Origin of the sequence: Paraburkholderia sp. D15, assembly GCF_029910215.1 — a bacterium.
GTDB lineage: Bacteria > Pseudomonadota > Gammaproteobacteria > Burkholderiales > Burkholderiaceae > Paraburkholderia.
On the sequence record NZ_CP110396.1, the window covers coordinates 3,209,870 to 3,325,212 of the forward strand.

Genomic DNA, 115,343 nt, shown 5'->3' on the forward strand with positions numbered 1-115,343 from the left:
GCCTCGCGTATCCGGCGCCGGCCATGTCGAACGCGCAACGCGACGACTTCACCGCGGCCAAGGCCATGCGTCCGCAACCGTATTTCTCGTTGCCGATGTTCGGGCCGGTATCGCGGACCAATGTCTTTACGACATCGATCGGCCGGTCCGGCGTGGACGGTCAGTTCCTCGGCGAGGTGTCGGTGGCGCTGCGCCGCGATTATTTTTCCCGCTTCTATCAGGAACTGACGAACGGCGACGCGTCGCTGGCGCTCGGCTTGTATCGTCAGGACGGCAATCTGCTGGTGCGCTATCCCGCCTGGCCGCCGGGTTCGAAACCGACCGCGCAGAGCGCGTTCACCGAAGCGCTGCGCGACAAACAATTGTTCGGTCACGTGCGTCTGCATTCGACGGTGGACGGCGTGGAACGCCTGCTCGCGTTTCGCCGCGTCGGCGACTATCCGCTCTACGTGATGAGTGCATACGCAACCGATTCGATCGGCGCGGCATGGCGGCAGCACTTTCTGATGATCGCGACGCTGACCGCGGTGCCGTGCATCGCGATCTGGCTGCTGGTGTTCTATTCGCTGCGCCAGCTCGAAGGCGAGCGCCGCGCGTGGGAGCGCTGGCAGGGCGAGGTCGCGATGCGTCTGTCGGCCGAAGCGGCGAGCCGCCAGTTGCAGCGCATGGGCGCGCTCGGCAATCTGGTCGCCAACGTCGCGCACGACTTCAACAATCTGCTGATGGTGGTCTCCGCCAATACCGAACTCGCGCGGCTCAAACGCTACAACAACCTCGAGAAGGAAGTGCAGGCCGTCGAACGCGCGACCGCGACCGCGGAATCGCTGACGCGGCGTCTGTTGAGCGTCGCGCGCAAACAGCCGCTCAAGCAGGAAGCGGTCGATCTGGCCAACTGGTTGCCCGCGGCCGCGCCGCTGATCGACGCGGCGCTCGGCGACACCGTCGAACTCGCGCTGAACATGGTCGATAACGTCTGGCAGGTGCTGGCCGATCCGACCGACCTCGAATTCGCGATCATGAATCTCGCGGTCAATGCGCGCGATGCGATGCCGCGCGGCGGACACTTCGTGATTCGTTGCCAGAACAGCCGGCTGGTGGGCAGCGACACCTTGCTGCCGGATGGCGAGTACGTGCTGATCGCCTGTTCCGACGACGGCGAAGGCATGCCCGAGGCGGTCGCGCGGCGCGCCTTCGAACCGCTCTTCACCACCAAGCTGCGCGGTTCCGGCACCGGACTCGGCCTCGCGCAGGTACTGTCGATGTGCGAGCAGGCCGGCGGCACCGCGAAGATCGAGAGCGTGCCGGGCAGCGGCACGACGGTGCGGATGTATCTGCCGCGTCATCGCGAGCGGCAGGCGGCGTCCGCCGTGAACGCGGAGGCACTGCGCGAACTCGCGCCAGCCACCGCGGGCGTCGTGCTGCTGGTCGAGGATAACGAGGACGTGGCGGCCGGCGTCGCGGCGGTGCTCGAAACCTTCGGCTGCGAAGTGCGGCACGAGCCGACCGCCGACCAGGCGCTCGACGTCCTCAGCGGCGGCGCACGCTTCGAACTCGTGCTGTCGGATATCCAGATGCCCGGCAAGCTCAACGGCATCGACCTCGCGGAGAAAGTGCGCAGCGCGTGGCCCTCGCAGAAGATCGCGTTGATGACCGGCTACGCGGACGAACTCGAACGCGCGCGGCGGCTGGGCGTCGCGATTCTCGCGAAGCCGTTCAATATCGACGAGCTGCATGCGCTGGTGGCTTGCGAACCGTAAGGCTGGTTTCGCGGAAGTCACGTGTTTTATACCTCTCCTGTGTTCGAAGCGTTTCATGACTCGCGGCACAACGCTTGCTGCGAGGGAGTCGAGGTCGGCGGCAACGGCGCGACCCGCTTCTTATTCCTTTTCATCGCACAGGAGAACAGTCATGAAGATCAGAACCCTTTTGGCCACGTCGGCACTGCTCGCGGCTTCGTCGCTGGCCATGGCGCAAGGTAGCGGCGGCGGCGGTGGCGGCGGTGCGGCCGGTAACGACCCGAACGGCGGCACCAATGCCGGTTCGACGCGCGAAGGCGGCGACATGCAGGCCTCCGGCGCGACGGCGCACAAGTCGATGAAGAAGCATCACACGAAGAAGGCGAAGAAGCCGATGACCGATACCACCAACACGCCGGGCGCCGATGCGAGCAGCGACACGAAAGGTCAGTGAGTGATTGGACGAGCAGAACGAGTCGGCCCGGCGTGATGAGCGCCGGGCCGACTTTTATGGTGCGTCCGATGGAGCGGAGTCAGTACCCATGGGTCAGGATTGGTCTGATTATTCCCGGCCAGTTTCCACCCGCGATGGGCACCCGCGATAGGCACCCGCGATGGGTATAGCGCTTGCTGAAACCGACCGCATACACGGTTATCGAGCGCCGCTCCTGACGAGCCTCCGATGGGTCCGTGTCGTCATCCATCAGGAGTTGCAACATGACACTCGGCGACACGCTCAAGGGCATGGTCGGACTCGACCCGACGGGACATGCCGACCCCGACATGAAGGCCGTGCTCGACGCGCTGAAAAGTCTCAATCCCAAGCCGATCGAAAAATGCACGGTCGCCGAAGCGAGAAATCAGCCGACGCCCACCGACGCCGTCAAACAGTTGATGACGCAACCGGCGTTCAGCGCGCGGCCGTCGCTCGAATTCGAGGCGGTGCGCAGCGAGGACAGGATGATCGCCGGCGCGGCAGGGGCGATCCCGGCGCGCGTGTACACCCCGCAAGGCGACGGACCGTTTCCGGTGATCCTGTATTTCCACGGTGGCGGCTGGGTGCTCGCCGATCTCGACACATACGATGCGACGCCGCGTGCGATGGCCGCGCAGAGTCACGCGATCGTGGTGTCGGCGCACTACCGGCAGGCGCCCGAGCATCGTCTGCCGGCCGCGCACGACGATGCGTTCAGCGCGTGGCACTGGGTCGTCGCGAATGCGGCGAGCCTCGGCGGCGACCCGGGCAAGCTGGCGGTGATGGGCGAGAGCGCCGGTGCGAACCTCGCGATCAACGTGTCGATCCGAGCACGCGATACCGGCATGCATCGGCCCGTGCATCAGGCGCTGATCTACCCGGTGGCCAGCAATAACATCGTGTCGATTTCCTATGAAGAGAATCGCAACGCCCGGCCGCTGAACAAACCGATGATGCTGTGGTTCATGCAGAACGTGATCAACGACGAGAGCGACTTGACGAGTCCGTTGCTCGACGTGGTGAGCGCGAATCTGACGCGCCTGCCGCCCACCGTGGTCATCACCGCGGGCATCGATCCGCTCAGGTCGGACGGCGAGAAGCTGGTGCAGAAACTGCACGGCGCGGGCGTGCGGGTCGAGCATCGCAATTATCGCGGCGCGACGCATGAGTTCTTCGGGATGGCGGCCGTGGTGGAAGCGGCACGGGATGCGCAGACCTTCGTTTCCCTCGCGCAGCGGCAGGCGTTTGGGGCGGTGCCGTTATAGCCAGGTGACGCGGCGGGATGGAAACGAAGGCGCGCTGTTTCGCGTGGACCGATGTCGATGCGCTGGTCTCTTACGCAAAACAGCGCGCCTTTTTTTCAGCGAGCCTTGGCGGCGTGATGAGTCGCGGGTTGATTGCTGAACGGTCCGGGCGATCCGTGTCGTTCAGCCGCGGCATTTAGCCCTTTTCCTGCGCCGCCGCATACTTGCCGACGGCCGCCGCACCGTTCAACCGTGCGCGTTTGAGCAAGGCCTGCTGCGCTTCCTTCACGTTGCCTGCCTGTCCCTTCCACGCCTGCAACGGCGGTTCCTGCAACGCGCGTCCATACGAAAAACTCAGATTCCACGGCAGCGCGCCGAGCCGGTTCATCGCATCGAGGTTCGCGGTCGCTTCCTCGGGCGTCTGGCCGCCGGACAGAAACACGATGCCGGGCACCGCCGATGGCACCGTGCGTTTCAGCACGCGCACCGTGTGCGCGGCAATGTCCGCGACCGGCGACTGCTGCGCATGCTCCGACCCGGCCAGCACCATGCTCGGCTTGAGCAGGATATGTTCGAGCACCACGCGATGCCGATGCAGCGCATGAAACACTTCGTGCAGGACTGCCTCGGTCACTTCCGCGCTACGCTGGATCGTGCGGTCGCCGTCCATCAGCACCTCGGGTTCGACGATCGGCACGATGCCCGCTTCCTGCGAAATCGCCGCGTAGCGCGCCAGCGAATCCGCGTTCGCTTCGATCGCGAGCCGGCTCGGCAAGCTTGCCGTGATGTTGTACACCGCACGCCATTTGGCGAAACGCGCGCCTTGCCGTTTGTAATCGACGAAGCGTTTGGCGAGACCGTCGAGGCCTTCGGTGATTTCGTCGCCCGGCGCGAGCGCGAGCGGAATCTTGCCGAGGTCCACCTTGATGCCGGGCACGATGCCGTTTTTCGCGGCGAGTTGAGGGAAGGGCGTGCCGTCGTCGGCTTTCTGGCCGAGCGTTTCCTCGTAGAGAATCACGCCGCTCACGAACTCGCCGAGGCCCGGCGTGGTGAGCAGCAGATTGCGGTACGCACGGCGGTTTTCCTCGCTGGATTCGAGGCCGATCGTCTTGAAGCGTTTGGCGATGGTGGGGCCGCTTTCGTCGGCGGCGAGAAGGCCCTTGCCGGGTTGAACCATCGCGTTGACGGTGGCTTGCAGCTCGCTACGGGTGTCCATGAGATGTGCTCCCTGTGATCCGGTTTGCGGATGAAATCCTGCGATGCGGTAGTGCTGTGATTTCCTGCTTTTTCAACTTTCCCTATCGACCTGACTCGACCTGACTTAACCTGATGCTGCCGTTTCGACAGCGTTCGCCGCGTATCATTCACCGATCAGATGCAACACGATGTCACGATGCTGCGTATGCCGGCGATGCTCGAACAGATACAGCCCCTGCCACGTGCCGAGCACCATCCGCCCATGCTCGACCGGCACCGACAACTGTACCTGGGTGAGCGCGGTGCGCAGATGCGCGGGCATGTCGTCGAGGCCCTCGGCGTCGTGTTCGTAACGCGCGGCGTCTTCCGGCGCGAGACTGGCGAAGTAGCGCTCCAGATCGCGCTGCACCGACGGGTCGGCGTTCTCCTGAATCAGCAGCGATGCCGACGTGTGACGGCAGAACACGGTGAGCAGTCCGGTATCGATGCGCTGTTCGGCGACGAAACGGCGTGCGTCGCCGGTGAATTCGGCGAGTCCGCGAGTGCGGGCCTGGATGCTTAGATGATGGATGGCCTGGCGCATCGTGCGACGCTCACAGGGTGGAGAATGCCGGCGCGATGTCGGCCGCGCTCGTGGGCCGCACCACACGCGCGAGTTCGACGCCGTCGCGCAGGAAGATCAGCGTCGGCCACAGCTTGACCTTGAACGAGCGCCCGAGCGGGCGGCCGGCGCCGTCCTCGATCTTCAGATGGCGGATGCCGGCGTGCGCTTCGAACGCCTTCGCGATCGAGGCTTGCGCGCCCTGGCAGTAACCGCACCAGTTGGTGCCGAATTCGACCACCGTGGCGCCGGGCAGGGCATCGAGCTCGGCTCGCGAAGGGGCGTCGGGGGTGTAGGCGGTGTGAGTCGTCATGCGGGCTCCGGATGAATCGATGGATGCGGCAGGCGGCGTTGGATTTCGCTTTGAGCTTTGAGCTTTGAGCTTTGAGCTTTGCGCGTGGCGAGTTGCGCGTTGACTTGATGCGGACTCGCTGCGCATCGCTTTCCTGCGCATGGATCGGGTAAGAGTAGCAGCTATGGTGGCGGCCGTCAGTGAGGCGGGTGAGGTGGTGACGGCGGGCGGCCGCCGATTGTTCATCGGCTCGACCGGGTGGCGTGTTACAAGCAAGCTCGCCCGGCATCGACCAGGTATTGGGCCGGGTTGCTGGCGTTGGCGCATCAATGAAGGTTTCACGTAAAGGAAGGGTATGGGCGACAGGGTCTATCTGCATTACCGCGGCAACGACGAAACCGTCGCGGTCGCAACCGGATTCAGTTGGGGGGCGTGCCTGCTGGGTTTCGTGTGGGCGCTGTCGAAACGTATGTGGTTCGCCGCGTTTGTCATGCTTGGCGTGAGTGTGATTCTGATGTGCGCAGGATTGTGGGGCGAAACCGCCGATCTGGCCGGCACCGTGCTGGGCGTGGTGTTCAGTGTGGTGTGCGGGATGTATGGCAACCGCTGGCACCAGTGGACGCTGGAGCAGCGGGGGTATGTGGCGATTTGAGTTGTCGCGTCCGGAATTTGTCCTGACCGTGACGGATTTATCATTAATATAATTTCATCTTTAATGGGATTTAAAGGGCGATAAATAATCTGGCATTGCGGCTGTCGATATTTTGATGTTTTATCCAATAATCAGGCTGGATTTGACGTCAAGCGTTCATTCTGAAAATTCTGTCATTCAGGTATTGATTGAGTGGAATTGAATGAACGGTTTCTTCGACCGGAACAGCAGTTTGTCGGTTTTCATTCCGCGCCGCCGGACATGAGGAATCGCCGCGATGCCCATTTCTTCGTACGCCAGTAAAGACAAGGCCGCGCACGCCCGGCATGAGGTCGACGTTTCCGACATGGACGACTTCGAGGACATGGACGACGACACGCCCGAGTTCGTCGACTGCGAAGCGCCGGCTTGCGGCGCGCCGGCATGGCCGATGCCGCCGGGCGATCCGATTATCGTGCCGCCGGCTAAGCCCGCGGGCGTCGGTCATGCAATACCTGCGTCCGTCGAGCAGTTCGCCTCGCAGTTCGCCACATTTGGCGCATGGAATTACGAAGGGGGCGATCTCGTGCCCCTGGTTCTGACCCGCCTGCCTGGCTGGCAGGCAGCGGGCGTGACTCTGCAAATCGTGCAGGACGGCATGCCGGTACAGACGTTCGGTCCCGATGCGCGTTCGGCGGGCGACGCCCGCAACGATACCGCCGATGCCGGCAACGATACCGCCGATGCCGGCAAGGTCATCACGGTACGGCGGATCGACGACTGCCATTACGTCCCCGGCGTCGATGGTCGCGATATCGACCAGGGCGCGGACGGCAACTGTCTGTTCTATTCGGTCTGGTTTGCACTTGCGCGAACCCTGCCGGCCGCGACACTGCTCAAGCTGTACGAAGGCCGGCTACCGGCCGACAAATTCGAAGCAGCGCGCTACTTTCGCCGGGCCGGCGCCCGCTACATTCGCGAAGAGTCCGCCTATTTCGCCGACTTTCTGGTGAGTGGGCATGCTGAGGTGTTTGACGAGGACGAATGGTTCGATGCGCAGGAAACGTTCGATGTGAATGAGCCGGCGGGTGCGCGGGAAACAGTCAAGGCAGACGCCACGTCCGCCGCTGCGCAAAAACCGCTAGATGCCGACGAACCGTCAACCATCAAAGACGAAACGCTAAACCCGCCGCCGTTCTCCATGACGGAAATCGCCAAGGCCGTGCTCGTACTGGTGGGTTCGACTGCAACCGGGAAACTGTTCGGATTTGGGCTATCGCTGGCGACATCGGCGTTGCCTTACGTCGCAAACCGGTTGTTCTGGATCGGCTATCTGCTCTATCAGGCGTTTGAGTCGGCGACCCATGGCGCCTATGTCGACGCGTTTCTGGACGCGGTGTTGGCCGTACAGTTCGAATTGCTGAGCGCCGGAACGCTGACGACCCGTCTTGCCGAAAGTGCGCTGGCGGTATTGAAGCATTACGCGCCATGGTTGCTGTCGACGTTGAATGCGTTGAGTTTCACCTTGGAAATGAACGTGGTCAACATCTTCGCCTGTGTGCTCATCGCCGCGATCTATCGCTTTGTCATCGAAAAACGAATCGCCATTCATAACGGCAGTTACGCACAATCGATCGTCCGGTTGGTACAGAGATTGCAGAAGGTGTCGTCGATCTACCGGGCCGTCGAAGAGCAATTGATGCGGCTTAACGAGATCGACAGGCAAGTTCGGTTAGAGAAGGCGGAGCGGCATGAAATACTGAAGTGGGCGAAGGAAAAGTTCGGTACAGGCTACGTGCGCGCGCTCAATCTCGCTACCAACGCCGATCCGACAGCTTCTCTCGTAGCGTTGCGCAATATGTTGGAGTCTCCGCCCACGAGTGTCGTGGTAGCGTCGCCTCCAGTTCCTGTTCCTGTTCCTGTTCCTGTTCCTGTTCCAGAGCCCGGCACCTATGCGACCTCCGCTGGCGAAAGCAAAGTCCTAAGTCCTTTGTTGCCTGTCGTAGTGACGACGACCGCGCTGGCGGTCGCTCAGCCGACGCTCCTTGCGACTGCAGTCAATCTGTTCGAAGCGATCGCACTGGCTTTGGTGAGCCCAATCCGCGCAAAGTCCGGAAGACCGGGTTTTCTGATGGCTTTGGCAGGTATCGTCGCGTCGATTCTGACTGGTGCGTACTGGCTGATCACGAGTCTGTGGAGTAGCAACGATCGTGGCGATTTCAACGGCGCATTAAGCGAGAGGGTCGCGGCGTGGAGTGAGTTCGAGCAGATTGAATCAAAAGTTGCGCGTGCCGAGTACGATCCAATCCCTTGGGATGCGGATAATCCGTCTGATCCCACTCCCGCACCCGTTCGCGCAAAAAGAAATGCCGAAGTTAAATCCGATTGGCAAGGTGCAGGAAATTTCAGGCAAGAATTTATACATAAAAAAATTAAGACTTTTAATAAATTCCATTTTAACGAGACAGTAACAAACTTTATATTGACCGGTGAACCTGTAAAAAACCGGAATACCTATTCGGAAGGTTTTCTCGAAGCATGGCAAATATTTTCAGATGCGCTACGCAATGCCTTGATAATAAAAAATTTACCGGAAAATGTGAGGGATTATATTGGCGGTGAAAATCTGCTCGACTTGCTGCGCGACAATAGAATGGATGTTCGCGGGATAGCCGCCGAAGAGGCAGGGAAACTCTCCTCTCAGAACTATTTTAGCGGTGATCTGGGCAGGGCGGGTCAGGACGAAAATAAGTTAAATGATGTGCTCGATAAAATTTTCTTTTTTGAAATATTCCGTACGAAAATCAGCGGAGGTATAAAAGAATTTCCGTATCTGGAAGAAATTTTCTCCCTCAAATTGCCTGAATTCAATGTGGAGAATTTCCCTCTATACCTGGGTGCTATTCACACGGGAGCGTGGAATCTGACTGCGACAGCAGATGATTATTTTAGTCGCGCTGTTCTCGGTGGAGAAAATGCCTTTGCAGATATTTTTAAAAAATATTTTTCCGGAGACGGTCTTACCGGTGCAGCAATATTGTCGGAGATAAAAAATAGCAAAACTATCGCTAGAGAGATATCTACGAAGTTGAACTCGATCAACAGCGAGATAGCATGGTCGAAGCGTGTACTGTACGTCAATATGTCGCCAACCGATTCCGGACATACTGCGTCATTAAATGGATATGTCGAAAATGTAGTATTCCTTTACACATTCCTGTTGTCTATTCCGAACGCAATCTCCTATCTGGAAATATTGGCGCAAGCTGAGGGAACGCCGGCAGAGTCAATAGTGCTTTCAAATTACAAGGCCAGGAAACCACACGATAAATTTTACGTCGCGACTTTGGATGCAATGGTGGAGTCGACGCGGCAATGGTTATCGAGACATCCTGATGGGACGTACGGCGACGGAGCCGGTTTCACGCCGGATAGATATCTGGAAATATTCCGCGAAATGACAAGTAATCCTCGTGGGAAAAATCGCGTCGAACTCCTCTTAAGCGCTCTCGCTTTGTTCAAGCTGTCGTCAGGTGTTTCGCAAAAAGATCTCCCGAAACAGGCGGCGACCGTTCTGTCGAATATGAAAGTCATGGCCGATTCTGCTCAGAACCATCCATTTAACGAAAGGATGATTGATGAATCGGCGCGGCAAGGACTTGACTTCATGAAAAATATAAAGCCGAACACAGAAACGGTAGATGCCGCCTACTATGAACAATTTCAGAAGGCCAAGGCGTTTACAACTCCCGTGGCCAAATTAATTACCGCCGTGGAATTTTCTCAAGCAATTCCAGAGTATTTTTTTGCAACGAGTGATCCGTACGAAATTACTGTTTTCAATTTTTATGCAATACAAAATGCGGCCTCGGGTGCGGATCTTGACGATGTGCTAGGGGCGGGAGGCTCCCAGAAAAATATCAAGAATGATCGCCCGCCAACTGTTCAGCAAAAATATGACGGAAATATTTTATGCATTAAATACATCAACACCGAGGGTCCGGGAATGATTGTAATATCAACTCTTCTCGATAAAATAGTCGTAAAATTTTTCGACAAATTAGCATTTTCTTCAGAAACTCTGCATGACTTATTTTCGACCTCCAACGAAGTGGCACGCGAAAAAAGCAAAAAACTCATCGAGTGGAAAAACGGACTGTTGTTGCCGCGAGGAACTGACCGGTCAATTATGGGTAAAAGTTTGCGTGAAGGGCTACTCATCCCGTTATTTGGAGATGCTGAGAAAGGATATTCGATCGGCGGCATGCCAACCCACGGAGGATATCTTGTGTATGACGATGCAACTTCGGTATCGATGAAAAACAGTAGTGCGTTTGACGTGGCGGATCGGTTCTTCGCTGAAAGTATCGATCGGACACTCGACAATATGAAAGCTCATCACTATACGCGTCCGTGGTGGCAGTATATTACAATCTGGATGCCTTTCGTCGATTCATTGTATTTCAGATTTATGGATCCTGATTTCGGTCAGGAGCCGAGACAACTTCTTTTCGATTTAATCGACCTGTTTTCTACCGGCGCTGGTTTTTTTAAGTCGATCAAACCGTTGCGACAATTATTTATCAAGAATTTATTGTCGAAGATCATCGGAAAACCAATGTTGGTGGATGTGAATGTAAGCACAGGTAAAGCGTTGCTGGCGGCAAAAGATATACTTTTTTTCTGGGTGCCGACAGGAATGCTACCGATAAAAATCAGCGGTGAACTAGCCGATCTGGGAAAATTGCATCTGAGTTTTGACTACGCAATATTGAATTTTAGCGAGAATAATAATGTACATTGGCTAAATACTATGGATAATGTGTTACTTCTGTTGAATGCTGATTCATTCTTTTATGGGTATTCTGGAAAAACCGGGCCCGATATTGTTACCGACGACGAAATAAAAGATTTTTTTGACTTGATTTTATCTAATAAACCAGTTTCGTCGTTCATCGGGCCAGAATACGAGAAAACAGTTGAAAAATTCAGGGGGGATTTACTCGAGGCATTTACGGATCGGTTTGTTATTAAATATGAGTTTGTCGATGATAACTTCATCGTCCGTTCTGATGGGTATGCTTTCTATATGGCCGCGGGTGATTCCGCGTATGTGGTCGACCCTGGAGCAAACGCACGGGCAAGTGGCGTCAGCACGGCAGGGCAATGGAAAGATGCGCTGATGAAACGTGCAGGGTACATGCGAATTCGGGCAAATAAATTTCCTGACCTTGAAAAAGCAAAGCTTGCAGATCTTTCATCAGCACAGGAATTGCCGGTTTCCATAAAGAAAATATTTGGAAAGCTGGGTGAAATATTTTATGTTAGAGGTAGAAAGTATTACATTACATCCGCGAATGACACGTTGTCATCTGTAGCGTCCAGAATTTACGGCGACGCTTCTCGACGCGACTTGTTTTTAGGTCATCTTGATAATCATCCAGTTTTAATCGATGCCGGATTTGATGGGAGTCTTCCTCAAGGGAACATCCTTGTGGTTCCATATATTGAGCTTAACAAATTCATTGAGCCTGAGAATATTTCGCTTATTTTGAGTGATGTACATTTGCCTTTTGGTTTTCGTTACGACTCCCAGTTTGTATACAGTATGTTTAGCCCGAAAAATGTAATATGGGATCTGCCTGAGCGAGAGGATGGGTTTGATGTGCCGAATGGCGGCACGTACACTGAAGGCGGAGCCAGATTTTACGTAACAGATCTGGATGATGATTTTGAGGGGATTTCAAATAAGTTTTATGGAGTCGGATTTCTTGGTGAAAAAATAAAAATCTGGAATATGGATAAATACGATTATAACATTACATATAAAATTCATGCCGGAATGCAAATCGCCGTTCCGTGGATGTTCCTTGCAATGCCGGAACAGGCCGCAATTACGGTGACCCATCCGGAAAAATTTCCGTTTCTCCAGCCATCTATTTTGAAGTATGAATTTGTCGATTGCCGGACTAAAGATATATCTACCGAAAAGTATGTAGATATGTTGAAAATGGCCGGCGGGCAGCAATATATTGTCGAGGGCGACAAAATTAATGGAAAAGCGGCGGCAACTGTCGTGAGCGGAAAATCGAATTGGCTTTCTGGAGTCAAAGCGCTTAATGCTGGAAGTAGAATGATATTACAGGAATTCTCTACGGCAGACGATGCGCGCAGATTCAAACTCCCAGGGGCAGCAATGGTTGCTTCCAGGATATTTGAGAACCAGGGCGAAACTATTTCGATCGATGGGAATCAATTTTACAAGGCTGGTATAGGCGACGATTTTGTATCGTTGGCGCAAAAATTTTACAATGATAGTTCTATGACGTGGTTGTTGTCTTCCACTCCGCCCAATAAAGCTGCCGTCGAAGATACGCAATTTGGATTGAGCATAGCTTGCGGAACAGTCATCAAGATTCCGAAACTGGAAGTTAATTATCTGGAGTGGCTGAAGTCGGTAGGTGTCATATTTAGCGCTCAGCGCTTGAAGAATAATTTGAGGTACGATGGGCTGGCCGTTGCGCGCGAATATGGAACGAACACGATCCCCGGTCCGGCGTCGGTTGCAACGGCGGAAAGCGGTGTTAGTGCGAAAAATGGAGAGGTATTCTACGACAGTGGCGAGAGGCAGTATAAGGTAAAAGACAAAGACACTTTAAAATCAATCTCGAAAATTTTTTACGGCGACGAAAGATGGTATGAAAAAATCGCCGCATGGAATACGGATCTGAATGGGGCTAAAAAAACTCCAGATATGAGTCCAGGCAGGAAGATCAAAGTTCCATATGCGTATTGGGCTGTGAAGTGTGGGGTGGCGTGTGCTGGGGAAACAACAACTGTAGAGTCACCTCGTTTTATAAAATACGAATATCTATTCTGGAACTCAATGACTCCCGGCCCGTTATATGCAGTTATTTTTTTCGTGGGCTTTTATGGTGGTTATGTGGTCGACGAAAATATCGCAGACTGGCGCGGTGACGCAAAACCTTTTCACAGTTGGCTGAATTATCTTGAGACGCTTCCGCAAATAGAAGGAGGCGGACATTTCTATTCATATTATATTGATGATGATATGGATGTCTCAAAGAGACACGATGTTTCGCCGATTCAAGGCAAGAAGTTGAATGATTTTTCTGTAATTGTTCCAAATGGCAGGGACTTTCAATTCGGAGGTCAGAAATTTTATAAGTTAAAAAAAGGAGATTCATTTAAGAATTTGGCAAAACTGTTTTACAAACATGAGTCAGTTTCGAGCTTTCTTTTGCTGCCGGAAATCAATGTTAAGGTTCAGGATAATTGTGAGAAGGTCGTGGAAGGGGTCAATTCTGCTCTCGTTCATTATTGCCGTTTAAGGCCGGGCAGCGTGATTTCCCTTCCTTATTTGAATTGGTTTGAAATAACGGGTGTAAAACCAGTCAAAGTGATACTGAGCGCAATTTACTTGGAAAATGGTTTTAATTATGCGGGCTGGGTCGTAAAAAGTGTTATTTCCGGTAGATTTGCGCAGGAAATCAACGAGAAAGCAGCACAGAAGGATTCCTCCGGGCAGGTGCTTCCCGGAACTCTTTTCATCCGAAACGACGTGAGATTTTACAAAGTGGCGAGCGATGATACACCTTGGAATATCATTCAAAGGTTTTATAAAAAACCGGATGGAGTCGATTCGATGAAGTGGTTTACCGCAGTGAGCGGGCGACCACTCTCTAGCGTGGCTCGTCGGGGCACGGTCCGGTTGCATACAGGGGATGAGATGGCTTTGCCCTATGCGTTCCTGGCGGAATGATAACTATAAGTCGAACGCAGCATCGCTACAGGCCGAACGCAGCATCAATGCCTTCTGAACTGGAAACGTACTGCTCCTATCAAAAAAGGGCCCCATTTTTATTAACTAATCCGCCCCGCACGGGCCAAATAAGTCACCCAGGTATTTGCGATCGCCCGACACGCCTGTCCCATTAATCTCCCAAATCTCAACACACCACGTCCAACCTTTACGCCCCTGTCACGGCGGCCCATAATCCCCCAGGTGCTTTCACGCTGAACGCTTCAGCGAACCCACCCCGACAGCCACCCGCCCCGTGCTGAAAACCGCCCGCTTTTTCGACCTGCTACACATCCCCGGCTTCAAGCCGCTCGCCGCCGCCACCCTGATGCTCGGCGTCGCCATGTCCTTCACCGCACCCTATCTGTCACTATTCGGCGTCGAACGCGCCGGCATGACGCCGTTCCGTCTCGGCGTATTCATGACGCTGATCGCCGCGAGCGGCGTGCTGGCCAGCACACTCGCGGGCCGCTGGAGCGACAGGAGCGGTCGTCACCGTCCGCTGCTGCTGGCCGCGCTGGTGGCTGCCGCGCTCGGCTATCTGTGTCTCTGCGTGGTTCGCGACTACCGCCTGCTGCTGATAGTCGGCATCGTCTTCATCGGCGCGGGCGGCTCGGCGATCTCGATGGTGTTCTCGTTCAGCCGCGCCGCGTTACCCGTGCCCGACCCAGCGGAGCGCGTGTTCGCGAGCGCGACGTTGCGAACCATTCTGTCCGCCGCCTGGGTGTTCGGCCCGTCGGTCGGTGCACTGGTGCTTGCCGGCGCCGGCTTCTATGGCCTGTTCCTGTTTGCGGCCGCCAGTTTCGGCGCGTGCGCGGCGATCGTCTGGCGCATGCGCGAGCCGCAAGGGCATCTCGGCGACCACACGGTGGAAGACACCGCGTCGGAACCCTCCGCATCGATCACCGTGCCGCCGCTCACCGCGCCCGGCGAAGACGCGCACGAAACCTTGCCCGGCGTCGCATCGGCTAACGACATCACCCGCGCGGTGGCCGCGCTCACCTTGCTGGGTCTCGCCGCCAACGCGACCATGATCGTGCTGCCGCTCTACATCGTGCACGGGCTGAACGGCACGCACCTCGACGTATCGGTGATGCTCGGTCTCGGCGCGTTGACCGAGATCCCGATGATGCTCGCGCTCGGCGCGAAGTCGTCGACGTTGCACAAGCCGAACTGGCTCGCCGCCTGCGCGGCGGTGCACGCGGTGTACTTCGTCGCGATGTCGCTGGCGGGCGGCGTGCACGTGCTGATCCCGATGCAGATTCTCAACGCCTTCGTGGTCGCCGTGACCTCGTGCCTCGGCATGACCTATGTACAGGACCTGATGCCCGACGCGCCCGGCCGCGCGACCGCGCTGTTCTTCAACGCGGCGCGGGTCGGGTCGATCCTCTCGGGCGTGCTGTCGGGCTTGCTGGTGCAAGCCTTCAGCTACCGCGGCACGTTCCTCTTCTGCGGTTTGCTGGCGTTGTGCGCGCTCGTGCTGTTCGCGGTGCCGGGCGATCGCTATCCGCTGATGTGGCGCGCGGTGAAGCGCTTCGCTCGCACGCAGTACGCAAAATTGCAGACGCGGCGCGATACACGCGTGTAAGAGGATCGTCAGCGAAATCGAAAATTCGGTGGGGACGTCGCCGGACAAAACCTCGCGCGCGCAACTCGGGCGGAACTTTAAGACGCGCCAGACCTCTGCAAAGAAGCGTATCGTCGTTTGACGGCGGAATGCCGCAACCCGCAACCCGCAACCCGCAACGCAACGATCCTGGCAACAAACCAGACAAACCACATCGACGAATCAAATCGAGCAGCGCAACGAACGCACTTTCCGGAGCGAGATATGCAGCTAGGCATGATTGGATTGGGACGCATGGGCGCCGACATGGTGCGACGCCTGACGAAGGGCGGTCAGCAATGTATCGCCTACGACGTGCAGGCCGCCGCGGTCGACAAGCTGAAGCAGGAGGGCATCGCAGGCGCCACGACGCTGGAAGACCTCGTCGGGCAATTGCAGAAACCGCGCGCGGTCTGGCTGATGGTGCCGGCCGCGGTCGTCGACTCGACGCTAGAGAAACTGCTGCCGCTGCTTGAACCCGGCGACATCGTCATCGACGGCGGCAACTCCTACTATCACGACGACATCCGTCGCGGCGCCGAACTCGGCGCGCGCAAGCTGCACTATGTGGACGTCGGCACGAGCGGCGGCGTCGCGGGTCGCGAGCGCGGCTACTGTCTGATGATCGGCGGCGAGCCGGAGATCGTGAAGCATCTCGAACCGGTCTTCGCGGCGCTCGCGCCGGGCGTGGGCACAGCGCCGGCCACACCGGGCCGAACGCCGGGCGCGAGCACCGCGGAGCAGGGCTTCCTGCATTGCGGACCGCAAGGCGCGGGGCACTTCGTGAAGATGGTGCACAACGGCATCGAGTACGGCATCATGGCCGCGTATGCCGAAGGCCTGAACATCCTGCATCACGCCGACGCCGGCAAACACGCGCGCGAGATCGACGCGGAGACCACGCCGCTGCGCCGTCCCGAGTTGTATCAGTACGACCTGAACCTGGCCGAAGTCACCGAGGTCTGGCGACGCGGCAGCGTGATCGGCTCGTGGCTGCTCGATCTGATCGCGGGCTCGCTCGTCAGCGACGTCGAATTGAAGAACTACGCGGGCCGCGTATCGGATTCGGGCGAGGGCCGCTGGACGGTCACCGCCGCGATCGACGAAGGCGTGCCCACGCCGGTGCTGAGCGCGGCGCTGTTCGCCCGCTTCAGCTCGCGCGGCGAGGCGGACTTCGCGAACCGCGTGCTGTCGGCCATGCGCAACGATTTCGGCGGTCACGTCGAAAAAGCCGCCACGCCGCCGGCCGGCCAGAAAAGTTGAGCCACGGAGCCGCGATGCCAGCCGACACTCAAACGAAACCGCACGACGTCGTATTCCTGTTCGACTGCGATAACACCCTGCTGGACAACGACCACGTGCTGGCTGATCTGCGCGCGCACATGCTGAAGTCGTTCGGCACGGAAAACAGCGCGCGGTATTGGGCGATCTTCGAGCAGTTGCGTGCGGAGCTCGGGTACGCCGACTACCTGGGCGCATTGCAGCGTTACCGGCTCGAACATCCGCGCGATACGCATCTGTTGCTGATGTCGTCGTTCCTGATCGACTATCCGTTTTCCAACCGGCTTTTTCCGGGTGCGCTGGACGCGTTGCGGCACGTGGCGCAACGCGGGCCGACGGTGATCCTTTCCGATGGCGACGTGGTGTTCCAGCCGCGCAAGCTTGCGCGTTCCGGTCTATGGGACGAGGTCGAAGGGCGCGTGCTGATCTACATCCACAAGGAACAGATGCTCGATCAGGTGATGGAGTGTTATCCCGCGCGCCACTACGTGATGGTCGACGACAAGCTGCGCATTCTCACCGCGATGAAGAAAGCGTGGGGCGACAAACTGACCACCGTGTTCCCGCGTCAGGGACATTACGCGTTCGATCCGAAGGAGATCGCGAGCAATCCACCGGCCGATGTGAGCATCGAGCGGATCGGCGAGCTGGCGGAGATCGATCTGGACAGTCTGTCGGGTGCGAGGGCGTGAGCGAAACCGTTTGATCGAAGCTGACGCGCCCGGCTCGCGCCGGACGTGTCAGCGCCGACCGCCAACTTCAATCACCGAGCGCCTTCAACCTCGCCTGCGCGTCGCCCGCACCCATGCGGCCAGCCGCATCGAGCGCGCTCACGCCGTTCGCATCACGCGCCTGCGGGTTCGCACCGTGCGCGATCAACAGATCCATGATCGCCGTGCGGTTGAACATCGCGGCAATCATCAACGCGGTGCGGCCGTCCGGCGACGCACCTTCCACGTCCGCGCCATGCGCGAGCAGGGTCTCGATCACCGCGTCGAAACCCTTGAACGCGGCGCCTGCGATCGGCGTCTGGCCGTTATCGTTGCGCAGGTTCGGATCGGCGCCGCGTTCCAGCAGCGTACGTACGGCATCTACATGACCGTGGTAGCTCGCGAGCATCACGAGGCTGTCGCCTTTGTCGTTGCGCAGATTCGGCGGCACGCCTTTTTCGATGACGGCCGCGAGCATCGCGGCGTCGCCGCGCCGCGCGAGGTCGAACACCTGTTGCGCGAGTTCGAGCAGTTCGGGATCGATCTGTGGGGCGGAGGAAGGCGAAGGGGCGGTGGGGGCAGTCAAGGATAGCTCCGTGCAAGGACGTTAGAACATGGGTCGTGCGCGCCATCGCATGTCGCGATACGGCGCGTCCAGCATACCCAATTCGAGCAGGATCCGTGCCGCACGCCAACCGTCGTGCGGCGTCTGCTGGCCGGTGACGGTCAGCCCAGATGAAACAGCTTGATCAGCAAACCGAACACGCCGATCAGCACGGCGACGCCCGCGAACAGCAGTACGAGTGACAGAAGGAGAATCAGGGGCGCCTTGAAGCGGCTGGGTGTCGACATGATGGCCGTGATGGATGAGGTGGGAGGGCCGCAACGCACAACGCGCGAATCGCGCGGTGCCGATGCGCGTCGAGCATAAGCCGGTTCGCTTAACCCGGCCTTAAAGTCTAGCGCGGCAGGTCGTGGTTTCGCGGGGTGAGGCGCGCTGTAAGGTCGCTCAGCCCGGCAAACCCGATCCAGATCAACCCTTGTGTCGATTGTCCGGCGTTTGCATCGAACCATGCCGCCCGCAGTCTGTCACAACCCGGTGCTATCTTCGAACCGGTCGATCCCACCGCTTCACCATCATCATCGCCGCCGCATCCGCTAACCTGCCTGACAGTCCTTTCCAAGGAGTGACGCCATGGCCGAAGCAACTTCCCGCGCGACCCCGCCTTCTGTTCTGGACCCCGACACGCTGCGCAAGATGGACCGCTACTGGCGCGCCTGCAACTATCTATCGGCCGGCATGATCTATCTGCGCGACAACCCGCTGTTGCGCGAACCGCTCAAACCCGAGCACATCAAGAACCGCCTGCTCGGCCACTGGGGCTCGGACCCGGGGCAAAGCTTCCTGCTGGTTCATCTGAACCGCGTGATCAAACAGCTCGACCTGAACGTGATCTACGTCGCAGGTCCAGGGCACGGCGCGCCGGCCACGCTCGCGCATGGCTACCTCGAAGGCCATTACTCGGAAATCTATCCGGACCGCAGCGAGGACGAGGCGGGCATGCGGCGCTTCTTCCGGCAATTCTCGTTTCCGGGCGGCATCGGTTCGCACTGCACGCCGGAGACGCCGGGCTCGATCCACGAAGGCGGCGAACTCGGCTACAGCCTGTCGCACGGTTACGGCGCCGCGTTCGACAACCCGGACCTGATCGTCGCGGTGATGATCGGCGACGGCGAAGCGGAGACCGGACCGCTCGCCACCTCGTGGCATTCGAACAAATTCCTCAATCCGGTGCGCGACGGCGCGGTGCTGCCGATCCTGCATCTGAACGGCTACAAGATCGCCAATCCGACCATCCTCGCGCGCATTCCGCGTGACGAACTCGAAGCGCTGCTGACCGGCTACGGCCACAAACCGTATTTCGTGGAAGGCGACGATCCCGACACCATGCATCAGCAGATGGCCGCGACGCTCGACCAGTGCATCGGCGAAATCCGCGCCATTCAGCAGCGCTCGCGCGAACACAACGACCCGACCCGGCCGCGCTGGCCGATGATCGTGCTGCGTTCGCCGAAAGGCTGGACCGGTCCGAAGGAAGTGGACGGTCACAAGGTGGAAGGGTCGTGGCGCGCGCACCAGGTGCCGGTGCTCGACCCGGCGACCAACGGCAAGAGCCTGAAACTGGTCGAACACTGGCTGCGCAGTTACGAGCCCGAGTCGTTGTTCGACGCATCCGGACGTCTGGTCGAGGAACTGCGCGAACTCGCGCCCGAAGGCGCGCGCCGCATCAGCGCGAATCCGCACGCGAACGGCGGCCTGCTGTGCAAGACGCTGGAAATGCCGCCGTTCCGCGACTACGCGGTGGCGGTGAAGAAACCCGCCGCATCGTACTCGTCGCCGACCGAAGCGCTCGGCGTGTTCCTGCGCGACGTGATGCGCAACAACATGAGCAACTTCCGCGTGTTCGGTCCCGACGAAACCGCGAGCAACAAACTGACCGCGATCTACGATGCGTCCGAAAAAACCTGGCTCGCGCAAACGGAACCGGGCGATGCCGATGGCGGTGAGCTCGCGCCCGACGGCCGCGTGATGGAGATGCTGAGCGAGCACACGCTCGAAGGCTGGTTCGAAGGCTATGTGCTCACCGGCCGCCACGGTCTCTTCCCGACCTACGAAGCGTTCGTCCACGTGATCGATTCGATGTTCAACCAGCACGCGAAATGGCTGGAAAAAGCGAAGCGCGATCTCGGCTGGCGGCAGCCGGTGCCGTCGATCAATCTGCTGATCACGTCGCTGGTCTGGCGTCAGGACCACAACGGTTTCACGCATCAGGACCCGGGTTTTCTCGACGTGGTCACGAACAAGAGCCCGGACGTGGTGCGCATCTATTTGCCGCCGGACGCGAACTGTCTGCTGAGCGTCGCGGACCACTGCCTGCGTTCCCGCGACTACGTGAACGTGATCGTCGCGGACAAGCAGCCGCATCTGCAATATCTCGACATGGAGGCGGCGGTCATCCACTGCACGAAGGGCATCGGCATCTGGGACTGGGCGTCGACCGATCAGGGCGTCGAACCCGATGTGGTGATGGCCTGCGCCGGCGACATCGCGACGATGGAAGCGCTCGCCGCCGTGCAGTTGCTGAAGGAGCGTTTCGCCGATCTGAAGATCCGCTTCGTCAATGTGGTCGATCTATTCCGTCTGATGCCGGAACACGCGCATCCGCACGGCCTGTCGAGTCGCGATTTCGATTCGCTGTTCACCACCAGCAAGCCGGTGATTTTCAATTTCCATTCGTACGCGTCGCTGGTGCACAAGCTGACCTATAACCGCACCAATCACGAGAATCTGCACGTGCACGGCTATCACGAGAAGGGCAACATCAACACGCCGCTCGAACTGGCCATCATCAACCAGGTGGACCGCTTCTCGCTGGCCATCGACGTGATCGACCGCGTGCCGAAACTGCGTGGGGTCGGCGATCATGCGAAGGAATGGCTGCGTGGTCAGATCATCGAGCATCTGGCTTATGCGCATGCCGAAGGGATCGACAAGGAAGAAATCCGCAACTGGACGTGGAAAGGCTGAGCGAGGCGTGGCCATGCAGATTCGGGAATCCACCGCGAGCGGTGACGGTGATGGTGACGGTGACGACGATGTCGAAGGCGGCGTGCCGACCATACTCGTGCTCAATAGCGGCTCGTCGTCGCTGAAATTCGGTTTGTTCACGCATGCGGGCGGCGACGAAGCGTTGCTGCTCGAAGGCAGCGCGGAAGGGATCGGCCGTCACGACGGCAGTTTGCGGATCAAGTCGCCTGACGGCCGCGTGCTGGTGCAGCAGGACCAGCTGCTCGAAACGCAGACCGAGGCGTTGCAGAAACTCGCCGGCGTGCTCGCGCATCAGAAGTACGGCCGGCCGTCGGCGGTCGGGCATCGCGTGGTGCATGGCGGCCCGCATCTGCGCAAGCATCAGCGTTTGACGCCCGCCGTGCGGCAACGTCTGCAGGATGCGGTGCATTTCGCGCCGCTGCATATTCCACCGGCGCTGGCGTTGATCGACGAGGCGGCGAAGATTTTCGGCGATGCGCAACATTTCGCGTGTTTCGATACGGCGTTCCATGCAACGATGCCGCCGCTCGCGGCGCAGTTGCCGTTACCGCGCCGCTACGTGAAGTCGGGCGTCATACGCTATGGCTTTCATGGGCTGTCGTACGAATCGCTGGTCACGCAACTCGGCGCCGCGTTGCCGCCGCGCGCGGTGTTCGCGCATCTCGGCAACGGCTCCAGCGTGTGCGCGTTGCGCGACGGCCAATCGGTCGATACGTCGATGGGTTTGACGCCGACCGGTGGCGTGCCGATGGGCACGCGCAGCGGCGATCTCGATCCGGGCGTGCTGCTGTATCTGATGCGCGTCGAAAAACTCGATGCCGCCGCGCTGGAGACGCTGCTGAATCGCCACAGCGGCCTCGCCGGTTATAGCGATGGCGAAAGCGACATGCAGGCGCTCGAACGGCGTGCCGCGGCCGGCGACGCGAACGCGTCGCTCGCACTCGATGCGTTTGCGACAGCGGTGCGTAAAACCATCGGCGGATACGCGGCGCTGCTTGGCGGGATCGACCTGCTGGTGTTCACCGGCGGGATCGGCGAACACAGCGCGGAAATCCGTCGCCGCGTGTGCGACGGTCTCGCGTTCATGGGGTTGGTGGAAAGCGATCCGGCGGGCAAGGTGAGGGCGATTCACACCGAGGAGGAAAAGCAGATCGCGAGGCATTGCCGTACGCTGCTGGCCGCGCAAGGGCCGACCGGTACGCGTTGACGCTAGCGGTGCTTGACCGTCGTGCAATCGGTCACGCCGCTCACGCCGAACAGCCGCGTGACGTCTTCGAGTGCCGCGGCTTTCTGCTGATCGCGCTGCAGTTCGCCGTGCAGCGTGATGCGGCCGTTGACGACCTTCACCGTGATGACGTGTTCGGGGATGGCGCTGTCCCACGCGAGACGGCGGGTCGCTTCGGCGGCGATCTTTGCGTCGTTTAGACGCACGGTGGACATGTCTCCGGTGAACCCGGTGGTGCGTGCACTGGGCATGGTTCCTCCATGGAGCAAATGCAGTAACGAAGCAGCGCAACGTCAGCGCGCATTCGACAACACTAGCAGATGCCCACGGTTTTGCATGGTTACCGCAATGTAATGCAATGCGGTGCAGCGCGCGGTGCGGTGTGCTGCGCCAGACCAGACCACAACACACCACACCACACCACACCGCTGCAAACACCGCCCCAACCCCACGCGACTATCGAATCGCTCCCGCCACCGCCTGCGCCGTGGCGGCCGACAGCGTCCACCCCAGATGCCCGTGCCCGGTGTTATAGAACACCCCGCGCCGTTTGCCGTGTCCGACCTTGGGCAGCATGCTGGGCAACATCGGCCGCAGGCCTGCCCACGGAATCACGCGCGCGGTCGACACCTCGGGAAAATAGCGCCGTGTCCAGTCCACCAGCGGCGCGATGCGATCCGAGCGGATGTCGCGATTGAACCCGTTGATCTCCGCCGTGCCCGCCACGCGGAAACGATCCGCGCCGAGCCGGCTCGTCACGATCTTCGCGCTGTCGTCGAGCAGGCTCACCCACGGCGCGCGTGCGCGGCTCGTCTCGTCGTCGAGACAGACGGTGATCGAATAGCCCTTCACCGGATAAACGTTGACGTGATCGCCCAGCATCGCGGCGAAATCGCGGCTCTTCACGCCCGCGCACACGACGATCCGTTCGAACGCGAAACGCTGCGATTCGCCCGCCAGGTTGACCGCCAGCGAAAATGTGCCTTCGGCCGGCTGCTCGATCGCGGTGATCTCGGCATCGTAGTGAAACTCGACGCCGTGGCGTACGCACGCGTCAGCGAGGCCACGGGTGAACTTGTGGATGTCGCCGGTCGAGTCCGACGGCGTAAAGAAGCCGCCGAAGAAATCGCCCTGAAGGGTCGGCTCGATTCGCTGCAGTTCGCTCGCGCTCACGGCCTCACGGTCGAGGCCGCCTTCGCGCAGCAACGCATTCACGCGGTTGGCCGCGTCGAATTCCTTCCGCGTCTTATAGATGTGCAGAATGCCGCGCCGCTCCAGATCGAAGTCGATGCCCTCGCTCTCCGCGATCGAAAACAGATGCTCGCGCGCGGCGATCGCGAGCCGTACGGTCTCGATCGTGTTCGCGCGATAGTGCGGAATCTGCCGCAGGAATTCGCCCATCCACGAGTACTTGTGCCACGTGGGCAACGGATTGAGCAGCAGCGGGGCGTCGCGCGTGAGCATCCAGCGCAGGCCCTTCAGCACGGTGGCGGCACTGTTCCACACTTCGGCGTTGCTGGCCGACAACTGGCCGCCGTTGGCGAACGAAGTCTCCATTGCCGCATAGCGATGACGTTCGAAGACGGTGACCTGGTGGCCGCGTTGCGCGAGGGCGTGCGCGGTCGTGACGCCGGTAATGCCGGCGCCGATGATGGCGATTCGTGACATGACATGGTCCAGATGAGTTGAGCACCGCCGGTCACGATTTCATGTCGAAACCGGCGCCGATGCCCCATCTGTCCATGGACCTGAGAGTTTCTTCCCGCGACGCGCCGGCTTACTTTATGAAAGAAAAGCCAAGCCGGAGTGGGGATCTCCTTCGGTGGGCGCCGTGAGCACGGCACCGCTCTCCAGATGTTCCTGCTGCACTACCACGACCGCGCGGTCCTTTTGCCTGAGAGTTTCCGGGGCGGTTGCTCCGTCGGCGTCGTCACGAACTGCGACGATCTCTCCCGCGCTGCATTGCAGAACGGCTCGACGATACCGGGCAAAAAAAATTGCCGCAAGTGTTTTGTTGGCGGCTGGATTTGAGGCGATCCGCTATAGTCGGCGGCACGGCCTCGTCAATCGTCAATCGTCAAACAGGAGAACGTCGTGCCCGCCTTCACTACGCTGCTCGCTTTCGCACTCGTTTCGCTCGGCATGGTCCTCACGCCGGGGCCGAACATGATCTACCTGATCTCGCGATCGCTCTGTCAGGGCAAGCGCGCTGGACTCGTGTCGCTCGGCGGCGTGGCGCTGGGCTACGTGTTCTATATGTTCTGCGCGGCGTTCGGCATCACCGCGCTGCTGCTGACGGTGCCGTTCGCGTACGACGCGCTGCGTTTCTGCGGTGCGCTCTATCTGCTGTATCTCGCGTGGCAGGCGGTCAAACCCGGCGGCCGTTCGCCGTTCCAGGTGCGCGATCTGCCGCACGACAGCCGTCGCAAACTATTCACCATGGGCCTCGTCACCAACCTCGCGAATCCGAAGATCGCGGTGATGTATCTGTCGCTGCTGCCGCAATTCATTTCACCGGGACATGGCAGCGTGCTGTCGCAATCGCTGGCGCTGGGCTGCGTGCAGATCGTGATCAGCGTGACGGTCAACGCGATGATCGCCAGCATGGCCGGGTCGATCGCCGGATTTCTCGCTAAGCGTCCGGTGTGGCTGATGGTGCAGCGCTGGTTGATGGGCACGGTGCTGGCGGGATTGGCGGTGCGGATCGCGCTCGATTCGCGGCGTTGAGCTTTTTCGACGCGCGTCGATACGGCGCGCCGTCGCAGGCCGTCACAGCGCCTTGTACATGAACGTGCAGGTCTCCAGCCGCGCGTCGTGCGTGGCGCGCGCGTAGCCGGGAATCACGCCGGCCACCTGATAGCCGAGCGCGCGATACAGCGGCTCGGCGTGATCGCCGGTGCGGGTATCGAGCGTGAGCAGGCTGCGTTGCAGGCGCGCGGCATGCCCTTCCAGCGCCGTCATCAGCGACCGCGCGATACCCCGGCGACGCCACGCCGGATGCACCAGCAGCTTGCGCACGTCGGCGCGGTGACGCTGGTTCGGCATCGTGTCGTGCGCCAGTTGCACGGTACCGACAATCGCGTCGCCGTCGCGCGCCACCAGCAGAATCAGCGCCTCGTCGCGCAACGCGGGCAGTACCTTGTCGCGCCAGAACGCCTCGCTGTCGTCCACGTCGTGCGGCATGACGAAGCCGACGCTTGCGCCGTCATGCACGCAGGCATGCAGCAACGCGCCGAATTGCGGCAGATGGCGTTCGAGATCGTCCGCGGAAAACGCGCTGAAGGTGAGGGTGCTCATGATCGCTCACACGATGAAGAGAAAGTAACGGGCCCCGCTGTCCGCGGGTGTGACGAAGGCGCTCGGGCCGAACAGCCGGTAGCGCAGACAGTCGCCGGGCTGCAACGCGTGGCGCTGACCGTCGACGGTAATGCGCAGTTGCCCTTCAAGCAGGATCAGATGATGTTCGAGACCGGGGCGGGGCGACGCGTCGTAGGTGATCAGCGCGCCGGGTTCAAGTTCGCATTCGAGCGCCTCGCCGCTCAGCGCCTGCGCGGGCGGCGATACCGAACGGCGGCGGAAGCCGGCCTCGACGTCGGTCCACAGCGACTGCGCGCTGCGCGGCACGAGCGGCACGAAATCTTCCTCGACCATCTGCATGAGACGCGACATCGGCAGGCCGTAGGCGACGCAGAGCTTGCCGAGCACGCTCGCGGTCGGACTGACGGCGGCGTTTTCGAGGCGCGACAACGTCGCGCGGCTGACGCCGCTTAAGGCCGCAAGGTCGTCGAGCGACCAGTTGCGCTCGGCGCGCAGCGCGCGTAGACGCTCCGCGATGCGGCGGTCGAAGGCGGAGTCATCGGTGTCGGCTGGTGTGTTTTCCATATTCGAGAAAATATTCCGAATATGGAAACAAGTCAATCAATCGAAACTCGCCGCGCCCGTGATCCCGGACTTTCCTGCGCCGCCGTGGCTGCGCCCGTTTATCATATGGGCCTCCAAATCGAACGCACCGCCAGCGCTGTCCGGCGGCAGCGCGCATCACATCCACGAGGCCCGGCGATCGCAGCCGCAAGACATTCATGAATACGACTCCCGACGCTCCTTCCCGTCCCTCCATCCGCGCGTTGACCTCGCTCGAAGGCCGCGTGCTCGGCGTGCTCGTCGAAAAGCAGCACACGGTGCCGGACAGTTATCCGCTGTCGCTGAATGCGCTGACGCTCGGTTGCAATCAGAAGACCGGCCGCTCGCCGGTGATCAACGCGACCGAAGCCGAGGTGCTGACCGCCGTCGACGGTCTGAAGCGGTTGAGCCTCGTGCTGGAAGGCAGCAGCAGCCGGGTGCCGCGCTTCGAGCACAACCTGAACCGCGTGCTGGGTCTGCCGAGCCAGTCGGGCGCGCTATTGACCACCTTGCTGCTGCGCGGCCCGCAGACCGCGGCCGAACTGCGGCTGAACAGCGCGCGTCTGCATGGCTTCGCGGATATCTCGTCGGTGGAGGCGTTTCTCGACGAACTCGCGGCGAACGAACCGCCGCGCGTCGTCAGGCTGCCGCGTACGCCGGGCGAGCGCGAGCATCGCTGGATGCATCTGCTGTGCGGCGAAGTGAACGTGAGCGAGCTGGCGCAATCGGCCGGCGGCAGCGATGACGAATCCGTGCCGCTGTCCGCTTTCGAGGCGCTGAAGGCCGAACAGAAACGTCTCGCCGACGAAGTGAACCGGCTTCAGACGGTGGTGCGGCGCATGGCGGCGGAGTTGGGGATCGCCGTCGACGATCTCGGCGACGGCGCGTGAGCGGAAGAGGCTGAGCGAAAGACGCTGAGCTAAAAAACCTCGGCAGCGCCTAGAACTTGTAATTCACCGAAGCAAGCGTATTCAGCTCGAAGCGCTTCTCGGTGATCGGGCTATGCCCGGCGCTGTGCTTCAGGCGTCCGAAGGTCGCGGCGATCGACCCATCCCAGTGGCGCGAGAAATCGTAGGTCACCATCGCATTCATATGGACGTCGCGAATGCCGGCGCTCGCGTTATAGACCGGCAGGCCCGAGGCCGCGCTCTGCTGCGGATCGACGCCGAAAAACGTCCGCATGTACGTGCCGTTGGCCCACGTGAAGCCCGGGCCGACCGAAAACAGCCAGCCGCCGACCGGCGCCGACGCCACGAGATCCGTGCTGATCGTCGTGCCCTGATGATGCCCGGCGATGTCCTGATACAGCGCGACCGATCCGGTAAACGCCCACACCGTGTAGTCGGCGAACAGCTTCAGCTTCGGGCCGCCATTCACATCGCCGAGACCGTGCAGATGGGGATCGTCCGATTCCTTGCGCGACTGGAAGTCGAAGCTCAGCGCCGCGCCCAGGTGATAGGCGGGGCCGCGCAGCACGTTGACGCCGAGCACGTCCGGGCCTTGCGAGAAGAAGCGGTCGTCGTAGGAGATGTCGAGCGACGGGAACGGGATGTAGCTCAGTTGCCGCGAACCGGGATACTTCGGCGTGACGACGAGGCCGGGGCCGACGCCGATTTTCCACTTGCTTTCCGGGGCCGCGACGCTGCCGTTGCCATTGCCATTGCCATTCCCGTTCGCACCTGTATCGGCGCTGGCGGCGGCCTGGGCGGGCGTCGTATCGTCGGCACGGGCGCTCGGCGTGCCGGCCAGCGCGCACAGGGCCACCGCCAGCGTCAGCGGCGCGCGCAGCGGCCAGCCGGTCTGACGCGTCGATGGCGGAAACTGCAACGCAACCCGCGTCGAAGCCTGCGTTGAAACCCGCGTCCTTGCCGTCATGCGCGTTCCTTGCCGAGCGCCGCCAACTGCCGCAGGCGCCGCGCGAGCGCCTTCGACACGACCGGCTGCTTGCCGTCGTCGCCGCCGCGAATCGCTTCGCTCTCGCGCAGAAACAGCGCGGTTTCGCGCGCGACGATCTCGCGCTCGTTATCCGACGTGATCATGTGATACGAGTCATCCAACCAGATAGTGCGTAAAAATGCCGAGCCGATACGGCTCGCCACGAAGCGGGCATTGCGCGGACTCGAGGTCTCGTCGTCGATCGCATGGACGATCAGGCAATCGGTTTCGATGTCGCGCACCTGCGTGCGCAGGCTCGATGCGAGCCGGCTCGCCTGGTGCAACGCGGGCAGCGAAATCGTCGACGGTCCGACTTCGCTGAAGTCGCTGCGCTGCATGGCCCGCGCGATTTTCGCGCGCAACGCCTCGTTGCGCAGCCCGAACGGCTCGGCTTCGCGATACCGGTATCGCGTGCGCAGCGGCGTGTAGTACGCCCAGTTGAGCAGGAAGCGATACCACGGGATCGCCCAGCCGTCGTAGGAGAGCGTCAGCGAGAGCAGCACCAGCGACTGCGCCTGCGGCCGCCGATGCGCAAGCGCAAGGGCCAGCGCCGCGCCGATCGACAATCCGCAGATCGACACGCGCGCGTAGCGTTCGGCCAGCGCGTCGTACTCGCGCACGGCGGCGTCGAGCCAGACTTCCATCGCGGCTTCCTCGGAACCCGCGCTATAGCCGGGCAGCAGCGGCGCGCTGGCGGTGAAACCCTCGGCGTTCAGAAAGCGGGCGAGATAGCGCAATTCGAGCGGTGAACTCGACAGGCCGTGCAGCATCAGCACCGCATGGTCGTCGCCGGGCAGGAAGATCTGGCTGGGACGGGTCGGCTGGTTCATCGTCTAGACTCCGATCCGCAGCACGAGAAAGTCGCCGGCATGCGTGGTGAAACGCTCGCACACGCATTCGGTGAGCTTCGACACGCCGTCGCCGGTTTTCAGATGCACGCGATGGTTGCCCGGCCGCATCGCCTTGCTCAGCCGCTGGATGTCCTCGGGATCGACGTCGTCGAAACGCGGGCCCGGCGCGATTTCATTGGGCATGCGCGGCAGCACGCTGAACGGCTTGTCGTCGCCGGCCGGTTGCAGCGCGTTGCGCTCGAGCGCCTGAATGAAGATGAAGGTGCGGTGATGATGCGACAGATGGCGCAGCAGCCGGTGCGTTTCGTCGACGGCGCGGCGCGCGAGCATCCGCTCGTTGTCGTCGCGCAGCAGCATCTCGTAGCGCGACTGCGCGACCGAGGCGATCAGCTCCGCGCGGAACTGCGAACGGCGCAGACGCTCGATCAGGCTGATGACGAGCAGCGTCACCAGCGGATACGAAATCAGCAGGATCAGGTCGGCCTGGTTGAAGGTCGTGATCGCATCGTACGGCGGCACGAACAGATAGTCGGCGAGACCGAGGCCGAGCAGCATCACGGTCAGCGCCGGAGCGAGGCCGAAAAAATATTCGACCAGCGACGCCGCGATACAAAACGCGGTGCCCGGCAGCAGCGGGCCGATCAACGGATGGAGCAACATGCGCACGCCCGCTGCGATTGCCAATGCGGCAGCCGCGGCGAGCCAGGCGCGCGTACCCCGTGGTGCCCAGCGACGGGCATTCTGGACTTGCATGGTATTTTTTTAGGGAGCGGTAACGCTTCCCGATTGAGTGTGGCTGCACTTTTTAGTGCAGGTCGGACGATACCATAATCAGGACATTTTCAAGACAAGCGGAACGTAGGGTTAACCGGCCGGTCCATGAATCGATGAATTCCCTGAATGCTCCGCGATGCGTTTAACCGGCGTCAATTCCCGTTAAGGGTATTTACAGATGACACAGAACATTTACGACGATCCTCGATTCTTCGAGAACTACAGCCGGTTGGTGCGCTCGCAACAAGGCCTGGCCGGCGCGCCCGAATGGCCCGCGTTGCGCGCGATGCTGCCGGCCATGGTCGGTCTGACGGTGGTCGATCTCGGCTGCGGCTATGGCTGGTTCAGCCGCTGGGCGCGCGAGGCGGGCGCCGCCTCGGTGCTCGGCCTCGACGTGTCGGAAAAGATGCTCGAACGGGCTCGCGCCGGCTCGAACGATCCAGCGCTCAGTTATGCGCGCGCCGATCTCGAACAGATCGATCTACCGGCGGCGACATTCGATCTCGCTTACAGCTCGCTCGCGTTTCACTACATCGACAATCTGCGCGCGCTGTTCGCCACCGTGCATCGGGCATTGGTACCGGGCGGGCGGCTGGTGTTTTCGATCGAGCATCCGGTGTTCATGGCGCCGCGTCAGCCGGGGTGGTCGGTGGATGCGCAAGGCCGCAGGCAGTGGCCGCTCGATAGCTATCAGCGCGAAGGGCCGCGCGTGACCAACTGGCTCGCCGACGGCGTCGTCAAGCAGCACCGGACTCTCGGCACGCTGCTCAACGCACTGATCGATGCGGGCTTTACGATCGCGCACGTCGACGAGTGGGGGCCGAGCGACGCGGATCTTGCCGCGCGCCCCGAACTCGCGGAAGAGATCGAGCGGCCGATGATGTTGCTGGTGTCGGCGACGCGATAGCGCGGTGCGCTGGCGCGCCCGCGACGTCGCCACCTGAAACTTGCCGGCGGCGTCCACGTGTGGAGGGTGCTGGTGATAGGGCGCGCGGCTGAGCGAGCGTGGCAAGCGGATCGATCAGCCGTCGCGGCTACGTCTGGGCTCGCTGGAAAGCGTGCGCTGCGTCCGATAGAACACGCGCGGCGGCACGTTCGGAGAATCGTCCGCCAGCCGGTCGAGTTCTTCGCGGGTCGTGGCGAGATAGTGGCCATCGCGTGCATCGGCGTCGCCCGCGTAGATCGCTTCGAGGCGGCGGCGCACCGCGCCGTAGCGCGCGCCCGCCGAGCGATGCTTCTCCGCGCGCTCGGCGTAGCGCAGGAACGTCTGCAACGCGGCCGACACCGTCGCCGCGACGCTGACGAAGCCGACGAAGAGCCGCAGCGCCGTCGACACCGCGTCCGCGGTCAGCGATGCGAACACCGCCGTCCCCACGAAGGCCGTCAGCGCGGTGACCAGCCAGCCGAGCTGGCGGTCGCGCGCGGACAGCAGGTCGGCCATGTCGTAGTGGCTCATCTGCGATTCGCGCGCGCGGCGAATCCACTTCAGCAGGAGTTCGGCTTCGTCGATGGGCGGCTCGTAGGCGGGCAGGTTCTTCATGACGCTCGTCGGGCGGTTGGGTTCCGCAAGCTTAGCGCATGCGGGTGTCCGCGCCGTTACGCGTGCTTATGCGTACTCATGCGTACTCATGCGTGCTCATGCGTGCTCATGCGTGCTTATGCGTGATGATGCGTCGCCCTCCATCGTCGTGCATCGTCATGCGCCTTCATGTTGAGGCCAGCGCGGTGTCCTCCGTTTCCCGCTCGACCCCGAATCGCTCGTTGTGCGCATGCCCGTTCAGATAGAAGTCGCCGATCGTGGCCTCGCGCAGAATCGCCGGATTGTGCGACGCGAGCACCCGCGCGTTGCGCCAGTAGCGGTCGAAGCGGCGCGACTCGCTGGTCGCCGATGCGCCGCCCACTTCGAACAGCAGCGTGGCGGCCTGCAAGGTTTGCTCGATCACGATCTGCTGCGCCTGAAAGGTGTCGATGTCGAGCTGAATATAAGCCTGCTCGCTGGCGCGGCCTTGCTCGCGTTCGCGCGACACCGCGTCGAGCGAGCGCGCGACCGACGCGCTCAAGCTCTGCGTCGAATACGCGAGGCTCGCGAGCCGGCCGATCACCCGCTGCACGAGCGGATTGTCGCGCGGGCTCGACTCGCCCGGAATGCCGAAGGTGCGCGTTTTGGCCTGCGTGAACGCGACCGCATCGCGCAGCGCCGCGCGGCTGATGCCCGCGAGGTTCGCGAGATGCAACGCCTGGAAATACGACGTGAGCAGGCTGTTGCGGCGCGGTTCTGACGCGCGGTAGCGGCGGTACAGATTGTCGATCGAGACCGGCACGTGGTTGAAGCGCGCGGTGCCGCTGCCGGTCAGGCGCTGGCCGAAACCGTCCCAGTCGTCGATGCGTTCGAGGCCCGGGGCATCGGTCCTGACGAGCACGCGCACGTGGCTGTCGCCGTCGTGCGCGGTGACGTCGACCCAGTCGGCGTAGAGCGTGCCGGTGGTGTAGTACTTCTCGCCGTCGAGATGCCATGCGCCGCCGGTCTGCGTGAGCCGCACGCTGTTCTGCGTCGCCGCGCCGCGCTCGGAAGTCGCGCCGCCGATGATCTGCCCTTGCACGATGCGCGAAAACCAGCGGTCGCGCAGCGCGGCGTCGTCGTTCTCCAGCAGACCTTCGACGAAGCCGCCGTGCACGCGCAGAATCTGCGGCAGGTTCGAATCCGCTTCGCCCAGACGCGTCACCAGCGCCAGAAACGCGCTCAGCGACACGCCTTCGCCGCCGTGGGCCCTGGGCACGCGCAGCGTCGTGTAGCCGGCCTCCCGGAGCCAGCGCACCGGCTCGTACGCGAGTTCGCGCTGTTGTTCACGCTGGACCGCGCCGCCGGCGATGCGGGCGAAGACCGGCGCGAAGCGGCGGATCAGCGCGTCGTCGCCGAAGGGTTGCGCGGTGTCGATGGAGGGATGAGGCGCGGTGCGATGCGAATCGGCGGTTGCCATGTTTTCTCCGGAGCGGAATGCGGGATGCGCGCGGTGCGTGTAACGCACGTGACGCGCGACCGGAGAACGGTACGGGAGCAGCGGCGGCCGTAGCAACGAAGTATTTGGCCGATTCTTAGCAGCGGAATGGGAAATGCGCGGCGGCGTCAGCGCGGCGATTCACGCGCGCGGCTTGCTTTTCTTTTTCGCCGCGCGTTCGGCGAGCGCTTCCGCATTGGCCTTCACCGCGGCCTGAATCAATTGCTTGAATGCGCTCTCGTTGATTTTTTCGCCCTCGTGAATGTCGATCGCACGGCGCGTATTGCCGTCGAGACTCGCGTTGAAGAGCTGTTTCGGGTCCTTCAGCGACGCGCCGCGCGCGAAGGTCAGCTTGACCGCCTGCTTGTACGATTCGCCGGTGCAGATGATGCCGTCGTGCGACCAGACCGGCGTGCCCATCCATTTCCATTCTTCCTGTACGCCGGGATCGGCCGCGTGGATCAGTTGCCGCACGTGAGCCAGGGTCGCGCCGCGCCAGTCCGCGAGTTCTTCGATACGGCGGGTGATGTTGGCTGAAGCGTCGGCTGAAGCATCGGCCGAAACATCGCCTGAAACATCGGCTGAAACATCGGCTGAAGCGTCGGCGGATGCATCGCTCGACTTACCGGCGGAAGCGGTTTTTTTCGCGGGATGGGCGGTCGGTTTCATGTCGTCTCCGATTATCGTCATGGTCGGCGCGCACGCGCGAGCCGCCGTTCATCGGCCACGATCCGTATTCTGCTTTCCGGAGAGCGGGCGAGGGACGGGCATCGCAACGGCGCACGGCCTGCGTAGCTTAGCAGGCCATGCGCGCAGGCCGCTCCGGCTTCCCGTAGGCCACCGGGTTGCCGGCCACCGGGTTGCCGGCCACCGGATTGCCGGCCACCACGTGCCACGCTCTCACAGGTCCAACCCCAGCGCCTACAGCCCCGCCAGCGCCTGATCCAGATCCGCGGTCAGATCGTCGATATGCTCGATGCCCACCGACAGCCGCACGGTCTCCTCCCGCACCCCCGCCTTCGCGAGTTCTTCCGGCGACAGTTGCCGGTGCGTGGTCGAGGCCGGATGCGTGACGAGCGACTTGGCATCGCCGATATTCACGAGCCGCGTGAACAGTTGCAGACGATCCTGGAAGCGCGCGCCCGCCGCGCGTCCGCCCTTCACGCCGAACGTCAGAATGCCCGGCCCGCGGCCCGACAGATAGCGCTTGACGAGCGCGTGATCCGGATGGCCCGGCAGCCCCGAATAATTGACCCACTCCACCTCACGATGCTCCTGCAGATGCCGCGCGATCTTCAGCGCGTTCTCGCTGATCCGGTCCATCCGCAACGCGAGCGTTTCGATGCCTTGCAGGATCTGGAACGCGTTGAACGGCGAGATCGCCGCGCCGGTGTTGCGCAGCGGCACGACGCGCGCGCGGCCGATGAACGCCGCCGGCCCGAACGCCTCGGTATACGTCACGCCGTGATAGCTGACGTCCGGCGTGGTGAGCCGCCTGAAGCGCGCGGCGTGACGGGTCCAGTCGAACTTGCCCGAATCGACGATCGCTCCGCCGATGCTCGTGCCATGCCCGCCCAGATACTTGGTCAGCGAATGCACGACGATGTCCGCGCCATGTTCGAACGGCCGCAGCAGATACGGCGACGGCACGGTGTTGTCGACGATCAGCGGCACGCCGTGGCGATGCGCGATCTCCGCGAGCGCGGCGATGTCGGTGATGTTGCCGAGCGGATTGCCGACCGACTCGACGAAGATCGCCTTCGTGCGTTCGTCGATCTGCGAGGCGAACGAAGCCGGCTCGCGCGGATCGGCGAAGCGCGTGACGATCCCGTATTGCGGCAGCGTGTGCGCGAACAGGTTGTAGGTGCCGCCGTACAGCGTGCTCGACGACACGATGTTGTCGCCGGCCTCGGCGATGGTCAGGATCGCGTAGGTGACCGCCGCCTGTCCCGAGGCGACCGCGAGCGCGCCGACGCCGCCTTCGAGCGCCGCGACGCGCTGTTCGAGCACGTCCTGGGTCGGATTCATGATCCGCGAGTAGATGTTGCCCGGCACTTTCAGATCGAACAGATCGGCGCCGTGCTGGGTGTCGTCGAACGCGAACGCGGCAGTCTGATAGATCGGCACCGCCGCCGCGCGGGTGGTCGGATCGGGTTGATAGCCGCCGTGCACGGCAATCGTTTCGAGGCGCCAGTTGGCGTTCGCGGACTCGCTCATCATCGGTCTCCACAGGTTGGACGCGTGCCTGATCGCACGCTGTGAATGCCGATTATTGAATGCTTTGAGTCCGTGCCTTAGCTTGTTTTGTCGCTTGCTTAGCGGCTTCGGTGCGATAGCTGCCTGGACGTCAGTCGTAGGAAAACGCGCCGCCGAACTTGTCGATCTTTTCCAGCGCCATGCCCGAGCCGCGCACCACGCAGGTCAGCGGCGCTTCGGCGACGAACACCGGCAGGCCGGTTTCCTCGGCCAGCAAGCGGTCCAGATCGCGCAGCAATGCGCCGCCGCCCGCCAGCGTGATGCCGCGCTCGGCGATGTCGGCGCCCAGTTCCGGCGGCGTCTGTTCCAGCGCAATCTTGACCGCCGAGACGATCTGGTTCAGCGGATCGGTCAGCGCTTCGAGAATCTCGTTGCTCGACACCGTGAAACTGCGCGGAATACCCTCCGACATATTGCGGCCCTTGACCTCCATCTCGCGCACTTCGGAGCCGGGGAACGCGGAGCCGATTTCCTTCTTGATCGCCTCGGCGGTCTGCTCGCCGATCAGCATCCCGTAGTTGCGGCGGATGTAGTTGACGATCGCGTCGTCGAACTTGTCGCCGCCCACGCGCACCGAGCCCTTGTAGACGATGCCGCCCAGCGAGATCACGCCGACCTCCGTCGTGCCGCCGCCGATATCGACCACCATCGAACCGGTCGCTTCCGACACCGGCAGGCCCGCGCCGGTGGCCGCCGCCATCGGCTCCTCGATCAGGTAGACCTGCGAGGCGCCGGCGCTGTGCGCGGCTTCCTTGATCGCGCGCCGCTCGACCTGGGTCGAACCGCACGGCACGCAGATGACGATGCGCGGCGACGGCGCGAACATGCGCGTCTCGTGCGCCATCTGGATGAAGCGCTTGATCATCTGCTGGGTGATGTTGAAGTCGGCGATCACGCCGTCCTTCATCGGGCGGATCGCCTCGATGTTGCCCGGCACCTTGCCGAGCATCTGCTTCGCTTCGTGGCCGACGGCCAGGATGATTTTCTTGCCGTTCGGGCCGCCTTCCTGGCGGATCGACACCACCGACGGCTCGTCGAGCACGATGCCCTTGCCGCGCATGTAAATCAGGGTGTTCGACGTGCCGAGATCGATGGCGAGGTCGTTGGAAAAAATGCCGCGCAAAAAGCCGAACATGCTGAATCCTGTCTCTCGAATGCCGGGCGCGTCTGCGCCGGCCGGGGGATGCCGCGCATGGGCGGCAGGCGACCGGGGGTCGGTCGGGAGAGGGGGAAGAATAACAGCTTCGCGGCGCGGACCCGGTTTGCGCGGCGAAGCGAAGCCGCGCCGGGCGAGGCGCGGAGCGCGAAGCGGGGCGTGGCGGGTCGCCCGGCACTGTACGCCGTCGCACTGACGCCAATTCCACGCCGCCGCATGCTTTCAGGCATGGGATACACCCCACGCCGGGGCCGTCCGCCCGCGCGCCGTGCACTGGGGCCGGCGCGCGGGTCTCGATCTGCGCACAGCGCCCGGCGTCCCGGGAGGCAAGGTGGACGCAAGCACGCAAACCGCGCGGCACTACGACGTGATCGACGACGAAGCCGCCTTCCTGGCCTTGCAGCCCGAGTGGGACGCGCTCTGGAAACACGCGCACGGCTACTACTACCAGTCGTTCAGCTTCTGCTGGCTCGCATGGAAGCACGTGGCGAAGCCGCACGGCCGCGGGCTCAAATGCATCATCTGCCGGCAAGGCGCCGACGGCCCGCTGCTGATGATCTGGCCGCTCGCGACCGTGCGCCGCTCGCTATGGACCTACCTGATGCCGCTCGGCCCAGAGGGCGGCGACTTCACGAGCGTGCTGGTCGAGGACAGCCCGGCCACCGGCGAACTGGTCGGCGGCGCGTGGCACACCGCGCGGCGGCGCTGCGGCGCGGACTTCATCCATTTGCCCTACGTGCGCAACACGCTCGAACTGCACCGGCTGGTCACGCAGGAGCGTCACGTGCTGTTCGCCGATGCGCACAACGCGCCGGCCGCGCGTCTGCGCGGCGAGCCGAGCTGGGAAGGCTACTGCGCGTCGCTCGGTACGCTGTTCGGCAAGCGCCCAGGCAGCTTCGCCAACCGGCTCGCGAAGGAAGGCGAGGTGGCCGTGCGGGTCGTCGATCCGGCCGAGGAGAGCGAGACCGCGTCGCTGATCGAATGGATGTTCAACTGCAAGCGCAGCTGGAGCGACCGGGTCGGCAAACGCAGCGCGTGGCTCGATTCGCCCGAGTTCGAATGCTTTCTGCGCAAGCTGATCTATTCGCCCGAGGTGCCGTCGATGGCGCGGCTCATCGTCGTCACGCTGAACGAGGCGCCGGTGGCGGGGATCGTCGTGAGTCTGGGCAATCCGTGCGCGAGCGCGATTTTCGCGGGCTACGACCCGTATTTCGGCCGCTGCTGCCCAGGTCTGATCGCGGTCGAACAATGCGTGAAGTGGGCGTACGAGAACGGCTACGACCTCGACTTCGGCGTTGGCACCGAGCGCTTCAAGGCGTACTGGTCGCGCGACGAGGCGACCACCGCGTGGACCGTGCAGATCGTCAATTCGCGTTGGGGATGGCTCGCCGTGCGCGCGCGGCGCATGCTGCGGGCACTGACCGAACGCCTGGAGGGCGCGCCTGAGCCTACACGCGCCGCAACCCGTCCATGTCGACGATGCGGATCTGTTTGCCGCGCGTCTCGACGAGGCCGTCCTTCTGGAACTTCGACAGCATCCGGCTGACGGTTTCGAGCTTCATGCCGAGATAGCTGCCGATTTCCTCGCGCGTCATGCGCAGATGGAATTCGGCGGCGGAGTAGCCGCGTTTCTGTAATTTGCCCGACAGGTTCAGCAGGAAGGTCGCGACCCGCTGTTCCGCCGACATCGTGCCGAGCAGCATCATCAGCGTCGCCTCGCGCACGATCTCGCCGCCCATCATCCGGTGTACGTGCTGCTGCACCGCCTTGACGTCGCGGCACATCGCCTCGAGCAGATGGAAGGGGATGATGCAGACCTTGCTGTCCTCGATCGCGAGCGCGTCGCAGCTATGCCGGCCGGAACAGATGCCGTCGAGCCCGAGCATGTCGCCCGCCTGATGAAACCCCGTGACCTGCTCGCGGCCGTCGCGATGCATGACCACGGTCTTGAACGAACCCGCGCGCACCGCGTAGAGACTCTGAAACGAATCGCCGGTGCGGAACAGCGTCTCGCCGTTGCGGATGGTGCGCGACGGACAGATCAGCGCCTCGATGCGTTCGGCCTCCGCGCGCGTCAGTCCTTCCGGCATGCAGAACGCGCGCATCGCGCAGGTCGAGCAGTGCGCGCCGGTGCGTTTGGCGTCGGGGGCGGCAAGGGTCGCGAAAGTGGGGAGGGCAGCCGCGGGTGCGTCGAGGCAGTCGGCAACATCAGACATGGTGTGCTCCCAGATGATGAAGACCACGCGCGCCGTGCGCGTGGACCAGTTGCTTGATGGCGTGACAGGCCAGCTCGAACTCGCCTGTCTTGTCGAAGAAGTAGCGCGCGCCGTTGGCGAGGCAGGCCTCGCGGAACCACACGCCGGAATGATTGGTGAGCACCATCGTGACGGGCGGCGGCGCGTGGCGCGCGAGGCGTTGCAGCAGATCCATCGCGGTGCCGCCGGCCAGCCGCAGATCGAGCACGACGAGGTCGGCGCCGCTCGCCGCGATCGCCGCGAATGCCGCTTCGGGCTCCTCGGCTTCGCCGGCGATCTCGACGCCGTCGATCGCACCGAATCGGGCCGCGATACGCGCCCGGATGGCCAACGCATCGTCGACGAGGAACACGCGCAACGCGCGCGGTGATGGGCTTGAGTTCATGGCCCGAAGTATCGGCCGCGTTATCTCAATTTAAAATCGGCGGCGAACGAAGTTCGGCTAGGCGGGAAGGAAGTCGTGTAGGGAATTTCCTACAGAGGGATGAGAAGCACCGCCGGGTTCAGATCTCCTCGTCGTCCCCGAGCAGCTTGTGGCGCAATGCATAACGCACCAACGCGGCTTCATGGGGCATCTGCATCTTCTCGAAGATACGCGTCTTGTACGTGCTCACCGTCTTGCTGCTCACGCACAGCGCATTGGCGATCTCGCCGAGCGTCTGGCCGGTGGCGATGCGGCGGAACACGTCGAACTCGCGATCCGACAAGCGTTGATGCGGCAGCGTATCGGCCGGTTCGTTCAGGCTTTGCGCGAAACGCTCGGCCATGGTGAGGCTCACGTAGACGCCGCCGGCAGCCACTTTCGATACCGCCGTCACCAGTTCCGCGCTCGCGCTCTCCTTGGTCAGATAGCCCGACGCGCCCGCCTTGAACGCACGCACCGCATATTGCTGCTCGGCATGCATGGTGAGTACCAGAATGCGCAGCCCGGGCTGTTCGTCCTTGATCTGCTTGATGAGTTCGACGCCGTTGCGGCCCGGCATCGACAGGTCGAGCACCAGCACCTCGGCGGCTTGCGAGCGGACCAGCGCGATCGCGCTCGCGCCGTCGCACGCTTCGCCGACTACCTCGAAACCGTCGGCGTTGCGCAGGATATGCCGCAAACCATCGCGCACCAGCGCGTGGTCGTCGGCGATCAGTACCCGAGTCATGTTTGCATCTCCTGCTGTTGCACGGCCGCGGCCGGGAAGCTGACCGTCAGCGCGAAACCCGCGCCGTCGGCGGTGACGATATCGACGGTGCCGCCCAGCATGTGCGCGCGTTCGCGGATGCCGAGCAAACCGAAGGACTTTTCGGCGGACGCGCCGTCGTGGCGCGCGCCCTGGCCGTTGTCCGCGATCCGCACGACGCAGCGCTGCGCGTCGATGCGCACCGTCAGCATGACCAGCGTGGCGTCCGCATGGCGCGCGACGTTGGTCAGCGCTTCCTGCACGATACGGAACAACGTGGTCGCGCCGGCCGGCGCGAAGCGCGTGTCGCCGACCTCGATGTCACGATCGACGTCGATCCCGTAGCGGTTGGTGAAGTCGTTGGCGAGCCATTCGATGGCCGGGATCAGACCAAGGTCGTCCAGCATGACAGGCCGCAGGTCGGCGGCAATGCGGCGCACCGACGCCACCGTCGCGTCGATCAGGCGGCGCATGCCGCCGAGCTGGCGCAGCACGTCGGCGGAGGTGTGCGCGTCGAGCGATGCCTCGACCAGCGACAGGTCCATCTTCAGCGCCGTCAGTTGCTGGCCGAGGTCATCATGCAGTTCGCGGGCAATCCGCGTTTTCTCTTCCTCGCGGACGTTCTGCAGATTGGCCGACAGTTCGCGCAGCTCCTCGCGCGACTTGCGTTGCGCGTGCTCCGCCTCGAACCGTTCGGTGATGTCGCGCAGCATCACCGTGTAGAGCTTGCTGTCGCCGTCGCGCACCTGGGAGATCGACGCCTCGAGCGGAAACTCCTCGCCGTTGCGCCGCAGTCCGAAAAGCACGCGTTGCTGGCGGCCCATCTGCCGTTCCGACACGCCGGTCACGCCGAATTGCCGTACATGATGATCATGGCCCGCGCGAAACCGCTCGGGGATGAATTGCGAGAGCGACGCGCCGAGCGCTTCGTCGGCGCTGCAGCCGAACACGTGCTCGGCCATCGGATTGAAAATCACGATGTTCTGCCGTTCGTCCACGGTGATGATCGCTTCCATCGACGAACGGATGATGCCCATCATGCGGGCTTCGTTCAGGTTGGACTGGTTCGCCTGGTTTGCCTGGTTTGCCTGGTTCGACGGGGTCGCTCGATCCGCTTGACTCGCCGGAGTGGGACGACCGCCGTGGCGTTGCCGCCCCAGCAGAAAGACGAACACCGGAAATGCAAAGACGGCGACGATACCCGCGACAAGGAGCATGGACGCCTCCGGATAGGGAAAACAAAGCCCGCATTTTCCGCGATTTGCGCGCTTCGTACCAGTGCGTCTCGTTGCCGGGGCGGCCGGTTCAGTGCGACATCAGCACCGGCAGGCTCATCGAACGCAGCACCGTGCGGGTGGCGCCGCCGAGCACCAGTTCCTGCCAGCGCGCGTGCGCATAGGCGCCCATCACCAGCAGATCCGCGCCGAGCCCGGCCGCCTCGGAGAGCAGCATTTCGCCGCTCGACGCGTCCGGCGCGGCTGTCACGTCGCGTATCTCGACGTTGATGCCGTGCCGCGCGATGACCGTCGCGATACCCGCCGCCGGAATATGCACGCTCGTCTCGCCATGCACGTCGTGCACCGTCACCACCGTGACGCGCGATGCCGCCTGCATGAAGGGCAGTGCATCGTGGGCGGCCCGCACGGCTTCGCGGCTGCCGTCCCACGCGATCGCCACATGCGTCCCGGCCGTTTCGACGCTGCCCGAATGCGGCACCAGCAGCACCGGCCGCCCCGCGGACATCACCAGATGCTCGACGAAATGATCGCCGACGTACGCTTCCGGATCCTGCGGATCGTCCTGCCCGGCGATGACCAGATCCGCGCAATGCGCGAGACGTGGCACGGCGAAGGTGGCCGGCTGCTCGAGCGCGTGCCATTCGCCGGGCACCTGGGCGCGCTGCAATTCCGCATGAAAAAGTCTTTCGAGCGCGCCGCGCCGCTCGGCGCGTACCTGTTGATGCGCTTCGAAGTAGCCGGACGTACCCGACATCACGTCGAACGAGCGCGGATTCGGCGTGTACACCGCGAACACGCCGGTCAGGTGCGCGCCGAAGTGGCGGGCGAGATGCAGCGCGAGTTCGAGCCGCGCATGCGCGCGCGCACTCGTATCCAGATGAACGACGATAGTTCTGTAACCCATGACAAGGCTCCCGAAACGAACGACGAGTAAGCGACGAGTAAGCGACGAATACGCGACAAATGCGCGACGAACAAGCGGCGAGTGAGCGAAAAATGCGCGACGCACAGGCAATGAATGCGCGACGGATAAACGGACGAATAAGCGGACGAATAAGCGAAGAGCGAGCGACGAACAATGCGCATCGCACCGCAGTCTAGAAGCGCGAATCCGTCCGCGCTTGATCCAGATCAAAGATCCGCTCAACGATCCCGCAGCGACGAAAACGCCTGCGCGACCACGCGCGGATCGTGCTGCCCCTTGTAGACCGCCGGCGCCGCGCGGTCGAGATCGAGCAGTGCGTAGGCGGCGTTCTGCGCCGAGCGTACCGAATACTCGACGGTGAACACCACGTCGTCGGGCAACTCGCAGAACTGGCCGATAAAGGCGAGATTGCGCCAACCCGCCGGCAGCACCTCGGGCCGGTCTCCCGCCCGGCGCGGCAGGAACTGGCTCGTGATGAACGGCATCATGCACGGGATACAGGTGGCCTGCGCGAGAATGTTCTCCGCTTGCGCGCCGATGTGCAGATGACCCAGCAACTCGGTGAGGATGTCGCGGCCGGTGCAGTCCTGCATCGGCTTGCCGACGAAGTCGCCCGGCTCGCCGACGCGCAGACCATAGCCCCACAACACCTGCACGTCCGCCGGCTGGCCGATGAAATGCGGCTGATGCGGCAACACGATCGACATCAGCCAGCGCGACTCGGGAAACGTGACGAGGCCGCCTTCGCCGGGCACGTTGCCGGTCAGATCGCGGATCAGCCGGAACAGCGTGGGGTCGCGCAACGTCACGGTGAACGACAGCCATTTCGATGCCTCCACGTGATCGGCGAACGCCTCCGGCCGGCCGAACTCGGGCCGCCCTGCGGCGATGTTCTTCCACAGCCGCCACGCGCCGCTGCTGTCCACATCGTTCAGCGGCGCGGGCTGATCCATGCCGCCCAGGCTCGACGCCGCGGTCATCGAACCGAGCGTGACGAGCACCTTGTCGGCGGCGCCGACGGGTAACTCGAAGCGCCGCTGCGCGGTTTCGCAGACGAGTGCGCTCACGCGATTCAGGGGCTCGCTGTCGTCCACGCGCAGATCGACGACGCGCGTGTCCGACTCGAAGACGACGCCGTGATCGTCGAGCCAGCGGCGCAGCGGCAGCACCATCGAATCGTACTGGTTGTAGACCGTGCGCATGATGCCGTGCAACTGGTTGAAGCCCGCCGACATATGGGCGAAGCGCAGCAGGTAGCGGCGGAATTCGACCGCGCTGTGCCACGGCTGGAACGCGAAGGTCGTGCACCACATCAGCCAGAAGTTGGTCTCGAAGAACGACGCGTCGAAGTGATCGGCAATGCGGCTCGCGCCGAGCATCGTCTCCGGTTCGATCGACAGGCGGCCGAGCGTGAGCAGATGCTTTTCGGCGAGCCCGTACGCGGGCGCCGCCTCGCGCCGGCCGTTGCGCACGAGGCGCGAGCTCGACGAGGTGCGGATGGTCTCGTTCCACTCGAAGATTTCCTGGGTGACGCTTTTGCTGTCGTCGAGCGTGGGGATCGACGAAAACAGGTCGTACGTGCACAGGTATTTGCTTTCGAGCATGCGGCCGCCGCGCACCACGTAGCCGTCTGCGGCGTTGCCGGCGCCGTCGAGGCTGCCGCCGGGTTTGTCGAGCGCCTCCAGGATCGTGATGTCGCCACCGCGCACGCGCGCGTCGCGGATCAGAAAGGCGGCGGCCGCCATCGCGGCAATGCCGCCGCCGACCAGATAGAACCGGCTCTCCGATACCTGCGCGTTGGGGGCGGCCGCGAGACCGGCGGTCCGCGCGTGGTGGGCGGTGGCGTGAAGCGGATGGGGGGCGTGCATGGCGGATGTCCTTGGTATGGGCGAGGCGAGACGTCGTGCCGCACCGCGCCTGCAACCGGCCGGTGGATGACTCGGTCGGGGCAGCCGCGCGGCGGCGGTGTGGCCAACATACGCGCCGCAGTCCGACGCGCGGTTGCGTTGGATCAAGCAACGCTCGCGCCGCGGCGCGCCGCCCGACGACATCGGTACAAGGGTTGACGGCAGGTGCGTTCGCCCGCCCTGGCGGCGGGCGCGGATTGGTATAAAGTGAATCGGTGACTGCCGTGCGGTGCATGCGTGTCGCGCCGCTGCTTCCTTCTTCGAGGAGCTGCCGCCAGGATGAAATACAAGGACTATTACCAGGTGCTCGGTCTCGCGCGCGAGGCGTCCCAGGACGACATCAAGCGCTCGTACCGCAAGCTCGCGCGCAAGTACCATCCGGACGTCAGCAAGGAGACCGACGCCGAGGACCGCTTCAAGGAACTCGGCGAGGCGTACGACGTGCTGAAGGACCCGGAGAAGCGTGCGGCCTACGACCGCATGGGCAGCGGATGGCGCAACGGCGAGGAATTCCAGCCGCCGCCGAACTGGGACGAGGGCTTCGAATTCCGCGGCGCGGGTGGCGGTGCTCCGGGTGGCTCAGGTGGCCCGGGCGGTCCGGGTTACGAGGGCGATCCGCGCGCCCAGGCCGATCTGCACGACTTCTTCGAGCAGATGTTCGGCGGCGCGCGCGGCCAGCATGGCGCGCAAGGGCCGCATGCCGCGGGCCACGGCGCGCATGCACGGCAGCAACCGTTCGATCTGCGCGGCGAGGATCATCACGCGAAAGTGCTGATCGATCTCGAGGACGCGTATCGCGGCGCGCAGCGTTCCATTTCCCTGCAGGTGCCGGTCGTCGATGCGCAAGGCCACGTCTCGCTCGACACCCGCACGCTCGACGTGTCGATACCGAAGGGCATCCGCGCGGGTCAGCATCTGCGTCTGGCGGGGCAAGGCGGGCCGGGCAGCTCGCCTGACCGCGCCGGCGATCTGTATCTGGAGATCGGTTTTCGCGAGCATCCGCGCTTTCGCGTCGATGGCCGCGATGTCTCGCTCGATCTGCCGGTCGCCCCATGGGAAGCGGCGCTCGGCGCGCAGGTGACGGTACCGATCGTCGACGCCTCGGTGGAGATGACGGTGCCGCCCAATTCGGCCAACGGACGGCGCCTCAGGCTGCGTGGCAAGGGCATTCCCGGCAATCCGGCGGGCGACCTGTACGTGGTGCTCAATCTCGTGCTGCCGCCGGCCGACACCGACGCCGCGAAGGCCGCTTACGACACCATGCGGCGATCCTTCCATTTCGATCCGCGCGCGCATCTGAACGGATGACCAGGGTGACTATCGTGAAAGAGACCACTACGACCACGTATCTCGAAGGCCAGATCGTCGATGAGAACGTCGAGTTCACGCTCGTCGAACTGTGCCGGGCGAGCGGCGCGTCCGCCGAGGAAATGACGCTGTGGGTATCCGAAGGCGTGTTCGATCCGAGCGGCGAGCGGCCCGAGGACTGGCGCTTCAGCGGCGTCGCGCTGCGGCGCGTGCGCACCGCGCGAAGGCTGGCGCGCGATCTGCAGATCAATGCGCCGGGTATCGCGCTGGCGCTGGATCTGCTGGACCAGATCGATGCGTTGCAGGCGCGCGTGAGACGGCCGCGCGGCGGTTGATGGCGCGGCAGCCAGGCGGGCGATGGTGCAGGGCCGTGCCGTGCCGAGCCTGTTGCGAGGCTTTGCGCCGCATCAGGTTCCATTAAGGTTTGCTTGTTAGGCTTGAGCATCGGTTGACGTGCACGGAGCCGCTTCGGTGATCCGGACAGATCGTTTCGTCTGGAGCGAACGGTTGTGCGCGCAACGTCGGCTGCTTTCCGCTTTCCGGGCACGCTCGCATGAAGCTTTCCACTACCATCCGGCTGCGCGCCTATCTGGTGACGGCGTCGCTTTCGGCCGTCGCGATCCAGATCGGCGTACTGGCGTCGATCTTCGTGTTCGGCGTGCCGGAGTCATGGTTTCAGACGGTACATTTCCGGCTCGCGGCGGCGGGCGCCATCGGCATGATGGTGCTGATCTCGGCGGCGATCTCGCATGCCGCGTTCCGTTCGGCGGTCGCGCGGCATTACGCGATTCACGATGAAACGCGTCCCGGTGCTTTCCGCGTGTCGGACGAATGCCCGTTGCGGGCATTCGTCATACTTCATCTGCGGATGACGGGCGTGAGCGCCACGGCGGGCACGCCGCAGTGATGCGGCAATGACGCGCGCTCAAAGCGCGGCGCTTTATAGCGCGGCGGTCAGCGTTTCCGTTTCCGTTCGCGCCAGCGCATGCCGGTTCACCGGGCGCGGCAGGCCAAGATTCTCGCGCAGCGTGCGGCCCTCGTACTCGCTTCTGAACAGGCCGCGTCGGCGCAATTCCGGCACCACGTGGTCCGCGAATTCGCTCAAACCACCCGGCAGCCACGGCGACATGATGTTGAAACCGTCCGCGCCTTCTTCCTCGAACCACTGCTGCAACTGATCCGCGATGCTCCGCGGTGTGCCGACCACCTGCTGATGCCCGCGCGCGCCGGCAATGCGCAGATACAGCTGGCGAATCGTCAGGTTTTCGCGCCGCGCGAGATCGAGCAGCAGACGTTGCCGGCTCTTGCCGCCGTTGGTCTCGGGCAGATCGGGAACGGGGCCGTCGAGCGGATAGCCGGACAGATCGACGCCGCCCGACATGTTCGACAGCAGGTTCAAGCCGACCGTCGGATGAATCAGGTTCTGCAATGTGTCGAATTTCTCGCGCGCCTCTTCCTCGGTTCTGCCGATCACCGGGAAGATGCCGGGCATGATCTTCAGATGGTCCGGGTGCCGTCCGTAACGCGCGAGGCGGCTCTTGATGTCGCGATAGAAGGTCTGCGCTTCCTCGAGCGTCTGGTGCGCGACGAAGATCACCTCGGCGGTTTGCGCGGCGAGTTCCTTGCCGGCCTCCGACGCGCCGGCTTGCACCACCACCGGCGAGCCTTGCGGCGAGCGCGCGACGTTCAACGGTCCGCGCACCTTGAAATGCTTGCCGCGATGATTGAGCACATGCAGCTTGCCGGCATCGAAGTACACGCCGCTCTGCTTGTCGCGCAGGAAAGCGTCGTCCTCCCAGCTGTCCCACAGGCCCGTGACCACGTCGTGGAATTCTTTCGCGCGCTCATAGCGCACCGCGTGATCGGGATGCTGCTCGAAGCTGAAATTCAGCGCCTCGGCTTCCGTGCTCGATGTCACCAGGTTCCAGCCCGAGCGTCCACCGCTCAGATGGTCGAGCGACGCGAATTTGCGCGCGAGGTTGTACGGCTCGTTGAAGGTCGTGGAAACGGTGGCGATCAACCCGATGTGGCGTGTCACCACCGAAAGCGCGGACAGCAGCGTCAACGGTTCGAAGTGATCCGCGCGCGCGGTACGCGAGAGCGACGCGAGATTGTTGTCGCGCACGCTGACGCTGTCGGCGAAGAAGATCGTGTCGAACTTCGCCGCTTCCGCGATGCGCGCGACCTGCGCATAGTGTTCGAAGTTCAGGCCACCGTCGGCCTGCGCATCGGGGTGGCGCCACGCGGCGATATGGTGGCCGGTTTCCATCAGGAACGCGCCTAGCTTGATCTGGCGCTTGGATTGTTGCTTGGCTTGCTGCTTGGCTTGCGTTTGCGGGATGTGCTCGCTCATCGTGTGCTCCGGGTAGTCGGGCTAATCTGTGGACTGCGGGTTGGGCGGCAAGCCGTACGCGTCACCATGCAAGGCGCCATTCGGTGATCGGCGGATGCGCGACACGGGGTCCGTGTGCTGGCATGCCGCCGTCGCGCCGATCGGGCGGTTCGTCGATGTTTTCGCTCGCGTGGCCGGCTGCGCCGAAGTCGGCCACGATCTCGTCGCGCAGCTGGATAAAGCGCGCATCGCCGCGATCGCGCGGCCTCGGCAAGCCGATCTCCACGATGCGCTTGATACGGCCCGGACGCGGCGCCATCGTCACGACCCGGTCGCCAAGGTAGACCGCTTCGTCGACGTCGTGCGTGACGAGGATCATCGTGATGCGCTCCTGTTCCCAGATCCGCTGCAGTTCGTTTTGCAGACGGCCACGCGTGATCGCGTCGAGCGCGCCGAACGGCTCGTCGAGCAACAGCACGCGCGGCCGGTTCACGAGTCCGCGCGCAATCGCGACCCGCTGCGCCATGCCGCCGGACAGTTGATGCGGGTACGCGTTCTCGAAGCCCGCAAGGCCGACCAGCGCGATATGGTCGGCGACCGCATCGCGCTTCTGACGCGCGGAGAGCGGCGCGTTGCGCAGCGCCGCCAGAATGTTCTGCGACGCGGTGAGCCACGGAAACAGCCGGTGATCCTGAAACACGATGCCGCGTTGCAGGGACGTGTCGCGCACCCGCTCGCCGGCCACGCGGATTTCGCCGCTGTAGTCGGTATCGAGACCGGCGATCAGTCGCAGCAGCGTCGACTTGCCGCAGCCGCTCGCGCCGAGCACGCTGACGAATTCGCCGGGACGCACATGCAGCGTGATGTCGTCGAGCACGTCGAGCGCGGCGCCGCGCTGACGGTAGCGCTTGCGCACGTTGAGGATGTCGAGGCCTTCGGAAACAACGCTGCTCATGAGTGCGGTCCTGTGGGTGGGGTGAGGTAAAAGGCGCTACGAAACACCGCGCGCTCGACGGCACGCGCGATCGCATTGAGCGCCCAGCCCGTCGCACCGACGACGATGATCCCGAACAGCACCAGATCCATCCTGAACTGCTCGCTGCCGTCGATCAGCGTATTGCCGATGCCGCTGCCCGCGACCAGCAGATACTCGGCGCCGAGCGTGGCGAGCCACGAATAGATCAGCGCGAGATACACGCCCGTGAAAATCGAAGGCAGCGCGGCCGGCAGAATCACGTGCGCGATCAATTGAACGCGCGAGTAGCGGAACGCGCGCGCGACTTCGATATAGGCGCGCGGCACCGCGTGAATGCCGTCGCAGGTGTGCGCGGCGACCGGCAGCAGCGCGGCGAGCGACAGGAACACGACCTTGGCCGCGTCGCCGAGACCGAACCAGACGGAGATCAGCGGAATCCACGCGAACAGCGAGATCTGCTTGAACGTATCGAAGCTGGGACCGACCATGCGTCGCGCGATCCGCGAAAAACCGAGCAGGCTGCCGAGCAGCAGACCCGCGATGGAGCCGATCGCGAAACCGCTCGCCTCGCGCGCCAGCGAAGCGGACATCGCCCGCAGCAGCGCGCCGCTCGCGATCTGCTGCCAGCCGGTGTGCATGACGTCGAGCGGGCTGACGAGCAGGCCGCTTTTGACGAGATGCAAGCCCGAAATGAGCGACCAGAGCGCGACCGCCACGAGCGGCAGCACGGCGCCTCGCCATGCGCCGCCGCGGTGCGTCGTGGTGGTGGTCGCGGCGGTGTGTTCCGGCGTGGACGCGGCGGTGCGCCTGTCGCGGCCGAACCCGGTTAACCGCGCAAGCCAGCGTGGTCGCGCGCGTTGCGCCGGCGCCTCGCAACTGCACGGCGGCGGACCCTTGCGTGTCGAAGGCCGGCGAGGCGGCCGGGCGGGGGGAGTCGAAAGAAGCGTCATCGCAGAAGATTCCTTTGCCGCTCGGCGGCGTTCACTCGCGGAACGCGGACGGCTGGCCGCGCCGCAGACGCAGTTCTAGCGCGTCGAGCAACCGGTTGACCGCATATCCGATCGCGCCCACCACGACCACCGAGGCCATCACCAGGTCGAGCTGAAACAACTGCCGTCCGTAGACGATCAGGTAGCCGAGCCCTTCGGACGACGCCACCAGTTCGACCACCACCAGCGCAAGCCACGCTTTCGTGAACGCGAGGCGCACGCCGGTGGCGAGCGTCGGCACGGCGGCCGGCAGCACCACGTACGCGATACGCTGCCAGCGGCTGTAGCCATAGCCACGCGCGACTTCCTCCAGCGCGGCCGGTGTCTGGCGAAAACCTTGAATCGTGCTGAGCGTGACCGGCACCAGCGCGGCATGTGCGATCAGAATGTATTTGAGCGCCTCGCCGACGCCGACGAGCAGCAGCAGGAACGGCAGCCAGCCGAGCACCGGAATCTGCACCAGCGCGTTGAAGCCTGGCAGCACGTAGGCTTCGAGCGTGCGTGACAGACCGAGCGCCGTGCCGAGCACGAAACCGGCCAATGTGCCGAAGCCGAAACCGAGCAGCACGCGTTGCAGGCTGATCAGCGTGTGATGCGCGAGATCGCCGCTGCGCGCGAGGTCGACGAAGGTCTCGTAGACGCGCTCGGGCGGCGGCAGAATCTGCGGCGCGATCCAGCCGCGCTCGCAACCGACGATCCATAGCGCGAGCAGGGCGGCCGGCAGCAGCCAGGGCGCCGCGAACCAGGCGACGGCACGCCATCTGTCGAACGCGCTGACGCGGGCGTGGGTGCTGATGTCTGGGTTCGTGCCGGCGCGTCCGTCGTGCGATGCATGTGGGACGGTATCGCGCGACGCGCCGTTTTCCGCGACGCTACCCGTTCGACTCGTGACACCCGTGACACCCGTGACAGCACGAATGGGAACCGCTGTTTCGCTCATCGTGGCGCTCCGTTGTGATGCGCTTGGTGCTTTGTTTGAAGCCCTGGCCTGATGCTCCGCCAGGCGCTTCGCTGTCGTGTCGTGTCGCGTCAGGTGATCCGCCCGAAGCCGCGTTCGATGACGCGCTTGACGCCACCCGTTACGCCACCCGTGACGCTCCGCCCCGTCGCCGCTTCAACCGAGCGGTTTCCCCGACGCGTCATAACGCGTCCAGTAATGTTCGAGCTTCAACGTACGCAGCGCGTTGTCGAGATAGCGCGTGTCGAACCAGCCGTCCACCTCGACCGGCTGACGGATCAGCTTGAGCTTGAGCGCATCGGCGGCTACCGCCTTGTAGCGCGCGACCACGAACGGATCGATCAACGGCGAGTTGCGTTCCTTCAAACTCTGATTCGCGTATTCGGCCTGCCAGTACGCGTAATTCACGCCGCTTTGCGCCCACAGCTTGAAGAGCGCGTCGCGATTCGTTTCTTCGGACGACCACTGCGCGCCCTTGACGAACGTGTTGACGACACGTTGCACCACATCCGGATGCGCGCGTTCGAAATCGTCGAGCACCAGCAGATGCGCTTGCCGCGTGAATTGCGGCCCGTCGTTCTGCGACTCGTAGATGATCCGCACGAGGCCCTGGTCGCGCAGCTTGTACAGGTGATAATCGTTGAACGACGCGTCGATCCCTTTCGACGCCAGCGCCGCGAGCGAACTGGCCACATCGAGATTGATCACGCGCAGATCGCGTTCGTCGAGGTGGTTGGCCGTGAGCGCGTTGTCGGCCACCAGTTGCAGATTGGTGCCGCGAAACATCGCGACGCGGCGGCCCTTCAGATCCTTGATCGAACGGATGTCGGAGTCGGCCGGCACGGCAATCTTGATGCCCGAGCGCACGCCCGAGGCGAGCAGCAGGTGGGTCTTCAAACCGTTGGCGCGCGCGAGCACGGCGGGCAGGTCGCCCTGGAACGCGAAATCGAGCGACTTGTCGGCGATCGCCTCGTTCACGGCGGGGCCGGCGCCCTTGAAGAACAGCCATTGAATCTTGATGCCGTCGGCGGCGAATTCCTTTTCGAGCAGTTGTTGCGCCTGCACGGTCGCGGCGGGCGAGCCGCCGAAGGTCGGCGGATCGCCGCCGCCTTGCTGCGCGACGCCGATGCGAATCACGGACAGCTTGTCGGCATACGCGTGCAACGACGCGAGGGACAGCGCGGCGCACAGCGCCAGGGACTTCAGTAGCTTCGGATATCGCATGGTTGCCGTGACGAGCGAGAGAGCGAGAGAGCGTGACGCGAACGCCCGATGCGGATGGCGCCAGGCGCCGCCCGCATCGGGTTGAAGAAAGTCCACGTCGAAAGCGGACCGGAATCTGGCCGGAATCTCGTCGCGATCCTTGCCGGAACGCGACCTGAAAGCAGCCAGACAAGGGCTTGAAACAAGCGCTAAACGTGCCTCGGATCAGAAATCGAAACCGGGACCGCCCGCGCCGGGTCCGCCTGCCGGTGCGGCGGGCGCAGCGGGTTTCGGCGCCTCGTGCACGGTGGCGTCGGTGGTGAGCAACAGCGAGGCGACCGATGCCGCGTTCTGCAACGCCGTGCGCGTGACCTTGGTCGGATCGAGCACGCCCGATTCGACGAGGTCGCCGTACTCGCCGGTCTGCGCGTTGTAGCCGAAATTGCCGCTGCCTTCCGCGACCTTCGCGACCACCACGCTCGCTTCCTCGCCCGCGTTGGTGACGATCTGGCGCAACGGCTCTTCGAGCGCGCGCAGCACGATCTTGATGCCCGCATCCTGATCGGCATTCGCGCCCTTGAGCCCGGCGATCGCCTTGCGCACGCGAATCAGCGCGACGCCGCCGCCCGGCACGATGCCTTCCTCGACTGCCGCGCGCGTGGCGTGCAGCGCGTCGTCGACACGGTCCTTCTTCTCCTTGACCTCGATCTCGGTCGCGCCACCCACCTTGATCACCGCGACGCCGCCGGCCAGTTTCGCCACGCGTTCCTGCAGCTTTTCACGGTCGTAGTCCGACGTGGCCTCGTCGATCTGCGTGCGGATCTGCTTCACGCGCGCCTCGATATTCTTCGCGTCGCCCGCGCCGTCGATCACCGTGGTGTTTTCCTTGCCCACTTCGATACGCTTTGCCTGACCCAATTCGGCCAGCGTGGCTTTTTCGAGCGTGAGGCCGGTCTCTTCCGCAATCACCTGGCCGCCGGTCAGGATCGCGATGTCTTCGAGCAGCGCCTTGCGACGGTCGCCGAAGCCCGGCGCCTTGACGGCCACGGTCTTCAGAATGCCGCGAATGTTGTTCACCACCAGCGTCGCGAGCGCTTCGCCCTCGACGTCTTCCGCGATGATCAGCAGCGGGCGGCCGGCCTTCGCGACCTGTTCCAGCACCGGCAGCAGATCGCGGATATTCGACACCTTCTTGTCGTGCAGCAGCACGTACGGGTTATCGAGCACGGCGACCTGCTTGTCCTGGTCGTTGATGAAATACGGCGACAGGTAGCCGCGATCGAATTGCAGACCTTCCACCACGTCGAGTTCGTCGTCGAGCGACTTGCCGTCTTCGACCGTGATCACGCCTTCCTTGCCGACCCGGTCGATCGCTTCCGCGATGCGCTGGCCGATCGATTCCTCGCCGTTCGCCGAGATCGTCGCGACCTGGGCGATTTCCTTGCTGGTGGTGGTCGGCTTGCTGATCTTCCTCAGTTCGTCGATCGCCGCGACCACGGCCTTGTCGATGCCGCGTTTCAGATCGAGCGGATTGAGACCCGCCGCCACGTACTTCTGGCCCTCCCGCACGATCGCCTGCGCGAGCACGGTGGCGGTGGTGGTGCCGTCGCCGGCGGCGTCGCTGGTGCGCGATGCGACTTCCTTCACCAGTTGCGCGCCGATGTTCTGCACGCGGTCCTGCAATTCGATTTCCTTCGCGACCGACACGCCGTCCTTGGTCACGATGGGCGAGCCGAAGCTGCGCTCCAGCACGACATTGCGGCCCTTCGGTCCGAGCGTCACCTTGACCGCGTTGGCCAGAATGTTCACGCCTTCGACCAGTTTCGAACGCGCCACGTCGCTAAAAATGATTTCCTTTGCTGCCATGTTCAACGCTCCCTTATTGAGTGACGACGGCGACGACATCTTCTTCGCGCAGCACCAGCAGTTCGGTGCCGTCCACCTTCACGGACTGGCCCGCGTACTTGCCGAACAGCACGCGCTCGCCGACCTTCAGGTCCGGTTCGATACGCTTGCCGTCGCTATCGCGCTTGCCCGGGCCGATGGCGATCACTTCGCCCTGGTCGGGTTTTTCCGCGGCGCTTTCGGGAATCACGATGCCCGATGCGGTCTTGGTTTCCTGATCGAGGCGCTTGACGATCAGACGGTCGTGCAATGGACGTAGGCTCATGGATGGGTTTAGCGGTATATCGGTGTTGAGGGATTGAATCTGGCACTCGTCGCGGGTGAGTGCTGACCGGAATCGAGTATAGAAATGCGTCGCCGCGCGATCCAATAACGAATCGTCGGATCGTTATCGGCGTTTCAGGATTACGTTATGGGCGGCGCGGGAAAAGCCGCTGGCGTGCGGCCGACGCGAGTCCGGCGCTCCAACACGCGCATTGGCTAAAGCTTGCGCTTGCTTTCTGGAACGAGCAGTCTTAATATCCGTTCACCATGCCACGACACACCCGACACTCCGCCGCATCGTCCGCCGCCCTGGAGCGCGGGCGGCCCCGCGAATTCGATATCGACGAAGTGACGCGCGCGGCCGGCCGCGTGTTCTGGCAGCAGGGCTACCATGCCACCTCGATCGAGATGCTGTGCCAGTCCACAGGGCTCTTTCGTGCGAGTCTTTACAGTGCGTTCGGCGACAAGCACGGCCTGCTGGTGGCCGCGTTCGGCCAATACGCGGAAGGGGCGATCGCCCGCGTGAAGGAACGGCTGGAAGGCGCCGGTTCGCCACGCGAGGCCTTGCACCAGGCCTTGCTGCATTACACGAAGGTGTCGGTGAAGCTATCGCAGCGACATGGCTGCTTCATTACCAATGCCGCGATCGAACTGCTGCCGGCGGACGAGGCGCTGCGGCCGCATGTCGAAACCACGCTGCGCCGCATCGCCACGCATCTGGCCGCGGCGGTCGTGCGCGGCCAGCAGGCGGGCGAGTTCGATTCCACGCTCGACGAACAGGCCGTCAGCACCTATCTGCTGTGCGTGATCCAGGGGTTTCGGGTGCTCGGCAAAGCTCATTTTCACGAGGAAGACCTCGTGCCTGTCGTCGACATGACGATGCGCGCGCTGCTCTAAAATTTTTTCCCTATTTCTGGAACGATCAGTCATGAATGAGCCGGTGGGATTGTCTTCAGTCGCGGTAGAGCCGATACAACACGCAAAGCCGGTACAGCGGCCTGTGCAGGCGAATACAACCAACGCGCCTGTCGCGACACAGAACGCGTATGGCAAGGGCGTGATGTTCTGCGTGGCGGCCACGGTATTGATGGGCATCATGTTCCCCGTGATGACCGACGCGCTGACCCACGTCGATCCGTTCACCTTCACCTCGTTGCGCTATCTGATCGCCGGCACCTTCTTCCTCGCGCTGCTGATCGCGAAGGAAGGCAAGGGCGCGTGGCGGGCGGACGGCGAGTCGCTGGCGCTCGCGTGGCTGTTGGGATCGGTGGGTTTCTGCGGGTTCGGCTCGTTCGTGTTTCTCGGTCAGCAGCTCGCGGGACCGGAGGGCGCGTTGACCGCCTCGATCATGATGGCGACGCAGCCGATGATGGGCCTGCTGCTGAATTCGCTGGTGCGAAAGACCTTGCCGCCGGTGGTCACGCTACTGTTTATTTTGATGTCGTTCGCCGGCGTCTCGCTGGTGGTCACGAAAGGCGATATCGTCGCGGCGCTGCACGAGCCGCAGCACTATTCGGCGAATGCCTTGATTCTGGTCGGTGCGTTGTGCTGGGTGATCTACACGTTCAGCGCCGCGCATTTCAAACGCTGGTCGGCGCTGAAGTACACGACGCTCACGTTGTGGCTCGGCCTGACCACGATTGTCGGACTCAATGGCGTGCTGGTCGCGCTGCATGTCGTGCCGATGCCGTCAGCGGCAGAGGTGTGGGCGATCGCTCCGCATCTGCTGTACATGGGGCCGATTGCGGGTTTCGTCGCAATCCTGTTCTGGAACATGGGCAACCGCATTCTGACGCCACTCAACGGTGTGCTTTTCATGGATGTGCTGCCGGTCACGACATTCGTGCTGTCGTCGCTGACCGGCGTCGTTCCCGCCCGCGCGCAGATCGCCGGGGCGAGCATGACCGGCCTCGCGCTGATTTTCAACAACCTGTATCTGCGGCGTCGAGCGCGGCGGCTGGCCGCCGCGCGTTGAGGCGGCTCGTGCGCGTCACAGGTTCGGCAGGCCCGGCGGATTGGTCGCGGACTTCGTGATCGCCTCGGAACCGAGATTCCATCGATCGAGTACGCGCGTGTACACGCCCGACGCGATCAGATCGTTCAGCGACGTGGTGAACGAGTCGGCGAGGCCGCTACCCTTGCGCGTGGCGATCGCCAGCTCCGCGGTGCGCGGCCAGCCGCCGCTGACGGTGCCGGCCAGGCGCGTCTTGCCTTGCAGCGCGGCCTGATACGCCTGTGTCGCGTTGACGCTGAAAATCGCATCGGCGCGGCCGGCCTGCAACGCGAGATTCTTCACCGCGACTTCGTCGTAGTACTGCACCTCGACCGGCTTCAAGCCGTGCGCGACGTTTTCCTTGTCCCATGCCAGCAGGATCTTTTCCTGATTCGTGCCGGAGTCCGTGATGATGCGCAGGCCGGCCACGTCCTTCGGTTCCTTCAGCGAGGTGATCTTGCTGTCGGACTTCACGTAGAAGCCGACCTTGTCCTGCCGGTAGCTGGAGAAATCGAATTTCTGCTTGCGCGCCTCGGTCACCGTGACGTTGGAGAGCACCGCATCGACCTTGCCCGACTCCAGCGCGAGCGGCCAGTCGGCCCACGAAACCGGCACGAGTTCCAGCTTCCTGCCGAGACTGTCGGCGACGACCTGCGCGAGGTCCGCGTCATAACCAACGATGGTTTTGGCATCGGTGGCATAGGTGCTGATCGGCGGGATGGTCGGATGAATCGCGACCGTCAGCGTGCCTTCCTTCACGAAGTGGAAATTCGGCGAGATCGCCTTGATCGCCGCTGGGTCCTTGTCGACGCGAATCCGGCCGGGCTGTTGCGGACTCAGATCCAGGGCTTCTCCGGCCAGTGCGAGTGTGCTGAAGCCGAGTGCGATGGAGGCGATCGCACCGAGAAAGACCGAAGCGGTCAACCCGGTAAAGCGTGACGAACGTTGCGCGTGCATGACTGAACTCTCGTTGTGGTTGTGGTGGACGAGGAACGTGGAGTGAGACTGCTGGCGTTCGACAATAACGTTTCGCCGGAAGCGGGCGAACCAACGAATAAGAATAAGGATATGGATGCGCGGCATCGACGCGACTCGATGCACCGCGTCGCTTAGTCAATCCCAGCGCGCGAATATGAATAGCTCGAATCGCTGGTTCTGCGCCGCGTAGCCGCTGCCTATACTGGTTCGCCACATGTCTACATCATTCACCATTCACACACGTTGATTGAAAACCATGAGTCGAGATCTGCTGTTGTTGCTGGAACCAGGCTTCACCGATCCGAAGCACCCCGGTGAACGTTTCATCTGCCCGCACGGCGTGCCGATCGAGGGTTTGCTCGCAAGCGATCCCGCACGCAACGCGCGACTGGACATTCAGCGTCTGCCGTTCGAGCGGCCGCGCGCGGTCGTTGTCGAAGCGCTGGACGCCGAACACCAAGGACTGCCGGTGCTGATTTTCGGCGACGACCAACCGGCGCCCGACGATGCCGAGGTGCTGGGCGACAAACGCTTCGTGACGGACCCGCGCCGCATTCTCGATCTGCTCGCGCAGCGTCACGGGTTCCCGAAAGTGCATTGACGGAAATACGCGGCACACACGACGCGGGACCGGTTGAACGTAAGTTCTCCGGTCCCGCGTTGCATTGAATGCTGAGGTTTCCGTCGCCGGCAAACCCCAGCCGCACTGCACATCAAAACAGATGCTTGATCCCCGCCGATACCGCCACCTGCTTGTCGGTGGCCGACGGTGTCAGATAGCCGATCGCGGCGACTGCCGGACGCCCCAGCGAGTCCGTGCCGCTCGCATGCTGGAACGCGCCGGTGACATACAGATCGGTCGCCTTCGACAGCGAATACGCGGCGCCGAGGTTGAACTGCTCGTACTTCGCATTGCTCTTGTTGCCGACGCTGCCGCCTTGCGTGTAATCGAACGAGGTGCCGAAGCGCAGGAACGGCGTCGCCTGATAACGCAGGCTCGCGCTGATCGTGCTGAGCGTCGTCGAACCGCTGTAGTTGAGCGTATTCAGCGAGGCGTTCGACCCGAGTCCACGGAACTGCGTGTTCGAATATGCCGCGCCGAAGATCGCGCCGCCGATCGTATACGTGCTCGCAACCGAAATGGTCTGCTGCGTATGCGCCGAAGCGAAGCCCGCGATCGCCGGATTGGATTCCGCCGCCGTGGCCGAGCCTGCCGAGCCGAGGTTGTTGCCGGTCGCACTCGCGTTCGCGTTGGTGCCGTACAGCGACGCGTTCGGATTGCGCGCGTTGATGATCGACGCCGCGATCGCGAAGGCGCCGCCGGTATAGCTCAAGCCTGTCGACCAGAACTGATTCTGCGTGACATCACCGGCCACGCCGCCGAAGCTGTACAACGCGCCGAAGCGGAAGCCGCTGAACGAGTCGGACAGATACTTCACCGTGTTGTTGATGCGGTGCGTGAAGTTCAGGTTGTCGTAGTCGGCGGGATGGATCGCGAGATTGCCCCAGTACCAGCCGGCCAGCAGCGGCGAAATGAACTCCACGCCGAGATCCGCCTGACGCCCGAGCGTGAACGTGCCGTATCGGTCTGCGCTGAAACCGACCCACGCCTGGCGGCCGAACTCCGTGCCGCCCTGGCCGAGCGCGCCGCTATTCACGCTGTAGCCGCTTTCGAGTTTGAAGATCGCTTTCAGTCCACCGCCGAGATCCTCGGCGCCGGTCAGCCCCCAACGGCTGGACGACAAGCCGGACGTACCGCTGTCGAGCTGCGCGACCTGAGCGCCGCCTTTAGGCCGGCCCGCGGCGGAGGTGGCGGCGGTTTGCACGTTATTCGCGTAGGTGACGTTACCGGTCACGATGCCGTACAGCGTGACGCTGCTTTGTGCGTGAGCGGTGGTCGCCAGAAGAGAAGTGACGCCGGCGGCGAAAAGCAATTTTTTCATAATTGTTCGAATCAGTCTTGATGATGTGAGGGTTGAAGTGCCGGTGCGAGAAGTGAGAATCGGCAGGACACGATAAGCAACCCAAACTGATTGAACAAACAACCATATTCGATATGGATTTCGGCAAATACGTCGAGCGTGGTGTCGAAGTGGAGAAGTTCTGGCGATAACGACGGCAACCGGGAATAGATTGGCGATCCTTATCGAATCGTTCATAGAGTGAGGTAGATTCGATATACCGCCTATCGAAGCACGATGGTGAGGGCGCGAATTCCGAGTGGCGAATTCGCCACATTGTCTGAGTGAAGAAGTGAGGGAATAGCTGACATGGGCTTCCTCGAGACAGGCGGAAGCCATGATGACGTGCCGGGAAGATCAAGCAATCGCGCGGCAAACAAGCCTTTCAAAGCCGTAGACCCGCCTCGCGCAGCAAGGGCAGCACGCGCTCGCCAAAGAACGCCAGGTCCGGTTCGAAATCGAAGAAACTCAGCTGCACGCCATCGACCCCGGCGCGATGCAACCGCACGATGTAATCCGCGATGCGTTGCGGCGAGCCGACCATCGCGACGTTGCCGCCCACCGAGCGCGCGGCGGCCGAGCTGCGTTGTTCGGCGTTGCCGCGCCATGCGTGCGCGTCGCTGTCGAAACGATGGAAGCTGCCTTCGTCGCCGTGCGCGACGATCGCGTCGTGATACGCGCGCGCTTCGGCTTCCGTCTCGCGGCAGATCACCATTGGGTTGAGCAGCGTGCGAACGGTCCTGCCTTGCGCGGCGGCCGCGGCTTTCACGCGCGCGGTGTGAGCGGGCAGCGCGCCGAGCGCCGCCTCGATTTCCGAGCCGGCCGGGCTGGTGATGAAGACCAGGTCCGAATGGCGCGCCGCGAACGCGATGCCGGCGTCCGAGCCGGTCGCGTTGACGAGCAACGGCCGGCCGTACTGCGGCTTCGGCGTGACGAATGCCTTGTCCAGTTTCCAGCTCGACAGCGCCGGTGCGTACGAGAAGTTCTCCGTTTGCGCCCAGAGCTGCTGCACGGCATCGAGAAACTCGCCGGCCAGTTCGTAGCGGCGATCGTGTTCGATCCGCTGCCAGCCGAACATCTCGTGTTCGATCGCGCGATGCCCGGTCACCACGTTGATGCCCCAGCGTCCCCGCGAAATGTGATCGAGCGTCGCGCTGAACTTGGCGAAATGCAGCGGATGCCACGGGCCGTACAGCACGTGACTCGTCGCCACGAGGATGATGCGTTCGGTGCGCGCGGTCATCGCGGCGAGCGACATGAACGAATCCAGCGCCTCCCCGTTGAACACGCCGCCGTAGCCGCCCTTGGGCAGCCACTGCGAGAGCGCGAACACCAGGTCGAAGCCGAACGCTTCCGCCTGCTGCACCAGCGCGAGGTTGTAGTCGAACGACCAGTCGGTCGTGCGCGGCAGGGTGGAGGCGCTCCAGCCGCCCGCCTGGATCGGCAGGAACAGGCCGAGCAGCAGCGGCTGGCGAAACGCGAGCGACACCGGGCTGTCCGCGAATCCGGTCGGCGCACGCACGGGCACGAAGGGCGACGCGTCGCGCGCGGTTGCGATGGCGGACGGCGCGGCTTGAGTGAGTTCCTTGAGGATCGGCTGGGACACGTTGCGCTTCCTGAAGCGGCGACGTGAATGCGCACGCCGCCGCGAGATCGGGACAAGACCCCGCGCACCGCATCGCACGATAAACGCGCGGCGGGGGCAACAATGCGACGAAGGGCCTTGGGTTGGAAGCAGTAGAGCATGCAGGATTCGTTACGCCAAACAACGAATTCTGCTTTTCAATTGAAGCGGCGAAGTGCGAAAAAAGCGCCGCTATAGCAGCTGCCACGGATGCGTCGGCGTGGATATGAAGCGGGTTTCAGCGCCGGTGTCCGGCAATGACACCGGCGTCATTCGAACGTCACCGTCATGTCACCTCATGCGAGCAACCCGTCCCAGTACAACCGCGCCGCTTCGACCACGGTGCGCATCTGCGTGGTATGCGCGAGCTGGAAGGCTTCGTCGTAGATGGTTTCGTCGGGGAATTCGGCGATCAGCGTATACGGCACGCTGGAGCGCGTGTCCTCGTAGACCAGACACTGAATGCCGTTGAACGTCTCGAACGGCAGATCGCCGACGTGCGCGCGCCACGACGCGGCCTGACGCGCATTGAACGCGGTCAGTTCCTTCGACTCCGCGAGACGCCCCGTCAACGCGCGCAGAAACGGCAAGCCGTCATGCTCCGGATGATGACGCAGGATCAAGAAGAAACCTTTCGGCACGGTCCACAATTCGTTGCCCTTCGGCACGTAACCGGCACGCGGACGCGTCCATTCGTGCGCCGGATAGCCGTGCAGGCTCAGATGCAGACGCGCGCCGCTGCGCTCGATCGCTTCGAGCCGCGCGGCTTTCTCGCCGAAGGGCTCGGCGGTGCGCGCTTCGAGATCGTCGCCGAGCGCGGTATAGCGCGCCGCGTGCGCGATATGGGTGGGCTGCGTGGCGCGCAGGCGCCGATGCAGCGCCGCGCCGTCGGGATTCTCCAGCGGCACGAGCGCATAGTGCGCCCGCGCGATGCCGTTCAGCACATGCGCCGCCCGCAATGCGCCGACGATGCCCGAGCTTTCGTTCGCGTGCTGCCCGGCGGTGATCGCGAGTCCCGGCAGACTGCCGCTCACGTACACGCCGTCGACGCGGCGGCCTTGCCACGACGTCGTGCCGAAACGCGCGCCCGGCAGGCGGGCGAGTTCGGCCTGAACGTCGGTCGGCGTGAGTGGATACGTGACCGTGTCGAGCGTGTAGCGCAGGTCGGGCGGCGGTTCGTCGAGGGCGTGCTGCTTCAACGCGACGACTACGGTGGTGTCGCCATCGGTGACGGTAATGTCGGGCACGATCTGCCCGGGTTGCAGCGTGCGATCGCCGGCCGGCAGACCCGCGCGCGCCTGAAACCATTCGAGTACGCCGTAGTACAGATCCTCGTGCAGCGCCTCGAAGGTGCTGACCCGTTCGAGCCCATACGCCAGCGGTCGTTCGATGCCGGTCGTCGCGACCGCGATTTCCAGCGTGTCGAAATACGGCGTGCTGTCGAGCCATGCGTGTTCCGCGATCGCTTCCTGCGCAGTCTCGATCACCTGCTCGAACTCGGTGTGTAGCGGCGCGTCTTCGATCAGCGTGTCGCCATCCCACACTCGCAGCCAGCCGCAAGGCGAATGCGTCGCATCGTTCGGCGCGAACACGCGCGATGTCTTGCCGTCGACCGTGACAACGTAGTGGCTCGCGTCGTCGCCATCCGCGAAACGCACGCTCGCGGATTCGAACAGGCTCGCGAGCGGGTAGGCCTCGAGGCGGAAGCGCTGCGCTTGGCCCCCCGGCGTGCGGATCTCGATCTGGTTCGCGCGCCTCGCGTCCACGTCTTCCAGGAAGAAATGCAGCAGCGGCTTGTACGCGGCATGCAGACGCGCCCGCACACCGGCCGCCGCCAGCGTTCGCTCGGCGTCGCGGCGCGCCGCTTCGTCCTCGAACAGCCACGCTTCGATGCGCGTCGCCGGCTGTTCCGCAAAACGTGCGACCAGTTGGGTGAGCGTGCGGGGAATCGTGCGAGCCAGCAGTCGAGTCATGATTGAATTCCGGAGGAGGATCGCCCGCGCCGTTTGCCGCTCAGCGCTTCGATACGCGGCAGCAGGAATTCGACGAGACGGGGCAGGGTGTAGATCGGCAATTGCGCGCACGAGAAGAACAGCGTCATGGTCGGCGTGGCGGCAAGGCCGAGCGCGGCCCACAGCAGGCCGACGTTGCGGTTGCCCATCAGCAGCGCGACGTTGAAGCGTTCGCGCACGCTGCCGGGCCAACTCAGAAAGGCGAGCGTCTGCACCGCGAGGTTGGCCGCGAACGCGAGCCCGATGGCGAGCAACGCGGCGCGCGGTTCGTCGAGCACGAGCCGCTGCATGCCGGCCATCGTGCCGAGCGCGAAGGTCAGCAGCGCGATCACCACCGTGACGTCGATCGCACCGGCATGGCGCGCGAGCCGTTGCCCGGCCAGCTTGCGCACGACGATCGCCACGCCTTCCGCGCTGCCGATCAGCAACGCGAGCCGCAATGCCAGTTGGCCCGCGCCGAGCGCAACCGGCGCGCCGCGGTTGAGATGGCTGAACCAGCCGGCCAGCAAGGGCGCGGTGAGCGGCGCGAGGACCATCGCGGCGAGCGTCGCCACCAGCGCGACCGGGGCATCGAGTCCGAGCATGCGCGCGACGGCCGAGGTGCCGCTCGACGGCGGCGCGCTGAAGCCGAGCACCAGCGCGAGGGTCCAGCCGGCCGGTAGCGCGAGCGCATAGCCGGCGTAACCGATCAGCACCGGCACGACGATCATCGCCAGCACGGGGAGCAGCAGCGACACGGCGGGACGCCGCGCGACCTTCACGACGGTGGCAGGGTCGACGCGCAGTAGCGTGCCGAGCACGAAGATGAAGACGGTCACCGGCATCAGCGGCCGGGCGGCCTCGGCCAGCGACGGCAGCAGCAAACCCAGCGCGACGCCGCCGGCGAGCACGCTAGGACCGTGCCGCGTGAGCGCGCCGAGCAGATTGGTGAGTGGGGCGGGCATCAGCGGACGCGGGCCGGACGTGCTGCGTTCATCGGATACCGGGTCATGGAATGGGACACGTCATGTTGCCGTTCAAGGTTCGAGCCGCTTATTGTGGCCTGATTTCTTTTCTTCACGCTGCCTCGCGAACCCGCGCTTCATGCTCGACAACGGCCTCGACGACAGTGTCACCGTGCCCCGCAATGCCGAGCTGCGCGAGCAGCACATGCTTCGCGTGCGCGAAGTACGCGTTGTCGATATCGCGCGGTCTCGGCGCATCGATCGCGAGTTCGAACGCGATCTTACCTTCCTTCATGACCAGCACGCGATCCGCCAGCAGCAGCGCCTCGCCGATATCGTGCGTGACCAGCAGGATCGCCTGACGGTGCCGCTCCCACAGTTGCGAGACGAGCGCCTGCACATTCAGACGCGTGAGCGCGTCCAGCGCGGCGAACGGTTCGTCGAGCAGCAGCAGGTCGGGCTGGCGCGCCAGCACGCGGGCTAGCGCCGCGCGCTGCGCTTCGCCGCCGGACAGGTCCTTCGGCCATGCATTCACCCGATGCGCGAGGCCCACTTCGGCGAGCGCCGCCTCGGCCCGTGCACGGCTACGGTCGCCGCGCAGACCCACGACGATGTTTTTCCACACCCGCCGCCACGGCAGCAGACGCGGCGCCTGAAACGCGACGCCGCGCTTCGCCGACACCTGCACGTCGCCGTCGATCTCGCGATCGAGCCCGGCGAGCACGCGCAGCAGCGTGCTCTTGCCGCAACCGCTCGGGCCCGCCAGCGCAACGAATTCACCGCGCCGGATGTCGAGCGACAGACCGTCGATCACGCGCCGTTCGCCGAAGCGTTTGGTGAGTCCACGCACGCGCGCCGCGAGCGGACCCTGTGCGTCCCGGGCGGGGTCGGCCGCCCCCGACGCATGACTCGATGCATGACCCGACGCCTGCACGGGTGCAGACCCCAACGAGGTGTTCAACGAGCGCGAAAGGCCGGACGCCATGACAGTAATCCCTTTTCGAGTACGCGCACGCTGAAGTCGGCAGCGAGTCCCAGCAGCGCGTAGATGATGAGGCACACGACGATGATGTCGGTGCGATAAACCTCGCGGGCGAACGTGACGAGGTAGCCGAGGCCGCCCTGGCTGTTCACCTGTTCGGCAAACACGAGCGCGAGCCACGCGGAGCCGAGCGCATAGCGCAGACCGACGAGCGCGGTGGGTAGCGCACCCGGCAGCACCACGTGGAAGATCAGTTCGGCGCGGCTGAAGCCGAGCGTCTGCGCGGCCTCCACCAGTCCCTGATCGACATTGCGAATCCCCGCGAACAGATTGAAGTAGATCGGAAACACCACCGCGAGCGCGACCAGCGCGATCTTCGGTTCCTCGTCGATACCGAACCAGATCAGCAGCAGGGGCACGAGACCCGCCCACGGCATGGTGCGAATCATCTGCACCGGCGCGTCGATCAATGCCTCGCCGGCGCGCAGCAAACCGGACGGCACGGCCAGCAGCACCCCAACGCTGAAGCCGATCGCAAAGCCGATCGCCACGCGCCGCAGCGACAGCGCCATCGCGCTGCCCAGCTCGCCCTTGACGATCAACTCGACGAACGCGTGCCAGATGTCCCACGGCGCTGGCAGCAGTTCGAACGCGATCCAGCCGCGCGAGGTCGCGACGATCCACAGTGCGATCAGGAACGCGAGGCCCGCGAGCTTCTGCAAGCCGCGCGGAAACGCGAAACCACGGCGCGGCATGATCGGTACGATGCGTTGCAGGCCTGCCGTGTCGTTGTCCTGCGCGGCGGAGAGAGTCGTATCGCTCATGCGTCAGGCCTGTTTCGGGCGTGTCGCCAGTTTCGCGTTTTCATCGGCGACGATCGCGCCGAAGCCGGGCGCGATGTGATCGGCGATCTGATACGGCTGGCGGATCTGGCCGGTTTGATGGAAGTAGGCGATTTCCTTCTGCCAGCTCTCGATGTTCTGCGGCGAGCCGGCCGGTTCATAGCGTGCGTACGTGCGGCTGACCTGCAACTGCGCGGCCGCGAGCGGGATATGCGAAAGCTCCGCGATATCGGCCGCCCATTTCGCGGGGTCCTGCAACACGCGGTGTTTCGCGCGGATGATCCGGCGCGTCGCGTCTTCCAGCGCGAGTCTGCGCAGCGGATCCTCGACGGCCGAGGTCGGCGCGTACACCAGGCCCGGCACCTCGACCACGTCCTTCAACGCGACCAGAATGCGCGCGTCGTGCTGCGTCTGCGCGATGGCCGTGTTCGGGTCCCAGACGACGAACGCGTCCACCTGATTGTTGACGAGCGCGGACAGGCCATCGGTGGTGTTCAGCGACAGCACGTTGTTGCGGTCGAACGGAATGCCCGCCTGTTCGAGCGCGCGCGCCAGTTGATAGTGCTGCTTCGAATAGAACGGCAGCGCGATCTTGCGGCCGCGCAGATCCGCCACCGTGCGCACCGGCGAATCCTTCTTCACGAGAATCGCGCTGCCGCCCTGACGGGTTTCCTGCCACGCGGCCAGAATGCTGATGCGCGAGCCGTTGCCGAGCGCGAACAGCACGCCGGTCTCGCCCCCTTGCGCGATATCGACGCGGCTCGTGCGCAGCGCTTCGAGCAGCACGAGCGTCGAATCGAAGTCCGCCCATTTGATCTGGTAGGGCGCGCCGCGATCCTCGCCCGAGGCGATCAGTTCGCGATGCAGGCCCACCTTGCTGGTGGAGCCGATCGTCAGCGTGATGCCGGACAGGTCCGCGCCGGCGGCCACCGCGAGTTGCAGCGGCGTCATCGCGAGCGCGCCGGCGGCGAGGCCGCCGAGCAGGAATTCGCGGCGCGATAGTGCTCGCGTGCCGGTGACGGCGGCGGTGAATGAACGGTTGCGTGCGTGATTGTTCATGACTGGATCACCGCCTCCGCGTCCGAGAAGAAACGCGCTTCGATATCGCGGATACGATGGCAATCCGCGAGCAGGGCCTCGAACGTCGCGTTGTACAGGCCGACGGTGCCGAGGGCCGTTTTCAGGTCGGTGGTGACGCTGAGCGTATCGCCAGGCTTCACCCATCGCTTGTGACCGACGAACGACGGCAACGCCTCGATCGCCTCCCACGCGAAAGGTTTGTTCAATCGCCCCACGCGCGACGACAGCAGCAGCACATGACCGCAGAACCCGTTGAACACGGGGCGCTGGTTCAGCGCATCCGCGAAACGTTCGGGATTGAGCACGGTCGCGACCGTGGCGGACACGTGATTCTCGCCGTTCACCGCCGTGGTCAGACGCGGGTCGAGGCTGCCGTGCAGGCGCGCGTTCAGTTCGACGAGCGTCGGTCCGGCGGCGGTATCGATGATCTCCAGATGCGTGGGGCCGTGGCGCACGTCGAGCGCGTCGAGCACCTGCCGCGCGTAGCCGAGCAGCGCCGCGAAACGCGGCGCGGTGTGATCGACCACCAGCATCTTGTCCAGCCGCGGCGCGTGCGAGCGGTCGCGATGCACTTCCCACAGGCTCACCACCTTGTGGCGGCCGTCCACCGACACCGAATCGACGATGTACTCCTGGCCTTCGGAATAGGTCTGCACGATCACATCTTCGTTCGGCTGGCCGTAGATGGATTGCGTGGCCAGCACATCGCGCGCGGCCGCTTCCACCTGGCCGAGGCTGCGGCAGATTTTCACGCCGGTCACGCCGGCGCTGCGCGACGGTTTGACGACCACCGGCAGTTGCCCGAGCGCACGGACCCAGCCGACCACGTCGTCGGCCGACCGCGAGCTGTATTGCGACGGCGCGCGCAAGCCCGCGCGCGTGACCCGCTCGTTCATCAGCACCTTGTCGCGCCGTGCCGCGGATGACGCGAGCGGATTGCGATGCGCGACATCCAGCCGTTCGGCCAGCGTGTCCGCGAGTTCGAGCGCCGCGTCGAGCCCGTGCAGCACCGCGCCGATCCTCAGATCGCGCAGTTGCGCGAGGGTGTGTTCCAGGTCGCCGTCGTGATGAATCGTGCGCACGTAGTCCGTCGCGACGAACTGATTGCGGTAAAGCTCCGGCAGATCCGGGCTGCTGATCACGTGCACGCAGCGAATGCCATAGGCGCGGAAGGCCGGCGCCAGATAGGCGGCGGTGGATGCGCCGTCGACGATCAGGACCGTATCGATGAAAGCGTACGTCATGGGTGCCTCGCGGGAGTGTGGTGATGGGTGTAGATGAACGCGCGACGTTCGCGGCCGGGAATCACCTGCGCGCCGTAGGTCACGCTCAGGTTGTCGTCGTGCAGGCGGCCGCTGCCGCTGAACGCCCAGAGCGGCGGATCGTCGTCGAGCAGGAAATCGACGCGCGCGTAGCGATGCGGGCGGAACGTGCCGGGCAAGGTCACCGTGCGGCCTTCCAGCCTGTCGAGCAGCGCACCGACGATGTCGAAGCCGTACGCGTCCTTCACGATCGTGCAGATGAAGCTGCCCGCGATCCGCGCATTCAGCTCGACGATGTACGGCTCGCCGTCGTGCACGATGCAGTCGAGATGCACCGGGCCCCACGTGAGCCCCGATGCGGCAACCGCGCGGCGGCCCGCATCGATCAGCGCGGCGAGCGACGCGTCGTCGAGTTCTAGATCGGACGAATAGCCGCGTTCGATGAAGCGCGTGCCTTTCGCCTTGCGCTTGAGCATCGCGCCGACATACGCGCCGTCGAAAAACTCCACGCAGTACTCCGGGCCCGCGACGAACTGTTCGATCAGCACCGTTTCGTCGTCGCCGCGTTGGCCGGCGAAGGCGTTCAGATGCTCATTCAGATACGCCTGCAACGCGCTCGCGTCGGCGCACAGCGCGACGCCGAAGCTTGATAGCCCTTCGACCGGTTTGACGACGATCGGGAAGGGCAGGTCGCCGCCGCCTGTCTGCCGTTGCCGTTGCCATTGCTGCAGCTCGCTGAGCGCGGCGATTCGCGACGAAGGCGTGCGAATGCCGGCCTCGTCGAAGAGCCGCTTCTGATTCGACTTGGCGATGTAATGCGCGACCTTCGCGGCGTCCGGGCCCGGCAGGCCGAGCGCTTCGCTCAGACGGCTCGCGAGGCGCGCGTACTTCTCGTTGGTCGTGACGATCAACGGTCGTACTTGCGGGTAGTGCGCGTCGATCCACGCCAATACCGTGTCGAAATCCGGCGGCAACGCGACGATGCGCGCTTGCGGCGGAAACACGCCGGCCGGTATATCGTCGGGCGCGGTGACGATGGTCACGTCGAAGCCGCGGGCCAGCGCCGCATCGACGAACGCGAGACTGGTGCCGGTGCGCAGCGTGCCGACCAGCAGCAACGCGCGAGCGGTGCCGAGGTGAGCCGTGGTGTCGCTCGACGATGCGGGCGTCAACTGCGGAAGGGGAGTCGGTGCGTTCATTTCTGGCGTAAGGTGAGAAGGATGCACACCACCAGCAAGCCGGTGGCAAAGAGAAACGCGTGCGATGCGCCGGCGGCGATAGCCTGCGCATTGCCGCTGACGAGCGCGCCGAGCAACGCGACGCCGATTGCGGCGCCCACTTGCCGGCCCGTATTCAGAATCGCCGAAGCGATGCCGGACTGGCCCGCTTCGACATGGCCGAGCAGAAACGCGGTCAACGCGGGAATCGCGATGCCGCCGCCGATCGCCATCAACGCGAGCCCCGGCACCAGCGCGGGATACGCGCTACGCCCGAGCAGCAAACCCAGCGACAGATAGCCGATGGCCGACGCGCAGAGCCCCACGACGATCGTCGTCCGGAAGCCGAAGCGCACTGACAGCTTCGCACTGGCGATGTTGGCCAGCATGATGATGGTGAGCGGAAACAGCGCCATGCCCGCCTGCGTCGCCGTATAACCCTGGCTGCGCTGGAAATACAGGCTCAGCGAAAAGATCAGCCCGTAGAACGCGAGATTGGACAACGCGCCGACCACGACCGCGCCTGGAAAACCGGGAATGCGGAAGAACGCGAGCGGCAGCATCGGCGCGGGATGCCGGCGCTCCAGCGCGACGAACGCGACACCGAGCAGCGCGGCCGACACCAGTCCGCCCCACACCCACGGATCGCTCCACCCATACGCGCCGCTGCCGATGATCGACGCCGTCAACACGCCGAGCGTGACGATCGCCACGAGTTGACCGGCCGGATCGAGCCGGCGGCTCGCGCTGCGCGTCGATTCGCGCACGAAGCGATAGGTGAGCCACAGCGTCAATACGCACACCGGCAGATTGATCAGGAAGATCGCGCGCCAGCCGAAGTGATCGATCAGCAATCCGCCGAGCGTCGGACCCGCCGCGCTAATCAGACCGCCGGTCGCGCTCCACCAGCTGACCGCCTTCACGCGCGACGCGGCATGCCCCGCGCAGGCGTGCGTGATCAACGACAGCGAGGTGGGCAGAATCAGCGCGGCCGCCGCGCCTTGCACCACACGCGCGACGATCAGCGTGGCGAGGTTGGGCGCGAGCGCGCAGCCGAGCGAGGCGAGCAGAAAAAGCGCGAGGCCGTAGCCGAAGAGCCGCTTGCTGCCCAACCGGTCCGCCAGCGAACCCGAGCTCAGCAGCAACGACGCAAACGACAACGTATAAGCATCGACCACCCATTGAAGGCCATGTACCGTCGAATCGAACGAATGACCTAACGCGGGAATCGCGACATTAACGACGGTCACGTCTAATTGAACGATGGAAAAGCCGATACTCGCGGCCGCGACGGTCGGGAAAATACGCGGCGCTTTATATGCCGTATTTGCCGGATTATGCGTTTGCGCATCGGCGAAACCATTGCTGGCGGGTTTTTCCGCGACAGCCGTCATACCTGCTCCCGTTATCGATCTCGATGACGGAGACTAACGACGATCCTGCATCAGGACAAATGATAAGAAGTGATTTGATAAGCACATTTTCATTTTCAATTCAAAACGCATTGCTGTTCGATTCAGCATCTTTCACGTTGCAGCGAATATCGGCAAAAACGGCATGCGTATATTCAATTATTTTGTTTTGATTTGCTTTTTTATCGTTTTGAATTGTTTCTCCGGAGCCCTAGGCTATGCCCTGCATCGGGTTACTGTTCGCTGTGCGATGCGTGCAAACCAACGTCATTTTCTCCGTCGACAACCCTTCCGGGAAATTTTCATGACTTACTCCGCAGATGAACGAATCGTCCTGACTGCCGCCGAATCGAGTCAGATTCGCAGCGCGTTGACCAGCCTGCCGTACGACCCCGCCGGCGGCGCCGACTATATCGGCGCGTTACGGCGCATCGCGTACTCGACCTTGCCCGAGCGCTTACTGGCCGCGATCGAACGAACCAAATTGCCGGCGGCCAGTGCCAACGGCTCGCTGGAAATCGACAACCTGCCGATCGACGCGGATATCAGCGGCAGTCCGCAATTCACCGAAACGGGCCGTAGTTTCAAGGGCGGCGTGCTGAGCGAGAACGTACTGGTCGCATTGGGCGCGCTGGCGGGCGAACCGTATTCGATCGCTCACGAAGGCCGTGAGCTGGTGAACAATCTCACGCCGCACAAGGAGACCGCGCACGACTACACGGGGCTCGGTTCCGAGGTCGAACTGGATTTCCATATCGAGAACGCGGCGCAGGCGCACATGCCGGAAGGCGATACGTCGCCGTTCGCGCTGCTGCTGCTCGGCATCCGCAGCGAGCCGCAAGGCGGTCCGCACACGCGTCTCGCCGATGCGCGCCGCGCGCTGGGACTGCTGTCGGATGAAGACATCGAATATCTGTACGGCCGCCATTACATCATTCGCGTGCCGTACCGCTGGCGCGGCGCGACGCCGACGCCGCGCGACAACACGGATCTGAGCGCGGTGCTGTCCGGCCCGGTGGAGTCGCCGCGCGTGACGGTCGCGTTCTATCCGGACATGGTGCTGGCCGCGAATGCGCGCGCCAAGCTGGCGCTCGACAATCTGTACCAGGCGATCCGCGAGGTGTCATTCGGCGTGCAGATCACGCCGGGCAAGCTGGTGCTGATCAATAACAGCTTCACGCTGCATTCGCGCGATCGGTTCGCGCCGCAATACGATGCGAACGATCGCGCGTACCGCTGGGTGCAGCGTGTGTTCGTCGCGCGCAGTCTGTGGAATTTCCGCTCGTTCACGCGTCTGCATGACCGGGTGTTCGATCCGAAGAATCTGTCGCAGCCGGCGGCCGCCCATGCGGCGATCGCGACGCCGGCACCGGCACCGGTGCGGCGCGAGGCGGTGGCTGTCGCCTAGTCTGGATGGCGGCCATGGCGAGGGTGGCGCGGGTCACACGACGAACCCGGCGGGGTATCGGGTTCGGCGGCAGCCGGCGCGTCCGCCTTGCCCGCTCGTCACCGCTCATAACGTTATGAGCTTTGCTTGGTTGTCGTGACGCGACGACACGGTTAACGTCGGCCGATCGCGCATCCCGACCACTGAACCCGACACCATGAGCAAACGTAGCGGCCATCTGCGCCTCGGCGCGTTCCTTTATCCCGCCGGCCACCATATCGCGGCATGGCGTCATCCGCGCGCGCAGGCCGACGCGGGCATCAATTTCCAGCACTACGTGAAGCTCGCGCAGACCGCCGAGGCCGCGAAGTTCGACCTCGTGTTTCTCGCCGACGGTGTCGGCACGCGCGGCGACGATGTCGACTTCCTGAGCCGCACCGCGCACAGCTACGTCGCGCAGTTCGAGCCGATCACCTTGCTGTCCGCGCTGGCCGCGGTGACCGAACGCATCGGTCTGGTCGGCACGGCGTCGACGAGTTTCAACGAGCCGTATCACATCGCGCGTAAATTCGCGTCGCTCGATCACATCAGCGGCGGGCGCGCGGGCTGGAATCTGGTGACGTCGTCCAGCGAGCACGAGGCGAAGAACTTCAATCGCGAGCGGCATTTCGAGCATGCGGAACGCTACGAACGCGCGGCGGAATTCGCCGAAGTCACGGCCGGACTGTGGGATAGCTGGGAAGACGACGCGTTCGTGCGCGACAAGACCGCGGGCCGTTTCTTCGATCCGGCGAAGCGGCATGTGCTGGATCACAAGGGACGGTTTTTTCAGGTCAAGGGGCCGTTGAACGTCGCGCGTTCGCCGCAGGGACATCCGGTCGTCGTGCAGGCCGGTTCGTCGGAGGCGGGCCGCGAGCTGGCGGCCCGCACCGCCGAGGTGATTTTCACCGCGCAGCAGCGGCTCGGCGACGCGGTGGATTTCTACGCGGACGTGAAAGGCCGCATGCGCGCTTACGGCCGCGAACCGGACGATCTGAAGATCATGCCCGGCGTGCTGCCGATCGTCGGCCGCACGGAGAGCGAGGCGCGCGAGAAGTTCGAGCAGTTGCAGTCGCTGATCGATCCGAAGGTCGGCCTCGCGATGGTCGCGGGATTGACCGGTGGTTTCGATCTCTCGGGCTATCCGCTCGACGGTCCGATTCCCGAACTGCCCGAAACGAACGCGAGCAAGAGCCGCCAGGCGTTGACGATCGACCTCGCGCGACGCGAGAACCTGACGATCCGCCAACTCTATCTGCGCGTGGCGGGCGCGCGCGGACACTGGCAACTGGTGGGCACGGCCGCGCAGATCGTCGACCAGCTGGAAGAGCGTTTCGTGCATTACGGCGCGGACGGCTTCAACGTGATGCCGCCGGTGCTGCCGGATGGCCTGCGGGATTTCGTCGAACTGGTGTTGCCCGAACTGCGCCGCCGAGGATTGTTCCGCGACGAATACGAAGGGCGCACGCTGAGAGAGAACCTGGGGTTGCGGCGACCGGTGCATCGGCGCCCGGCGCATCGGTCATGAACCGGATGTGATCTCGTGACCGGATCTGAACCGGTCACGAGCTTGATCAATTCAACGCCACCGCCGCGGCCGCGCTCACCGGCGTGCCTTCCAGCGCGACCGACTGACGTCCGTCCGGCCCGGCCGGCACATCGCCGACCAGCGTCGTGCGATAGAGCTGGCGGTCGAAGTCGAGGTCGAAGATATCGGTCGGCGCGAGGTGCGCGGTGGCGCGGTTGTCCCAGAACGCGATGCTGCCCGCTTCCCACTTGAAGCGCACCGTGAATTCCGGCCGCGTCACGTGTTCCCACAGCAATTCGAGCAAGGCCTGGCCCTCGCGCGGCGTCACGTCCACGATCGACTTCAGAAAACTTGGGCTCACGTACAGCGCGCGCTCGCCGGTTTCCGGATGCACGCGCACCAGCGGATGCTCCGTCACCAGCGTGCGTTCCTCGACGGCCTTGACGAACGCCTCGGTGCCGCTCGCGCCGGCCGGCGGCGTGAAGCGATGAATGCCGCGCAGACCGTCGACGAACGCACGCAACGGCGCCGACAGCTTGTTGTACGCGGTCACGAGATCGGTCCACTGCGTGTCGCCGCCGTACGGCGGAATCGTCACGCCGCGCAGAATCGAGGCCCATGGCGGATTGATGGCGGCGGTCACGTCGGTATGCCAGCCGGTCCACGGACGCCGCAGCGGCTCGCCTTCGAAACGCGTGGCCTTGCGGTACTTCGAGATCGAATACACCTGCGGATGGCCGTCCACGTGGCCGAACACCGGATGCCCGACCGTCAGCTCGCCGAACTGCGCGGCGAACGCGATGTGCTGTTCGTGCGTCAGGAACTGCTCGCGGAAAAACACCACGCGCCATTTGAGCAACGCGGCGCGGATCTGGGCGACCTGGCCGGGGGCGAGCTGGCGCGTCAGATCGACGCCGTGAATCTCGGCGCCGATGTGCGCGGACAGCGGCTTGACGTCGATCGGCTGCGCACTTGATTGCGCGCTTGATTGCGTTTCCTGCACTGCGGCTGCGCTCATGCGGGGCTCCTGCTGAAAGTGGGGGAAGTGTTCGTGTCGGGCTGAGTGGCCGTCGCATCTCACGTTAAATTTGCCGCGTCGCGAAGCCAACCAATCATTGCAAATAAGAAAAGCAGCGGACGTGCGAAACATGCGCGCGCTGCCGGTACGTACGAGCACGCGCATATCTAAAGCGGAAATTGTTGGTTTGGACCCGGCTCGTAGGCCGGGATACTGATGCCGCGACTGTCTGTGCATTGCTCGATCGTTGAACGCTTCGACGCATCCACGCTTCAACCCTTCAACCTCCTGACCGCGAGTCGACCACCATGACGCAACCCCCGCATCCCGACCAACTCGCGCTCGACACCTTGCGCCTGATCGGCCCGGCGCCCGAGAACTGGGTGCCGCCGCGCGACGGTATCGACCATAACGTGGTGATCGTCGGGGGCGGGCAGAGCGGCACGGCGTTCGCGTTCGCGCTGCGGCGCGCGGGCATCGGTCAGGTCAGCGTGATCGACGCGGCGCCGGACGAAACGCTCGCCGGCGTGTGGCTCACCCGCGCGCGGATGAACAAATTGCGTACGCCGAAAACGCTCGTCGGTCCCGAAGCGGGACTACCGGGGCTGAGTTTTCAGGCGTGGTACGAAGCGCGTTTCGGCGCCGCGTCGTATGCGGAGATCGACCGCATTCCACGCACGCGTTGGGCCGACTACCTCGCCTGGTATCGGCATTTCCTGGAGATTCCGATTCGCTATGGCACGCGGCTCACCGCGATCGAACCGGTTGGCGAGCATTTCCGTTTGCATCTCGACGTACGTGACGGCGAAACGATTCGCCGTGTCGTCGAGACGACACGCAAGATCGTGCTCGGCAATGGCGTGGCCGGCAACGGCGCGCCTTACGTGCCGGACGCGCTGAAGCACCTGCCGTCCACGCACTTCGCCCACACCTCCGAGCCGATCGATTTCGCCGCGCTGCGCGGGCGTACCGTGGCCGTGGTCGGCGGCGCGGCGTCCGCGTTCGATGCAGCCGCCACGGCGCTGGAAGCCGGCGCCGCGCACGTGCATCTGTTCGCGCGCCGCGAGCGCCTCGCGAGTGTGCCAGTCAGCCGCACGCGCGCGTATCCCGGCGCTTACGACAATTACTTCCACCTGCCCGACGCGCTGCGCTGGTCGCAGGCGCGGCGCTTCCGGCGCGCGGGTTCGACGCCGCCGGCCGATGCGATCGAACGCGCCACGCGCTTCGACGGCTTTCATCTGCATCTCGGCGCATCGTGGACGAATGCGAGCATTGACCACGGCCGCGTCGAAACGAACGTTGCGGGCGAAACCTTCGCGTTCGACTTCGTGATCGCGGGTACCGGCTACGCGATCGATCCAGCGCTGCGACCCGAACTCGCCGGAATCGCCGCGCACATCCGGCTATGGCGCGATCAGTACACGCCCGCCGCGAGCGAACAGGACGACGCGCTGGGCACGCATCCGTATCTCGGCGCGGCGCTCGAATATCTGGAGAAAACGCCGGGTTCCGCGCCGTATCTGAAGCATATCCACGTGTACAACCCCGGCGCGTTCGTCAGCTTCGGCCTGCCGGTCGGCGACGTGCCGAGCATGAAACGCGACATTCCCGCCGTTGTGCAGCGCATTAGCCGCGACCTGTTCCTCGCCGATCTCGACGCGCACGAAGCGCGCATTCACGCCGACATCGCCGCCGATTTCGACGAGACGCTCTACGCGCGCAGCGTCTGGCAGCGCGATCGGGTGGATGCGGCTTGAGGACGCGTCAAAACCTCAAGGCGGCCATTGCAGCTGCGCGCGAATCTGCGCGGCGCGATCTTGCGCCGCGCGGCGAGTCGTATCAGGACCGCTCAGATATTGATCGACTTCCAGCGTACCGGTCTTGAAGCGGCTCAACTGCAGCAGCGCCAGCACGTTGCGCGTCAACTGATCGTCGATGCACGCGTTGGGCACCGCGCAGAACTGACTGAGCAGCGCGAGCGCGCCCGAGCGGCCGAGCGCGGCGAGCGTGAACACGCGATCGCCCAGCATCGCGCCGCTGCGCAGCGGAATCTCCATCCACTGATCGGGATGACGCGTCGCGAGCGCTAGCACCGCGCCGGGTTGGCCTGCATCGGCAGCCTGTCTGAGCAGTTCGTCCGCGTAATTCGGGCCGTGCCGGTCCGGCTCGCGGCAACGCAACGCCATCTCCTGCGCAGGCAGCGCATTGCGCTCGCACGCGTCGGCCCAGGCGGCCGCCTCGAATAGACCTTCCGCGTCGCTACGTCCCGCCAATGCGCCGAAATCGGGGAAGGCGAGTGCGCGTTGCAGCGCGTCGTCGAGCGAGTCGCTGAAGTTGCGCGCATCGGTCTGCGCGGCCAATCCGGTGCGCCCAGCGGATTCAAGCCGGGCCAGCACGTCGATGCCCACCCGCGTGGACGATGCCGGTTCGGGCAACGCGGTCGCCTTCAAACCGACGCGGCTGGCGGGCGGACTCGCCTGCGCGTCGAGATCGGACTGCTGCCGCGACTGCCATTGCGCGACGTCCTGAACCGGCGCGTGCTCCCGCGACGGCCATTGCCCCATCAACGCGACGGTCAACGCGACGGTGGCGGCCGCGCAACCCGACCATCCAATAACACGCCATAACCGCATGGCGACAGGGTTTTTCGCGTTCCGGAATGACATGGTGCCCGCATCCCCCATTAATTGCCGCATTGCCGGTTGAGAAACCGGCGCGTGGCGCTTTCTAAATTAGTTGGCCCGGCGACGAGAATACGCCAATTGCATCGCCAGTGATCGACTGAATGCCGTTGCGTTCGAATATACGATTCATTCGCTTGTTTAAAAAAATCGTCAAAGCAACGGAAATCAAAGGACTTGCGCGCGCCGGCGGTTTGGATCAAATGCTCTATATACAGGCGGCGCGCGCCGGACTACTGTGTGCCCACATAATTATTTGAATCAACCGGCCAATGACTGCGATGCACCGCAGCATTCTCAACACGACGAGGCGTGCGTTTGCACGGGCGACGCGCAATACATCGAGACGATTGCGCGATTCAGCCGCTTTTAAATGCAACGCGCATTTTCCGACTGGACAGATTGTCAGCCGTTCGGGCTGATCATTGCCACGCGGGGCATTTTAACGGTCTTGCGCATTACACGCGTATCAAACTGGCATAAAGCCGATGCGCTATGCCGGATGATTAACGGGCGCCGGTTATTTTTAAAAAAATATTCGTGGAGACGAGGGATGCGACTTTATAAGAGTTTGCGCGGCGTGCTAACCGCCGCCTTTATTCCGACCATGGGCCGTCGATGAACGGTCCGAATCTGTCACCCACCACGCCGGCTTGAAAAAACGCGACCCGGCGGCGCCATTCGTCCGGCCCGCGCGGCCGGAACCGTGCGCAATGGAAATGAAATCGCTTGAGGTTCGGCTTTCCTGACACACCACACCAGGTCATCAGGGGGCCGAACGACGCCGACGTCAGCCTGCATGAACGATGCGGGCCTGCCGAGCGGATCGCAGTTGTCAGGTGCTTAGCTAGATGCTTCAACAGGGCGGGCGGCGAGGTCCGTGGACACCGCTGCCTGCTGCCCAACTCCGGCAATGTCTTTACCCTTTTTTAACTGGAAGGTAAATCATGAAGCTCATCAAAACGCTCGCTTGCAGCAGTGCACTCGCCATCGCTTTCGCCGCTGTCGCTCCGATCGCCGCCGCCGCGACGATCGGGCCGGCCGGTGCTTCGTTCAGCGCACCCGGCACGATCAACGTGTCGACGCCGATCGCGCAGAACGTCAGTTGCGGCATCACGCTCAGCGGTGTGGTCAGCAGCGATGGTACCTACGCGCAGATCAACTCCGTGGCGCTGACGGGCGGCGGGCTGTGCGGCGTGCCGCAGATCATCGGTCTGCCGTGGAAGCTCGTGGCGACCAGCACGACCGCCGGCAATGTGGCGAACGTCGGCTTCAGCGTGCTGGGCGCGAACTGCGGCCCGTCGACCATCAACGGTGCGTGGAGCAATGCAACCGACACGCTGAGCGCAAGCAATCAGCCGTTGACCGGCAATTGCAAGATCAACAGCCTGTCGGTCAGCCCGAACCCGGCGTTCACGGTCTCGCCGTAAGCGGTGTGTGAGGCTTCGCCGGGCCGGCCGGCGAAGCTTCAGGCAGGGGATGCGAAGCAGCAGGCAGCGCGAAAGTCAGGGCAAAGGCGAGGGTAGCCGATGGCGCAATCACTCACGCACGGTCGGTTCGTGCTGGATGCGCTGCTGTTCCTCGATCGCACGACGCAGCGCATCGCGTGAAATCACGTGACGCGCCACCATGTAATCGCCGATCCGGCCATCGCGGTCGGGGCGATAGGTTTTCAGCGCGGCTTCGAACGCGGCGCGCGTGACCAGTCCCATTTCGATCAGCAGATCGCCGAGCAGAGGCACGCCGCGTACGGGCGACTCGCCGCTCGTTTCATCCTCGCTGCCGTTATCCGTTGCGCTCCACGTTCCGCCGGCCACCAGTTGTTGCCCGACGTCGCGCAGAATCCGCAGCCCTTGCGACACCTCGCTCTCGCGCACGATGTGCACCGTCACCGTGTGACCCGACAGGTCGTGCAACTCGGCGAGCGCTTCATCGCCAGGCAGACTCGCGGCCGCGAGAATCAGATGACCGTCTTCGTCGATGCCTTGCGGCAGCACGCGCAGGCGCACCAGCACGTCGATCGGCAGGATGTCGCGCGAGGATTCCAGCAGCGCGGCGTCGAAACGTCCGCGCGGCAGATCGGACTGGAAGGCGATCGCCTCGGCGAGCGTTTCCTCGTCGAGCCAGCCGCGCGCCATCAGCACGCGGCCGAGCGGCGCCTCGCGCGCGTGCCGGTCGTTCAGCGCGAGTTCGAGCTTGCGTTCGTCGATCGCCTGCCACGAGAGCAGCAACTCGCCGAGGTTCTGACGCGTGTTGCGCAGACCGTCGGCGCTCGGAAAATCGTGCATGGTCTTGTCCCACGCAAGCCGCTTGCCGGTGATCACGTGCACGAGAAACAGCCGCCACGCGCGAAACACCGCGAGAAAATTGACGAAATTGCCGATCACCATGCGCGGCACCGACAGCACGCCATGCTCCCAGCCGTACAGACGCGTGGTGAAGATCACGCGCTGCACGACCCGCAGCCCGAGCGACACGAAGTTTGCCGCCAGCAGGAACTGCGTCCATGTCGAGTCGATGAAGGGCGACGGAAACAGGTTCGGCGCGAGTCCGATGAACGACGCCATCGCGAACAGCAGGAACTGCAGGACGAGCAGATACGCGAGCATGCCGACGAATGCGGTCACCACGCCCTTCCGGTCGCGCAGCAACAGATAGCGATTCGCGATCGAGCCGCTCCAGCCGGTCTGTTTCCAGCCTTGCAAACCGATACCCAGGGTCCAGCGCGCGCGCTGCCGGTACGCGGTGCGCAGCGTGTCGGGAAAGAATTCGCGCACGCACAGCGGCATGGTGACGGTGATGTCGCGCTCGGGACCGAGCCCGAACCACGAGCGTCGGCGCGTCGCGTACTGCACCGGAAAGCGCGGAAAGATCGAGTGCATGCCGAGCCGGCTGATGCGCGAGCCGACGTCGTAATCCTCGGTGAGACTTTCGGTATTGAACGGCTGGCTTTGCGTTTCCTCGATCAGCGCGAGCATCGCGCGTCGCGAGAAGCAGGTGCCGACACCCGCCGAGGGCACCGAGCCGGCAAGACTTTCGCGCACCACGAGATCCTTCGCGTGCCACTCGGCGAATTCGTCCATATAGGTGCCGGCCACCAGTTCGTACCAGTCGCGCTCCAGCGACGCGACCGGCAACTGGATCATGTCCTTGCGCGGCAGCAGATAGTTGAAGAACTTCAGTTCGAGCGGATGCAGCACGTCCTCGCTGTCGTGCATGACCACGCCGGCGAACTCGGTGCCGGCCTCGAACTCGTAGTGCAGGATCGCCTGCACGATCCAGTTCAGACAGTCCGCCTTGCAGGTCGGGCCGTCGTGCGGCACCTCGACGCGATGCAGATGCTTGTAGCGATGCCGCATCCGCTCGACCTCGGCGATGGTGGCCGGATCGTTCTGATAGGTGCCGACGAACACCGTGTACGCGCGGTAGTCGAGCACGCGCACCATGTCCTCGATCATCGCGGCGATCACGTCGTGTTCCTGCCACGCGGGAATCATGATCGCGATCGGCTGTTCCTCGCGCTGATGCAGTTGCGCGGCGGTCAGCGGCTTGTACTGCCGCTCGACCGTGAAGTGCCGGACCGCCTGGCGGATCCAGTACCAGAGATCGATGAACAGATCGTCGAGACTGGATAGCAGAATGATCGCCGCGACCACCGTCGCGACCTGTTCGAGCGTCTGGTAGTACTGCGCGAGCAGAACCGCGCCGTACCATTTCAGCGTCGCGAGAATCACGGCTTGGCCTTGTGTTTGCGGCGCGAGTGGCGTGCGAACAGGATCAGCACGATCAGCAGCACCAGCAGCAGCGCCGGAATGCCCCAGCGGACCCAGTGACGCGTGACCCACTCGGTGCTCGACTCGCCGCTCGCGCTGAGATCGTCAGGGTGCACGGTGTCGAACTGCTTCAGCACGCCGGTCGAATCGACCACCGCGATGTCGCCGCGCGACAGTTGCAGCTTGTCGGTCAGCACCGGCGCGTCGCCGGTCGAGCGGTAGACGATGCCGCTTTGCTCGCCCGATCGCGCGACGCTCACCACCGCGAGCTTGCTGAGGCCGGACACGTCGATCAGTTTGTCGCCGGCGGGCGAGGTCAGCATCAGGTGATCGCTGGAGAATTCCGCGTGATTCTTTTCGTCGGCGAGCTTCACGTCCGCCGCGAGGAACGGACCGTCGGGGCTCGCGTCCGCGCCTTGCGCGGCGACCGAGAATTTCGCCGGCAGCGGCGCGATGCCGGCCGCGCCCGTCAGCGTCGCGAGACGCGGCACGCTGTGCACGGCGTCGTCGAGATAGGCGGGCGGCACGATCACCGTCGCCGACGACGCGTAGCGCGCGGCCATGCCGACGAAGTCGTCGTCGGGCGTGGCATGCGCGAGCTTCAGGTAGCTGCTCGGCAGCACCGACACCGGATACGACTGACGCGCCTGGCAACCGGCGTCCGGCTGACGGCGGAAGGTGACGCGCAGATTGTTGGTGCGGGCGAGCGCGTAGCGCGGAATCGCCAGTTCGAGGCGTTGACGGCGGCCGTCCACGTCGAGCAGCTTCGCGCCGATCATCACGTCGTTGAAGTAGACGGTCGCGGTCGCGCGGCCGTCCGACAGCGTCGGCGACGCGGCGAGGTCGAGCACCACCGCTTTCGGCAGACGTCCGCCGCCGGAGGCCGCGGCCATGTCGAAGCTGGTTTCCCACGACGCCGTATCGTGCACGTCGATACTGCGCGGCAGGCCGCCGAGATCGACCAGCGGAATCGCGTCGCCGTGCAGGCGCGCGCCGAAATCGATCTGATGGACGACGACCCGGTTCGACACGTCGATCGGCCGCCAGCCGCGTGCGAGCACGCCCGCGCCCGCGTTGTCGCCGATCACGATCACCGCGCGGCCGCCCAGATGCGCGACGCGCGCCTCGCCTCGGGCGAGCGGCGTGGCGACCGGATCGATGGCGCGCGCGCGCCAGGCGTCGAATTCGGCGAGCGCTTGCGGCGCGGCCGTGGCGATCTGCGCGCGCAACGCGTCGATGCCGGCGCTCAGCGCGCTTTGCAGCGCTTTGTCCGCGACGATCACGTCCGGACCGAACGCGGCGCGCGGGCCGAGCGCGAGCACCGCGCCCAGTTCGGCCGGGTTGGCGATCGCATGCTGACCGCCGCCGGCCAGCGCGTCGAAAGCGGGCAGGCCTTGCAGACCCGCGGGGATCGTCACGCCGCTCAGGTCCACCGTCGAGCCCACGCGCGGCAGCGTCTGCATGACCGGACGCTTGCCGTCGCGTTGCAGCAGCGCGTTGGTGCGCCATGCGGTGTCGAACGAGGCCGCGTCGAGATGCGTGCCGCTGATCGCGAGCAGCGGCGCGTACGGCAGCGCGCTCCAGGCGGTGCGCAGATCGTGCACGTCGGCGGGATTGAAGCGATACGACAGACGCGTGCTCGGATCGACGCGCAGCAGGTTGCCGATCGCGGTCTGGTCGGTGCAGACGTTGTCGTTGATCACCGACGCGAAGCCGAGACCGAGGCGCACATAGCCGGCGGCACGCGGCGCGCCGTCCACGCCGATGCTCATCGCCGCGCCGCCGTTGGCCTCGGTGAACGAGCGCGCCAGTACCGGCGAGCCGTCGAGCGACAGCAGCATGGTGGTGCGGCCACCGTCGCCGCGGACATACGCGCCGTCGAATTGCAGCGTGGCGTCGGAGATCGGCACGTCGGCCGGCACCGGCAGGAAGAACTCGCGCCGCGTATCGGGCGCGGTCAGCGTGACGCTGGTCAGCAGACCGAGTTCCTTCAGCGAGACGGTGCGTGTTTCGCTGATGCCCTCGCCGAGTTGCGTGAAGGCGCCGGCCACGTCGGCGGCGGCAGCGTGACAGAGGTTCGCGCACAGCGCGAGGACAAGCGCGAACGCGGTATGCGGCGCGCGCGGCCGACGGATGCGATTCATGAGCGGTGTGGTGTCGAAGAGGAAGGAAGACCGGACGGCGGCGCGGCGCCTTGCACGACGGCTCGCATGACGATGACGCAGGTACGGGCGAGCAGGCGAGGCGACCGCATGCCGTGCGGTGCGCGAACGATGCGTGGCGCTAGAGGTTGCCGCCGCGATGCTGGAAAAACCGCGTGCCTGCCTGATACCTCGTATTCGATGTCGCCACGTTTGTTGTAATCATCGCGCGCTTGTTCTGATTTATAACGCAATGGATTTTAAACAGACGAAGGACAGGCTCCGGTCATTAAAAATGTAAAAAATATTAACCGGGAAAAATTGCCGTGAAACAGCTGATTTTCAGGTTGATAAGTAGATTTAACTCATCCCGTGAGACGCTTTGCTGGCGAGCCTTCCGGCGTTTCTTACGCGGCGTGGAATCAGCTCAGGAAAAATCTCCCGAGTGATATAGATGCAGCGCGCCGGCATTTTTATTAATTGCGATTTCGGATACATAGTGAATCGCTTTTTAATTAAATCAGACGATTAAACGAGCCGCTTCGGCGCAAGCGGCGCGTAATCAAAACCGCGTGTCGATGCAAAGGCGTCTGGCCGTGACGAGTAGTGGGAATGCGCGGTCGCGGGGGGGTGCCGGCATGCGACCGCGTGATGTTGCCGTGGCTTCGCGCGTCAGGCGGCGGCGCGCTGGCGTCGCGTGTCCGGCGTATTCAATACGCGCTGACGTGCGGCTCGATACTCGTCGGCGAAACGCGCGATCAACTCCGCCGTGGGCACGACCCGTTTGATCGCGCCGACGCCCTGGCCCGCTCCCCAGATGTCGCGCCACGCCTTGGCCTTGCTGCTGCCGCCCGAGCCGAAATTCATCGTGGACGGATCGGACTGCGGCAGCGCATCCGGGTCCAGCCCGGCATTGGCGATGCTCTGCCTCAGGTAGTTGCCGTGCACGCCGGTGAACAGGTTCGAATACACGATGTCCGAGGCGCTGCTGTCCACGATCATCTGCTTGTAGCGTTCGTCGGCATTGGCTTCGGTCGTCGCGATGAAGGCCGAGCCCACGTAGGCGAGGTCGGCGCCCGCGGCCTGCGCGGCGAGGATCGCGTCGCCGCTGGCGATCGCGCCGGACAGCGCCAGCGGGCCGTCGAACCATTCGCGAATCTCGTGCAGCAGCGCGAACGGCGAGAGCCGGCCGGCGTGCCCGCCGGCGCCGGTGGCCACCGCGATCAGACCGTCCGCGCCCTTGCCGATCGCTTTCTTCGCGAAGGTGTTGTCGATCACGTCGTGCAGCACGATTCCGCCATACGCGTGCGCCGAGCGATTCACGTCCTCGCGCGCGCCCAGCGAGGTGATGGTGATCGGCACCCGGTATTTCGCGCAGAGTTCGAGGTCGCGTTCCAGCCGGTCGTTCGACTTGTGCACGATCTGATTGACCGCGAACGGCGCGGCGGGCCGCTCGGGGTGGCGGGCATCGTGATCCGCGAGTTCGGTCGTGATGCGGTCCAGCCACTCGTCGAGCAACGATTCCGTGCGCGCGTTGAGGGCCGGAAACGAGCCGACGACGCCCGCCTTGCATTGCGCGATGACGAGCTCGGGATTGGAAATGATGAAGAGCGGCGAGGCGATCATCGGCAGCGCCAGACGGCCTTCGAGCATGAGGGGGAGGGACATGGGGTCTCCGGTGATGTTCAGTGGGCACCGGCGTGTGCCGGTGCTGGCGTGATTGCGGCGTGTCAGGCGGGATCGGGTTTGCCCGTCAGGACCGCCTGCGCGGACGCGAGCCGTGCGCCCATCTGGCCGCCGAGCGCCTGCAGCCCGCTCATCGGACGGACCATGACCTCGAATTCCTCGATCGCGCCGTGCTCGTCGAAGCGCAGCATATCGATGCCCTTGAGCGACTTGCCGTCCACCTCCGCGCTGAACTCCAGCACCACGCTGCGCCCGTCCGTATCGACGAACTCGCGGTGATACCGGAAGTTGCCGAAGACGGTATTGACGGTGGACAGGATCAGCTTGAGCGCGGCCTTGCCCGCGTAAGGCGTATGCGCGACCGGCGAGCGGAATACGACGTTCTCCGCCAGCAGCGGTTCGAGCCCTTCCATCGAGCCGCGTTGAATCAGTTGATGCCATGCCGACAGCGTGCGCTGCGCGGCGTCGGATAATCGTTGCGCTTCCATGCGGGTGTTCTCCATGACGATGAGGTGATGGACCGTTGCGGATGGTGATGCCGCCGGCCGGTTCGCGTCGAGCCGGCGTGGCGCAGTCGGTCAACATGCAACTGGTTGCATAAATTGGAGAATAACCAGGCCCCCGACGATATGCAACTGGATGCATATCAATTTACGAGTGGGCCATCTGCCGCTACACTCTTCGCCATGTCTATCCAACACGCTCTTCTCATCTCATTGCTGGAGAAACCGTCCACCGGCTACGACCTCGCGCGTCGTTTCGACAAGTCGATCGGTTATTTCTGGCATGCCAGCCATCAGCAGATCTATCGGGAACTGGGCCGCATGACCGAGGCAGGTTGGCTCAGCGCAACCGAAGACAGCGACGGCGGCAAGCGGCTGCGCTGGCTATATCGCGTGCTGGCGCCGGGCAAGGCCGAGCTGGCGCGCTGGGTATCCGAACCGGTCGAGGAAGGCGATGCGAGCCGTGCGCTGCTGATCAAGCTGAGAGCCGAGGCGGTGATTGGCCCGCATGGCGTGGACGAAGAACTGCGCCGGCTGATCGTCGAACATCAGGGCCGGCTGGACCACTATCTGGAGATCGAGCAGCGCGATTTCGCGGCTCGCCGCATGTCCCACGCGCAGAAGCTGCAGCATGCGGTGCTGCGCGCCGGCATCCTGACCGAGCAGGGGTGGCTGCAGTGGGCGAACGAGGTTTTGCCCGTCGTGGAAGCGGCGAAACGCAGCGCAAGGAAATGATGCCGGTGGGCGGCGTCTAATCCGCCGCGAAATCGGCTGGGAAATCCGCTGCGAAGTCCGCTGTGACCCTGGCTGTGACGCCGCCCGTGACACTGTGTCCCGTCCGGCGACGTTTGCGCGCCGGCCGCTCGGCAGCCGGCGTCGCATCGCTCAGCAGATCGATCACCTTGCCGCGTAGCCAGCGGCTCGCCTGGTCCTGTTCGCTGCTGCGATGCCAGTACAGATGCCATTCCAGGCGCGGCAACTTGAACGGCAAGTCGAACACGCGCGCATCGTAACGTTGCAGCAATTGCACGGGTCCGGTCAGCGCGAGGTCCGTGCGCAACGCGACGAGCGGTGCGACCAGATAGTGCTGCACGCGCATGCGGATCTGCCGCTCCTTGCCGAGCTTCTTGAGTTCGGCGTCGACGAAACCGCTGCCCTGACGGCGGCTCGATACCTGAATGTGGCCGAGCGCGAGATAGTCGCGCATGCTGAGCGTGCGGCCCGCGAACGGATGATCGTGGCGCAGCATGCAGGCATAGCGGTCGCTGCCGAGCGGCGTCTGACGCAGTTGCGGATCGTCGAGCAGCGGCACGTCGATCGCGAAATCCACCTTGCCGGTCGCGAGTGCCGCCGACACCTCGCTGCGCGGCGTGAAATAACACTCGATGTTCATGCCCGGCGCTTCCTGCTGAAGCACTTCACCGAGCGCGGGCAGCAGGATCGCCTCGGTCAGATCGGGCATGCTGAGCCGGAACGTGCGTTCGGACCGGGCCGGCTCGAAGACCTCGCCTTCGGTGGCACTCGCCTCCAGCAATTGCAGCGCTTCCCGCACCCGGCCGATGATGTTCTCGGTCAGCGGCGTCGGCACCATGCCGGACGGCGTGCTGACGAACAACGCGTCGCCGAACGTCTTGCGCAGACGCGCGAGCGCATTGCTGACCGCCGGTTGCGTGATGAACAGCGCCTCGGCGGCACGCGTCAGGTTGCGCTTTTCGTAGATCGATTCGAATACGACGAACAGGTTGAGATCCAGCTTCGGTGGACGCATGGGACAGTCTCCGTTTGCCCGTCATCTTAAACGAGAGCGGTGTTTTGCCACGCGTCCACTTGTGGGGGTGCTTCAGGTGATTCGGTTATTTCAGTTGCGCAGCGGCGCGTTCAGATAATCCGCCGCTGAAGCCGCCTTCGCCGCGCCGGCCGCGATTTCCATGCGGGCGATCGCTTGCAGATGCACTTCGTCGGGACCATCGGCGTAACGCAACGCGCGCGCCCAGGTCCAGTGATCGGCGAGCGGCGTGTCGGGGCTCACGCCCATCGCGCCGAATACCTGCATCGCGCGATCGCAGACGGTGGCGTAGACCTGCGGCACCAGTGCCTTGATCATCGAGATTTCCTTGCGGGCCGCCTTCGCGCCCACTTCGTCGAGCAGCCACGCGGTTCTCAATACGAAAAGCCGGGCCTGGTCGATTTCGATCCGCGACTTCGCGATCCATTCGCCGACCGTGCCATGCTGGTGCAGATACTTGCCGAAGGTCTTGCGTTCCTGGGCCCGCGCCACCATCAGTTCGAGCGCGAGTTCGGCCGCGCCGATCGAACGCATGCAGTGGTGAATCCGTCCCGGGCCGAGACGCGCCTGCGCGAGCGTGAAACCGCTGCCTTCCTCGCCGAGCAGGTTGGATGCCGGCACGCGCACGTTGCTGAAGGTGATCTCGCAGTGGCCCTCGGGCGACACGTGGTTCATCACCGGGATGTTGCGCACGATCTTGACGCCGGGTGTGCCGGCAGGCACCAGAATCATGCTTTGCTGACGATGACTCTCGGCATCCGGGTCCGTTTTGCCCATCACGATGAAGAGCTGACAATTCGGGTGCGCGGCGTTGGTGATGAACCATTTGCGGCCGTTGATCACGTAGTCGTCGCCGTCGCGGCGGATCGACGTGGTGATGTTGGTCGCGTCGGAAGAGGGCACGTCCGGCTCCGTCATCGCGAAGGCCGAACGAATGCGGCCCTCGAGCAGCGGGACCAGCCAGGCGTCGCGTTGCTCGGGCGTGGCGAACATGTGCAGCAATTCCATGTTGCCGGTGTCGGGCGCATTGCAGTTGAAGACTTCGGACGCCCAGCCGATGCGTCCCATGATCTCCGCGAGCGGCGCGTATTCGAGGTTGGTGAGCCGCGTGCCGGGTTCGTCCTCGCGAAGATGCGGCAGGAACAGATTCCACAGGCCTTCGGCTTTGGCGAGCGCCTTCAGGTCTTCCATGAACGAGACCGGGTACTGACCCGCGTGCACTTCGTCGAGCCATTGCCGTTGACGCGGGACGATGTGTTCGTCCATGAAGCGGCTCACCCGGTCGATCAGGTCCTGCACTTTGGGGCTGTAGGCAAAATTCATGATGGATTTCTCGCGATGGGTGGGTCAGATCGTCAGGCCGCCGTCGACCACGATGCATTCGCCGTTCGTATAGCTCGATGCATCGGAGACGAGATACAGCACGGTGCCGGCCATGTCCTGAGGTTCGCCGTGACGGCGCAGCGGAATGGCTTCGATCCAGCGTTCGTAGACAGCCTTGTTTTCGAACAGCGCGCCGGCGAATTTCGTCTTCGTGAGGCCGGGCAGCAGCGCGTTGACGCGAATGCCGAGCGGCCCGCATTCCTTCGCGAAGGCTTTGGTCATGTTGACCACCGCGGCCTTCGTGATCGAGTAGATGCCTTGCATGTCGCCGGGTTGCAGCGCATTGACCGAGGCGGTGTTGACGATCGCGCCGCGGCCTTGCGCTTTCATCAGCTTGCCGGCTTCGACCGACATGAAGAAGTAGCCGCGCACGTTGACCTCGACGGTCTTGTTGTAAGCGGCGAGATCGGTGTCGAGAATATGGCCGTAGTACGGATTCGCCGCCGCGTTGTTGACGAGGATGTCGAGACGGCCATGCTTGTCGCGGATATGGGCAAAGATCGCGGCGATGTCGTCCATCCGCCCGACGTGGCAGGCAAATGACTCGGCGCTGCCGCCCGCGGCGCGCACTTCGGCGGCGACCGTCTCGCAGTCGTCGAGCTTGCGGCTCGATACGATCACGTGAGCGCCTTGCCCGGCCAGCAGCTTCGCGATCGCTTCGCCGATGCCACGGCTCGCGCCGGTGACGAGGGCGATGCGGCCAGTGAGGTCAAACAGGTTCGTCGGCAAGCTTGTCTCCTGAGTTTGGAATCGTTGCTGGAAAATGGATCAGTCGAGCAACTCGGCGGCAAGCTGCGCGAGCGGTTCGACCATGCTGCCCACCTCGTGAGCGTCGGCGCTCGATGCATTGCCTTGCAACGCGCGTGCTCTCACGCCCTGGGCGATGGAGGCGAGGCGAAAGAAGCTGAACGCCAGATAGAAATTCCAGCTCGCGATGCCCGGCAAACCGCGCAGTTCGCAGTAGCGCGCGATCATGGCTGCTTCGTCCGGAATGCCGAGGGCCGCACGGTCTTGACCACGCAAGCCGGGAATCTTGCCCTTCGCCGGCAGACGCAGGCACATGCAGAAATACGCGAGGTCGGCGAGCGGATCGCCGAGCGTGGACAGCTCCCAGTCGAGCACGGCGCGCACCCGTGGCGCGTCGTGCTCGAAGATCAGGTTGTCCAGCCGGAAGTCGCCGTGCACGAGTGAGGGGCGCGGCGAATCGGCCGGGCAATGCGCGGGCAGCCATGCGATCAGCGCTTCCATCGGCGCGATCTTTCCGGTTTCGGCGGCGCGGTACTGGCGTGTCCATAATTCGATCTGCCGCTGGAAATAATTGCCGGGGCGGCCGTAATCGGTGAGGCCGACCGCGTCGACATTCACGTCGTGCAACGCGGCCAGCGTCTCGATGATGGACGCGAAATAGTCGCCCCGCGCGTCGCGTTCGATGTCCGGCAACGCGGGGTTCCAGAAGATGCGGCCGTCCTCGTAGCTCATCAGATAGAACAGGCTGCCGGTGATCTCGCGGTTCTCGCACAGATGCCAGGCACGCGCGACGGGGACCGGCGTCGGCGCCAGCGCGCGCAGCACGCGAAACTCGCGGTCCACCGCGTGCGCCGACTTGAGTAACTGGCCGGACGGCTGGCGGCGCAGCACGTAGCGCGCGTCCGGCGTCGCGAGCAGGAAGGTGGGGTTCGACTGGCCGCCGGCGAATTTTGTCGCTTGCACCGGGCCGGCGAATCCCGGCACGTGCTGCTGCAGATAAGGCGTCAATACGTCGAGATCGAGGTCGACGGTCGGGCTGGGCGTTTCGCGCGTCATGGTATCGGTCGGGATCGGAAGTGGGACTAGCTGTAGGTCAGATAGGCGTGACGCTGCGGATCGTCGAGATGCGCGACCGTGTTGAAGGTCGACAACTGGCACGACTCGCGATTGAAGAAGCACTGCGTGACGCTGCTGTTGCGGATCTGCAGGTTGAGTTCGACCGCCATCGCGTCGGGCGCCTGCAGCAGTTGCTGCACGAATGCGCCGATCACGCCGCCGGATGTGACGACGAGAACGCGGCGCGCGTCGCCTTGCTGGATCGCGTCGCGTGCGGCGGCGACGCGTTGCTGGAATGCGTGCCACGTTTCCGGCGCGCGGTCGTCGAGTTCGCCGCGCGACCATGCGTGCAGTATCTGGCGTAGCGCCTTGAAGAATTCGCGCGGTTGCTCACGTGCGCGTGATGCGATTTCGCGATGCGTGGCGTCGTCCATTGCGCGAAATAGCGCGTGGAAATCGTATTCGTCGAGACCGGGATGAACCGTGCATTCGGGCGGCGTATCCGGCATCGCACGACGGATGGCGGCGAGCGTTTGCGTGTGACGCGTGAGCGTGCCGGTGATCACGCGGTCGAAGCGAATACCGTTGCGGGCGAAGTGCTCGCCTAGCCAGAGGCTTTGCCGTTCGCCGCGTTCGGAGAGCTGGTCGTAGTTGTCGGCGCCGAACGAAGCCTGTCCGTGCCGCACCAGAAAGAGTTCCGCCATCGATATCCCGCGCAGGAGGAGAAGGATGCAGAATAGCGGCGGCGGAGATATTGATGAAGTTTATTTAAATGATGGACGGGTATTCATTGCGGTGATTGCATGCTATGAAGAAAACGACCGTATCACCACGCCTTCCCGCTCCAGTGCCTCGGGTACGTTGACCGCCATCCTTCTGGCACCGGTCGCGCCGCAAGTCGGCGCCATCGTTCGATAGGTTTGGCGTATCAAACGCATCCGCTGTTCGGAATTTACAGATCTTATTGGCAGCTCGACAGTAGGGTCACGCGCCCCAACACGGCACTCGCATGACCCACTAGTCTTCTGACGCGTTCGCGCCGGCTGGCGACACGCAAGCACCGCCGCTCAAACTGAAACGCAGCGAAGTCTCGGGGATATTGCGCAGCCCTCGGGGCGGCATTGTTATCGATTTCGATCCGGACAATCATGCCAAGCTTGAACACCAACGCCGCACCTGACGCCACCCGCCCATCGATCAAGTCGGAAACCCACGCGGCGCTCACGCTGACGACCGTCGATCTGGACGTGCAGGGCGTCGGATTAAAACTGTCGACGATGTTCCGGCCCGGCCCGAAGCCGCCGATTCTATTCCTGCACGGCTTCGGCTCGACCAAGGAGGACTATGCCGACATCGTCCTGCATCCCGAGTTCGATGGGCATGCTGTCATTGCCTACGACGCTCCCGGCTGTGGCGCGTCGGAATGCACCGACCTCAAGAAGATTTCGATCCCATTTCTCGTGGAAACGGCACGCGGTCTACTCGCGCATTTCTCCGTGGACACCTTTCATGTGGTGGGCCATTCGATGGGCGGATTGACGGCGCTCATGCTGGCCGACGCCGAGCCTGATCGCGTACTCGGTTTTGCCGACATCGAAGGCAATGTCGCGCCCGAAGATTGTTTCCTGAGCCGTCAGGTCGTCGATTTTCCGAACGATGACGACGACGTCTTCTTCGAAAAATTTATCGAAAGGACGTGGCATTCGAACCACTACGCGTCGGCGCTTTACGCGGCGGATCTACGTCATCGAGTGCGGGCTGGCGCGGTGAAGGGCATCTTCGCGTCGATGGTCGAGTTGTCCGACCATGGACATCTGATGGAGCGCTTCCTGGCGCTTCCCTGCCCAACGCTGTTCATGCACGGGGAGCAGAACGACGGTCTGTCCTACTTGCCGAAGCTTCGCGAAAACGGCGTGACGGTTGCAAGGATTCAATCCTGTGGCCATTTTCCGATGTACTCGAATCCCGTCGAGATGTGGCGCACGCTCTCACGCTTTTTCGGTTACTCGTAAAAGCTGAAGCAAACATCGACTCGCTCGAACAGGCGCTTCTGTCGACGCGCGCAGATCGCACCGGTTGCTTCATACCGGCACCTTATACGAGTCAAGGTGCCGTCCCTCCTATACGAAGACTCGAGACAGACAAGAGGCATGTTATGAACACCAGGATTCGTGAACTGCTGTCGATCGGCGTTGCGGTCGCTCTATCCAGTGGCGGCGTCGCTACCGCTTCCGCGGACGAAGTCGTGAAAATCGGTCACGTTGCTCCGTTGACCGGCGGCATTGCGCATATGGGCAAAGACAACGAAAACGGCGCGCGCCTGGCTGTCGAGGAAATCAACGCCAAAGGCCTCACGATCGGCGGCCAGAAAATCACGCTGCAACTCGACGCGCAAGACGACGCGGCCGATCCGCGTACGGCAACCCAGGTCGCGCAAAGGCTGGTGGACGACAACGTCGTGGGCGTCGTCGGACATTTGACTTCGGGTACGTCCATTCCCGCTTCGAAGATCTACAGCGATGCAGGTATCGTGCAGATTTCGCCGTCGTCGACCAATCCGGCCTATACGCAGCAAGGTTTCAAAACCACTTACCGGGTCGTCGCGACCGACGCCCAGCAAGGTCCGGCATTGGCCAACTACGCTGCGAAAGATCTGAAGGTGAAAAGCGTCGCGATCGTCGACGATGCCACCCAATACGGCCAGGGTCTCGCGAACGAATTCGAAAGGACGGCGAAGTCGCTAGGTCTGAACGTGATGTCGCACGACGCCACCAACGACAAGGCCGTCGACTTCCGCGCGATTCTGACGAAGATCAAGGGAGAGAATCCCGATGCGATCATGTACGGCGGTTCGGACTCCACGGGCGGTCCGTTCGCGAAACAGGCGAAACAACTGGGCGTGCGCGCCAAGATTCTGGCGGGCGATGGCTTATGTACCGACAAGCTGTCCGACCTGGCCGGCGACGCCACCGACAACATCATCTGTTCGGAAGCAGGGGTAGCGCTCGAAAAAATGGTCGGCGGCAAGACGTTCGAAGCAAAGTATAAGAAGCGCTTCGGGCAACCCATCCAGATCGATGCGCCGTTTGCCTATGACGCGGTGTACATCATCGTGGACGCGATGAAGCGTTCGCAATCGGTCTCGCCCGCGAAAATTCTGGCCGCCATGCCGGATACGGACTATCACGGCGTGGTTGGCGAAACGACTTTCGACTCGAAAGGCGATTTGCGTCACGGTGTAATCTCGCTCTATGTCTTCAAGGCGGGCAAGAAGACGCTGCTCGACGTCGTGAAGATGTGATTGTCGTATTTCCGCCGTTCGTATCTTTGAAAGTGGACATTAACGGCGCATTAACACAGTCAGGGTCGAGCTAACCTGCAACTCCGGTGGAGCAGGTTAAGTTCGACCTTGTCACGTGACTGGACGCACGTATGCCGACGCGCAGGTACACCGTGCCATTCAAACCTCTCGCCCTGTCCATATTCCATACCAGGCAGGGGTTCTGGCGATTCCACGCTGCGTCGTCAATCACGGAAAACGCGGGATAGCATGTCAAAACATGCAGCCTGAAGGACTCGACCGATTAGCCCCGCAGTGTCTGGACGGAATCGCTACCTTCAGGGCTACCTGATGACGGTTTTGCCCCAAGCCATGCCACGCCAATCGTGTTCAGGGTAAACACCAAATTTCCCGGATATGTCGAGCCTATATCGTGACGTCACACCGGCAACGCGGCCGGCATCTCTGATCAACTATCGAGCGGCGACAGCCGGCAACCTGCGTATCGTGTCGCAAGACTAAACACCCCTCGCATGACTCGCGCGAAGTGACGCATGAACCGCATGGCGAAGAAATTTTCCAGGCAACGCATCCGCACGTCGATACGAAATAGGGAATGCGAAAACGCTCTACATCAGACAATATTTCTTCAGTAAATCCGTTCGCGTCGGCACTCGTTTTCAATCACTGGAACAGAAGACAAATGCAGAACATTTCAACATGCGATCGAAAGGCACTCGACGAACTCCATAGCACGTTGAAGGTGCGCTACAGCTCGCTTCAGCATCTAAAACTGAATCTGAATATTGCACGGGGCGTTCCGTCTCCCGAGCAGGTTGAGCTTTCCGATGATCTATTGAGTTTGCCAGGCGCGGCGGACTTCATGTCGGCAGACGGCGTGGATGTGCGCAACTACATGGGGCAACAAGGATTGCGCGAGGTCAGGGCGCTTTTTTCGGAAAGCATGGAGATCAGTCCCGAGAACCTCGTGGTCGACGGGAATTCCAGCCTGGCGCTTATGTACGATTGCGTGAGTCACGCATGGAGGGCAGGCGTGAATGGCGGTACACCGTGGCATCGGGTGCGAGGCGGAGTCGCATTTCTCTGCCCGGTTCCGGGATACGACCGCCATTTTTCGATATGCGAGGCGTTCGGCATCAGGATGATTCCAGTCCCCATGCATGCCGATGGGCCGGATGTCGAATTCGTGCGGGACGCCGTCGCCGGCGATGAATCGATAAAGGGGATGTGGTGCGTGCCGAAGTACAGCAACCCAACCGGCGCCACGTACTCGGAAAGCAAGATACGCGCACTCGCCTCGATGCGCACTGCCGCAGACGACTTCCGCCTGTTCTGGGACAACGCATATTGGCTGCATCATCTTACCGATGAAGCCGTACAGATCGCGAATGTCGTTGCCTTATGCGAGGAGTATGGGAACGAAAACAGGCCGTTGGTCTTCGGCTCCACGTCGAAGATAACCTTCGCGGGCGCCGGCTTGTCCATGCTGGGCAGTTCCCGCGAGAACATCCGGTGGTGGCTGCGTCATGCCTCGGTGCGAAGCGTTGGACCCGATAAGGTCAACCAGCTTCGTCACTTGAGATTCCTGCGCAATTCAGACGGTTTGAAGGCGCTGATGCAACGTCACAAGGAACTTCTGGCGCCGCGCTTCGGCATTGTCGAGCGGAATTTCCGCAGGTTGCTGGAAGGAACTGGCGTGGCATCCTGGACGCAGCCAAAGGGCGGGTACTTCATTACGCTGAATGTATTACATGGAACGGCGAAGCGCGTTGTCGAGTTATCGAAACAGGCGGGCGTCACGTTGACGCCCGCGGGAGCGCCGTTCCCCGGCGGGATTGATCCTACCGACAGTGTGCTCAGAATTGCGCCGTCGTCGCTTGCCGTTGACGATGTCGGCCAGGCTGCCGAGGTTGTCGCGGTATCGGCACTCCTGGCAGCAGCGGAGTTGCGATTGCGTCAGCTAGCGGAATAGGCGCAGAAATCCGATTCCGTCCGTGAGGACGGAATCGGGCCACCCATTTGATTCACGCCAATCCGTTCGCTTCTTAAGCTCGACCGGCGGTGGCCGTGACGGGCAGAAGTCTCGCCGCACTTATCCCGACCAGCGCACAGACCATCCCGGCTACGAACACACCCACATACGAGTGGGTGACGTCGATGAAGTAGCCGGACACCACGGGCGCCAATGAGCCACAAATCTGAGCGACCGTGTTCATCAAGCCGCCGATTGGCCCCGCGGCGGTAGTGGGAAAAAGCGTGGTGGTCAGCGGCCAGACGATGATCCACATGTTGACGAATATCGAGAACAAAACCGCCGTGGCCAGTACTACCCATGCGGGCACCCAGCGGGGGCCCAGTAGGGTATAGCTCACGAAGAGCAGGCAGATCAGCGCAACGATGGAGAGTGAAATCATCAGCGACCGTCGATGTCCGAAGCGGTCCGAGGCGAGGCCCGCGAGCGGCTGGCACAATGCCGCGGGAACTGCCGCGACAAACGCCCACAGATATCCGGCGTGACCGATTTTTATCTGATACGTGGAGACAAGAAACGCTGCAAACCACGTCCACACAAAATACTTGCAAGCGATAAATCCGGTGTAGGAGACGGTCAGAACATACGGGTAGCGCGAATGCTTCATGATGTTCCAGAACGACGCCATGGAAGCGTCAACGTCCGGCTCCGCATGTTTCGCTTTCGACTTGTTCCCGTCGAGGGAGATCAGACCGATCTGCTCCGGCTTGTCGCGAAGCACGAGGGGAACGACCACGATCATGATCAGGCCGGGAATGGCCGAATAGAGAAATCCCGACTGGATCATCGAAAGCCCGAACAGGGAAACGCTGCCGGTGATGAGTACCGGCATGAGTGCGCCACCCGCTCCGGTACCCAGTGCGCCGCCCATCGCCATCAGTCCCGTTTGAGTTCCGCGTAGCGCCGGTGAAAACCATCGCGCCAGCATCGGGTTCACGGGCACCCAGACAGCTGCCGCACCCAGACCGATCAGGGCTCTGGCCAGAATGGCGAGCGCGACGCTATTCGCGTGAACGGCAAAGGCAATGCTGGCAAATGCGATCAAACCGGTGCCCAGGGTCACGGTCCAGCGCGCGCCGAGCCAACGTTCACTGACCACGCCCCACGGCAACTGACCGACCGCATACGCAATCAGGAAAGACGCATCGATCCAGCCGATCGTCGATGCACTCCATCCGTTTTCCCGTTGCAGGATAGGAATCACCGTCGGAATGTTGTACCGCATGAACAGATCGATGAAATAGGCGACCCATGCAACCAGCAGGATGTACCACGACCGGCGGTAGGCACGTGGCAATTCGATTGCCGACTGTTCGCCGGACAAAACAGCGGGGGCGTCTCCACGATTTCTATTTAGCAGACTCTGTACCACCATTACGGCTGTCTCCTTACGTACCGTTCATGCACGGCTCTGTTTGATATGGCGTACTGCGCCGATGTCTTGGGTTTGCCGTTAGCGAACGCGTGCATCGGCCAGCATCCCAGTGTCGGTTGCCGGCTGCCGGGCGCCAATGATTGATTCTGGAAGTCCCCGTTAGGCGAGGGCTAACGGGTCGATGCGTGAACAGATGGTGGGGGCGACTGTCGGGTTGCTGTCCGGTTCTTTCCCACAGGCTTGGTCAGGCGCTAGCGTGACGTTTCGACGTGTCGAACTGCGACGCGGAACCATACGCTGACCGTATGGAAGCATTCCTCATAAAAAAATATACAGAACGTTTTTCAGGTTCGATACTGATCGGGATTAACCTTATGCCGGTCATGCCGGGCATCTCCAGCGCAGCGCAACGTGCGTTGTTCATTGCAAGGCGACACCGCCCGCTGGTCTGATGAAATCGCGGCAGTACTTGCCGTAGCCGCTCAATTTACTTACGTACCTGTACGGAGCAGTCGCATGACGAATATGTCGAAGCGTGAACAGTCGATACTCGCCAGTATCCAGACCACGGAAGACGGCGATCCGCAGGAGACGGCGGAATGGCTGTCGGCGCTGGACGCCGTCGTTCATCACGTCGGCCGCGATCGCGCCCAGTATCTCTTCGACCGTCTTGCGTCGCACGCGCTCGCCAACGGAATCGCGACGGCCCGCGCGAGCGTGACGCCCTATACGAACACCATTCCCGTCGAGCAGCAGCCGCCTTATCCGGGCGATATCGGCATCGAGGAAAAACTCGCCGCCGCGCTGCGCTGGAACGCGCTGGCCATGGTGGTGCGGGCCAACCGGGCCTATGGCGAGCTGGGCGGCCATATTGCCAGCTACGCGTCGGCGGCCGATCTGTTCGAAGTCGGCTTCAATCATTTCTTCCGTGCAGCCAATCACGAAACGGGTGGCGACCTGGTCTATTTCCAGCCTCACTCGTCGCCGGGCGTGTACGCGCGCGCCTATCTCGAGGGGTTTCTCGACGAAAAGAACCTTGAGCACTACCGGCAGGAAATCACGGGCCCAGGGCTCTGTTCCTATCCTCACCCGTGGCTGATGCCGGACTTCTGGCAATTCCCAACGGGCTCGATGGGGATCGGTCCGATCAACTCGATCTACCAGGCGCGCTTCATGCGCTACCTGCACAATCGCGGTCTCGCTAAAACCGAGGGCCGCAAGGTATGGGGATTCTTCGGCGACGGCGAGATGGATGAACCCGAATCCATCGGCGCGTTGTCGCTGGCATCCCGCGAAAGCCTGGACAACCTGGTGTTCGTGATCAACTGCAATCTTCAGCGGCTCGACGGACCGGTGCGCAGTAACGGCCGGATCATCGACGAACTCGAAGCCCAGTTCACCGGCGCGGGTTGGAACGTCATCAAGGTGGTATGGGGTTCGGATTGGGACGAACTGTTCGCGCGCGATCGCACGGGTGCGCTGCTGCGCGCCTTCAATCACACGGTCGACGGCCAGTTCCAGACCTTCTCCGCCAACGACGGCGCCTATAACCGGGAGCGCTTCTTCGGCCAGAACCCGGAACTGGCAGCGCTGGCCGCTCACCTGAGCACGGACGATATCGACCGCCTGCGCCGTGGCGGCCACGACGTGCGCAAGCTTCACGCTGCGTACGACCGCGCCCTCAAGCACGAGGGACAGCCGACCGTGATTCTCGCGAAGACGATGAAAGGCTTCGGCATGGGCGCAATCGGCCAGGGGCGAATGACGACGCACCAGCAGAAGAAGCTCGACATCGAGCAACTGAAGGCATTCCGCGACCGCTTCCGCTTGCCGCTGACCGACGACGATGTCGATCACGTGCGCTTCTACAAGCCGGCCGACTCGACGCCGGAAATGCGCTACCTGCACGAAAAGCGCGCCGCGCTCGGCGGTTATCTGCCGCGCCGCCGTAAAGTGGCGTCGCAACCGTTGACCGTGCCGGCGCTGTCGTCCTGGGGGCAATTCGCGCTGGATTCGAACGGCAAGGAAACGTCGACGACGATGGCGATCGTCCGCATGTTGACGGGGCTGCTGAAGGATCCGTCGCTCGGCTCCCGCGTCGTGCCGATCGTCGCGGACGAAGCGCGCACCTTCGGCATGGCGAACATGTTCCGGCAGGTCGGCATCTACTCGCCGCTGGGGCAACTGTACGAGCCGGAAGATCTCGGCTCGATGCTGTACTACCGTGAAGATACCGGCGGTCAGATACTGGAAGAGGGGATTTCGGAAGCGGGCGCCGTATCGTCATGGATCGCGGCGGCCACGTCGTACAGCGTGCACGACACGCAGATGCTGCCGTTCTACATCTACTACTCGATGTTCGGTTTCCAGCGGATCGGCGACCTGATCTGGGCAGCCGCGGATCAACGCGCGCGTGGGTTCCTCGTGGGCGCGACGTCGGGCAAGACGACGCTCGGCGGCGAAGGGCTTCAGCACCAGGACGGAAGCAGCCTGCTGGTGGCGTCGACCGTACCGAACTGCCGCGCCTACGACCCGGCTTTTGCCTACGAGATCGCGATCATCGTCGACGAAGGCATGCGGCAGATGATCGAACAACAGCAAGACGTCTTCTACTACCTGACGGTCACGAACGAGAACTATGCGCAGCCGTCGCTCGCCGACGAGCAGCAGGTGCGCGAAGGCGTGCTCAAGGGCATGTATCTGCTGGACCCGGCGAAACGCGATACGGCACAGGTGCAGTTGCTGGGCGCCGGTGCGATTCTCGGTGAAGTCATCGCCGCTGCCGGCATGCTGAAGGACGACTGGAACATCGATGCGGCCGTGTGGAGCGTGACGAGCTTTACGGAACTGCATCGCGACGGCGCGGCAGCGGAGCGCACTCAACGGCTGTTCCAGGACGGGGCGCAGATAACACCGTACGTCACCGCGGCACTCGACGGTTCGCGAGGACCGGTGATCGCGGCAACCGACTACGTTCGCGCGCTGCCGGAAATGATCCGCGCCTACGTGCCGCGCAAGTACGTCACGCTCGGCACCGACGGCTTCGGCCGTAGCGACACGCGCGCCGCGCTGCGCGCATTCTTCGAAGTCGACCGCGCGTCGATCGCGCTGGCCGCATTGAAAGCGCTGGTCGACGAACGGAGCCTCGATGAAGGTGTGCTGATCGAGGCGAGCAGCAAATACGGCAAGGCGGACAGTAACCGCGTGGAGCCGTGGTTGCGGTGAACGCGATACGCCCGCCGGCGGCCTGTCAGCATATCCGGATGGCGAAGTGCCGCTTCGCTTCCCGATCGTGCCGTGGCGGCACGCATTCACCTCGATTTCGACACCACTCACGGTCGTCGCCGAAATACCATCATTGAACGATTGATGCGATCGCCGCGCGCGGTCGCGATGTCGAAATGCAACGTGATCGAACGTGAAAATCTGCTGGACGGGCACGTTGCCGCCCAGTGTCATCTGGATCGGAGAGGGCAGTGAAAGTAGCGGAAATGGGAATCGAGCAGATCGCTAACGCGCGGGGCGCCAGCGACGGAACGTTGTTGTCCGGCGCGCGAATGGTCGTGGCCGCGCTACTGCGCGAAGGTGTCGACACGGTCTGGGGCTATCCCGGCGGCGCCGTTCTGCCCATCTACGATGCGCTCCAGGAAAATGAGCACGTCACTCACCTGCTGGTGCGTCACGAGCAGGCCGCGGTACATGCCGCGGACGGATACGCACGCGCCACCGGCGAGGTCGGCGTTGCGCTCGTCACGTCGGGTCCGGGCGTGACCAATGCGGTGACCGGTATCGCGACCGCGTATTTCGACTCCATCCCGATCGTGGTGATCGCCGGCAACGTGCCGTCGGCGTCGATCGGTACGGACGCCTTCCAGGAATGCGATACGGTCGGGATTACCCGATCGATCGTCAAGCATAACTTTCTCGTGCTGGGTATCGAGCATCTTGCGCTTACGCTGAAGAAAGCATTTCACATCGCACGCACGGGCCGTCCTGGTCCAGTCGTCGTGGACATTCCGAAGGACGTGCTGCAGGCGATCGCCGAATTCGTCTATCCGGAACAGGTCCAGATTCGATCCTGCCGCGAGCGTACCGACGCGCATCCCGCACAGATCCGCCGCGCGGCGAGGGCGCTCAGAACCGCGCACCGTCCCTGCATCTTCGTGGGCGGCGGCGCCATCGCGGCACAGGCAAGCGAAGAGATCGTGGCGCTCGCGCGGCTTCTCGATGCACCTGTCACGAATACGCTCATGGCGCTCGGCGCGATACCCGGCAGCGACGCGCGCTGCCTCGGCATGCCGGGCATGCACGGCACCTATGAAGCCAACATGGCGATGCAGAACTGCGACGTGATGATTGCGCTGGGCGCGCGCTTCGACGATCGCGTCATCGGCGATCCGGACGATTTTCTGAAGCACGACCGCTCGATCATTCACGTGGATATCGACCCGGCCACGATCGACAAGCGGGTGAAGGTCGATATTCCGATCGTGGGCGACGCGAAGGCTGTGGTCCGCACGATCCTCAAGCATCTGCACGACGAGCCGCCCGCGTTGACCGGCCGCGATCAGTGGTGGCACGACATCGGCGCCTGGCGGGACCGGCGCTGTCTTGCGTATAAGCGTGACGACCGTTTGATCAAGCCGCAGTTCGTGATCGAAAAATTGTGGGAGATCACCGGCGGCGAGGCCTACGTGTGCTCGGACGTCGGGCAGCATCAGATGTGGGCGGCTCAACTCTATGCGTTCAATCGCCCCCGTCGATGGATCAACTCCGGCGGACTGGGAACGATGGGAGTCGGATTGCCCTACGCAATGGGGGTGAAACGCGCGTTTCCGGACGCGGACGTGGTGACGGTGACCGGCGACGGTTCGATCCAGATGTGCATTCAGGAGTTGTCGACCTGCAAGCAGTACGACCTCGGCGTCAAGATCGTTTCGCTGAACAACGGCTATCTCGGCATGGTCAGGCAATTGCAGCATGTCCATTACGGCGACCGGTTTTCGCAGTCGTACATGGACGCATTGCCGGATTTCGCGGCACTGGCTCGCGCCTATGGACATGTGGGTCTGCGCATCGAGCGCCCGGGCGATGTCGAAGCGGCCCTGCGCGAATCGCTCGCGCTGAAGGATCGCACCGTCTTCATGGATTTCGCGATCGACGGCTCGGAGAACGTGTGGCCGATGGTGCGCGCGGGGTCAGGCCTGACCGACATGTTGCTGAGTTCGAACGATATCGAGTACTAGCCTGACACCTTCCTGCACGCCCGATCCGGCGACGACGACCGCTTTTTAAAGCCGGTCGTCGCGCCGGCGAGAACCGCGTCGTGACAACTCGTCCCGTTAGCGCACGGAGACGCAGAAGCGCCGGATCGCTTCGCAAGCCCTCTCGAGCGACGCATCGTCGAGCGCATAGGCGATGCGGATGAACGGTCCCAACCCGAACGCGCTGCCATGGACAACCGCGACGCCGGCCTCGTTCAACAACGCGACGGCGACGTCTTCATCGCTGTCGAGCTTGACGCCTGCCGCGCTGGTGCGCCCGATCAAACCCTCGCACGAGGCGAATGCGTAGAACGCGCCCCCGGGCGTCGCGCAGCTGAGACCGGGCGTGGCGTTCAGCGACGCGACCATCCTGTCCCGGCGACGCTCGAACACCGCGCGGGTGTCGTGCACGAAGTCCTTCGGTCCGCTCAACGCAGCCAGCGCCGCGTACTGCGAGATCGAGCAGGCCGCGGACGTCTGCTGCCCCTGAAGCTTCTCCATCGCATCGAGCAGCCAGCGGGGGCCGGTGGCGAAGCCGATGCGCCAGCCCGTCATCGCGTAGGCTTTCGACACGCCGTTCATGGTCAGCGTACGCGCCTGCAAACGCGGTTCGACTGCCGCGATCGTATGGAATGCCGCGCCGTCGAAAATCAAATGCTCGTAGATGTCGTCGGCCAGCACGTGCACGTGCGGATGATCCAGCAGCACGCCGGCGAGCGCGGCCAGTTCCTCGCGCGTGTAGACCGCGCCGGTCGGATTCGACGGCGAGTTCAGGATCAGCCAGCGCGTGCGTGGCGTGATGGCCTCGCGCAGTGCGCGGGGCGTCAGCTTGAAACCGCTCGCCGCGCCGCACGACACGATGACGGGTGTCGCGCCCACCATCTGGACCATCTCCGGATAGCTGACCCAATACGGCGCGGGCACGATCACTTCGTCGCCTTCGTTCAGCGTGGCGGCCAGCGCGTTGTAGATCACCTGCTTGCCGCCGCTGCAAACGATGGTGTCCTGCCAGCCGACCTCCAGCCCGTTCTCCGTGCGGAATTTTTCGGCGACCGCTTCGCGCAGCGCGCGCATGCCGGCGACCTGGGTGTAGCGCGTATGGCCGGCGTGAATCGCCGCGATGGCGGCCTCGCGCACGTGCGCCGGCGTATCGAAGTCAGGCTCGCCGGCACTCAACGAAATCACCGTCGCGCCGGACGCCCGGCGCGACGCGACGCGGTCCATCATCCGGTACGTCGCCGAGGGTTGCGCCTTGGCCTGGTGCACATTCAGAAAGGGACGCTCGCCGCTCATTTCAGCGTTCTCCAGTGCGTGAGGCCGAGCAGTTCGAGCGTCTTCGCGCCGTTGGCGAGCTTCTGCATCATCGCCGCTTCCTTCGCCGCGCGTTCCTCGCCCGCCACGATCGTGCGTTCGGCGTGCGCCGCCGGAATCACGATGACGCCGTCGTCGTCGGCCACCGCGAGGTCGCCGGGCGCCACCCGCACGCCGGTAAAGGTGATCGGCTGGCCGACCGACGGCACGCTGGCCTTCACCGTGCCGCGCACGCTGATGCCGCGCGAGAACACCGGGAAGTTCCGGCTACGCAAGGCCGCCAGGTCCCGCACGCCGCCGTCGATGATCAGCCCGGCCACACCGGCGGCCTCGGCGGCGACCGTCAACACTTCACCCCAGTAACCGGCGACGAAGTTCGACGTGCTCACCACCAGCACGGCGCCGCGCGGCACCTGTTCCATCGCGACGTGAATGCCCAGGTTGTCGCCGGGCGAACATTCGAGCGGGAACGCCGGGGCGGCAATGAAGGCGCCGTCCCACACGCCGCGAATCAGCGGATCGGCGGCGCAGGGCAGCCCGGACGCCTCGAACAGCGTGGAGCTGCCGAGCTTGCGGCAGCGCTCGGCGAAATCGCCGGGCAGTTGGCTTGCGAGCGATTCCTGACTCATGACGATTTCCGTTGCAGCGTGTGATAGCCGAGATTCTTGCGTGCCTGACCCAGCGTGTTGCCTTGAGACAGCTCGTCGCGGATGCGCTGTTCGGTGACCTCGATCTGGCGCGCGGTGGCGGCCACATCGCGGGCGCGCTCGCGCGGCACGACGACGACGCCGTTGACGTCGGCAATCACGATGTCGCGCGCGCACACGCGGGCCTGACCGATCGACACGGGCACGTTGATGCCGTCGACCTGCACGCGGTCCTTGCCGGTGCGCATGAAGCGTCCTTTGGTGAACATCGGGTAGTCGTCGCCGAGCGCCTTGCCGACATCGCGGCACACGCCGTCGATCACGGTGGCGCCGATTTTCCGCAGGCCCGAGTACAGGGTCATGATGTCGCCCCAGACGGTGCAGTCGGTGCGGCCGGCGTTGTCGATGACGACCACGTCGCCCGGCGCCACCTCGTCGAGAAAGTCGCCGACGCTGCCGGCCGGCGTGCTGGCCGGAACATACTTGACGGTGAACGCGGGGCCGACCACCACGCGTCGATAATCGGCCAGCGGCATGATGCCGAAGCACTGGCCCGGCAAACCGAGCTTGTCCATCGCGTCGGACACGCCCGGCGTGTCGAGGCCCTCAAACAGGGCACACAGTTCCTGATCTTCCTGGTTCATTGCGCTTTGTTCTCCTTGATGGCGTCGAATTCCTTGTCGTGCATGACGTCCGCGACCGAGCGGCCGGCGCGCACCGCCTGCACCATGGCGTCCTGACGCCGCGTGATCCGCTCGCCCAGCTCGACGACTTCCTCGATGCGGCCGGCGGGCACGAACACCGTGCCGCACCGGTCGGCGATCACGTAGTCGTCTTCGCTGACCGTCACGCCGGCGAACCGCACTGGTTCACCGGAAGAGAGCTGGGCGACGCGGTTACGCGCGCTGATCATCGTGATGCCGCGGCCGTAGACCGGGTAGCCGATCGATTCGCTGCCTTCGATGTCGCGGCTCACGCCGTCGATCACGGAGCCGCGCACCTGCTTGTATTGCGCGGCGTTGGCGATGATGTCGCCCCAGCAGGAGATGCCTTCCAGGCCGCCGGCGATGACCAGCACCCGGTCGTCGGTGTCGATTTCGGCGATCACCGGCGTGATGATGTGCGCGGCCGTTTTCGCTTCGGTCTTCGGACCCAGCTGGATGGTGCTGGCCCGTCCGACGATCTTCGGGCAGTCCCACAGCGGCCGGATACCGACCGTTGCCCCAGTCAGGCCGAGAAAATCCAGCGCGTCCGACACCGTATTGGTGTCGAGGGTCGCGAGTCGGTCGAGTAACGAGCGCTCCGTCATGACAAGTCTCGATGTGGTTGTGAGGAGGCCAGTCTCACATCTATAGTTCGATATGTATATTTTGAATTCCGGAATAGTTCGATACGCGGAGGCTATGAATAAAGATGGTCAACTTTCGGCTCATTCGTCACCTGTGGCTCTTTCTGGCGGTCGCCGAGGAGGGCAATTTTGGGCGTGCCGCGCGGCGTCTGAACATGTCTCAGCCGCCCCTCACCGAGCAGATCCAGATACTCGAGCAGGCCTTGAAGGTGAAGCTGTTCGAGCGCTCGCGAAAGGGCGCGCAATTGACGCCGGTCGGCGCGGCGATCCTGCCGGCGGTGAAAAAATTCGCCGATCAGCTCGAACGTCTGGAGTTTGCGGTCAGGGAGGCGGTGGAAGGAAATAGCGGACTGCTGACGATCGGCGCGATCACCTCGGCGATGGTCGACGTGCTGCCGCCGCTGGTCGCGCGGCTCAAGATCGAGTATCCGCAACTCACCATCTCCGTGCGCGAGATCGACAGCGCCGAGGCCGTGCCGGCCTTGCTCGCGGGGGATGTCGATCTGGCGTTCGCGCGTCTCGAGGGCGACCTCGCGCCGACCATCGAATCGACGCCGCTGAAGCAGGACCGCCTGGTGGTCGTGATGCCGAGCGAACATCCGATGGCCGGCTTGACGCGCATCCGCCTCGCCACGCTGTCCAACGAAAACTTCGTCATGTTTCCGCGGCACGTAAGTCCGGTTTATTTCGACAGCCTGATCGCGGCGTGCCGCGCCAACGGCTTTTCGCCGCGGATCCTGCATCACGTTCGCTCGGTGGCGTCGCAGGTTGCCTTCGTCTCCTGCGGACAGGGCGTTGCGCTGGTGCCGGAGTCCTTGCGGTCGCTCGCTTCGGAGAATGTCGTGTTCCGTCCGCTGAAGGAAAACGTGAGCGTGGTGACCATTGGCATGGCATGGAGCACCGAGCGCGATAGCCCGCTCATTGCGTCGGTGTTGAGTTCGCTGGGGCGCCGCCGGGCGGGGACCTAGGCGGCGCTGTATTCATGGGCTCCAGGTCGACAGGCAAGCGTGACTGCAAGTCAATCGACGGTTTTGGCCCACACTGCCTGAGCATTGGTGAACTCGCGCAAACCGAAATGCGACAGCTCGCGTCCATAGCCACTCTTCTTCACGCCGCCCACGGGAATGCGCGGATTGGAAGCGGAGAAGCCGTTGATGAAAACGCCGCCCGTTTCGAGGCGTCGCGCAATGCGCTGGGCGAGGGCGACGTCATTCGTCCACAAGCTTCCACCGAGGCCGTAGTCGCTGGTATTGGCGAGCTCGATCGCATGTTCGGCGTTTTCGGCCACGGTGATCGCGGCGACTGGTCCGAAGGTTTCTTCATCGAAGGCAGCCATGCCGGGCGTGACATCGGCGAGAACAGTCGGCGCGTAGTAGTTGCCGGCACCTTCGGTTTTCTGGCCGCCGAGCAGCAGCGTCGCGCCGGCTTCGATCGTGCGCACGACCTGATCGTGTAGTTCGTCGCGCAGATCGGTACGCGCCATCGGCCCGATCGTGCTGGACGGGTCGAGCGGATCGCCGGCCTTCACCTGAGCGGCGGCGGCGACGAACTGGCGCGTGAATTCTTCCGCGATGGGTCGTTCGAGGATAAAGCGCTTCGCCGCGAGGCAAACCTGACCGGCGTTCTGGAAGCGCGCCTCGATCGCTGCCTTGACGGCCAGTTCGATGTTCGCGTCGGCCAGCACGATGAACGCGTCGGCGCCGCCGAGTTCGAGCAGGGTCTTCTTGAGTGCCTTGCCCGCGGTCGATGCCACCGCCGATCCTGCCCGCATGCTGCCCGTGAGCGTGACGGCCGCCACGCGGGAATCTTCGATGACGCGCGCCACGGTCTCGTTGCCGGCGTTCAGGTTCGTGAACAGTCCGACCGGAAAACCGGCGGCTTCATACGCGTCCTGCAATGCGTACGCCGAGCCCATCACGTTGGCCGCGTGCTTGAGGATAAATCCGTTGCCCGACAGCATGATCGGGCCCGACGCGCGAATCACCTGCCAGAGCGGGAAATTCCACGGCATGACCGCGAGGATGGAACCGATCGGCAGGTAGGAGACGTGCACTTCGTCGTCGCCGTCGACCGGCGCGGCTTCGTCGGCGAGGTAAGCGGGACCGTGTTCGGCGATCCAGTCGATCGTCGCGGCGCACTTTTCGATTTCGGCTCGGGCGGCGGCGAGCGTCTTGCCCATTTCAGCGGTCATCAGCGATGCCAGCGTGTCGGACCGGTCGCGCAATGTAATCGCCAGACGGCGATAGGTCGCCACGCGTTCGGTCATCGGCGTGGCGCGCCAGAGCTGGTAGGCCGCGGCGTTGTTCGCGAGCATGGCTTCGACTTCGTCAGCGGTCTGGAATGGGTAGTGCGCGATGAACTCGCCGGTGGCGGGATTGCGCGACGTTGCGCCGACGGTGAAGGGCGTATTCGGGTTCGTCAGGACGACGTTGTTCTCAATGCTTTTGTTCACGACACCACCTCGTTGGACTAGTTAGAAGCCGGCTCTGCGTACAGGGAAAACCGATTGCCTGCCTGCCGCGTATTCCACACGGAGTCGCCAGACGGCAACCCCATGCAGACAGATCAACACTTGCTATTCGCTACCCGTTATTTCGCGGCGAGCGCCGGGTGCTTGATCAGAATCGCCGCGGCCGACGACGACGAAGCCGGGTTCTGCCCCGTAATCAGCAGACCGTCGGTGACGACATGCGACGCCCAGTCTTCGCCTTTCGAATACACGCCCCCCTTGGACTTGAGTTCGTCTTCCACGAGGAACGGCACGATATCGGTCAGGCCGACGGCCGCTTCCTCCGAGTTGGCGAAGCCGGTCACCTTCTTGCCGTCGACCAGCGGCTTGCCATCCGTCGCCTTGACGTGGCGCAGCACGCCCGGCGCATGGCAGACCAGCGCGGCGGGCTTGCCGGCGGCGATGAAGGCCTCGATCAGGGCGATCGAGTTGCGGTCTTCAGCGAGATCCCACAGCGGACCATGACCGCCGGGGTAGAACACCGCATCGAAATCCGCCTGTGTGATCTGGTCGAGGCGCACGGTGGCGGCCAACTGCGCGGTCGCCTCGGCGTCGAGTTCAAAACGGCGCGTCATGTCGGTCTGATTGGCCGGCTCGTTGCTCTTCGGATCGAGCGGCGGCTGGCCGCCTTTGGGCGACGCCAGCACGATCTCCACGCCGGCTTCCTTGAATGTGTAGTAGGGGGCGGCCAGTTCTTCGAGCCAGAAACCCGTCTTGAGACCCGTGTTGCCCAGTTGGTCATGCGAGGTCAGAACCATCAATACTTTCATGTCGTTTCTCCGTGGTGAGTCGGTGACGCGTTGAGTAAATTATCGATCTAGTAGACCAGTCGTCTACAAACAGATTCTAAAAAAAGCACTTCCGGAGAAGTGCGCTTGCTGACCCGATCGGTCAGCGGGTGAGGTGAAGCATGTGCTTCGTCGTTTTCATCGCGGTGTCGAAAGGCTTCATGTTGCGAACGATCTTCACCATGATGCTGGCGCCCAACCACAACTGATACAGGCTCTGCGCGACGCTCTGCCGATCGCCGTCGATCGAAAGCGATCCTTCGGCCACACCGACCTCGATCGCATGCGCGAGCCGGCTAACGATTCCCGCCGTGCCGCGCTTCAGCGTGGCACGCATCGCTTCCGACATGTCCGCCACCTCGGCGCCCAGTTTGACCGCCAGACATTTGCCCTGACAGTCTTCGAACGACTGGGTTTCCTGCCAGATCCGGAAGTAGTTCAGCAACCGCTGCGCCATGTTCAGATCAGGTTGAGCCAGCGTCTGGTCGATGTCGGCCAGATACTCCTCGAAGTAGCTTTCGAGCAGCGCCACGCCGAACGCATCTTTCGAACCGAAGTAGTGGTAGAACGATCCCTTCGGCACACCGGCCTCCGAGAGAATTTCATTCAGGCCAACGGCGGAAAAGCCCTTGGCGCCGATCAGCCGTTGACCCACGGCGATGATGTTCTCGCGGACGTCGGTAGTTTGAGCGGTGTTTGCGGTAGCCATGGACGGACTATAGCTCACAGTAGACCGGTCGTCTACTAAAAATTTTCTAAGATCGATCGATACGGTGCGACCTTTGCCGCCCGTATTGGACACGAGACCTTGACCCTGACATGAAACCCGATACGCCCGCGATTTCCGACCGTACCTTGAGCTACCTCGTCGCCCTGGCCACGCATGGCGGAATGCGGCAGGCGGCGCAATCGCTAGGGGTGAACGTGTCGACCATCAGCCGTCAACTGGCTGCCGTCGAAAGGGAACTCAAGCTCTCGCTGCTGACTCGCCACGGCCGCAATACCGTACTGACGGAGGTCGGTTCCGCGTTCGTCGAGTACAGCAACGAAAAGGAAAAGCTGGGGCAGAAGCTCAAGGCCCAGCTCGACGAGTATCGGTTCATGCGTCGTGGACACGTCACTCTCGGCGCCGGTGCGGGCATCGTGACGCATCTGATTGCGGGGTCGTTGAAACGGTTCAGCATCAAGTATCCCGAGATCAGAGTGGAAATTCGCAGCGGCCCGCAAGCGAAGCTCGTACAAATGGTCAGGGACGACATCGTGGATATCTGCATCTATAACGGCGCGTCCCTCGACCCCATCCTCAACTCGCGCCTTTTCCGGAGCGAGCCGCTGTGCGTGGTGGTCTCGACGCAGCACAAACTGGCAAGACGTGCCACGGTGCGGATCGAGGACATCCTGATGGAACGGCTTATCTTCTTGCCGGATAATTTCGCCGCTCAAATTTACGTCGATGAGATGCTGCGCGAGACGGGCGTCGACGTGTCGCCGGCCTATCGCGTCGACCGGTTCGAATCGGCGCTTTCCCTGGCGGCGGAAAACCTCGGCATCGCGTTCTCGTCGCCTGTTGGTGCGGCCGATAAGACGGCGACTGGCCGGGTTGTCGCCATTCCCATCGATCATCCGATCGCGCAGAAAGTCGACCACTACATTGCAACGCGGCTTGGCCGCAAGCTGATTCCCGCGGCCAATTACCTGTGGCGAGACATCATTCGTAGCGCGTCTTCCTCGCTATAGCTGATCGAGCAAGCCATATGGTTCTGTTGCATTGCATGCAACATTCGCGTAGCGCCTCGATGCTGGATTCCGCACGACACCTGGACCATACTGCTCCAGATGTTGGACACGAGAAAATAGATCACACATCGCAATCGGGCTCATCACGCAATTGATTCCCGAAAGATTGTCTTTGCGCATTCCTCTCGCCCTGGCGCGATCCAATCAAGGAAAGAACCTGATGTTCAATGCAAAACTCAGCGCACTGTTCATGCCCGTCATCGCCGTGGTTATCGGCACATCGGCGGTAGTCGCCGCACCGTTGCCGGTCACTGGCGATGGTGGCGTTCCCGCGTTTTACACGTGGCAGGAGACGGTTCCGGCGACGCCCGGCCAGATGCTGCGCACCGAACCGTTGACGCCGCAACAGAGCCTCACCGAGGCCGGCCAGAATATCCGGATCCTGTACACATCCACCGACGGTATCGACAAACACACGCCGATCGTCGTGTCCGGCGCGCTGTTTTTGCCGAAAGGGACACCGCCACAAGGCGGCTGGCCGTTGATGGCATGGGCGCACGGTACGGTCGGTAGCGCCGATGTCTGCGCACCGTCGTTCACGAGCCGCAGCGAACGCGACAGCCGCTATCTGAACTACTGGCTCGCGCAGGGCTACGCTGTTGTCGCGACTGACTATCAAGGTCTCGGCACACCCGGTCTGCATCCTTATGGACTCACGCGTCCGCTCGCGTACGGCGTGCTCGACAGTATCCGTGCGGTCGCACATGACGGTTTCAACCTGTCGTCCCGCGTGGTCGTATTCGGGCAGTCTCAAGGCGGTCGCGCGGCCTTCGCGACGGCCGTCTATGCAAAGACCTACGCGCCCGAGCTGAACATCGTCGGCGTGGTCGCGACCGGCACGCCGTACGCGGCGGTTCACGAAACGGCCGACGACGAGGAGCGGGCGAAAGCACACCGGTCAGTCGTTCCCACCTTTGGTTACGACATGCTGCGACTCAGCACGGCAACGCTGCTCGATCCTTCGTTCGTGCCCGCCGACTACCTGACCGAGCGCGCGATGCCCGCGTTCGAAACCAGTCAGCACGAATGCCTGCACGCCATCGAGCAGAGGATCGTTGCGGACAAGCTCACGTTCGACGACAGCTTCAAGCGCTCGCCGAAGCCGATGCTCGCGAAGATCAGCCGCGAGGCGGCGTATCCAACGTTGAAGTCGGATATTCCGATCTTCGTTGGAACCGGCGGCAAGGATCGCGATGTCTTTGTGCCGGGACAGGTTGCGCTTGTGACGGACGCATGCAAGGCGGGGGACCGGATCGAATGGCATCTGTATCCCGAACTCGACCATTCGGCGACCGTCAACGGTTCGCTTCCTGACTCCACGACGTTTGTCGCGAAGGCGTTTTCGGGTGAGCGTATTGGTGGGAATTGCGGGTCTTTGCCGAAGCATTAGAAGCATGATTTGCTGAAGCCGGTCGTAGAGCACGCAGGGAAGGGCAGCCCGCTATACTCGCGGCGACATCAACAACGACGGGGTTGCGGACAATGGCTTTACGTCATCTCCGCTTCTTCCCGCACAGACCACTCACGCACCCTGATCACCGCGTCGGCGAAAGCTTCTGGTGCTTCCTGCGGAAGGTTGTGCCCCGCGTCGACAACGCGATGTTCATGCCGCCCGACGAACATGGATGAGTGCCCAGCGGTTCCACCAGGTTTGAGCGGATCCGCCGTACCGTCGATAGTCACCGTCGGCACCTTCACCGCGGGTCTTTGTGCAATGCGATCTTCGAGCGACTGCAGTGTGGGATCTCCCGCCTCCAGTCCGACCAGGTTGCGGTAGCAGTGGATCACGATCGCCACGAAATCCGGGTTATCGAAAGAGGTCGCGGACTGGGCGAAAGTCGCTTCATCGAATTGCCAGCCCGGTGACCATTCGTTCCACAATATCCGGCACAGGTCGCGACGATGTTCTCGCAGGCACTCACGTCCGCGCTCGGTCTGGAAAAGATGCTGGTACCAGATGACGCGCTCGAGCGACGGCGCGACGCAATGTTGCTGTTGACTCACATCTATCACGTCGTAGCCTGCGTATGACACGAGGCCACTCGTTCGTTCCGGCCACAAAACCGCAGCCACGCAGGACGCGTTGCCACCCCAGTCGAAACCTCCGAGGATCGGACGTTGCAGGCCGAGTGCGTCGGCGAGCTGGACGATGTCGCGTCCGCGGGCAGCCTGTTGGCCACTTCGCATGCAATCATCGGAGACAAAACGCGTTGGACCAAATCCGCGCGCATAGGGAGCAATGACCCTTGCGCCTGCCCGCACCAGAATGGTTGCGGCGTCATCGAATGAATGCACGTCGTAGGGGAAGCCGTGCGACAGGATGACCGGCCATCCACCGGGTGATCCATGCTCGATGTAACCGATCCGCAAGACGCCGGTCTCGATGCTCTTTATCGCACGCTCAATCATGAAACACCCTCCCGCGGTATTGTTCCGTGACGGTGGAGACAAAGTCACGCAGATCGGCCAGCATCGCGCCGGGCTGCTCCATGGCGGCGAAGTGTCCACCGGATGACATCTCGCTCCAATGAACGACGTGATAGGTCTTCTCGGCGAACGAGCGCGGTGGTGGCGGAAACACTGGATCGGGGAATGCCGCGACGCCGACGGGCACCCGGATACGTGCCCCTGCCGGAAAAACCTGCGAGCCTTCCAGCCGCTTGCCGTGATAGATCCACGTCGCCGTCACGACCGACGATGACGCGATATAGAGCATGATATTGGTGAGCATCTGCTCTTCCGAAAACTTGCTCCAGATGTCGGGACTGCCATTGGCCGTTGTCGGTAGATCGGCCCACCTGCCAAACTTTTCGAGTATCCAGCCGGCCACGCCGACAGGACTGTCGGCCATCGCCACGCCCAGCGTCTGGGGGCGGGTTTCCTGCTCATGGCTGTATCCGCTCTCCCAATCGAAGATTGCGTCCCGTCGCGCTACGAAGGCCTTTTCCTCGGGGGTAGTCGGTACAACATCCTCGGCAAGGAGATTGACCATGTTGAGGTGGATGCCGAGCAACGCGTCGGGTCGATCGTACGCCATCCAGCCCGCGATGCCGTGTCCCCAGTCTCCACCCTGAACGAAGTAACGCGACTGTCCAAACAGTCGAACCATCAGTCCTTGCATGAGCTCGGCAGCCCGACGCGGGCCGATCACGCCGGTGACCGGTTTGGAGAAGGCGAAGCCCGGCAGCGAGGGAACGATGACATCGTGTCCATCGGCGGCGAGCGGTCCCCAAAGCCGTTCAAACTCGAGAAACGAGCCGGGCCAGCCGTGGAGAAGAAGAATCGGTGGCCTTGCACCATTCCCACGAAAGTGAAGGAAGTGAATGCACTCGCCGTCGATATCGATCGTGAAGTGGGGGAGTTGATTGAGGTCTCGCTCGACCTGTCGCCAGTCGAACGTTTTTTCCCAGTAAGTGACGAGACGCTTGAGGTCGTCGAGACCTACGCCTGATTTCCAGCCGCCTGTATCGGGCAACTGGCCCCAGTCATAGGCTTTGACCTTTGCCTCGATGGTTGCAAGACGCTCTTCCGGTAAGTGGATCGTGTAACGAGAGGCCATGAATATCCTTTGAGAAGGCCGCGTGACCGACGCGCGCCAATGACGCCGTTGTCCGCAAGTCCGGTTCCCGGTACCGGAGGTTGACTTTCCTCATTGCATTGTTTTACGCAATACTAGGCGCTCGGTAGCTACACGTGTATCCCCTCAATCCGCCAAATACTTTTGCGTTGCACGCACAAGCGAGTTCTTATGGATATTGCCGGCGACCTTGAAATCTTTACGTTGGTGGCTGAAACCCGCAGCTTTTCAGCGGCAGGTCGCCATCTCAATCTCGCACCGTCTTCGATCGCGCGCATAGTCGATCGCATCGAAGCGCGCCTGGGCGTTCGCTTGCTGCTACGAACAACCCGAGCGCTGACCGTGACGGCGGAAGGCGCAACTTATCTGTCGTCGGCCCGGCGGATTCTTGCCGATCTCAAGGAAACCGAACAACTGATCACGGACCAGAGTTCGCCGAGAGGGCGCCTTCGGGTAAGCGGGTCGATCGTGTATGGAAAAACTTTTCTCGTGCCGCTTCTGGGCGACTTCATTCAAAGGTATCCGGGGATCCTCGTCGACATCAGCCTTACCGACACTGTCGTGGACATTGCCGCGGGCCAGGCCGACGTTGCTTTGCGGGTAGGCCCGCTTCCCGACGGCCCGCTGACTGCACGCAAACTGGGCGAGACGCACAAGGTCATCGTCGCGTCTCCTGGGTATCTGGCTCGGCGCGGGACACCTTCGATACCGGAGGACCTGATCGACCACGACTGCATCAATTTCAACTTCAAACGCGCGACGTCTGGCTGGCCGTTTCGCAAGGATGGCGATGACTATTCGCTGTTGGTCAAGGGCAGCGTGCAGACCAATAACGGCGACACTCAGGCTCAGCTCGCCGTGGAAGGAATCGGTATAGCGCGCGTATGCGCTGAGACGGTCGATCGACAGATTGAGGCCGGCCATCTGGTTCCGCTATTGGAGGCGTTTAATCCGGGCGATGGCGAGGAGATTCATGCCGTGTTCGTCGGCGGTGCGCACATGCCGGCGCGTGTGCGGTGCTTTGTCGATTACCTGGTGTCGGCTTTTGCTGCCCGATAACTGGGCGGTCGACGGGCGGTGTCGGGTGGGAATGCTGGTCGCTGGGAAGCGGACGTTTGAACATGGCTAAAAGCGGACATTACAACTTAGCCACTACAATTCAAAATTGTTGCTAATTTATATTATGTTAAATCAAACAATAACCCGCTCAAGTCCCTAAACCCCCGATCCCCGCCACCCATCCGCGCCCATTCCTGCTCGTTGCGGACACGCCCACCGTTTGCCGCCACAACCTCGAAGAGTCGGATGAACTCCGTTTCACGGCTCACCCGACTGCATGTGCCGATATCCCGATCAACCGTCAGCAATCGGTCGAGCGTACAACGCCGCACCGTCATTCGATGTGCTGCGAGCCTGCACGAACAACACCGCGAAACTACCGACCAACGCAACGTTCTTCAGAAAATTGTAGAGCTGGTTATCGTATTTCGGGCCTTCCGCATTCCAGAACTGATGCGCCGACAACGCAGTCAGGAAAGTGAAGCAGGCCATGACCACGCAGACTTCGCGTAGACGCCAGCCGGAAATCAACGCGAGACCGCCGCCAATCTCCAGCAATACCGTCAGCGGCAA

102 protein-coding genes and 2 riboswitches (2 of these 104 running past the window's edge) are annotated in these 115,343 nt (G+C 63.2%); of the genes, 39 read left to right on the plus strand and 63 right to left on the minus strand.

Translation table 11 applies throughout. The annotated features are described in order from the left end of the window. The 4 genes from LFL96_RS34025 to LFL96_RS34040 all read left to right on the plus strand — a co-directional run. On the plus strand, positions 1-1,757 hold the 3' portion of the coding sequence (locus LFL96_RS34025) for a hybrid sensor histidine kinase/response regulator (RefSeq protein ID WP_281003934.1). The gene continues 397 nt to the left of window position 1, outside the view; only the last 1,757 of its 2,154 coding nucleotides appear in the window; its start codon lies off the left edge, out of view; the stop codon is at positions 1,755-1,757. Between the two features lie 151 nt (positions 1,758-1,908). Next, a complete protein-coding gene (locus tag LFL96_RS34030) occupies positions 1,909-2,190 on the plus strand; it encodes a hypothetical protein (protein WP_281002279.1) in 282 nt (93 codons plus the stop codon). 263 nt (positions 2,191-2,453) lie between these two features. Continuing rightward, entirely contained in the window at positions 2,454-3,476 is a 1,023-nt protein-coding gene (locus tag LFL96_RS34035; RefSeq protein ID WP_281002280.1) for an alpha/beta hydrolase, read from the plus strand. A gap of 17 nt (positions 3,477-3,493) precedes the next feature. Continuing rightward, the gene (locus LFL96_RS34040) at positions 3,494-3,655 is read left to right on the plus strand and encodes a hypothetical protein (protein WP_281002281.1); all 162 of its coding nucleotides are present in this window, start codon (positions 3,494-3,496) and stop codon (positions 3,653-3,655) included. Here LFL96_RS34040 and LFL96_RS34045 read toward each other — a convergent pair. From LFL96_RS34045 to LFL96_RS34055, 3 genes are all read right to left on the minus strand, one after another. Next, the gene (locus tag LFL96_RS34045) at positions 3,652-4,671 is read right to left on the minus strand and encodes a class I fructose-bisphosphate aldolase (RefSeq protein ID WP_281002282.1); all 1,020 of its coding nucleotides are present in this window, start codon (positions 4,669-4,671) and stop codon (positions 3,652-3,654) included. The two genes, LFL96_RS34040 and LFL96_RS34045, sit on opposite strands and share 4 nt — an antisense overlap. Before the next feature lie 144 nt (positions 4,672-4,815). Continuing rightward, positions 4,816-5,235: a secondary thiamine-phosphate synthase enzyme YjbQ gene (locus LFL96_RS34050; protein ID WP_281002283.1), complete on the minus strand. Its 420-nt coding sequence runs from the start codon at positions 5,233-5,235 to the stop codon at positions 4,816-4,818. A gap of 10 nt (positions 5,236-5,245) precedes the next feature. Next, a complete protein-coding gene (locus LFL96_RS34055; RefSeq protein ID WP_281002284.1) occupies positions 5,246-5,566 on the minus strand; it encodes a thioredoxin family protein in 321 nt (106 codons plus the stop codon). Positions 5,567-5,900: 334 nt separating this feature from the next. Here LFL96_RS34055 and LFL96_RS34060 point away from each other — a divergent pair, with 334 nt between their 5' ends. From LFL96_RS34060 to LFL96_RS34080, 5 genes are all read left to right on the plus strand, one after another. Beyond that, positions 5,901-6,197: a DUF2628 domain-containing protein gene (locus LFL96_RS34060; RefSeq protein ID WP_281002285.1), complete on the plus strand. Its 297-nt coding sequence runs from the start codon at positions 5,901-5,903 to the stop codon at positions 6,195-6,197. 277 nt (positions 6,198-6,474) lie between these two features. Then, positions 6,475-13,959: a LysM domain-containing protein gene (locus LFL96_RS34065; protein WP_281002286.1), complete on the plus strand. Its 7,485-nt coding sequence runs from the start codon at positions 6,475-6,477 to the stop codon at positions 13,957-13,959. Between the two features lie 295 nt (positions 13,960-14,254). Beyond that, positions 14,255-15,586: a sugar efflux transporter gene (locus LFL96_RS34070; RefSeq protein ID WP_281002287.1), complete on the plus strand. Its 1,332-nt coding sequence runs from the start codon at positions 14,255-14,257 to the stop codon at positions 15,584-15,586. A 243-nt stretch (positions 15,587-15,829) separates the two neighbouring features. Beyond that, positions 15,830-16,867, plus strand: coding sequence for a phosphogluconate dehydrogenase (NAD(+)-dependent, decarboxylating) (gene gnd, locus LFL96_RS34075; protein ID WP_281002288.1), 1,038 nt, complete (start codon positions 15,830-15,832; stop codon positions 16,865-16,867). 14 nt (positions 16,868-16,881) lie between these two features. Further along, positions 16,882-17,577, plus strand: coding sequence for an HAD family hydrolase (locus LFL96_RS34080; RefSeq protein WP_281002289.1), 696 nt, complete (start codon positions 16,882-16,884; stop codon positions 17,575-17,577). Between the two features lie 67 nt (positions 17,578-17,644). On the opposite strand, the gene LFL96_RS34085 is transcribed toward LFL96_RS34080, so the two are convergent. Together LFL96_RS34085 and LFL96_RS34090 are read right to left on the minus strand one after the other, a co-directional pair. Beyond that, positions 17,645-18,181: an ankyrin repeat domain-containing protein gene (locus LFL96_RS34085; RefSeq protein WP_281002290.1), complete on the minus strand. Its 537-nt coding sequence runs from the start codon at positions 18,179-18,181 to the stop codon at positions 17,645-17,647. A 140-nt stretch (positions 18,182-18,321) separates the two neighbouring features. Next, entirely contained in the window at positions 18,322-18,447 is a 126-nt protein-coding gene (locus LFL96_RS34090; RefSeq protein ID WP_281002291.1) for a hypothetical protein, read from the minus strand. A gap of 343 nt (positions 18,448-18,790) precedes the next feature. Here LFL96_RS34090 and LFL96_RS34095 point away from each other — a divergent pair, with 343 nt between their 5' ends. Beyond that, positions 18,791-21,184: a phosphoketolase family protein gene (locus LFL96_RS34095; RefSeq protein ID WP_281002292.1), complete on the plus strand. Its 2,394-nt coding sequence runs from the start codon at positions 18,791-18,793 to the stop codon at positions 21,182-21,184. A gap of 13 nt (positions 21,185-21,197) precedes the next feature. Next, positions 21,198-22,412 (plus strand): acetate/propionate family kinase, encoded by a 1,215-nt coding sequence (locus LFL96_RS34100; protein WP_281002293.1) that lies wholly within the window; start codon positions 21,198-21,200, stop codon positions 22,410-22,412. Between the two features lie 2 nt (positions 22,413-22,414). Here LFL96_RS34100 and LFL96_RS34105 read toward each other — a convergent pair whose 3' ends face one another. After that, positions 22,415-22,681 (minus strand): BON domain-containing protein, encoded by a 267-nt coding sequence (locus tag LFL96_RS34105; RefSeq protein WP_281002294.1) that lies wholly within the window; start codon positions 22,679-22,681, stop codon positions 22,415-22,417. Positions 22,682-22,886: 205 nt separating this feature from the next. Beyond that, positions 22,887-24,098 carry a D-amino acid dehydrogenase gene (locus LFL96_RS34110; RefSeq protein ID WP_281002295.1) on the minus strand — a complete coding sequence of 404 codons (1,212 nt, stop codon included), beginning with the start codon at positions 24,096-24,098 and terminating at the stop codon, positions 22,887-22,889. Between the two features lie 58 nt (positions 24,099-24,156). Then, positions 24,157-24,294: riboswitch (glycine riboswitch) on the minus strand. A gap of 8 nt (positions 24,295-24,302) precedes the next feature. Then, a riboswitch (glycine riboswitch) is annotated at positions 24,303-24,395 on the minus strand. Between the two features lie 129 nt (positions 24,396-24,524). Here LFL96_RS34110 and LFL96_RS34115 point away from each other — a divergent pair. Beyond that, complete coding sequence (locus LFL96_RS34115) at positions 24,525-25,157, plus strand: LysE family translocator (RefSeq protein ID WP_281002296.1); 633 nt, start codon at positions 24,525-24,527, stop codon at positions 25,155-25,157. Positions 25,158-25,199: 42 nt separating this feature from the next. Here LFL96_RS34115 and LFL96_RS34120 read toward each other — a convergent pair whose 3' ends face one another. Together LFL96_RS34120 and LFL96_RS34125 are read right to left on the minus strand one after the other, a co-directional pair. Then, entirely contained in the window at positions 25,200-25,727 is a 528-nt protein-coding gene (locus LFL96_RS34120; protein ID WP_281002297.1) for a GNAT family N-acetyltransferase, read from the minus strand. A gap of 6 nt (positions 25,728-25,733) precedes the next feature. After that, positions 25,734-26,312 carry an XRE family transcriptional regulator gene (locus LFL96_RS34125; RefSeq protein WP_281002298.1) on the minus strand — a complete coding sequence of 193 codons (579 nt, stop codon included), beginning with the start codon at positions 26,310-26,312 and terminating at the stop codon, positions 25,734-25,736. 197 nt (positions 26,313-26,509) lie between these two features. On the opposite strand from LFL96_RS34125, the gene LFL96_RS34130 reads away from it, so the two are divergent. Further along, on the plus strand, positions 26,510-27,220 hold the full coding sequence (locus tag LFL96_RS34130; protein WP_281002299.1) for a YceH family protein: 711 nt from the start codon (positions 26,510-26,512) through the stop codon (positions 27,218-27,220). A 49-nt stretch (positions 27,221-27,269) separates the two neighbouring features. On the opposite strand, the gene LFL96_RS34135 is transcribed toward LFL96_RS34130, so the two are convergent. From LFL96_RS34135 to LFL96_RS34145, 3 genes are read right to left on the minus strand one after another with little or no spacing between them, the layout of a single operon-like run. Then, the gene (locus LFL96_RS34135) at positions 27,270-28,205 is read right to left on the minus strand and encodes a MipA/OmpV family protein (protein ID WP_281002300.1); all 936 of its coding nucleotides are present in this window, start codon (positions 28,203-28,205) and stop codon (positions 27,270-27,272) included. Beyond that, the gene (locus tag LFL96_RS34140) at positions 28,202-29,095 is read right to left on the minus strand and encodes an alpha/beta fold hydrolase (RefSeq protein WP_281002301.1); all 894 of its coding nucleotides are present in this window, start codon (positions 29,093-29,095) and stop codon (positions 28,202-28,204) included. Before LFL96_RS34140 ends, LFL96_RS34135 begins: the two co-directional genes overlap by 4 nt. Positions 29,096-29,098: 3 nt before the next feature. Continuing rightward, positions 29,099-29,869, minus strand: coding sequence for a DUF4118 domain-containing protein (locus LFL96_RS34145; RefSeq protein WP_281002302.1), 771 nt, complete (start codon positions 29,867-29,869; stop codon positions 29,099-29,101). A gap of 199 nt (positions 29,870-30,068) precedes the next feature. Between LFL96_RS34145 and LFL96_RS34150 the strand changes: the two genes are divergently transcribed. After that, positions 30,069-30,797 carry a class I SAM-dependent methyltransferase gene (locus tag LFL96_RS34150; protein ID WP_281002303.1) on the plus strand — a complete coding sequence of 243 codons (729 nt, stop codon included), beginning with the start codon at positions 30,069-30,071 and terminating at the stop codon, positions 30,795-30,797. A 114-nt stretch (positions 30,798-30,911) separates the two neighbouring features. Here LFL96_RS34150 and LFL96_RS34155 read toward each other — a convergent pair whose 3' ends face one another. The 5 genes from LFL96_RS34155 to LFL96_RS34175 form a co-directional block, all read right to left on the minus strand. Continuing rightward, positions 30,912-31,430 carry an SLATT domain-containing protein gene (locus LFL96_RS34155; protein WP_281002304.1) on the minus strand — a complete coding sequence of 173 codons (519 nt, stop codon included), beginning with the start codon at positions 31,428-31,430 and terminating at the stop codon, positions 30,912-30,914. A gap of 166 nt (positions 31,431-31,596) precedes the next feature. After that, complete coding sequence (locus LFL96_RS34160; protein WP_281002305.1) at positions 31,597-32,868, minus strand: acyl-CoA dehydrogenase family protein; 1,272 nt, start codon at positions 32,866-32,868, stop codon at positions 31,597-31,599. A gap of 159 nt (positions 32,869-33,027) precedes the next feature. Then, positions 33,028-33,555: a DUF1801 domain-containing protein gene (locus tag LFL96_RS34165; RefSeq protein WP_281002306.1), complete on the minus strand. Its 528-nt coding sequence runs from the start codon at positions 33,553-33,555 to the stop codon at positions 33,028-33,030. A gap of 252 nt (positions 33,556-33,807) precedes the next feature. Continuing rightward, complete coding sequence (locus LFL96_RS34170; protein WP_281002307.1) at positions 33,808-35,103, minus strand: O-acetylhomoserine aminocarboxypropyltransferase/cysteine synthase family protein; 1,296 nt, start codon at positions 35,101-35,103, stop codon at positions 33,808-33,810. Positions 35,104-35,233: 130 nt separating this feature from the next. Further along, a complete protein-coding gene (locus LFL96_RS34175) occupies positions 35,234-36,277 on the minus strand; it encodes a rod shape-determining protein (protein ID WP_281002308.1) in 1,044 nt (347 codons plus the stop codon). Between the two features lie 352 nt (positions 36,278-36,629). Here LFL96_RS34175 and LFL96_RS34180 point away from each other — a divergent pair, with 352 nt between their 5' ends. Beyond that, complete coding sequence (locus LFL96_RS34180) at positions 36,630-37,844, plus strand: GNAT family N-acetyltransferase (RefSeq protein WP_281002309.1); 1,215 nt, start codon at positions 36,630-36,632, stop codon at positions 37,842-37,844. On the opposite strand, the gene fnr is transcribed toward LFL96_RS34180, so the two are convergent. The 6 genes from fnr to LFL96_RS34210 form a co-directional block, all read right to left on the minus strand. Further along, positions 37,747-38,514 (minus strand): fumarate/nitrate reduction transcriptional regulator Fnr, encoded by a 768-nt coding sequence (gene fnr, locus LFL96_RS34185; RefSeq protein WP_281002310.1) that lies wholly within the window; start codon positions 38,512-38,514, stop codon positions 37,747-37,749. The two genes, LFL96_RS34180 and fnr, sit on opposite strands and share 98 nt — an antisense overlap. Beyond that, entirely contained in the window at positions 38,507-38,938 is a 432-nt protein-coding gene (locus LFL96_RS34190; protein WP_281002311.1) for a response regulator, read from the minus strand. The genes fnr and LFL96_RS34190 overlap by 8 nt, the downstream gene beginning before the upstream one ends. Positions 38,939-39,056: 118 nt before the next feature. After that, positions 39,057-39,704: a response regulator transcription factor gene (locus LFL96_RS34195; RefSeq protein ID WP_281002312.1), complete on the minus strand. Its 648-nt coding sequence runs from the start codon at positions 39,702-39,704 to the stop codon at positions 39,057-39,059. Beyond that, positions 39,701-40,939 carry a PAS domain-containing sensor histidine kinase gene (locus LFL96_RS34200; protein WP_281002313.1) on the minus strand — a complete coding sequence of 413 codons (1,239 nt, stop codon included), beginning with the start codon at positions 40,937-40,939 and terminating at the stop codon, positions 39,701-39,703. Before LFL96_RS34200 ends, LFL96_RS34195 begins: the two co-directional genes overlap by 4 nt. A gap of 88 nt (positions 40,940-41,027) precedes the next feature. Then, positions 41,028-41,864, minus strand: coding sequence for a universal stress protein (locus LFL96_RS34205; protein WP_281002314.1), 837 nt, complete (start codon positions 41,862-41,864; stop codon positions 41,028-41,030). A gap of 239 nt (positions 41,865-42,103) precedes the next feature. After that, entirely contained in the window at positions 42,104-43,753 is a 1,650-nt protein-coding gene (locus tag LFL96_RS34210; protein ID WP_281002315.1) for an oleate hydratase, read from the minus strand. 318 nt (positions 43,754-44,071) lie between these two features. Between LFL96_RS34210 and LFL96_RS34215 the strand changes: the two genes are divergently transcribed. The 3 genes from LFL96_RS34215 to LFL96_RS34225 all read left to right on the plus strand — a co-directional run bounded on the left by LFL96_RS34215 (position 44,072) and on the right by LFL96_RS34225 (position 46,007). Then, on the plus strand, positions 44,072-45,100 hold the full coding sequence (locus LFL96_RS34215) for a DnaJ C-terminal domain-containing protein (RefSeq protein WP_281002316.1): 1,029 nt from the start codon (positions 44,072-44,074) through the stop codon (positions 45,098-45,100). 14 nt (positions 45,101-45,114) lie between these two features. Further along, the gene (locus tag LFL96_RS34220; RefSeq protein WP_281002317.1) at positions 45,115-45,435 is read left to right on the plus strand and encodes a chaperone modulator CbpM; all 321 of its coding nucleotides are present in this window, start codon (positions 45,115-45,117) and stop codon (positions 45,433-45,435) included. A gap of 218 nt (positions 45,436-45,653) precedes the next feature. Then, positions 45,654-46,007, plus strand: coding sequence for a hypothetical protein (locus LFL96_RS34225; RefSeq protein WP_281002318.1), 354 nt, complete (start codon positions 45,654-45,656; stop codon positions 46,005-46,007). A 33-nt stretch (positions 46,008-46,040) separates the two neighbouring features. Here the strand turns inward: LFL96_RS34225 and LFL96_RS34230 are convergent, their stop codons facing one another. The 7 genes from LFL96_RS34230 to LFL96_RS34260 form a co-directional block, all read right to left on the minus strand. Then, on the minus strand, positions 46,041-47,453 hold the full coding sequence (locus LFL96_RS34230) for an LLM class flavin-dependent oxidoreductase (protein ID WP_281002319.1): 1,413 nt from the start codon (positions 47,451-47,453) through the stop codon (positions 46,041-46,043). Between the two features lie 61 nt (positions 47,454-47,514). Further along, on the minus strand, positions 47,515-48,387 hold the full coding sequence (locus tag LFL96_RS34235; RefSeq protein ID WP_281002320.1) for an ABC transporter ATP-binding protein: 873 nt from the start codon (positions 48,385-48,387) through the stop codon (positions 47,515-47,517). Continuing rightward, positions 48,384-49,358, minus strand: coding sequence for an ABC transporter permease (locus LFL96_RS34240; protein ID WP_281002321.1), 975 nt, complete (start codon positions 49,356-49,358; stop codon positions 48,384-48,386). Before LFL96_RS34240 ends, LFL96_RS34235 begins: the two co-directional genes overlap by 4 nt. Positions 49,359-49,389: 31 nt before the next feature. Continuing rightward, positions 49,390-50,337 (minus strand): ABC transporter permease, encoded by a 948-nt coding sequence (locus tag LFL96_RS34245; protein ID WP_281002322.1) that lies wholly within the window; start codon positions 50,335-50,337, stop codon positions 49,390-49,392. 174 nt (positions 50,338-50,511) lie between these two features. Beyond that, positions 50,512-51,579, minus strand: a complete 1,068-nt coding sequence (locus LFL96_RS34250) for an ABC transporter substrate-binding protein (protein ID WP_281002323.1) — start codon at positions 51,577-51,579, stop codon at positions 50,512-50,514. A 204-nt stretch (positions 51,580-51,783) separates the two neighbouring features. Next, on the minus strand, positions 51,784-53,424 hold the full coding sequence (gene groL / locus LFL96_RS34255) for a chaperonin GroEL (RefSeq protein ID WP_281002324.1): 1,641 nt from the start codon (positions 53,422-53,424) through the stop codon (positions 51,784-51,786). 13 nt (positions 53,425-53,437) lie between these two features. Further along, entirely contained in the window at positions 53,438-53,728 is a 291-nt protein-coding gene (locus tag LFL96_RS34260; protein WP_011493321.1) for a co-chaperone GroES, read from the minus strand. 266 nt (positions 53,729-53,994) lie between these two features. Between LFL96_RS34260 and LFL96_RS34265 the strand changes: the two genes are divergently transcribed. Continuing rightward, positions 53,995-54,624, plus strand: a complete 630-nt coding sequence (locus LFL96_RS34265; protein WP_281002325.1) for a TetR/AcrR family transcriptional regulator — start codon at positions 53,995-53,997, stop codon at positions 54,622-54,624. Between the two features lie 103 nt (positions 54,625-54,727). Continuing rightward, complete coding sequence (locus LFL96_RS34270; protein ID WP_281002326.1) at positions 54,728-55,702, plus strand: DMT family transporter; 975 nt, start codon at positions 54,728-54,730, stop codon at positions 55,700-55,702. A gap of 15 nt (positions 55,703-55,717) precedes the next feature. Here LFL96_RS34270 and LFL96_RS34275 read toward each other — a convergent pair whose 3' ends face one another. Then, positions 55,718-56,677: an ABC transporter substrate-binding protein gene (locus tag LFL96_RS34275; protein ID WP_281002327.1), complete on the minus strand. Its 960-nt coding sequence runs from the start codon at positions 56,675-56,677 to the stop codon at positions 55,718-55,720. 277 nt (positions 56,678-56,954) lie between these two features. On the opposite strand from LFL96_RS34275, the gene LFL96_RS34280 reads away from it, so the two are divergent. Then, positions 56,955-57,299, plus strand: coding sequence for a DUF3088 domain-containing protein (locus LFL96_RS34280; RefSeq protein WP_281002328.1), 345 nt, complete (start codon positions 56,955-56,957; stop codon positions 57,297-57,299). Between the two features lie 112 nt (positions 57,300-57,411). Here LFL96_RS34280 and LFL96_RS34285 read toward each other — a convergent pair whose 3' ends face one another. From LFL96_RS34285 to LFL96_RS34330, 10 genes are all read right to left on the minus strand, one after another. Beyond that, on the minus strand, positions 57,412-58,641 hold the full coding sequence (locus tag LFL96_RS34285; protein WP_281002329.1) for a porin: 1,230 nt from the start codon (positions 58,639-58,641) through the stop codon (positions 57,412-57,414). A gap of 403 nt (positions 58,642-59,044) precedes the next feature. Continuing rightward, complete coding sequence (locus LFL96_RS34290) at positions 59,045-60,217, minus strand: LLM class flavin-dependent oxidoreductase (RefSeq protein ID WP_281003935.1); 1,173 nt, start codon at positions 60,215-60,217, stop codon at positions 59,045-59,047. 362 nt (positions 60,218-60,579) lie between these two features. Next, positions 60,580-62,256, minus strand: coding sequence for a hypothetical protein (locus tag LFL96_RS34295; protein ID WP_281002330.1), 1,677 nt, complete (start codon positions 62,254-62,256; stop codon positions 60,580-60,582). Continuing rightward, the gene (locus LFL96_RS34300) at positions 62,253-63,239 is read right to left on the minus strand and encodes a hypothetical protein (RefSeq protein ID WP_281002331.1); all 987 of its coding nucleotides are present in this window, start codon (positions 63,237-63,239) and stop codon (positions 62,253-62,255) included. The genes LFL96_RS34295 and LFL96_RS34300 overlap by 4 nt, the downstream gene beginning before the upstream one ends. A 112-nt stretch (positions 63,240-63,351) precedes the next feature. After that, entirely contained in the window at positions 63,352-64,224 is an 873-nt protein-coding gene (locus LFL96_RS34305; RefSeq protein WP_281002332.1) for an ABC transporter ATP-binding protein, read from the minus strand. After that, positions 64,197-65,045 carry an ABC transporter permease subunit gene (locus LFL96_RS34310; RefSeq protein ID WP_281002333.1) on the minus strand — a complete coding sequence of 283 codons (849 nt, stop codon included), beginning with the start codon at positions 65,043-65,045 and terminating at the stop codon, positions 64,197-64,199. The genes LFL96_RS34305 and LFL96_RS34310 overlap by 28 nt, the downstream gene beginning before the upstream one ends. 3 nt (positions 65,046-65,048) lie before the next feature. Beyond that, on the minus strand, positions 65,049-66,122 hold the full coding sequence (locus LFL96_RS34315; RefSeq protein ID WP_281002334.1) for an ABC transporter substrate-binding protein: 1,074 nt from the start codon (positions 66,120-66,122) through the stop codon (positions 65,049-65,051). Then, complete coding sequence (locus LFL96_RS34320; RefSeq protein WP_281002335.1) at positions 66,119-67,387, minus strand: ATP-grasp domain-containing protein; 1,269 nt, start codon at positions 67,385-67,387, stop codon at positions 66,119-66,121. The genes LFL96_RS34315 and LFL96_RS34320 overlap by 4 nt, the downstream gene beginning before the upstream one ends. Next, positions 67,384-68,604, minus strand: a complete 1,221-nt coding sequence (locus LFL96_RS34325; RefSeq protein ID WP_281002336.1) for an ATP-grasp domain-containing protein — start codon at positions 68,602-68,604, stop codon at positions 67,384-67,386. The genes LFL96_RS34320 and LFL96_RS34325 overlap by 4 nt, the downstream gene beginning before the upstream one ends. Continuing rightward, positions 68,601-70,016, minus strand: coding sequence for an MFS transporter (locus tag LFL96_RS34330; RefSeq protein ID WP_281002337.1), 1,416 nt, complete (start codon positions 70,014-70,016; stop codon positions 68,601-68,603). Before LFL96_RS34330 ends, LFL96_RS34325 begins: the two co-directional genes overlap by 4 nt. A 322-nt stretch (positions 70,017-70,338) precedes the next feature. Between LFL96_RS34330 and LFL96_RS34335 the strand changes: the two genes are divergently transcribed. Both LFL96_RS34335 and LFL96_RS34340 read left to right on the plus strand, forming a co-directional pair. Further along, positions 70,339-71,442, plus strand: coding sequence for a TauD/TfdA family dioxygenase (locus tag LFL96_RS34335; protein ID WP_281002338.1), 1,104 nt, complete (start codon positions 70,339-70,341; stop codon positions 71,440-71,442). Positions 71,443-71,638: 196 nt separating this feature from the next. Continuing rightward, positions 71,639-72,988 (plus strand): LLM class flavin-dependent oxidoreductase, encoded by a 1,350-nt coding sequence (locus tag LFL96_RS34340; RefSeq protein WP_281002339.1) that lies wholly within the window; start codon positions 71,639-71,641, stop codon positions 72,986-72,988. A gap of 46 nt (positions 72,989-73,034) precedes the next feature. On the opposite strand, the gene LFL96_RS34345 is transcribed toward LFL96_RS34340, so the two are convergent. Continuing rightward, the gene (locus LFL96_RS34345) at positions 73,035-74,006 is read right to left on the minus strand and encodes a TauD/TfdA family dioxygenase (RefSeq protein WP_281002340.1); all 972 of its coding nucleotides are present in this window, start codon (positions 74,004-74,006) and stop codon (positions 73,035-73,037) included. Positions 74,007-74,314: 308 nt separating this feature from the next. Here LFL96_RS34345 and LFL96_RS34350 point away from each other — a divergent pair, with 308 nt between their 5' ends. Next, a complete protein-coding gene (locus tag LFL96_RS34350) occupies positions 74,315-75,763 on the plus strand; it encodes an NAD(P)/FAD-dependent oxidoreductase (RefSeq protein WP_281002341.1) in 1,449 nt (482 codons plus the stop codon). A 15-nt stretch (positions 75,764-75,778) separates the two neighbouring features. Here the strand turns inward: LFL96_RS34350 and LFL96_RS34355 are convergent, their stop codons facing one another. Beyond that, a complete protein-coding gene (locus tag LFL96_RS34355) occupies positions 75,779-76,672 on the minus strand; it encodes a hypothetical protein (protein ID WP_281002342.1) in 894 nt (297 codons plus the stop codon). A 388-nt stretch (positions 76,673-77,060) separates the two neighbouring features. Here LFL96_RS34355 and LFL96_RS34360 point away from each other — a divergent pair, with 388 nt between their 5' ends. After that, the gene (locus tag LFL96_RS34360; RefSeq protein WP_281002343.1) at positions 77,061-77,309 is read left to right on the plus strand and encodes a hypothetical protein; all 249 of its coding nucleotides are present in this window, start codon (positions 77,061-77,063) and stop codon (positions 77,307-77,309) included. Positions 77,310-77,634: 325 nt separating this feature from the next. Continuing rightward, positions 77,635-78,117 carry an alkane oxidation protein activator PraA gene (gene praA / locus LFL96_RS34365; RefSeq protein ID WP_281002344.1) on the plus strand — a complete coding sequence of 161 codons (483 nt, stop codon included), beginning with the start codon at positions 77,635-77,637 and terminating at the stop codon, positions 78,115-78,117. 108 nt (positions 78,118-78,225) lie between these two features. Here praA and LFL96_RS34370 read toward each other — a convergent pair whose 3' ends face one another. From LFL96_RS34370 to LFL96_RS34385, 4 genes are all read right to left on the minus strand, one after another. Continuing rightward, on the minus strand, positions 78,226-80,421 hold the full coding sequence (locus LFL96_RS34370; RefSeq protein ID WP_281002345.1) for a glycosyl transferase family protein: 2,196 nt from the start codon (positions 80,419-80,421) through the stop codon (positions 78,226-78,228). Beyond that, complete coding sequence (locus LFL96_RS34375; RefSeq protein WP_281002346.1) at positions 80,418-82,604, minus strand: cellulose biosynthesis cyclic di-GMP-binding regulatory protein BcsB; 2,187 nt, start codon at positions 82,602-82,604, stop codon at positions 80,418-80,420. The genes LFL96_RS34370 and LFL96_RS34375 overlap by 4 nt, the downstream gene beginning before the upstream one ends. A 669-nt stretch (positions 82,605-83,273) precedes the next feature. Next, positions 83,274-84,269, minus strand: coding sequence for a nitronate monooxygenase family protein (locus LFL96_RS34380; RefSeq protein ID WP_281002347.1), 996 nt, complete (start codon positions 84,267-84,269; stop codon positions 83,274-83,276). A gap of 62 nt (positions 84,270-84,331) precedes the next feature. Further along, a complete protein-coding gene (locus tag LFL96_RS34385; protein ID WP_281002348.1) occupies positions 84,332-84,775 on the minus strand; it encodes a nuclear transport factor 2 family protein in 444 nt (147 codons plus the stop codon). A gap of 198 nt (positions 84,776-84,973) precedes the next feature. Between LFL96_RS34385 and LFL96_RS34390 the strand changes: the two genes are divergently transcribed. Next, positions 84,974-85,525: a PadR family transcriptional regulator gene (locus LFL96_RS34390; protein WP_281003936.1), complete on the plus strand. Its 552-nt coding sequence runs from the start codon at positions 84,974-84,976 to the stop codon at positions 85,523-85,525. A 16-nt stretch (positions 85,526-85,541) separates the two neighbouring features. On the opposite strand, the gene LFL96_RS34395 is transcribed toward LFL96_RS34390, so the two are convergent. From LFL96_RS34395 to LFL96_RS34415, 5 genes are all read right to left on the minus strand, one after another. Further along, a complete protein-coding gene (locus tag LFL96_RS34395) occupies positions 85,542-86,558 on the minus strand; it encodes a LysR family transcriptional regulator (protein WP_281002349.1) in 1,017 nt (338 codons plus the stop codon). 90 nt (positions 86,559-86,648) lie between these two features. Continuing rightward, positions 86,649-87,899 carry an acyl-CoA dehydrogenase family protein gene (locus tag LFL96_RS34400; RefSeq protein WP_281002350.1) on the minus strand — a complete coding sequence of 417 codons (1,251 nt, stop codon included), beginning with the start codon at positions 87,897-87,899 and terminating at the stop codon, positions 86,649-86,651. Between the two features lie 24 nt (positions 87,900-87,923). Next, the gene (locus tag LFL96_RS34405; RefSeq protein WP_281002351.1) at positions 87,924-88,688 is read right to left on the minus strand and encodes an SDR family oxidoreductase; all 765 of its coding nucleotides are present in this window, start codon (positions 88,686-88,688) and stop codon (positions 87,924-87,926) included. A 39-nt stretch (positions 88,689-88,727) separates the two neighbouring features. Beyond that, positions 88,728-89,762 (minus strand): phosphotransferase, encoded by a 1,035-nt coding sequence (locus tag LFL96_RS34410; RefSeq protein WP_281002352.1) that lies wholly within the window; start codon positions 89,760-89,762, stop codon positions 88,728-88,730. A gap of 26 nt (positions 89,763-89,788) precedes the next feature. Then, entirely contained in the window at positions 89,789-90,466 is a 678-nt protein-coding gene (locus LFL96_RS34415; RefSeq protein ID WP_281002353.1) for a histidine phosphatase family protein, read from the minus strand. Positions 90,467-90,491: 25 nt separating this feature from the next. Between LFL96_RS34415 and LFL96_RS34420 the strand changes: the two genes are divergently transcribed. From LFL96_RS34420 to LFL96_RS34435, 4 genes are all read left to right on the plus strand, one after another. Continuing rightward, positions 90,492-90,680, plus strand: a complete 189-nt coding sequence (locus tag LFL96_RS34420; protein ID WP_281002354.1) for a hypothetical protein — start codon at positions 90,492-90,494, stop codon at positions 90,678-90,680. Between the two features lie 230 nt (positions 90,681-90,910). Then, positions 90,911-91,774: an alpha/beta hydrolase gene (locus LFL96_RS34425; RefSeq protein WP_281002355.1), complete on the plus strand. Its 864-nt coding sequence runs from the start codon at positions 90,911-90,913 to the stop codon at positions 91,772-91,774. 143 nt (positions 91,775-91,917) lie between these two features. After that, complete coding sequence (locus LFL96_RS34430; protein WP_281002356.1) at positions 91,918-93,063, plus strand: branched-chain amino acid ABC transporter substrate-binding protein; 1,146 nt, start codon at positions 91,918-91,920, stop codon at positions 93,061-93,063. A gap of 682 nt (positions 93,064-93,745) precedes the next feature. Further along, positions 93,746-95,035, plus strand: coding sequence for an aminotransferase class I/II-fold pyridoxal phosphate-dependent enzyme (locus LFL96_RS34435; protein WP_281002357.1), 1,290 nt, complete (start codon positions 93,746-93,748; stop codon positions 95,033-95,035). 73 nt (positions 95,036-95,108) lie between these two features. Here the strand turns inward: LFL96_RS34435 and LFL96_RS34440 are convergent, their stop codons facing one another. Continuing rightward, complete coding sequence (locus tag LFL96_RS34440; RefSeq protein ID WP_281002358.1) at positions 95,109-96,470, minus strand: MFS transporter; 1,362 nt, start codon at positions 96,468-96,470, stop codon at positions 95,109-95,111. A 305-nt stretch (positions 96,471-96,775) separates the two neighbouring features. On the opposite strand from LFL96_RS34440, the gene LFL96_RS34445 reads away from it, so the two are divergent. From LFL96_RS34445 to ilvB, 4 genes are all read left to right on the plus strand, one after another. Further along, a complete protein-coding gene (locus LFL96_RS34445; RefSeq protein WP_281002359.1) occupies positions 96,776-96,922 on the plus strand; it encodes a hypothetical protein in 147 nt (48 codons plus the stop codon). A 64-nt stretch (positions 96,923-96,986) separates the two neighbouring features. Further along, the gene (mdeB, locus tag LFL96_RS34450; protein ID WP_281002360.1) at positions 96,987-99,695 is read left to right on the plus strand and encodes an alpha-ketoglutarate dehydrogenase; all 2,709 of its coding nucleotides are present in this window, start codon (positions 96,987-96,989) and stop codon (positions 99,693-99,695) included. Positions 99,696-99,767: 72 nt separating this feature from the next. Next, complete coding sequence (locus LFL96_RS34455) at positions 99,768-99,950, plus strand: hypothetical protein (protein WP_281002361.1); 183 nt, start codon at positions 99,768-99,770, stop codon at positions 99,948-99,950. An 11-nt stretch (positions 99,951-99,961) separates the two neighbouring features. Further along, positions 99,962-101,716: a biosynthetic-type acetolactate synthase large subunit gene (gene ilvB / locus LFL96_RS34460; RefSeq protein WP_281003937.1), complete on the plus strand. Its 1,755-nt coding sequence runs from the start codon at positions 99,962-99,964 to the stop codon at positions 101,714-101,716. 96 nt (positions 101,717-101,812) lie between these two features. On the opposite strand, the gene LFL96_RS34465 is transcribed toward ilvB, so the two are convergent. Genes LFL96_RS34465 through LFL96_RS34480 form a run of 4 tightly spaced genes read right to left on the minus strand, consistent with a single transcriptional unit; the run spans position 101,813 to position 105,001 of the window. Further along, positions 101,813-103,027: a pyridoxal phosphate-dependent aminotransferase gene (locus LFL96_RS34465; RefSeq protein WP_281002362.1), complete on the minus strand. Its 1,215-nt coding sequence runs from the start codon at positions 103,025-103,027 to the stop codon at positions 101,813-101,815. Continuing rightward, complete coding sequence (locus LFL96_RS34470; protein WP_281002363.1) at positions 103,024-103,674, minus strand: dimethylmenaquinone methyltransferase; 651 nt, start codon at positions 103,672-103,674, stop codon at positions 103,024-103,026. Before LFL96_RS34470 ends, LFL96_RS34465 begins: the two co-directional genes overlap by 4 nt. Beyond that, positions 103,671-104,336, minus strand: a complete 666-nt coding sequence (locus LFL96_RS34475) for an RraA family protein (RefSeq protein WP_281002364.1) — start codon at positions 104,334-104,336, stop codon at positions 103,671-103,673. Before LFL96_RS34475 ends, LFL96_RS34470 begins: the two co-directional genes overlap by 4 nt. Then, positions 104,333-105,001: an RraA family protein gene (locus LFL96_RS34480; protein WP_281002365.1), complete on the minus strand. Its 669-nt coding sequence runs from the start codon at positions 104,999-105,001 to the stop codon at positions 104,333-104,335. Before LFL96_RS34480 ends, LFL96_RS34475 begins: the two co-directional genes overlap by 4 nt. 104 nt (positions 105,002-105,105) lie before the next feature. Here LFL96_RS34480 and LFL96_RS34485 point away from each other — a divergent pair, with 104 nt between their 5' ends. Continuing rightward, positions 105,106-106,008 (plus strand): LysR family transcriptional regulator, encoded by a 903-nt coding sequence (locus LFL96_RS34485; protein ID WP_281002366.1) that lies wholly within the window; start codon positions 105,106-105,108, stop codon positions 106,006-106,008. Positions 106,009-106,058: 50 nt separating this feature from the next. On the opposite strand, the gene LFL96_RS34490 is transcribed toward LFL96_RS34485, so the two are convergent. From LFL96_RS34490 to LFL96_RS34500, 3 genes are all read right to left on the minus strand, one after another. After that, on the minus strand, positions 106,059-107,492 hold the full coding sequence (locus tag LFL96_RS34490) for an NAD-dependent succinate-semialdehyde dehydrogenase (RefSeq protein ID WP_281002367.1): 1,434 nt from the start codon (positions 107,490-107,492) through the stop codon (positions 106,059-106,061). A gap of 137 nt (positions 107,493-107,629) precedes the next feature. Continuing rightward, complete coding sequence (locus LFL96_RS34495; RefSeq protein WP_281002368.1) at positions 107,630-108,319, minus strand: type 1 glutamine amidotransferase domain-containing protein; 690 nt, start codon at positions 108,317-108,319, stop codon at positions 107,630-107,632. A gap of 121 nt (positions 108,320-108,440) precedes the next feature. Further along, positions 108,441-109,046: a TetR/AcrR family transcriptional regulator gene (locus LFL96_RS34500; RefSeq protein WP_281003938.1), complete on the minus strand. Its 606-nt coding sequence runs from the start codon at positions 109,044-109,046 to the stop codon at positions 108,441-108,443. A 110-nt stretch (positions 109,047-109,156) separates the two neighbouring features. Here LFL96_RS34500 and LFL96_RS34505 point away from each other — a divergent pair, with 110 nt between their 5' ends. Together LFL96_RS34505 and LFL96_RS34510 are read left to right on the plus strand one after the other, a co-directional pair. Continuing rightward, complete coding sequence (locus LFL96_RS34505) at positions 109,157-110,074, plus strand: LysR family transcriptional regulator (protein ID WP_281002369.1); 918 nt, start codon at positions 109,157-109,159, stop codon at positions 110,072-110,074. A 250-nt stretch (positions 110,075-110,324) separates the two neighbouring features. Beyond that, positions 110,325-111,524: a lipase family protein gene (locus LFL96_RS34510; RefSeq protein WP_281003939.1), complete on the plus strand. Its 1,200-nt coding sequence runs from the start codon at positions 110,325-110,327 to the stop codon at positions 111,522-111,524. 98 nt (positions 111,525-111,622) lie between these two features. Here the strand turns inward: LFL96_RS34510 and LFL96_RS34515 are convergent, their stop codons facing one another. Then, on the minus strand, positions 111,623-112,543 hold the full coding sequence (locus LFL96_RS34515) for an alpha/beta hydrolase (protein WP_281002370.1): 921 nt from the start codon (positions 112,541-112,543) through the stop codon (positions 111,623-111,625). After that, the gene (locus tag LFL96_RS34520) at positions 112,536-113,693 is read right to left on the minus strand and encodes an epoxide hydrolase family protein (protein WP_281002371.1); all 1,158 of its coding nucleotides are present in this window, start codon (positions 113,691-113,693) and stop codon (positions 112,536-112,538) included. The genes LFL96_RS34515 and LFL96_RS34520 overlap by 8 nt, the downstream gene beginning before the upstream one ends. 189 nt (positions 113,694-113,882) lie before the next feature. On the opposite strand from LFL96_RS34520, the gene LFL96_RS34525 reads away from it, so the two are divergent. Further along, complete coding sequence (locus LFL96_RS34525; RefSeq protein ID WP_281002372.1) at positions 113,883-114,770, plus strand: LysR family transcriptional regulator; 888 nt, start codon at positions 113,883-113,885, stop codon at positions 114,768-114,770. 294 nt (positions 114,771-115,064) lie between these two features. On the opposite strand, the gene LFL96_RS34530 is transcribed toward LFL96_RS34525, so the two are convergent. Continuing rightward, a protein-coding gene (locus LFL96_RS34530; RefSeq protein WP_281002373.1) for a DoxX family protein crosses the window boundary here: on the minus strand, positions 115,065-115,343 show its 3' portion. Its footprint extends 147 nt past the window's final position; the window shows 279 of its 426 coding nt (coding positions 148-426); the start codon falls outside the window, past its right edge; its stop codon occupies positions 115,065-115,067.

Coding starts and splice junctions, on each gene's coding strand:
- LFL96_RS34030 (WP_281002279.1), top strand. CDS start 1,909: ATGAAGATCAGAACCCTTTTGGCCACGTCGGCACTGCTCGCGGCTTCG.
- LFL96_RS34035 (WP_281002280.1), top strand. CDS start 2,454: ATGACACTCGGCGACACGCTCAAGGGCATGGTCGGACTCGACCCGACG.
- LFL96_RS34040 (WP_281002281.1), top strand. CDS start 3,494: ATGGAAACGAAGGCGCGCTGTTTCGCGTGGACCGATGTCGATGCGCTG.
- LFL96_RS34045 (WP_281002282.1), bottom strand. CDS start 4,671: ATGGACACCCGTAGCGAGCTGCAAGCCACCGTCAACGCGATGGTTCAA.
- LFL96_RS34050 (WP_281002283.1), bottom strand. CDS start 5,235: ATGCGCCAGGCCATCCATCATCTAAGCATCCAGGCCCGCACTCGCGGA.
- LFL96_RS34055 (WP_281002284.1), bottom strand. CDS start 5,566: ATGACGACTCACACCGCCTACACCCCCGACGCCCCTTCGCGAGCCGAG.
- LFL96_RS34060 (WP_281002285.1), top strand. CDS start 5,901: ATGGGCGACAGGGTCTATCTGCATTACCGCGGCAACGACGAAACCGTC.
- LFL96_RS34065 (WP_281002286.1), top strand. CDS start 6,475: ATGCCCATTTCTTCGTACGCCAGTAAAGACAAGGCCGCGCACGCCCGG.
- gnd (WP_281002288.1), top strand. CDS start 15,830: ATGCAGCTAGGCATGATTGGATTGGGACGCATGGGCGCCGACATGGTG.
- LFL96_RS34080 (WP_281002289.1), top strand. CDS start 16,882: ATGCCAGCCGACACTCAAACGAAACCGCACGACGTCGTATTCCTGTTC.
- LFL96_RS34090 (WP_281002291.1), bottom strand. CDS start 18,447: ATGTCGACACCCAGCCGCTTCAAGGCGCCCCTGATTCTCCTTCTGTCA.
- LFL96_RS34095 (WP_281002292.1), top strand. CDS start 18,791: ATGGCCGAAGCAACTTCCCGCGCGACCCCGCCTTCTGTTCTGGACCCC.
- LFL96_RS34100 (WP_281002293.1), top strand. CDS start 21,198: ATGCAGATTCGGGAATCCACCGCGAGCGGTGACGGTGATGGTGACGGT.
- LFL96_RS34105 (WP_281002294.1), bottom strand. CDS start 22,681: ATGCCCAGTGCACGCACCACCGGGTTCACCGGAGACATGTCCACCGTG.
- LFL96_RS34110 (WP_281002295.1), bottom strand. CDS start 24,098: ATGTCACGAATCGCCATCATCGGCGCCGGCATTACCGGCGTCACGACC.
- LFL96_RS34120 (WP_281002297.1), bottom strand. CDS start 25,727: ATGAGCACCCTCACCTTCAGCGCGTTTTCCGCGGACGATCTCGAACGC.
- LFL96_RS34125 (WP_281002298.1), bottom strand. CDS start 26,312: ATGGAAAACACACCAGCCGACACCGATGACTCCGCCTTCGACCGCCGC.
- LFL96_RS34130 (WP_281002299.1), top strand. CDS start 26,510: ATGAATACGACTCCCGACGCTCCTTCCCGTCCCTCCATCCGCGCGTTG.
- LFL96_RS34135 (WP_281002300.1), bottom strand. CDS start 28,205: ATGACGGCAAGGACGCGGGTTTCAACGCAGGCTTCGACGCGGGTTGCG.
- LFL96_RS34140 (WP_281002301.1), bottom strand. CDS start 29,095: ATGAACCAGCCGACCCGTCCCAGCCAGATCTTCCTGCCCGGCGACGAC.
- LFL96_RS34145 (WP_281002302.1), bottom strand. CDS start 29,869: ATGCAAGTCCAGAATGCCCGTCGCTGGGCACCACGGGGTACGCGCGCC.
- LFL96_RS34150 (WP_281002303.1), top strand. CDS start 30,069: ATGACACAGAACATTTACGACGATCCTCGATTCTTCGAGAACTACAGC.
- LFL96_RS34155 (WP_281002304.1), bottom strand. CDS start 31,430: ATGAAGAACCTGCCCGCCTACGAGCCGCCCATCGACGAAGCCGAACTC.
- LFL96_RS34160 (WP_281002305.1), bottom strand. CDS start 32,868: ATGGCAACCGCCGATTCGCATCGCACCGCGCCTCATCCCTCCATCGAC.
- LFL96_RS34165 (WP_281002306.1), bottom strand. CDS start 33,555: ATGAAACCGACCGCCCATCCCGCGAAAAAAACCGCTTCCGCCGGTAAG.
- LFL96_RS34170 (WP_281002307.1), bottom strand. CDS start 35,103: ATGAGCGAGTCCGCGAACGCCAACTGGCGCCTCGAAACGATTGCCGTG.
- LFL96_RS34175 (WP_281002308.1), bottom strand. CDS start 36,277: ATGTTCGGCTTTTTGCGCGGCATTTTTTCCAACGACCTCGCCATCGAT.
- fnr (WP_281002310.1), bottom strand. CDS start 38,514: ATGTCTGATGTTGCCGACTGCCTCGACGCACCCGCGGCTGCCCTCCCC.
- LFL96_RS34190 (WP_281002311.1), bottom strand. CDS start 38,938: ATGAACTCAAGCCCATCACCGCGCGCGTTGCGCGTGTTCCTCGTCGAC.
- LFL96_RS34195 (WP_281002312.1), bottom strand. CDS start 39,704: ATGACTCGGGTACTGATCGCCGACGACCACGCGCTGGTGCGCGATGGT.
- LFL96_RS34200 (WP_281002313.1), bottom strand. CDS start 40,939: ATGCTCCTTGTCGCGGGTATCGTCGCCGTCTTTGCATTTCCGGTGTTC.
- LFL96_RS34205 (WP_281002314.1), bottom strand. CDS start 41,864: ATGGGTTACAGAACTATCGTCGTTCATCTGGATACGAGTGCGCGCGCG.
- LFL96_RS34210 (WP_281002315.1), bottom strand. CDS start 43,753: ATGCACGCCCCCCATCCGCTTCACGCCACCGCCCACCACGCGCGGACC.
- LFL96_RS34215 (WP_281002316.1), top strand. CDS start 44,072: ATGAAATACAAGGACTATTACCAGGTGCTCGGTCTCGCGCGCGAGGCG.
- LFL96_RS34225 (WP_281002318.1), top strand. CDS start 45,654: ATGAAGCTTTCCACTACCATCCGGCTGCGCGCCTATCTGGTGACGGCG.
- LFL96_RS34230 (WP_281002319.1), bottom strand. CDS start 47,453: ATGAGCGAGCACATCCCGCAAACGCAAGCCAAGCAGCAAGCCAAGCAA.
- LFL96_RS34235 (WP_281002320.1), bottom strand. CDS start 48,387: ATGAGCAGCGTTGTTTCCGAAGGCCTCGACATCCTCAACGTGCGCAAG.
- LFL96_RS34240 (WP_281002321.1), bottom strand. CDS start 49,358: ATGACGCTTCTTTCGACTCCCCCCGCCCGGCCGCCTCGCCGGCCTTCG.
- LFL96_RS34245 (WP_281002322.1), bottom strand. CDS start 50,337: ATGAGCGAAACAGCGGTTCCCATTCGTGCTGTCACGGGTGTCACGGGT.
- LFL96_RS34250 (WP_281002323.1), bottom strand. CDS start 51,579: ATGCGATATCCGAAGCTACTGAAGTCCCTGGCGCTGTGCGCCGCGCTG.
- groL (WP_281002324.1), bottom strand. CDS start 53,424: ATGGCAGCAAAGGAAATCATTTTTAGCGACGTGGCGCGTTCGAAACTG.
- LFL96_RS34260 (WP_011493321.1), bottom strand. CDS start 53,728: ATGAGCCTACGTCCATTGCACGACCGTCTGATCGTCAAGCGCCTCGAT.
- LFL96_RS34265 (WP_281002325.1), top strand. CDS start 53,995: ATGCCACGACACACCCGACACTCCGCCGCATCGTCCGCCGCCCTGGAG.
- LFL96_RS34275 (WP_281002327.1), bottom strand. CDS start 56,677: ATGCACGCGCAACGTTCGTCACGCTTTACCGGGTTGACCGCTTCGGTC.
- LFL96_RS34280 (WP_281002328.1), top strand. CDS start 56,955: ATGAGTCGAGATCTGCTGTTGTTGCTGGAACCAGGCTTCACCGATCCG.
- LFL96_RS34285 (WP_281002329.1), bottom strand. CDS start 58,641: ATGAAAAAATTGCTTTTCGCCGCCGGCGTCACTTCTCTTCTGGCGACC.
- LFL96_RS34295 (WP_281002330.1), bottom strand. CDS start 62,256: ATGACTCGACTGCTGGCTCGCACGATTCCCCGCACGCTCACCCAACTG.
- LFL96_RS34300 (WP_281002331.1), bottom strand. CDS start 63,239: ATGCCCGCCCCACTCACCAATCTGCTCGGCGCGCTCACGCGGCACGGT.
- LFL96_RS34305 (WP_281002332.1), bottom strand. CDS start 64,224: ATGGCGTCCGGCCTTTCGCGCTCGTTGAACACCTCGTTGGGGTCTGCA.
- LFL96_RS34310 (WP_281002333.1), bottom strand. CDS start 65,045: ATGAGCGATACGACTCTCTCCGCCGCGCAGGACAACGACACGGCAGGC.
- LFL96_RS34315 (WP_281002334.1), bottom strand. CDS start 66,122: ATGAACAATCACGCACGCAACCGTTCATTCACCGCCGCCGTCACCGGC.
- LFL96_RS34320 (WP_281002335.1), bottom strand. CDS start 67,387: ATGACGTACGCTTTCATCGATACGGTCCTGATCGTCGACGGCGCATCC.
- LFL96_RS34325 (WP_281002336.1), bottom strand. CDS start 68,604: ATGAACGCACCGACTCCCCTTCCGCAGTTGACGCCCGCATCGTCGAGC.
- LFL96_RS34330 (WP_281002337.1), bottom strand. CDS start 70,016: ATGACGGCTGTCGCGGAAAAACCCGCCAGCAATGGTTTCGCCGATGCG.
- LFL96_RS34335 (WP_281002338.1), top strand. CDS start 70,339: ATGACTTACTCCGCAGATGAACGAATCGTCCTGACTGCCGCCGAATCG.
- LFL96_RS34340 (WP_281002339.1), top strand. CDS start 71,639: ATGAGCAAACGTAGCGGCCATCTGCGCCTCGGCGCGTTCCTTTATCCC.
- LFL96_RS34345 (WP_281002340.1), bottom strand. CDS start 74,006: ATGAGCGCAGCCGCAGTGCAGGAAACGCAATCAAGCGCGCAATCAAGT.
- LFL96_RS34350 (WP_281002341.1), top strand. CDS start 74,315: ATGACGCAACCCCCGCATCCCGACCAACTCGCGCTCGACACCTTGCGC.
- LFL96_RS34355 (WP_281002342.1), bottom strand. CDS start 76,672: ATGTCATTCCGGAACGCGAAAAACCCTGTCGCCATGCGGTTATGGCGT.
- LFL96_RS34360 (WP_281002343.1), top strand. CDS start 77,061: ATGCAACGCGCATTTTCCGACTGGACAGATTGTCAGCCGTTCGGGCTG.
- praA (WP_281002344.1), top strand. CDS start 77,635: ATGAAGCTCATCAAAACGCTCGCTTGCAGCAGTGCACTCGCCATCGCT.
- LFL96_RS34375 (WP_281002346.1), bottom strand. CDS start 82,604: ATGAATCGCATCCGTCGGCCGCGCGCGCCGCATACCGCGTTCGCGCTT.
- LFL96_RS34380 (WP_281002347.1), bottom strand. CDS start 84,269: ATGTCCCTCCCCCTCATGCTCGAAGGCCGTCTGGCGCTGCCGATGATC.
- LFL96_RS34385 (WP_281002348.1), bottom strand. CDS start 84,775: ATGGAAGCGCAACGATTATCCGACGCCGCGCAGCGCACGCTGTCGGCA.
- LFL96_RS34390 (WP_281003936.1), top strand. CDS start 84,974: ATGTCTATCCAACACGCTCTTCTCATCTCATTGCTGGAGAAACCGTCC.
- LFL96_RS34395 (WP_281002349.1), bottom strand. CDS start 86,558: ATGCGTCCACCGAAGCTGGATCTCAACCTGTTCGTCGTATTCGAATCG.
- LFL96_RS34400 (WP_281002350.1), bottom strand. CDS start 87,899: ATGAATTTTGCCTACAGCCCCAAAGTGCAGGACCTGATCGACCGGGTG.
- LFL96_RS34410 (WP_281002352.1), bottom strand. CDS start 89,762: ATGACGCGCGAAACGCCCAGCCCGACCGTCGACCTCGATCTCGACGTA.
- LFL96_RS34415 (WP_281002353.1), bottom strand. CDS start 90,466: ATGGCGGAACTCTTTCTGGTGCGGCACGGACAGGCTTCGTTCGGCGCC.
- LFL96_RS34420 (WP_281002354.1), top strand. CDS start 90,492: ATGCAGAATAGCGGCGGCGGAGATATTGATGAAGTTTATTTAAATGAT.
- LFL96_RS34425 (WP_281002355.1), top strand. CDS start 90,911: ATGCCAAGCTTGAACACCAACGCCGCACCTGACGCCACCCGCCCATCG.
- LFL96_RS34430 (WP_281002356.1), top strand. CDS start 91,918: ATGAACACCAGGATTCGTGAACTGCTGTCGATCGGCGTTGCGGTCGCT.
- LFL96_RS34435 (WP_281002357.1), top strand. CDS start 93,746: ATGCAGAACATTTCAACATGCGATCGAAAGGCACTCGACGAACTCCAT.
- LFL96_RS34440 (WP_281002358.1), bottom strand. CDS start 96,470: ATGGTGGTACAGAGTCTGCTAAATAGAAATCGTGGAGACGCCCCCGCT.
- LFL96_RS34445 (WP_281002359.1), top strand. CDS start 96,776: ATGGAAGCATTCCTCATAAAAAAATATACAGAACGTTTTTCAGGTTCG.
- mdeB (WP_281002360.1), top strand. CDS start 96,987: ATGACGAATATGTCGAAGCGTGAACAGTCGATACTCGCCAGTATCCAG.
- ilvB (WP_281003937.1), top strand. CDS start 99,962: ATGGGAATCGAGCAGATCGCTAACGCGCGGGGCGCCAGCGACGGAACG.
- LFL96_RS34465 (WP_281002362.1), bottom strand. CDS start 103,027: ATGAGCGGCGAGCGTCCCTTTCTGAATGTGCACCAGGCCAAGGCGCAA.
- LFL96_RS34470 (WP_281002363.1), bottom strand. CDS start 103,674: ATGAGTCAGGAATCGCTCGCAAGCCAACTGCCCGGCGATTTCGCCGAG.
- LFL96_RS34475 (WP_281002364.1), bottom strand. CDS start 104,336: ATGAACCAGGAAGATCAGGAACTGTGTGCCCTGTTTGAGGGCCTCGAC.
- LFL96_RS34480 (WP_281002365.1), bottom strand. CDS start 105,001: ATGACGGAGCGCTCGTTACTCGACCGACTCGCGACCCTCGACACCAAT.
- LFL96_RS34485 (WP_281002366.1), top strand. CDS start 105,106: ATGGTCAACTTTCGGCTCATTCGTCACCTGTGGCTCTTTCTGGCGGTC.
- LFL96_RS34495 (WP_281002368.1), bottom strand. CDS start 108,319: ATGAAAGTATTGATGGTTCTGACCTCGCATGACCAACTGGGCAACACG.
- LFL96_RS34500 (WP_281003938.1), bottom strand. CDS start 109,046: ATGGCTACCGCAAACACCGCTCAAACTACCGACGTCCGCGAGAACATC.
- LFL96_RS34505 (WP_281002369.1), top strand. CDS start 109,157: ATGAAACCCGATACGCCCGCGATTTCCGACCGTACCTTGAGCTACCTC.
- LFL96_RS34510 (WP_281003939.1), top strand. CDS start 110,325: ATGCCCGTCATCGCCGTGGTTATCGGCACATCGGCGGTAGTCGCCGCA.
- LFL96_RS34515 (WP_281002370.1), bottom strand. CDS start 112,543: ATGATTGAGCGTGCGATAAAGAGCATCGAGACCGGCGTCTTGCGGATC.
- LFL96_RS34520 (WP_281002371.1), bottom strand. CDS start 113,693: ATGGCCTCTCGTTACACGATCCACTTACCGGAAGAGCGTCTTGCAACC.
- LFL96_RS34525 (WP_281002372.1), top strand. CDS start 113,883: ATGGATATTGCCGGCGACCTTGAAATCTTTACGTTGGTGGCTGAAACC.